The following is a 112,815-nucleotide window of genomic DNA, read 5'->3' as shown; positions in this document are numbered from 1 at the left end:
TCGGCGGGGGAGCGCGGCGCGATCACCGGGACCGGGGCCTCGCCGTTGCGGCCGAACAGTGCCTGCAGCAGGTCAGACTGCTCGGTCTTGGTGGGCAGGCCGGTCGAGGGGCCACCGCGCTGCACGTCCACGATGAGGAGCGGCAGCTCGGTCATGACGGCCAGGCCGATGGTCTCGGCCTTGAGCGCCACGCCCGGTCCGGACGTCGTCGTCACGCCCAGCGCTCCGCCGAAGGAGGCGCCGAGCGCGGCGCCGATCCCGGCGATCTCGTCCTCGGCCTGGAAGGTGCGCACGCCGAATGACTTGTGCCTGCTCAGCTCGTGGAGGATGTCGCTGGCCGGGGTGATCGGGTAGGCGCCGAGGAACACCGGCAGGCCCGAGCGCTGCCCGGCGGCGACGATCCCGTAGGCCAGCGCCTGGTTGCCGGAGATGTGCCGGTACTTCCCCGGTGCCATCGGGGCGGGCTTGACCTCGTAGGAGACCGCGAAGGCCTCCGTCGTCTCGCCGTAGTTGAACCCGGCACGGAACGCGGCGATGTTGGCCGCGGCGATCTGCGGCTTGCGGCGGAACTGGCGCTCGAGGAAGCGGATCGTGCCCTCGGTGGGCCGGTGGTACATCCAGCTCAGCAGGCCGAGGGTGAACATGTTCTTGCTCCGCTCGGCCTCCTTCTTGCCCAGCCCGGAGTCGGCGAGGGCGTCGGTGGTCATCGAGGTCAGCGGCACGCTGACCAGCTGCCACCTGTCCAGCGAGCCGTCCTCGAGCGGGTTGGCGGCGTAGCCGACCTTCGCCAGGTTGCGGGGGGTGAACTCGTCGGAGTCGGCGATGAGCAGGCCGCCGCCGGGGAGGTCGACGAGGTTGGCCTTCAGTGCGGCCGGGTTCATCACCACGAGGACGTCGGGTGCGTCACCGGGGGTCATGATGTCGTGGTCGGCGAAGTGCAGCTGGAAGGAGCTGACACCGGGCAGGGTGCCCGTCGGTGCGCGGATCTCGGCGGGGAAGTTGGGCAGGGTCGACAGGTCGTTGCCGAAGGTGGCGGTCTCGCTGGTGAAGCGACCGCCGGTCAGCTGCATGCCGTCCCCGGAGTCGCCGGCCAGCCGGATGACGACGCGGTCGAGCTCGACGACGCTCTTGACCAGGCCACCAGGGGCAGAGCTGTGGGCTGCGCGGTCCATGTCGGTGGCAACGCCGCTCTCGGCGGGGATGATTCCGGGGTTCGTGCCAGTCATCTGTGAGGTACCTCCGACCGGTCAGGTTACGTGCGGGTCGCCGGGTCCGACCGGTGAGCGGGGGAACGTGAGGCAACCCACACAGGGTCGCCTTGCCTTCCCGGGGAGGGGCGCTGGTCAGGGGAACGGCGGCTGGTCCGACCGCGTTCTACCCGGCGTGCAACGGTGGAACAACGGGTGCAAGACCGCGCTGCTGCTCGGCCTCATGGCCGGCGTCATCCTGGGAGTCGGCAGCTTCTTCGGCCGGGGCGGGCTCGTCATCGCCCTGGTGGTCGCGCTCGGCGTCAACGGGTGGGCGTACTTCAACTCCGACAAGCTGGCGCTGCGCGCCATGCGCGCCTTCCCGGTCACCGAGACGCAGGCGCCGCAGCTGTACGCGATCGTGCGGGAGCTGGCCACCGAGGCCCGCCAGCCGATGCCCCGGCTCTACGTCAGCCCGACCAACCAGCCGAACGCCTTCGCGACCGGCCGCAACCCGCGCAACGCCGCGGTGTGCTGCACCCAGGGGATCCTCGAGCTGCTGGACCGGCGCGAGCTGCGCGGCGTGCTGGCCCACGAGCTCTCGCACGTCTACAACCGCGACATCCTGATCAGCTCGGTCGCCGGGGCGATGGCCACGGTGATCACCTACCTGGCGCACATGGCGATGTTCGCGTCGCTGTTCGGCGGGCGCTCCGAGGACCGGGAGGGCGGCGGCGCGCTCGGCGGGCTGCTGCTGGTGTTCCTCGGTCCGGTCGCCGCCGGCCTCGTCCAGATGGCGGTGAGCCGGAGCCGGGAGTACCAGGCCGACGCCTCGGGTGCGCAGCTGTCGCACGACCCGCTGGCGCTGGCCAGTGCCCTGGCGAAGCTGGAGCGGGGGGTCGCCGCGCGGCCGCTGCCCCAGGACGACCGGCTGGTGACCCAGAGCCACCTGATGATCGCCAACCCGTTCCGCGGCCAGGGGATGGCCTCGATGTTCGCCACCCACCCGCCGATGGCGGAGCGCATCGCCCGGCTGCAGCAGATGGCCCGGGAGCCGGGCCAGCGCTGAGCGCTCCCTAGGCTGCGGCGCATGCGCTACGTGGCGATCGGGGACAGCTTCACCGAGGGCCTGGGGGACGAGCTCCCGGACGGCTCGGTGCGCGGCTGGGCCGACCTGGTGGCGGCCGGGCTGGCTGCCACCTCGGGCCGGCCGGTCCACTACGCCAACCTCGCGGTGCGTGGCCGGCTGCTCGCCCCGGTGGTCGCCGACCAGCTGGAGGCAGCGCTCGCGCTGAGCCCGGCACCGACGCTGCTCACCCTCAACGGCGGGGGCAACGACATGATGCGGCCCGGCTGCGACGTGGACCGGCTGGTCCGGCTCACCGAGCAGGCGGTCCGGCGGTGCGCCGACGCCGGCGTGCGGATGGTGCTGCTGAGCGGGGCCGACCCCACCGCGCGGCTGCCCTTCGGCACCATGATGCACCGCAGCGGGGTCGCGTTGACCGCCGCGGTCGCCGAGCTGGCGGCCCGGCACGACGTGCTCTTCGTCGACGCGTTCGGCGACGAGGAGCTGCGCCGTCCCGAGTACTGGTCGCCGGACCGGCTGCACCTGGGGCCGTCCGGCCACCGCCGGGTCGCCGGGCTGGTCCTCGCCGCGCTGGGCCACCCGGGTGCGGCGCACGTCGTCGACCCCGGCCCGGACGAGGTCTGGGGGCTGCGCACCGAGGCCCGCTACTACCGCGAGCACGTGCTGCCCTGGGCGCTGCGCCGGGTGCTCCGCCGCTCGTCCGGTGCCGGACGCACCGGCAAGCACCTGGACTGGGTGGAGGTCACGCCGGGCCCGGCCGTCCGGGAGGGCGAGCCGAGCCGCTGAGCCCCGACCGGGGAAGGGGCGGGGTGCTCGGCGGTGGTCGTCGTACCGGTCCTCGGTGCGTCCCCTCAGCGTGGCGGGTGTGCGGTGGCTGTTCGGCCGCCGCGGCTCTTGTCCGCGTACAGAGCGACGTCGGCCCGGCTGATCAGCTCGTCCACCTCCACCAGCGGGTCGGCATCGGGAGAGCTGACGGCCACCCCGGCCGAGAGGGAGACCAGGACCTCTGCCCGGCCGATGAGCATCGCGGTCCGCAGACCATGCCGGAGGCGGTCCACGAGTTGTGCAGCGTCGCCCGGGCTGGTGTCCTCGCAGACGATGGCGAACTCGTCCCCGCCGATGCGGGCGGCGCTGTCGCTGTGCCGTGACGACTGCTGCAGCAGACGCCCGACGTTGACCAGGACCAGGTCGCCCACGGGGTGGCCGTGGCGGTCGTTCACCGCTTTGAAGTCGTCGACGTCCAGCAGCACGAGGCAGGTGGCCCGGCCGTCACGTCGTCCGCGCTGCAGGGCGTGCTCCAGCCGGTCGCGGAACTGGGTCCGGTTGCCCAGGCCGGTGAGCGGGTCCTGCAGACCGAGCCGACGCAGCCCGTCCTCCCGGGCCAGCCGGGCGGAGATGTCCTCGACCATCATCACCAGATGTGCCCCGGCAGCACCGTCCACCCAGGACGTGGTGACCTGGACCGGGACGGTCGACCCGTCCTGGTGCACGAGCCGGCACTCGTGCAGCAGTCGCCGGCTGTGGGTCCGGGAGACCGAGCGGCACGCGTCCTCGGCCGCGGGGACGTCCTCGGGGTGCGTGAGGGACAGCAGTGATCGGCCGGCGAGGTCGGCAGGAGGCATGCCCAGCAGCTCGGCGAAGGCCGCGTTGACCGTCCGGAGGACCCCGCTGGTGGACGTGAGGGCCACGCCGAGAGGCGCATGGTCGAAGGCCACCTCATGGTCCATCCGGTGCTGCCTCCTCGATCGAGCCGGCCCCTGCACCGAGTGGGCGCTGACCAGCACGTTATACGTCCAGAGCTGCCCGGAGAAGTCGGCGGTCCCCGGCGCACACCCGGACCCGGGGACGACGGTGCGGTGCCGACTGGTCCCCGCCGCCGCCCAGCTCGACCTCCTCCGTGGTCCTCCCGGCGTCCGCCACCGCCGTGGCGCACCCGGGGAGCGCCCGCGGGCCGCAGCGGGCGGCCCGGTGGCCGCCACGCTGGGCGCCGGTGCGGACCGCTGCGCATCCCGTGCGGACCGGCGGGTCCTGGCGAGCCGTCGACCGCGACTCGCGACTCGTCAGCGGTAGTTGTCGTACCGAATCTCGGCGTGTTGCCGTCTGCGGAAGATCATGAAAATGGCTGCTGACCTGCGCTTTCCTGATTGGCCCTCGTTGGTCGACAACGGCCCGAATGGGACGTCTTGCGGACTGTTTGCGGACTGACTGCGGACCGAGATCGCCGTCGACGTCCGGGAAGGGCGCGCCACGCCTGGTGCATCCGCCCGGTGTTCGCCCGAGTATGGCGCTGGGGTAGGCGGGCGCACGTCGCAGGAACCTGCCTGACGTCGCTCAGTCGAGCTGGGTGGTCATCTGGACCCGGGTGAGCGGAACTCCATCCAGGTCGACGGTCTCAACCTCGACGCGCTGGTAGCCCAGTCGTTCGAACGCGGGTACAGCGCGCCATGAGGCATGCGTGGTCAGGCGGAGCAGTCCCGCGGCTCGGGCCTGGTCTGCCACGGATGTGAGCAGAAGTCGGGCCACGCCGCGGCCGCCGTGATCCGGATCGACGAAGAGCTGGTCGACCTCGCCGGCCTGCAGACCGGCGACCGGCTCCAGTGCCACGCTGCAGAAGCCGACCGCCACGCCATCCAGCTCGGCGACCAGGACGACCGTGTAGCGCGTCATCCAGGCGTGACCCTCGACGGTGCGTCGGCCAGCCCAGGCATCGAGTTGGGCAGCGCCGTAGTGCGTCGAGGCTGAGCCGCGGATCGCTCTCAAGCTCAGGTCGCGGAGAACCAGGGCGTCATCAACGCCGGCTCGGCGCACGCGGATTGACTGCTGCATGCCCGTAGCGTAGTACGCACTTGCTCTATCTCCTACGACTTCGCAATACTTAGGGCATGCCCACCCCGCGCCCTGACGCGCCCATGTCAGTGCTGTTCGACCTCTGGCTGATCAACCACCTCTTGTCCAACGCACTCGACGGCGTGCTCACCGAGCACAGCGGGCTCAACGGGGAGGAGTTCGGCTTCTACTCGCTACTGCGGCGCTTCGGCCCGGTGCCGTCGGGCCAGATCAGCCGATGGACGGCGATGCGGCCCACGACCGTGTCGACGTGGGTCCGCCGCCTCCAGCAGCGAGGGCACGCCGAACAGCAGCCGAACCCGGCGGACGGGCGGTCGCGGCTGGTAGCCCTGACTGCGGTCGGCGAGCAGGCCCATGCGCTGGCTGCGGAGACCTTCTTGGCCGCAACCCGCACGCTGTCGGCCGCACTCGGTTCAGAAGAGCAGCGGCAGCGGATCTCCTTGCAGCGACTCGACGCTGCCCTCCGCGAGGTCGGCGGACTGGACCCGCGCCCCTACGACCTGTCGGAACACCCCGATCCCGCCGACAACCAGCTGACCTACGTCGGGCGACCGCTGGATCCCACCGAAGAACAGACCGTCCGCGCCTACATCGACTTCGTCCGCAGCCGGACCGCCCAGGGAGCGCCTCGATGACCGCCAACACCGACCCCGTCCGCAGTGAGCCCGACAGACTGCCCACAGTGCAGTCGACGATCAGGGCACTGATGGACCGCCATCAGGTCCCGGGCCTGACGATCGCCGTCACCGACTCGCGTCGGCTGCTGCACGCCGAGGGCTTCGGGCACGCCGACCTGGCCTCCGGGATGAGCGCCACCGCCGACACCCGTTACCCGTGGTTCTCGATGTCCAAGATCGCCACCGCAACGGCCGCGATGCGCCTGGCGGACGAGGGCCGGCTGGACCTCGAGGCGCCCGTCCGGTCCCTGCTGCCCGAGTTCGCTGTTCGCGCCGGTCGGACGCAGCCACGCGTGTGCGATCTGCTCTCCCACACCGCCGGACTGAGCAATCCCTTGCCGCTGCGGTGGGTCCTCCCGGCCAGTGCCCCCGCATCCGATGTGGACGAGTTCGCCCGCCGGCTGCTGTCCCGGCACGGCCGCACCCGCCGATCGGCCGGAGGGCCGGCGCGCTACTCCAACGTGAGCTACCTGGCGCTCGCCGAAGTCATCGCGCGGGCCGCCGGCCGCCGCTTCGACGACCACATGCGCACCGCGGTGCTGGACCCTGCGGGCATGACCGCGACCGGCTACGACCCGGTCCCCGGTGAGGACATCGCCACCGGCTACGTCCGGCTGCCCCGCGTTGCCACCCCGTTGGTTCGCGCGGCCTTACCGCCCGGCATCGCCGGGCGCCGGGTCGGCGGCGTTCTCTCGCTCCACCCGTTCCGGGTTGCCGGAGCGGGCTACGGCGGACTCATCGGGAGCGCCGTCGACGCAGCCAGACTGCTGCGTCTTCACCTGGCCGACGGCGTGATCGACGGTCACCGGGTCCTCGCGCCAGAGTCGGCGCGACGCATGCGACGGATCAACACTCCCGGCCGCCCCTTCGACCTCGGACTCGGCTGGTTCCGGCGCCCCGCCGACCGGGACGCCACACCCCCCTTCGTCGAGCACTGGGGCACCGGCGGCGGCTTCTGGAACGCCATGCGCCTCTACCCCGAGCACGACCTCGGCATCGTCACCATGGCCAACACCACCCGCGGCTACGATCACGACGCGATCATGGCCGCCGTCCGAGCGGCACTCCGGCCGTGAGCCGCATGCTGGCCCCGTCTGCTCACGGAGCGCCCTGGTCGTCGGGATCGCGTTGGCGTACACGGTCCTGTTGCCCTCCCATCCCGCGCCCCGGTCCCGACGTCCACGGCCTCCAGGACGAACAGCGGCGGCCGCCAGCGTGCGCGCCCCGCCGCGCCGGCGTGAGCAGGTGACCACCGCCAGGTCGCTGGGCCCCCGGCGGACCGTCAGCGTCCAGCCCATCTCGCGCCGCCGAGCCGCTACGGTGAGCTCGCCCGCCCCGGCATCCTCCGCGCCGCCCGGTGACCGAACCGAGGAGTGATGGGCATGGCCGGCCCGCTGCTCCAGACCAAGCTGCACATCCCGCGGCGCCGGCACGGCGCGGTCGCCCGGCCACGCCTGGCCGAGCACCTGGACCGCGGGGCCGAGGGGGCGCTGACGCTGGTGTCGGCCCCAGCCGGCTTCGGCAAGACGACGCTGCTGACCGAGTGGCTGGCCACCGGTGGCGCGACCGGCCAGGCGGTGGCGTGGCTGTCCCTCGATGAGCGGGACAACGACCCAACGGTGTTCTGGACCTACGTGGTTGCAGCGTTGCGCAGCGCGGCCGAGGGGGTCGGCGCCGGCGCTCTGGCCCTGCTGCAGTCGCCGCAGTCCTCGACCGACGCGGTCCTCGCGACGCTGGTCAACGAGTTGTCCGAGATCGGCGACGATGTCGTCCTGGTGCTCGACGACTACCACCTGATCCACACGGCCGAAGTGCACCACGGGTTGACCTTCCTGATCGAGCACCTGCCCGCGCAGATCCACCTGGTGATCGCCAGCCGCGCCGACCCGGCGCTGCCGCTGGCCCGGCTACGCGCTCGCGGCGACCTGGTCGAGCTGCGCGCCACCGACCTGCGCTTCACCGCAGAGGAGGCCGCGGACTACTTGACCGAGGCGATGAGACTGCGGCTGACCGCCGGCGATGTGGCGGTGCTCGAGGGCCGCACCGAGGGCTGGATCGCTGCGCTGCAGCTGGCCGCGCTGTCGCTGCAGGGCCGCGATGACCCGGCCGGGTTCATCGCCGACTTCGCCGGAGACGACCGCTACATCGTCGACTACCTGGTCGAGGAGGTGCTGGCCCGGCAGAGCGACCAGGTCCGGAGCTTCCTGCTGCAGACCTCGGTCCTGACCCGGCTGACAGGCCCGCTGTGCGACGCCGTCACCGGCACCGACGGCGGCAAGGCGATGCTCGAGGCCCTTGACCGGGCGAACCTGTTCCTCGTCCCGCTCGACGACCGCCGCCGCTGGTACCGCTACCACCACCTGTTCGCCGATGTCCTGCAGGCGTACCTGCACGACGAGCAGCCCGACGCCGTCGCCGGCCTGCACCGGCGGGCCGGCGACTGGCACGCGGCCAACGGCGAGCGGGCCGAGGCGGCGCACCACGCGCTGGCCGGCGGCGACGCCGCGCGCGCGGCGGACCTGATCGAGCTGATGTTGCCGGCACTGCAGCAGGGCCGTCAGGAGGCCACCATCCGCCGCTGGCTGGCGGCGCTACCGGCTGACGTGCTGCAGACCCGGCCGGTGCTGAGCATCGGCTACACGGCGGCGCTCATGGTCAGCGGCGAGATCGAGGGCGTGGAGGCGCACCTGCGGGACGCTGAGCGGTGGGTGATCGCGGCCCCCGGCGACGGCCAGACCGTCGGGGTCGAGTCGGCGGGGATGGTGGTCGTCGACGCCGACGCATTCCGCCGAGTGCCCAGCGCGATCTCCCTGTACCGCGCCGGACAGGCCCTGCTCTCCGGGAACACGGCCGACACCATCAGGCACGCCCGAACGGCGCTCGATCTCGCCGGCGACGACGACCATCTCAGCCGGGGCCCGGCAGCCGGGTTGCTCGGGCTCGCCTATTGGACCGGTGGGGACCTGGAGGCCGGATACCGCTGGTACGCCGACTGTGCCGCGCACCTGGAGCGCGCCGGGCACCTGTCCGACGTGGCCGGCTGCACGATCGCGCTCGCCGACATCCGCATCGCCCAGGGCCGGCTCCGTGACGCGATGAGCACGCTCGAGCGGGTCCTGCGCTTGGTGACGCCCGAGACCGGCCCAGTGCTGCGCGGCGCAGCGGACCTCCACGTGGCCCTCGCCGGGGTGCTGATCGAACGCGGGGACCTCGAGGCCGCCCGCGGGCACCTCACCACCAGCCGGGAGCTGGGCGAGCACGCCGGCCTGCCGCAGACCCCGTACCGATGGCTGGTCGCGATGGCCCGGATGGCCGAGGCCGAAGGCGACCTCGACGGCGCGCTGGCCCCCCTCGACGAGGCGCAGTTCCGATACGCCGGGGATTACTTCCCCGACGTGCGGCCGGTGGCCGCGGTGCGGGCGCGGCTGCTCGCCCGGCACGGCCGGTGGGCTGACGTGCTCGCCTGGGCGGCCGAGCGGGGGCTGACGGTCGAGGACGCCCCGGAGTACCTGCGCGAGTTCGAGCACGTCACGCTGGCTCGGGGGCTGGTGGCCCAGGCGGCGGGCGACGGCGACGGACGATCGCTGTCCGGCGCGGTGGGGTTGCTGAACCGCGTGCAGCAGGCGGCGGAGGTCGGTGGACGCACCGGCGGCGTCCTGGACGTGCTGGTGGTGCGGGCGCTCGCCGAGCAGGCGCGCGGTGACATGCCCGCGGCCCACAGCGCACTGCAGCGTGCGCTGACCTTGGCGGAGGCGCACGGCCATGTCCGTCTGTTCGCCGACGAGGGCCCCGGCATGGCCGTGCTGCTCAAGGCCGCAGCGAAGGGAACCTCCTCGGGCTACGCCCGACGGCTTCTGGAAGGTCTGGACGCCGGCGACGGCAGCCAGCCCCGGAGCCGGGGCCCCGCAGCGGCTCAGGCGGGCCTGGTCGAGCCGCTGAGCGCTCGCGAGCTGGACGTTCTGCGGCTGCTCGGCACCCACCTCGACGGGCCAGCCATCGCGCGCGAGCTGTACGTCTCGCTGAACACCGTCCGCACGCACACCAAGAACATCTACGCCAAGCTCGGCGTCAACGACCGCGGGGCAGCAGTGCGACGGGCACAGGAGCTGGACCTGATGCCACGGCTCGACACCCATGAGCCGCGGACCGGCGTCGCTCACCACCGGTGAGGCTCGCCGCCAGGCCGCTGGCCGCTCCCACCCGAACTGACGAGGACTGCTCAGCGGACCCGCCGCACGGGCAGGATCGCGGCCGCACCGGCGAACGCGCAGACCCCCGCCACGGCATACAGCGCGCCGTAGCCGCCGCCGCTGACGGCGAGGACGGCGGAGGCGATCGCTGGGGCGATGGAGAACGGCAGCGCGTTGGCGATGTTGAACACGCCGAGGTCCTTGGCGGTGTCCGTCCCCGTCAGCACATCGGCGACGAGGGCCAGGTCGACGGCCATGTACAGGCCGAACCCGAGCCCGCTGATCGCCATGCCGACCAGGAAGCCGTTGACGTCGGCGGCGACGGCGGCGGCGAACATCGCCAGGCCGTACACGATCGAGGCGGTGACCACGAAGATCTTTCGCCGACCGATCCGATCCGACAGCGGCCCCCGAGCAGTGACGCGGCGGCGATGAAGAGGGCTTGGACCACGGTGCCGGTGAAGATCTGCCGCGGCACCTCGGACTTGGCGGTGCCGATGTCGTCCAGCAGGTAGAACGCCATGTAGGTGACCAGGAAGGTGTACGCCGAGACGAACAGGAACCGGCTGGCGAACGCCCAGCTGAAGTCGGGGTTCTTCCGCGGGTTGACGTAAAGGTGCCGGCGAATCCTCGCCAGGACCAGGCCGGCCGGTCGGCGGCGGCGAGACGGCGGTCGTGCAGCACGCCTGCGAACAGCAGGACGAAGAACCCGCCGATCGCGCTCGGGGCCAGGAACATGGCCAGGGAGTTGCCGGTGAACAGCTGGACCAGAAAGGTGCCGGTCACCGACGCGATGGGCAGGCAGATGCCCAGGACGCCGGAGACAAGGCCGCGCTGAGAGGTCGGGATCTGGTCCGGCAGCACCGCCACCATCGCGGCGAGCAGCGCATTGAAGAACAGCTGCGCGAGGCACCACCCCAGCAGGACGACCGGGATCGTCGGCGCCACCGCGATGACGAGCAGCCCCAGGAACCCACCCAGCAGTCCGCCTACCATCCAGGGGCGGCGCATGCCGAACCTCCCGGCCGTGCGGTCGCTCAGCTTGCCGAAGAACGGGTTGGCGAACAGCGCCAGAAAGGCGCCGACTCCGGTCACCAGCGCCAGGCTGTTCGGCGCCTGGTCGCTGCCCACCAGCGAGTCGACCTTCAGGGCCAAGGTGACCAGCAGGGGTGCGAGCAGCTGCAAGGTCGCTCCCAGGTGAGCCGCCGCGAACAGCGCGATGAACCCCCACCCGGCCCGGCGCTCGGCGGCCCCCCGGGGCTGGGAGACGTCGGGCATCGGCGCGTCCCCTTCCGGCTCGAGGCCAGCATGTGCGGCCGGCCCGCCACCGGTGGATGGCCGTGCAGCGGGGACCTGGCCGCTTGGTGCGCTCGGGGCGGTCAGCTCACCACATCGATCACCGCATCCATGTGATCCCTGCTCACCACATCGGTTCCTAGCTTCCTGAGCGCACCACCCGGAACGTCCACCGACATCCACGTGCGCGAGGTCGGTCCCTCAGCGCGACGGCCTCGCTGACCTGTGAAGGACACGCCATGACCACCACCGCACCTACAACCACCGCAGCGAGCCGACCGGCGCCGGACCCGATGAGGCGGAGAGCCCGAATCGCCGGGGTGCTGTACCTGCTCACGTTCGTCTCGATCCCCGCTCTGGGCTTGTACAAGCCGGTGAAGGACGACGTCGGCGCCTTCCTCCTGGGTGCCGGCAGCGACACCGGCGTGATGGTGGGCGCGCTGTCGGAGGTCGTCATCGGCGTGGCCGGCATCAGCACCGCCGTCGTGCTCTTCCCGGTGCTCAAGCGGCAGAACCACAGCGCCGCCCTCGGGATCGTGACCGCCCGGCTCGTGGAGACCAGCCTGATCTTCGTCGGCGTCGTCAGCATGCTCACGGTCGTCACCCTGCGCACCGACGTCGTCGGGACCACCGGCACGGACCCGGCCTCGCTGCTCACGACGGGCCACACCCTGGTCGCCGTCTACACCTGGACGTTCCTGCTCTCCCAGAGCCTGATGCCCGTCTTCGTCGACCTGCTCCTGGGCTACGTGCTGTACCGGTCCGGCCTGGTGCCCCGCACCCTGCCGCTCATCGCGTTCGTCGGTGCCCCGCTGCTCCTGGTCTCCGACATCGCGATCTTCTTCGGCGTCTACGAGAACGTGTCCCCGCTGGCCCTTGTTGCTGCGATCCCGGTCGCGGTGTTCGAGGTCTCGTTCGGCATCTACCTGATCGCCAAGGGCTTCAAGCCAGGGGCGGTCGCCGCGCTGCAGGCTGGGCAGGCCGTCCGATGAGGGCCGCGGTCTACCGCCGGTTCGGCGGTCCGGACAACGTCCGGGTGCAGGAGCTGTCGCGCCCGTCGATCGGCCGGGACGACGTCCTCATCCGGGTCCATGCGAGCACGGTCAGTGCCGCAGACCACCGCGCCCGCAGCCGCGAGGTGCCCCGCGGGCTGTGGCTCCTCGCCGCAGTCGGAATCGGCGCCTTCCGGCCGAAGCGGCGAGTGTTGGGCATGGACGTCGCCGGCGTCGTCGAGGCCGTCGGCGCCGACGTCACCGGATTCCGCCCCGGCGACGAGGTGCTCGCGATGCTCGGCGCCGCGTTCGGCGGGCACGCCGAGTTCGCCCGGGTGCGCCGGGACGGCCTCATCGCGCTGAAGCCCCGGAGCATGACGTTCGAGGACGCGGTGACCTTGGTCTTCGGTGGGCTCACCGCTCGAGGCTTCCTCGGCCAGGCTCACGTCGCACCGGGTGCCACGGTGCTCGTCAACGGGGCGTCGGGCGCCGTGGGCAGCGCGGCGGTTCAGCTCGCCAAGCACGCCGGCGCGCACGTCACCGGCGTCTGCAGCGGCGGCAATCGCGACCTGGTGACCGAGCTGGGCGCCGACCGGGTGATCGACCACACGGTCGATGACTTCACCGCGGAGGCCGCGACCTATGACGTGATCGTCGACTGCGTCGGCAACGCGTCCTTCGAGCGGGTGCGGCATCTCCTGAAGCCGGGTGGTGCGCTGCTACTGGTGATCACCGACCTGCCCGGGCTGCTGCGGGCGCCGCTACGCAGCCGGCGGACCGACCACGTGGTCACCGCCGGCCCCGGGAAGGGCACCGCCGAGGACCTGGCTGCGCTGGTCGACCTCGCCGAGGCCGGCTCCTTCCGGGCGGTCCGCGACCGGACCTTCGACCTCGGAGACATCGCCGAGGCCCACCGCTACGTCGACACCGGCCGCAAGCGCGGCAACGTCGTCGTCCGCATCACCCCGGCCGAGCCCGGGCGGGCGGCCCCGCTCACCAAGACATCACGAAGGGCATCGTCATGATCGAGGCACACCAGCTCACCAAGCGCTACGGCGACAAGACCGCCGTCGACGACATCAGCTTCACCATCGCACCGGGCTCGGTCACCGGGTTCCTCGGGCCCAACGGCGCCGGCAAGTCCACCACCATGCGGATGATCATGGGTCTGGACCGGCCGACGTCGGGCACCGTCACCGTCAACGGGATGGCTTACGCCCGCCACCGCGCGCCGCTGCGCGAGGTCGGGGCGTTGCTGGACGCCAAGGCCGTGCACACCGGCCGCAGCGCCCGCTCGCACCTGCGCACGATGGCCGCCACGCACAACATCCCGGCCGCGCGGGTCGACGAGGTCATCGAGATGACGGGCCTGGCGACCGTCGCCCGCAAGCGCGTGGGCGGGTTCTCGCTGGGGATGGGGCAGCGCCTGGGGATCGCCTCGGCGATGCTGGGCGACCCGCGGACGCTCATCCTCGACGAGCCGGTCAACGGCCTGGACCCCGAGGGCGTCCAGTGGGTGCGGCGGCTCGTGCGGTCTCTGGCTGATGAGGGACGCACGGTGTTCCTCTCCTCGCACCTGATGAGCGAGATGGCGCAGACGGCCGACCAGCTGCTGGTCATCGGCCGGGGCCGGATCATCGCCGCCGGCCCGGTGCAGCAGGTCATCGACTCGGTGTCGGCGGCGGCGGTCCGGGTGCGGTCCCCACGAGCGACCGAGCTCGCCGCGCTCCTGGAGGCCGACGGCGCCGCCGTCACCTCCTCGGCGCCCGGCGCGCTGGAGCTCCGCGGGATCGACGCTGAGCGCGTCGGTGAGCTCGCCTGCGCCCACGGCATCGCGCTGCACGAGCTCAGCCCGCGCAGCGCCAGCCTCGAGGAGGCCTACATGACCCTCACCCAGGACGCGGTCGAGTACCGGTCCGACGGCACTGCCACCGCCCCGACCGCCCCGAAGGGGGAGAACCGATGAGCACGATCACCGCCACTGCCGCCGCCGTCCACCCAACCGTCGCTCGGCCCGCCGTGGAAGCTCGACCGAGCTTTCTCGGCATCCTGCGCGGCGAGTGGCGCAAGCTGCTCTCGCTGCGCTCGACCTGGTGGGTGCTGGGCGCCACCGTCGTCCTGATCACCGGGATCTCCCTGGCCGTCGCGGCGTCCGTGGACGCCATGGCCGCCGACCCGGTCACCGCACCGACGCTCGCCACGACCAACGGTGCCGAGTTCGTCTCCGGCGGCTTCCAGATCGGGATGCTGACCATCGCTGTACTCGGCGCACTGCTCATCACCGGTGAGTACTCCACGGGGATGATCCACTCGACGTTCGCCGCGGTGCCCACCCGCGTGCCGGTGCTCCTGGCCAAGGCGATCGCGCTCAGCGTCCTCACCGCGGCCGTCGCGGCCCTGAGCATCGCTCTGTCCTACCTCGTGACGATGCCGCAGCTCGCCGAGCACGACCTCGTTCCCGCCCTCGACGACGCGCGGACCTGGCAGGTGTTCGGCGGGACCGTGTACTTCCTGATCGCCGCGGCGCTGTTCTCCCTGGGCGTGGGCACGCTGCTCCGTTCCAGCGCCGGCGCGATCACCGTCGCCCTCACGGTCCTGCTGCTGCTGCCCGGCGTCCTGGCCTTCATCAGCCTGAACTGGGTGGAGACGATCGCCCGCTACCTGCCGCTGCCGGCCTCGGGTGCGTTCCTCGGCGGCAGCGAGGACTCGCTGTCCTCCGGCGGTGAGCAGCTCACCGCAGCCACCGGCTTGCTCGTGATCGCGGCTTACGCGCTCCTCCCGCTGCTCGCCGGGGCCGTGGTGCTCCGCCGTCGGGACGCCTGACCGGACCCGCACGTCCGCGTGGCGGGCCGACGGCGCCGCGCGGGAGTCCGCACCGACGCCCCACGGTCGCACGCGCCGTCGCCCCGCTGCTCGGGGCATCCGGCCTGCGATCAGTCGCCGCACCCAGTTCGACTCCGCACGCGCTCGGTGCCGGAGCGCCGCCAGGACCCCTCGGCGGCACCGGACAGGAGAATCCCATGACGAAGCAGGCCAGCGTCGGCCCTTCCGAGGCCCGCCGCTACGAGATCCGCCTGGGGACGCACCTCGCACCCCGATGGACCACTTGGTTCGACGGCATGACGCTCACCCGCGCCCCCGACGGCACGACCGTCCTCACCGGCCCGGTGGCCGACCAGGCAGCACTGCACGGCCTGCTGGCCAAGGTGCGCGACCTGGGCGTGCCCTTGGTCGCGGTCACGCAGCTCGACGCCGAGCGACCTGATACGACCTCCCACCTCACCTGGTGACACGCCGACCAGCCTCCAGCGAGCTCTCAGCCACCCCGGCAGTTGCCGGCTCGCGGCGGTGGGCTGCCCTCACCTCCACCAGCATCGGGACGGTGAGGGCCAGCCCACCCCGACTCCGCGACACCACGGCGAACACCTCGTCCCAGAACACCTGACGGGGTGTCATGGACTAGGGCGAATCTCTTGATCAGCCGGCGACCTGCGACAACACCTCTCAGTCAGCCACTGCCAACCCGGGACCAACCGGAAGTTCGCGTGCCCCGGATGTGCCCCGATCGGCGGACCTGCCCAAATCAGCGTGGTGATGGCCGCGTCGGTGACGGACCGGGCCGAGGGTGCCTTCAGCAGACCATGGGTTCCGGACTAGCCCATCGGGTCCTTTTGGTGCGGCCTTCGCCCGGATGAACCAAAGGACCTCACTCGATCGGGTGACCTTACAAGAAGCCTTAGACCCGGCTATAAGTCCTGACAAGATGTTTCCAAGGCCGATTGAAATCCGGGAGAAGCCATGAACGGCACGCTGACCATCGAGGGCGACCTCGCCATCCTCGGCAAGATCGCCGCTGACATCACCGCTCAGTACCCCAACGGCGTCACCGCCGCGGTCGAGACCGCGTCCTGGGAGGGCTGGGACACCGAGGTCGCGAAGATCGTCTACAACGCCGTCGGCATCGCCGCCCGCACCAGCCTCGAGATGGTCGTCAAGGCCGGCGGTTTCTGCCCAGACGACCAGCTGCGCGCGGTGCTGGGCGACAAGCTGACTGGGAAGGTGACGGGTCCGCTGAACAAGCACCTCAAGAGCCTGGGGAAGAAGGGGCTCATCCCCGAGGGGCTGCCGAAGCCCCTGGTGTCCGGCTACAACGGCAAGAACGCCTGGCAGCCCACTCAGGGCTTCAAGATGCCCGACCAACTGGTGCCGATGTTCGCGGCGGCCATCGGGATCTGACGTTCCGACGCTACGGGCGGTACCTCCGCACGGAGGTACCGCCCGTCGTCATGTAGAGGGCCGCTCACCTCCTACATCGGGATTCCTGCTCATTGGGCAGGGCCCACTGCTCGTCCATGACGTTGAGGTCAACGTCGACGGCGCGCACGGCTACAGCGAGCGATCACATTGAGCGTCTACTCCCACCTCTGGCCCACCACAGAAGACCGCACGCGCGCCGCAGCGGGCGGCCTGATGGCCGCCGCGCTCGGCGCTCGCGCGGCTCGTGGGCGGAATGGCGCCAGCTGACAAGCTGCTGAGCTGCGGCTTCATCGCAATTCAACGGTAGTTGTCGTACTGATTCTCGGCGTGTTGCAGTGTGCGGAAATTTGCGGAAAACGCGGTCTGAGCTGCGGGTATGTGATTTGTCGTCGTTGGCCGACCATGGCCTGAATTGGACGTCCCGCGGACTGTTCGCGGACCAAGATCCGTACGCCCGTCGGTTCACGTTGAGCCTGGGCAGGCGCCGTCCTGGACCGGTCTCGAGCTGCGTCCCCGTTCTCTGATGGGGCGGGGTAGGTGGTCCTCGCCGCACCGGGCGTGGACGATGGTTGGGTGAAGCTCAAGCTCGATCTCCACGACGTCTACAACCGCGGTGGCGAGATCGACCGTGCGCTCCGCGCGATCATCGACGAAGCCGTGGCCAAGAGAGCGCCCCTGGTCGAGATCATCCCCGGTGAGGGATCCGGCCAGCTGAAGAAGCGGGTGCTGCGCTTCCTGGATCGCAAGGACACCAAGGCGCTGTATCACCGGGTCGAGAAGGACTCCGACAACTTCGGCCGGTTGTTCGTTCACTTCCGGTGGAAGTAGCGCTACCTAGCGGACTGTCACTTCAAGAAGGTCGGACGACCGCCGACTGCTGTGGTCAGGGTGGGCGAGTGGGCCGGTAGGTGACCGTGCATCCTTGGCACGCTGGCGGAACGTGCCGGCCCACGCCGATCCCGCAGCACTGCAGGCGCCAGGCGGGCTGGAGATCCGTGTGAGCGGCGCGCGAGGCGGGGTGAAGTAGATGAGCCGCAGGACGCGCGCCCAGGAGTCTGGGAAACGCCCTTGAGCTGCCCGTCACCGTTGGCCGAGTGCGGTGGTGGAGGGGTGGTGGCTGAGCGCTTCGTGACTGAATGGGGGCGGGCGGTGACGCCCGTTCACGGCACAGGACGCCCGCTGATCCGCGAGCCTCGTAGCGCTCGGCGCCGGGATGCCGCTCCACCCCGGCCGAATCTCCCAGCTGCATTAGTCGCCGGAAGGGCGCTGCGCGTCCCTCCGGGATGGCCTTCGGTCACCCTTCCCCCGACCCGTTGCAGCCGGATGGGGCCAGTTGTGGCAAGCGGTCAGATGTGCGGGGACGGGTGTACGGCCGGGTCTGGGTCGCACCGGCCGGATCCGCAGTGCCACGTGAATCCGCGCAGGGTCGGGCTCAGTCGCTCGGGATGGTCTGAGCGACGATGGTGCGTCCAACAGCGGCGTATCAGCGCGGCCTCCTTCGGGGGGACCGCGGCCGCGGTTCCCAGCCCCCGGTTCTCACTGCAGACCGGAAGCCCTTCGTGGGCGACAGGCATATTTCCCAACCCCCGAGCGCCGCCGATGCGCTGTTGCGCCTGGGCAGGTTGTCCCCGCGCGAGTTGTCGATGGAGAGTCTGTTGCAGACGGTCGCCGACCTGGTTACGACCGTCCTGCCCGGCGACATCGAGGCGTCAGTGACGCTGCTGATCAAGGACGCACCGTCGACGATGGCCTCGACCGGGCAACTCGCCGTGGACCTGGACGAACGGCAGTACGAGCGCGGCCACGGACCGTGCCTGCATGCCGCCCGCATCAGCGAGGTGACCGAGATCATCAACACCCGCACCGAGAGCCGCTGGGTGGACTACGTCGCGCGCGCGGCCGAGCGCGGCAACCTCAGTTCACTGTCGATACCCCTGGTCATCGATGAGGAAGAGGGCCTGTCCGGCGCGCTGAACCTGTACGCGCAGACGCCTGACGGGTTCGATGAGGACAGCAGGTCCGTGGCAGTGGCGTTCGGTCCCTACGCCGCGGTGGCGGCCGGGAACGTGTACGCCTACCAGAGCGCCCGGAAGTTGGCCGACGGCCAGCAGGCCGCCCTGGCGTCCCGGGCGGTCATCGAACAGGCCAAAGGCGTGCTGATCGAGCGCTACAAGGTGACGCCGGACCATGCGTTCCGACTGCTGGTCCTGGCGTCGATGAACGCCAACCGGAAGCTCCGGGACGTCGCCGAGGATCTCGTGCACACCGGCGAACTGCCCGTCGTGACGCCGCGAGGTACTGGCAGGCACCCCCGAGGGAGTCAGCCGCGAAGTCGCCCGGGCACAGCAGCCCCGGAACACTCCTAGACACCCACTGCCTGTCCGCGGAGGCCGTTGCGGTCAGCGCCCGTCGCTCCGAACCCACCGGGCGGCAGGACCGCCCCCTCCGAGACGTTGTGCCTGCCATCACCGACCACGAAGGCCGACGTCGAGAGGGCCACGGCGCTGACGCGGTACCAAGGCGACTGACCCGCTCCGGCGGAATATCGCTGGTGAACATGTTGTGAGGCCATCCCTCAGTGGGCCGATCGTTGCAGATCGTGGTCAGCTGGGCGGAGCCCGACCCACGCCATGGCATGCGGTTCGGGTCAGGCCCCGCGCGTGCAACCGTTCGCGCGTGGGGCCGTCCTTTCGCAGCCGCAATCCCTGACCGGGTCAGCACCTGTGCAAGAGTCCAGTTATGAGCGGCCGGAGCAATGAGTCCACGGGGCGGGACGGGCCCTCGGCGCAGGACACCGGCACGTTCGAGAACTCGGAAGACCTAGCCAGGCGGCTGGCCGACGCGGCGAGAGAACTCCAGGACCAGTCGGATCCTCAGCAGGTGATGGACCAGGTCGTCGCCATGGCGGTGGCGATGGTGCCTGGCGCCGAGTGCGCCGGGATCTCTATCGGCCGCAAGCGTCGCTCTGTGTCCTCGGCGGCGGCGACCAGCGACCGACCCAGGCAGTTCGACGCCCTCCAGGACGAGACCGGCCAGGGGCCGTGCATGGACGCGCTGTACGAGCAGCAGACGATCCGCTCCGACGATGTGGTCAACGACGAGCGGTGGCCTGACCTGACAGCGCGGGCTGCGGACATCGGAGTGGCGAGCATGCTCTGCCTCCAACTGTTCGTCCAGGGCGACAACCTGGGAGCCCTGAACCTGTTCGCGGACCAACCATGTGCATTCACCGACGAGTCCGAACAGGTCGGACTGCTGCTGGCTACTCATGCATCGGTCGCCGTGGCACAGGCGCAGAAGGTCGAGCACGTGAACATCGCGCTGGCGAACCGGGACGTGATCGGGCAGGCAAAGGGCATCCTGATGGAACGCTTCAAGATCACGGCGGATCAGGCCTTCGGCCTCCTCGCCAGGGTCAGCCAGGACACCAACCGCAAGCTCCACCAGGTGGCCGAGGACCTCACCCGCACCGGCACGCTGAGCAGCTGAGCCGCTGCCTCAGGGACAGCGATCGCCGCTAGACCTCCTGCTCCGGTCACGATCGCAGGCGCACGGGCCGGCTGCGCGCAGGCGGCGGACCCGCTGGCCGTGCTGCTGCACCCCCCACGCGCCGTCGCGCCCGGGGTCGGAATCAAGAAGAGGGGGTTGTGCTCGCGCCGGGCGCTGGCCGAGCGTCAGCCGTCAGGGGTCGCCTCAGGTATGTCGCGGTCGAGCTCGTCCTCCCGGGGTGGCCCCTTCCACTCGAGCAGCAGCAGCGAGGCGTCGTCGCTGGTCCGACCGGAGCGAGCGGCCATCAGTGCATGCGACAGCCGCCGCACTGTCTCGGCGCAGGTCAGGTCCGCCGCAGTGTTCCGCTCGATCAGGTCGCGCAGTCGCTCCTCGCCGAACTGTTCGCCGCCGGGCAGCCGCTCCTCGACCACCCCGTCAGTGAAGAACAGGACGCGGTCCCCGGGCTCCAGCTGGGCCGTCTGCACGACGGGCGTTCCGGCGCCGAAGCCGATCGGGCGGCTGATCGGACCGGTGAGCTCACCGATCACGTGGCTGCGGCGCACCCACAGCGCGGGCGGGTGCCCGGCGTTGACCCAGCTGAGCACCCCCGTCTCGGTGTCCAGCCGGCCGAGCTGGGCGGTCGCGAACCGCCCAGGGAAGGAGCTGGCCACCGCCTGGTCCATCGCCGGGTAGAGCTCCGTCAACGGGAGTTCGGCCAGCCGCCCGTGCCGGTAGGCGGCGATGATGACGGTGGCCATCGTCGCGGCTTCCAGGCCGTGGCCCATCGCGTCGAACACGGCCACGTGCAGCACGTGGTCGTTGAAGGCGTAGTCGAAGCTGTCGCCACCGACTTCGTAGGCCGGCTCGAGGATCCCCCCGAGGTCGACGTCCGGGGTGATCATCGACAGCGGCGGCAGGGTCTGCCACTGCATGTGCGCGGCTAGGGTCAGTGGCCCGACGGTACGCACCCGGAAGAACGCGTCGGTGTAGTTGTCGTTGGTCACGATCATGTCCGCCGCCAGGCCTGCCAGCCGCTGGGCCAGCTGCCGGTCGTGGTCGTCCAGCCGGGGGAGCGTCAGGCCGAGCACGCCGAGCCGGTCGGACCCGTCCAGCATCGGCAGGTGCAGCCGAACCGAGCCGTCGGGGAGGGGTTCCTCGACCGGCTGCTCGCTGCTGAACGCCCGCCCGGCCAGGCTGCCGGCGATGGGGAGCGGATCACCGACCAGGCCAGGCCCGGTCAGCGGCCGCAGCGTCATCTGGGCGAGGTCCTGCAGGTGGATGCTGACGTCGGTGGCCCCGGCGGTCCGTGCCTCCTGCGCGATCAGCTGACCGACCAGCCGGGGTGCGATCTTGTGCACCCGGTCGAGCAGGGCGCCGAGCAGTCGTTCTCCCATGCTCTCGGATGCCGGCCTGCCCTCGTCCCGGTCGGTGAAGCCGGCCTGGGGCTCCGTCTCGTCGCTCGTCGTCACCGTCATGATCATCATCAGAAACACACGCCTGTGCAAACTCACCCGCGGTCGTCGGGCTGCTGTCACAGTCGGTGACCGGTCGGGGGGGGGCAGCCGGTCGACCACCGACGACCGGTCGACTGCCCGTCGGACCCGGCTGCCCTCGCTCGCTCGTTGTCTCGTTGCCGTGCCGTCGGTAGAGCAATCAACCGCTATCAATGACGTCCGGCAGTTCGACCATCGCGTGTCAATGGCCCCACCCTCGCCATCCCTTGTCCACAGTTCTCAAACCTTCACTTCAGACGTCAAACCTTCACGTCAGACGGCACGCATGCTACCAATGTAGGTAAATGGGGCCCCGCTTCGCGGGGCCTTTGCCATTTCGTGGGGTGACGTGTTGGTCATTGTCTGGTGGTGCTGGTAATTGCATGGCGGAATGAAGGTGTACGCCGGTGTACCGGCCGCTGCTCGCCGCTATGTGGAGGCCGGTCAGGGCCGGGCCGATGACTACTATCTGGCCGAGGGAACCGGGATCGCGCGCCGCTTCGCGGCCGCCGGCGGTCGGGTGGAGGAGTTGGCGCCGATGTCCGGTGCTGGCTACGAGGCGTGGGTTGCCGGGGTGGATCCCTAGACCGGTGCGCCGCGGGGGCCGCTGCGTGAGGACGACCGGGCGGTGTGGTTCGTCGAGGTGGTGGTCAGCGGCCCGAAGTCCTGGTCCGTGGCCGCGGCGCTGCACCCGGAGATCGCCGGGGCCCACGACGCGGCGCAGGACCGCGCCGCCGGCCAGATCGTCGGCTGGCTTGCCGAGCACGCCACCACCCGCGTCGGGCCCCGTGGCGGGCAGGTCCAGGTGCCCGTCGATGTGCTGGAGGCGGTGACCGTGCGGCACTACACCTCTCGTGCCGGGGACCCGCACCGTCACCTGCACCTGCAGGTCAACGCCCGGGTGTTCGCAGCCGGCAAATGGCGCGGGCTGCACACAGTCGGGGTCCGGGATTCGCTGGCCGCCATCAACGGGATCGGACACGCGGCGGTTGCCACCGACCCGGACTTCCGCGCCGCACTCGCCGCCTACGGCTACACCCTGGACGCGGCAGGCGAAATCACCCAACTGTCCTGCTATGTGAGCGCGTTCAGCACTCGGGCGGCGCAGATCATCCGCAACATAAACAGATACGAATCCGAGTGGATGGCGGCGCATCCTGGCGAGCGTCCGGGACCGGCGCTGCGGCGCTCGTGGGATGCGCGGGCCTGGGCCGACGGGCGCCCAGACAAACTCACCCCGCAATCCGGTGTTGACGTGGAAACCCGGTGGCTGGCTGAGCTGGCCGCCCTCGGTCACCGGGACCGCGACCAACCGGTCGAGCTGTCCCCGCCTCCGGTCGGCGGCCTCGACCGCGACGGGACAGCGGACCAGGTGCTGGCCCGGCTGGCCGCGGGCCGGTCGGGATGGAACACCGCAGACATCCGCGGCGAGGTCGAACAGGCACTTGCCGCCGCCGGGATCGTCGTCGACGCCGCGGTTCGGGCCGAGCTGGCCGAGGACCTCACCTTCCGCCCTCTCGAACGCTGTGTGCCGTTGCTCACCCGTGATGGAGCCGCTCTTGCTCTCCCCGAGCACATCCGGGCCTTGACCTCCCAGCCGGTGCTGGACGTGGAGGCCGACGTGTCCAGCCGGCTCGCCGCCCGGGCCGCTGCCCGCGACCCCCGCGCCGGCCGGGCCGAGAACGGCGTCAGTCGCCCGGCGAACTTGGATGCCGGTCAGGCTGCGGTCGTCGACGCGCTGGTCGGGAACCGGCCGCTTCTGGTGGTCGAGGGTGCGGCCGGTGCTGGCAAGACCACCACCCTCACCGCCACCCGAGACATCCTCGAGCGGCAAGGACGGGGGCTGACAGTGGTGACCCCGACGTTGAGAGCTGCCAAGGTCGCCGCCGCGGAGATCGGCGCCGCCGCTGGGTCCACCGCGTGGTTGGCATTCCAGCACGGTTGGCGCTGGACCAACGACGGCTCCTGGCACCGGCTCACGGTCGACCAGACCGACCCGGTCACCGGCCGGATCTACACCGGGCCAGCCGAGGAGGCGCGGCTTCGTTCCGGGGATCTGGTGGTCGTCGACGAGGCCGGAATGCTCGACGTGGACAGCTCTTGGTCGCTCCGGCTGATGTCACCCCCGCCCGCACGGCTCGTGGCGATGTCGCCCCTGCGGCCGTCAGTGGCCGGGTGCTGCCGGCCGGCTACGTCGCCGGGTACGTGGAGCTGGCCTACGCCAGCACCGCGCACGGTGTCCAAGGGAACACCGTCACCACTGCGCACGTGATGGTCGGGGAGCGCACCGGCGCCGCGTCGGCCTACGTGGGGATGACCCGCGGTCGCCGGTCGAACACCGCTCACTTGGTCGCCGAGGATCTCGCCGGGGCACGGGAGCAGTGGATCAGTGTCTTCGCCCGCGACCGTGCCGACCTCGGCCCAGCCCACGCCGCCGAACTTGTAGCCCTGGAGGTGGCCCGCTACGCCCACCTCAGCAGTGGGGTGCGCCGACCGGAGCCGGCCACGCACCGGGCACCGCACCGGGCACCGCACCGGGGCGCCGGCCCTCGCTTAGGACGGTAAGGCCCCTGCCAGATCACGACGGCGAAGACAAGGCCGCGAGATCAGCTCCAGGGACGCTGTCAGTGGACGACCGTGCACGACGCCTCATGGGGGGAAGGGCCAACCACAGCCGATCAGTCTCGGAGTCAGCCATGCCGGACCACCCCGCCAGTCGTGAGCTCGCCGCCAGCCCTGAGCCGGAGCTGCTCACCATCACGGAGGCCGCCGAGCTCGTCCGCGCGGCCGTCGCGACGCTGCGCTACTGGCGGCACCTCGGCATCGGTCCGCGGAGCTTCCGTCTCGGCCGTCGCGTCCGCTACCGCCGCGACGACCTCCGCACCTGGATCGACTCTCAGCACGACGGGAGCGGGGCCCCCGGCCTGTGACGCCTCTGCCCACAGGACAGGTCGCCCGCTGTGGATCCGCGATTCCCGAGGTTGCTGTTCTGGCGCATCGTCACCCCCCTGGCGGCAGGGTCAACGACCGGGGAGGCCTGCCGACGGCAGAACCGACGAGGGAAACGCTGTGGCCAGCATTTCGCGTAGACCGGATGGGCGGTGGCGCCCCCGCTACCGCGATGAGGCGGGCAGGAGCACGCCCGCCACTTCGACCGCAAGACCGACGCCATCCGATGGCTCGATGAGGTCACGGCCTCGATCGTCACCGGCGACTACGTCGACCCCGACGCCGGGAAGCTCACCTTCAAGGCCTGGTTCGAGCAGTGGTCCAGTCTGCAGGTGTGGGAGCGAGGAACGCTCCTGGCGGCCCAGCAGGCAGCAGCCACTGTGACGTTCGCCGATGTGCCCATGCGCCAGATCCGACCCTCGCACGTGCAGCAGTGGATCAAGGCCATGTCCCGGCCGGCCAGCAGCCGGGGATCCGGGCTGGCGCCGAGCACCATCCGCACTCGCTACAACTACGTCCACATCTGCATGCGCGCTGCCGTCCTCGACCGGGTCATCAAGGCCGACCCGACGGCCGGTGCGGCACTGCCCCGGCGGCGGAAGGCCGCGGCGGCCATGACGATCCCCACCGCCGAGGAGGTCGGGATCGCGCTCGACCTGGCGCCAACGTGGTTCCAGCCGTTCGTCGCCGTCTGCGCCTTCGCCGGCCTACGGCTGGGGGAAGCGGTCGGCCTCCGACTGGACGACGTCGACTTTCTCCGTCGCACCATCTCGGTCCGTCACCAGGTGCAGGGGGAGTCCAACGCGACCGCCGAGCTGGTCGCCCCGAAGTTCGGGTCCGAGCGGGTCATCTACGCTCCCGCCGAGTTGATCGAGCTGCTGTCCGAGCATGTACGCGGGGCAGGCGCAGGGCCGGGGGACTGGCTGGTGTCCAGCGACGGCAGGCCGCTCAACAGGAACTCGGCGGGCCACCAGTGGCGGCAGCTCCGCCAGGCGGCCGGACTGGACGGGTACACGCTGCACGACCTCAGGCACTTCTACGCGAGCGGCCTGATCGCCGCCGGGTGCGACGTGGTGACCGTCCAGCGGGCGCTGGGGCACTCCTCGGCGACGATCACGTTGGGCGTCTACTCCCATCTGTGGCCGACCGCCGAGGACCGCACGCGCGCCGCAGCGGGCGGCCTGATGGCCGCCGCGCTGGACGCTCGTGCGGACTCTGTGCGGACCAGCGGCTCCTGACAAGCCGCTGACCTGCGGAAAGGCGCCGTATCAGCGATAGTTGTCGAACTGCAGGGCGATCTCGAAGTCCTTGCCCTTGAGCAGCTGCTGCACCGCCTGCAGGTCGTCGCGCTTCTTGCCGCTGACCCGGAGCTGATCGCCCTGGATCTGCGCCTGCACGCCCTTGGGGCCCTCGTCCCGGATCGCCTTGGCGATCTCCTTGGCCTTGTCCGAGGCGATCCCCTGCTTGATCGTGGCGGAGATCTTGTAGACCTTGCCCGAGGACTGCGGCTCGTCGGCGTCCAGCGCCTTCATCGAGATGCCGCGCTTGACCAGCTTCTCCTTGAACACCTCGAGCGCGGCGGCGACCCGCTCCTCGGTGTCGGCCTGCAGGGTCACCGCCTCCTCCCCGGCCCAGGTGATGGTCGCGTTGACCCCGCGGAAGTCGAAGCGCTGGGAGAGCTCCTTGCCTGCCTGGTTCAGCGCGTTGTCGACCTCCTGGCGGTCGACCTTGCTGACGACGTCGAACGACGCATCGGCCATGACTGTCTCCTCTCTCGCGCTGTGGAGCGTGCTCGCCGGGGACCTCCCCGACCGCCGTCCACCGTCTTGTAAGCTCATCCGGCACCAGCACGGCGGCGGGTTGCCCGAGTGGCCAATGGGAGCGGACTGTAAATCCGTCGGCTTAGCCTACGAAGGTTCGAATCCTTCACCCGCCACACCCGGTGCGACGGCCCCCGACCGCACGGTCGGGGGCCGTCCTCGTTCCCGGGCCGGCTCGGGTTCAGCCCACGGTCGGAGCCCGGGCGCTGGCCACCGCCGTGCGGTCCAGCGGGCGCCCACCGAGGAAGAGCCAGTCGAAGGCGATGTGCACCGAGCGCGTGCACCGCACGGTCACCTCGGTCCCGTCGGTCTGCGCCGACCACGCGTCCAGCTGCACCCCGGCGTCGGCGAGCTGGTCGGCGACCGCTGACTCGGCGGTCGACCGGGTCAGCGGCAGGTGGGCGCCCGCGCCCTGGGCGTAGACGACCGCCGCGTCGGCCTCGTTCGCCGCCGCCAGCGCGGCGCCGTCGCAGGCCGACTGCACCTCCTGCTGCTCCAGGAACGCATCGGAGGCGGCGATCGCACCGAGCACCATCAGCGCCGCGACCAGCCAGCAGACCAGCACGAACGGCAGCGTCGAACCGGCCTCGGGGTCGGTGAGCTGCTGGCTGGCCGGTCGCACGCGGGGAGCGTAGAGGGCGGGGCGGCCGAGCGGCACCGTCGTCCACCGGTTGTGGACGACGCCTGTGGACGATGTGGACGACGAGGGCGCGTACGCCTGCAGTCGCCGCTGGGGCTGTGGACGACGCCGTCGCGCCCCACGTCCGGCCAGCACACTGCCGGGCATGGTGATCGAGGTGGTCGTCGCGCAGCTGTACGCGCTGGCCGGCGTGCTCGACGGGGCCGCGGTCCAGGCGGCCCAGGTGGGCACCGTGCCGGCCGACGACCCGGTCGGCGGGCCGCTCGGCCCTGCGGTGGCCGGGTTCGGCGAGACCGTCGGCACCGCCGGCCGCTGCCTGGCCGGCGAGCTGACCTGGCTGGGGGAGGCCGTGACCGCAGCGGCGGACGCCTGGCTCGGGCTGGACGAGCGCCTGCTGCCGGTGCTCGGCCGGGGCGTTCCGCAGTGACCCTTCTGCTCCCGGTCCCGGTCGCGCTGCCCGAGCCGCCCGGTTCACCGGACGCGCTCGGCTCGGTGGTCGAACAGCTGACCTCGGCGGGGTGCGCCGCAGGGCTGACGGTGCACCTGCTGCAGCCCGCGGTCGCGCTGGGCGGCTGGCAGGGGGCCGACGCCACCGTCGCCGCAGCGGAGGTCGGCGCGGCGCTCGCCGTCGCCGCCGACCTGCACGAGGCGGTGACCGCGGCCGCCGCCCGGCTCGCCGACCACCACGCGCTCTGGCTGACCGTGCTCGCCCGGGTGACGTCCCTGCGGGCCGACCAGCGCCACCGGTTCGCCGACGCCGGCGCGCAGTTGGCCGCGCTGGTGGGCATCCCCCTGGAGAGCGGGAGTGCGGCCGCGCCGGCGGAGGCCGTGGCCCTGGTCCGGGACGTGAGGGAGGAGGACGCCGACCGGGGAGCGGAGCACCGGGCGCTGCTGGAGCTGCTGGCCGAGGACGCCACGGTGGCCGCCGCCGTGCTCGTCGGCGTCACCCGGCCGTTCGGCGGCACCGGCCGGCCGGGGGTCGCTGCGGCGGTCACCGTCCGGCTCGCCGTGCAGCTGCCCGCTTGGGGTGCGGAGGCCCTGGCGGCGCTGGGCCGGCAGGCCGCTGACCAGCTGACCCGTCCCGGCTCCGCGGAGACCCTCGCGACGGCAGTGCAGCGCTGGCGGCCCTACGCCTCGGTCCCGGGGTTCGCCGACGCCCTGGTCGGCCGGCTCGGGGGCGAGGGCGTGACCTGGCTGCTGTCCGTGCTCGCCGGGCTGGCCGGCACGGGGGAGGAGGAGCCGCTGGCCGCCCTGCTGGCCGGCGCGCTCAGTGGCCAGGGCGGCGCCGTCCTGGATGCGGTGCGGCTGAGCCCCGACGACCCGGACGGCGCCGCCGACGACCAGGCGGTGGCGATGGGGCTGGTCCTCGCCGCGCCGGGAGCCGGGTCGGCGCTGGCCGCCGACTGGGGTCGTCAGCTGCTGGGCCGGGAGGCCGCGCGGGGGACGCCGGCCGGCGTCCGGGGCGGCCGACCCGACCCGGTCGAGGCGGCGCTGGCGGTGCTGGCCCGGTCCGGCGATGCCGATGCCGCGGTTCGGCTGCTCGACGACCCGGTCGCCTGGACCACCCTGCTGTCCCGCCCGTGGCCCGGGGGCAGCGACTCCCTCGCGGCGGTGGTCGCGCTGGCGGCGGCCGGGCCGGAGGCCGGTCGCGCCGCCCGGGCCGCGCTGCTCGCGCTGGGCGAGGGCCTCGCCCCCGGCAGCGCCGGGCGGGTGCTGGACGACGCCGGTGCGCTGGCCCAGGTCCGCGGCGGCGTCACCGACCTGGTCGCCGGTCAGCCGGGCGTGCTGCTGCCGGTGCTCGACGCAGCGGTCACCGGGGGTGCTCCCGACGCCCGGGCCGACACTGCGCTGCGCGGGCTCGGGAACCTGGTCACCGACGCCGGGTCGGCGGGCGAGGTCACCGCGGCGGTCGAGGCCGCACTGCGGGCCGGTGCCGCAGGGGCGTTCGCCGGGGAGGTCGCCGGTGCGCACGTGGCCGTGCTCGAGTACGGCGAGCGGCTGCGGTACGCGCTGGCCTGGAGCCACGAACAGAGCCGGGCGGTGGACGCCCAGATGCTGTGGGAGCTGGGAGTCGGTCAGCCGCTGGCGCTGGTGCGGGGCCGGGCGGGTGAGCTGCTGGACGTGATCGAGGCCCCGGTGGCCGACGCGCTCGACGTGGACGGCGACGTGGAGATCGGCCCGGACACCGGCCGGGTGCACACGGCCGAGGAGGCGGCGCGCTTCGCCGGCTCGGTCCTCGGGCCGGGGGTCGTGCCCGGCGCGACGCTCCCCTCCGGTGCAGCGGCCCGGGCCGGGTTCGGGCAGACGGCCGACCTGCTGGGCCGGCTCGCCGCCCCGGAGGAGTCGCTGCTCGACCGGGTCCGCGACGTGCCGCTCCCCGACCTGTCCTCGCGGCCGCGCCGGGGTGGATGATGTCGCCCGACCGGGTGAGCACAGAGGACCGCCGTCACTCTCTCGGCAGAACTACCTGAGTGTTACTTGCAGAGAGTGACGACACGACGAAGATCACTTCAGTCGCGCGTGTCAATGCTTGCCTCGTGTGGGTGACACGCCGCAGTCTCTTGGCTGCGGTCTGTGCCGGACGACGCTCTGCCCCCGCGTGGGCGGCTGCCGCGACTCCCTGCAGTCCGTCGTGCCCTCAGGAGGCGTCATGTCCACCACCAGCTCCGTCTCGACCACGCGTTCCGCCGCCGCCGACCGGGGTTGGCGCTGGAACCGCGGGTGGCGCTGGAACCGCTGACGGCCCTCCTGCGTGCGAGGACCCGGCGGGCATGCGGGGTCCTGAGGCAGGGCGACCCCTTGGGGTGAGCCTGCTGCCGGAGGCGGCTGGGCGCTGTTACGTTCGCCCTGACCGCCCCCCTGACAGACAGGCCCACCTTGGCCGAGCCCATGGTCCCCGAGCAGCTGGGGACTCCGTTCCTCCGGCGGCCCTGGACGCTCGCGCTCCTCGGCGGCGTCGTGGCCCTCGTCCTCGCCGTGCCCACGCTGCCCGGGGCCTGGTCGACGCCCGCAGTGTGGTCGGTGCTCGCCCTGTTCGCGACCTTCCTGCTGACCGAGTCCGTCCAGCTGCAGCTCGAGTTCCGCCGGCAGACCTTCGCGATCGCGCCCTCGGAGCTCGCCGTCGTGGTCTCTCTGGTGGAGATCGGTGGTGTCTGGACGACGGTCGCCCGGGTCGCCGCGGTGGCGATCGTGCTGGCCCGTCAGCAGCTGCCGCTGCCGAAGGCGGCCTTCAACCTGGCGCTGACCGTGGCCGAGGTGTGCACCGCGGTGCTGGTGCTCTCCTGGCTGCCGCCGCTGGACCTCGCCGACCCGATCAGCTGGCTGGCCCTGGCCCTGGCGATGCTGTGCGCGTCCTGCGTGGGGGTCCTGCTCACCTGCGCTGCGATCTCGCTGACCGGTGGTCTCCCGGGTCGGGACATGCTGCTCAGCGCGTTGCCGGCGCTCGCGGTGGCGCCACTGAGCGTGATGGTCGGCGTCATCGCGCTGCTGCTGACCTGGCAGACCCCCTGGGCCTGGGCGCTCATCGTGCCGCTCGTGCTCGCCGTGGTGGCGATCTTCCGGCAGTCCACGCACGCCGTCCGCGAACGGCGCACCGTCCAGCGGGTGTACGACTTCGCCCGCCGGGTCGAGCTCGTCACCCCCGACGAGGCCGGCACCCGGGAGATCGTGAACGCGGTCCGCGAGCTGCTCAACGCCGACCGGGTGGCGCTGTGGCTGCCGCCCTACCTCGACGAGGGCCCGCAGCTGGTCGTCGACGCCGCCGACGGTGAGCTGGGGTGGTACGACGGTCCCGGCGACCCCGACGACCTGCTGCGCCGGCGCGCGCTGGCTCCCGGGAGCGCGGGGCCGGTGCTCTCCTCGGCCGCCCGCGCCGACGGTGCCGAGCTGGCCGCGCTGGTCCGCCGGGGTGCCCGTGAGGTGCTCGGTGCGCCGGTGACGACCGCCGCGGGCGAGCCCGGCTACCTCGAGGTCTGCGACCGGCGCAGTGGCGTGGTCACCTTCGACCCGGGCGACCGGGGCGCCCTGGACTCGATGCTGACCCACGTCAACGCGGCGATCCGGCAGCAGCAGCTGCTCAGCCAGATCCGGCACGACGGCGACCACGACCGGCTGACCGGGCTGCCCAACCGCCAGCGGCTCGCGGTCGAGATCGACGCCCTGCTGGTGGCCGAGCCGGCGACCGCCCGGGCGGGGCTGGTCCTGGCGACGCTGGACGGCTACACCAACGTCACCGACACCCTCGGGCACGCGGCCAGCGACGAGCTGCTGCTGGTCACCGCCGGACTGCTGCGGGAGCACGCGCCGCCGCAGGCCGTCGTCGCGCGGATGGAGGGCGGCCAGTTCGCCGTCCTGCTGCCGGGGCTGTCGCTGCCGGCCACCGAGCGGGCCGCCCGCCGGTTGCGCGAGGCCGCCTCCACCCGCGCCCGCGTCGCCGGGCTGGACCTCGAGGTCTCGCTGACCATCGGCGTGGCCGCCGCGCCGGTGCACGGCACCGACTCCGGGACGCTGATCCAGCGGGCCGACGTCGCCCTGCTGGCCGCGCACAGCTCCGGCGGGGTCGCCACCTACCACCCGGTGCTGGACCAGCAGAGCCTGCGCCGGCTGCAGCTGGGCACCGAGCTGGAGACGGCGATGGCGGAGGAGCAGATCACCGTCGTCTTCCAGCCGATCGTGGACGCCCGGACGGCCGACATCGTCTCGGTGGAGACGTTGGTCCGCTGGGCGCACCCGCGGTACGGCGACATCCCGCCGGACGACTTCATCAGCCTGGCCGAGCAGATCGGCCGGATCGGGCCGCTGACCGACCACGTCCTGGACCGCGCCCTGGACCGCTGCCGCCGGTGGCTGGACCAGGACATCGCGATCTCGGTGGCGGTCAACCTCTCCGCGCGCTGCCTGTCCGAGCCCGACCTGGTCGCCCGGGTGCGCGGGGCGCTGCGGCACCACGGGGTCCCCGGGGAGCTGCTGACCCTCGAGCTCACCGAGGGCAGCGTCGTGGACGACACCGTGCGCAACAGCAACGTGCTGGGCGAGCTGCACGCGCTGGGGCTCCGGCTGTCGATGGACGACTTCGGCACCGGCTACTCGTCGCTGTCCCAGCTGCGGCAGCTGCCGATCGACGAGCTGAAGATCGACAAGTCCTTCGTGCTGGGCATGTCCACCAGCCAGAACGAGTCGTTCATCGCCCGGTCGATCGTCGAGCTGGCGCACAACCTGGGGCTGCGGGTGGTGGCCGAGGGCGTCGAGGACGAGGTCACCCGCGACCTGCTGGCCCAGATGGGCTGCGACAAGCTGCAGGGGTTCCTGGTCAGCCGGCCGCTGCCGGAGGACCGGCTGGAGGGCTGGCTGCTGGCCCGTACCGGCGTCCGGAGCGCCGCACCCGGAGCCCGGCACCGCCGGCTGTTCGTCCGGACCTGAAGCAGGTGGGAGGACCCCGGGAAGGACCCCGTCCTCCTCATGCCTCGCACGCTCGGCACGAGCCTCTGGACGGGGCCGCACCTGGCGGCTGTTACAGTCGTCTCGCACGGTCACGAGGGGGTACGCCGGTCGCCGCGAGCGGCTTGGTAGAGTCCCCTCCACTCCCGAGCAGCGCCCCTTTAGCTCAGTCGGCAGAGCGTCTCCATGGTAAGGAGAAGGTCTACGGTTCGATTCCGTAAAGGGGCTCGTAGGAACGACCAGCGGGCCAGTCGAGAGACCGGGCCGCCCGGTCACCCGGCGGTGTAGCTCAGCCTGGTAGAGCAAGCGGCTCATAATCGCTGTGTCACCGGTTCAAGTCCGGTCACCGCTACCCCGGACGGACCCCGCGAGCGGGGTCCGTCGTCGTGCGTGGCACCCGCCGCGCACGAGCAGCACCCAGCACGTCGAGGCCCCTCTCGACACACAGAACAAGGCGAGGACAGCGCTCATGGCAGCCACAGACGTCCGTCCGAAGATCACCCTGGCCTGCCAGGAGTGCAAGAACCGCAACTACATCACCCGCAAGAACCGTCGGAACGACCCCGACCGGATCGAGCTGAAGAAGTACTGCCCGACCGACCGTCGGCACACGGTCCACCGCGAGACGCGCTGACCGCAGCGGTCGCGAGGCGAGGGGGCGGGAGCATGGCGCTGGACGCAGGACTGGTCGGGCGCAGCTACCCGCCCTCTGCCGTGTACGAGGTCGGCCGGGAGAAGATCGCCGAGTTCGCCGCGGCCCTGGGCGACCTCGACCCGGTGTACCTCGACCCGGCGGCCGCCCGTGCGGCCGGGCACCCCGACGTCATCGCGCCGCCGACGTTCGCCATCGTGCTGAGCCTGGGCGCGGGCAACGTGGTGGTGGAGGACCCGGACGTCGCGATCGACTACAGCCGGGTCGTCCACGGGGAGCAGCGGTTCACCCACCACCGGCCCGTCCGTGCCGGTGACCGGCTGGTGGCCACCGCCACGATCGACGCGGTGCGGACCGTGGCCGGCAACGACATGCTCACCACGCGGGTGGACCTCGCGACCGAGGACGGCGAGCCGGTCTGCACCACCCGCTCGATGCTGGTCGCCCGGGGCGTCGCGTGAGCCGCCGCCGTCTGGCCGACGTCGCGGTCGGCGCTGAGCTCCCCGAGCAGACCTCCCGGGTCACCCGCGCGGACCTGGTCCGGTACGCCGGTGCCTCCGGGGACTTCAACGTCATCCACTGGAACGAGCGGGTCGCCCGCGAGGTGGGCCTGCCCGACGTCATCGCGCACGGCATGCTCACCGCCGGGGTCGCCGCTCGCGCGGTCACCCGGTGGGCCGGTGACCCGGGAGCCGTCGTGGACTACCAGGTGCGGTTCTCCCGCCCGGTCGTCGTCCCGGACGACGGGTCGGGTGCCGAGCTGACCGTCCGCGGGCGGGTCGCGGCGGTGGGGGAGGACGGCCGGGTGCGCGTCGACCTGACCGTCACCAGCAACGGGGACAAGGTGCTGTCCCTGGCCCGCGCCGTCGTCGCGCTGAGCTGACCCGGCGGGCGGAGGACGACGATGCGCCGGGCCCCCGTCGTCCTGGCTGCCCTGCTGCTCACCGCCGGCTGCGGCGCGACCGGGCCGGCGGCCTCGACCGCCCCCGTCGGCGCGGCGCCGGCCACCGAGGACGCCAGCTGCCCCCAGGAGCGCGCCGCGCCTGGTCCCGACCGGCCCGTCGTCGACCTCGACCTCACCCTCGGCGACGACCTGCGGACGGTCACCGGCACCGAGACCGTCCTCTTCACCCCCGACCTGCCGACCGGGGAACTGGTCTTCCGGCTGGTGCCCAACGGCCCCGACGCCACCGCCCTCGGCAACCAGCTGACCGTCACCGCGGTGCGCGGCGCGGACGTCGCCGGCAGCGGGTACGAGAGCGCGGCGGCGGCCGCCCCGGGTGGGCTCTACGTCATCACGCTGGCCGACCGGCTGGCCGCGGGGGAGCCCACCGAGGTCGCGCTGAACTTCACGCTCCGGCTCGGCGGCGGCGGCTTCGAGCGGCTGGGCACCGCCCCGGGCGTCTCCTGGTGGGCCAGCGGCGCGCCGCTGCTGGCGTGGGAACCTGGGGTGGGCTGGGCGCGCGACCCGTTCGTGGCCCTCACCGGCGAGACCGCCAGCAGCCCGGTCAGCGACACGACCATCTCGGTCGACGCGCCGGCCGCGCTCACCGTGCTGATGACCGGCGACCAGGACGAGCCGACCCGCGAGCGCGGCGGGCGGCGGACCTGGACCTCCCACGAGCCGGTCGCCCGGGACGTCAGCGTGGCCGCAGGCTCCTTCGTCACCGCCGAGACCGAGGTCGACGGCGTCCGGGTGACCACCGGGGTGCTCCCCGGGTCCGGTCGGGACCCGGCCCGGCTGGCCCGGGCGACGGGGGAGGCGATCGAGCAGCTCGGTGCCCGCTTCGGCGCGTTCCCCTACGCCACGCTCACCGTGCCGTGGCTGCCGGACTTCGGTGGCGGGATCGAGTACCCCTCGTCGATCCTGCTGGCCAGCGAGGACGAGACGGTCCTGGTGCACGAGGTCGCGCACATGTGGTTCTACGGGATGGTCGGGGACTCCCAGTTCCGTGACCCGTGGCTGGACGAGGCGTTCGCCAGCTACGCGGAGTCGGTGACCGGCGACCCACCCCCCGCCCAGGTGAGCCGGTTGCTGGCCACCGACGGGGACGTCGGCGGCTCCATGGCGTCCTTCCCCGACGACCGCCGCTACGTGACGGCGGTGTACGGCAAGGGGGCTGCCGCGCTGCTCACCGCGCGGCAGCGGGCCGGCGCCGATGCCTTCGACGCGGCACTGCGCTGCTACGTCGACGCCCGGGCCTGGGCGATCGCGACCCCGGCCGACGTCGGGACGGCGCTGGCCGACCTGCCGGCCGCGCTCACCGTGCTGCAGCAGGCCGGGGCGCTCGACCCCGAGGACCTGCCCCGCTGACGACGCCGCTCAGCCGGCGGAGCCGAGCAGCCGCTGCATCCGGGACACGCCCTCGACGAGGTCGTCGTCCCCGAGGGAGTAGGACAGCCGCAGGTAGCCGGGGGTCCCGAACGCCTCACCGGGGACGACGGCGACCTGCGCCTCCTCCAGCAGCAGCTCGGCGAGCTCGACGCTGGTCTGCACGGTGCGCCCGGCGATCGGCCGGCCGAGCAGCGCCTTGACCGACGGGTAGGCGTAGAAGGCGCCCTGCGGCTCGGGGCACGCGACCCCCGGGATCTCCCGGAGCATGCCCACCATCGTCTGCCGGCGGCGGTCGAACGCCGCGCGCATGGTCGCGACGGCGGACTGGTCACCGGTGAGCGCCGCGACGGCGGCCAGCTGGGAGACGTTGGCGACGTTGGACGTGGAGTGCGACTGCAGCGCGGTGGCGGCCGCGACGACGTCGGCCGGGCCGAGCAGCCAGCCCACCCGCCAGCCGGTCATGGCGTAGGTCTTCGCGACGCCGTTGACGACGACGCAGCGGGACTGCAGCTCGGGCACCAGCGCGGGCAGCGAGGGCGCGGTGGCCCCGCCGTAGACGAGGTGCTCGTAGATCTCGTCGGTGAGCACCCACAGCCCGGCGTCCAGGGCCCAGCGCCCGATCTCGGCGACCTCCTCCGCGGGGTGCACCGCCCCGGTGGGGTTGGCCGGGGAGCAGAACAGCAGCAGCCGGGTCCGTGCGGTCCGGGCGGCCTCCAGCTGGCCCACCGACACCAGGTAGCCGCTGGCCTCGTCGGCGACCACGGGCACCGGGACGCCGCCGGCCAGCCGGACGGCCTCCGGGTAGGTGGTCCAGTACGGGGTCGGCAGCAGCACCTCGTCGCCGGGGTCGATCAGGGTGGCGAGGGCCTCCTGGACGGCCTGCTTGCCGCCGTTGGTCACCAGCACGTCGGCCGGGCGAGCGCGGAGCCCGGAGTCGCGCAGCGTCTTGGCGACGATCGCCTCCTTGAGCTCGGGCAGCCCGCCCGCTGGGGAGTACCGGTGGTTCGCCGGGTCCTGCGCGGCGGCCACGGCGGCGGCGACCACGTGGGGCGGGGAGGGGAAGTCGGGCTCACCCGCGGCGAAGCCGATCACCGGGGAGCCGGCGGCCCGCAGCGCCTTCGCGCGGGCGTCCACGGCCAGCGTCGCCGACGGGGTGATCGCAGCGACCCGCCGGGACACGCGGCGCTCGGCCGGCCGGACCGGGACCGGGGGCGGGACCGCGGCGTCCGGCACGGGGGCAGTGGTCATGGCGGCGATCGTGTCAGACCCGGTGGGCCGGTCCGGCGGCGTCCGGCGGCGCCCCTGTGGGAGGGGCTCGCCTGCCGTGTTGGCCGTCGGTCCCGGCGGTCCCGTACACTCGACGACCTGGGGCCAGTGGGACCCCGCCACCGGCGTGCCCCGGGGCTCCTCTCGAGGAGCTCGGTCGCGCCGTGACGCGGCCCGGCGTTCCCTAGGGGTGTAGCTCAATTGGCAGAGCAGCGGTCTCCAAAACCGCAGGCTGCAGGTTCAAGTCCTGTCACCCCTGCCACCACCTGACCGACGACCGAGGAGCGAGGCGCTGTGAGCGAGGAGAAGGACGGCGAGCCGGACGACGGCACCCGCGCCGACGACGAGCTGACCGCTGAGCAGATCGACGCCGAGACCCCCGGGGTCGAGGACGCCGCCGAGCTCGAGGCCGCCGAGGCCGAGCTCGCGGACGAGGCCGAGTCCGACGAGGACAAGGTCGTCGCCGCGCCCACGCGTCGACGGCAGCGCAGCACCTCCGACCGTCCCGCCAACCGGACCACCGGCGCCACCCGCGCCGGCGACGGCACCCGGTCGCGCGCCGACGCCGAGCGGGCCCGCGCCGCCGAGCTGCGCCACAAGCGCAGCATCGGCCGGTTCCTCCGTGAGGTCGTCGCCGAGCTCCGCAAGGTCATCTGGCCCGGCCGCAAGGAGCTGATCACCTACACGACCGTGGTGATCGTCTTCGTCGCCGTCATGGTGGCGCTCGTGGCCGGCCTCGACATCGCCTTCGCCCAGGGCGTGCTCGCCGTCTTCGGCTGACCCGCTCCCTGGCCTGCACCACACCCGACAAGGAAGAGACCCAGTGACGGACCCCCGCGAGCCCTTCGAGACCGACAGCGCGGTCGAGGGCATCGACCTCGACGACGCACGTGCCGACGTGCGCGGCAGCGTCGACCTCGAGACGGGCGCCGGCGAGACCGGCTCCGCCGAGGGCTCCAGCGACACCGCCGACCAGGACACCGCCAGCGGGGTCGCCGACGTGACCCCCGTCGTGGAGACCGGCAGCGCGGACAGCCTCGTCGGCGACCCGCTCGCCGAGCCGGCGCCCGACCACGACCCGCTGGTCACCGAGACCCTCGAGGCCGCCGCCGAGCAGGACGAGGACCCGGCCACGGCGCTGCGTTCGACGCTGCGCAGCCAGTTCGGCGACTGGTACGTGATCCACTCCTACGCGGGCTACGAGAACAAGGTGAAGACCAACCTCGAGTCCCGGATCACGTCGCTGGACATGGAGGACTACATCTTCCAGATCGAGGTGCCCACCGAGGAGGTCACCGAGATCAAGAACGGCAAGCGGACCCAGGTCAACCGCAAGAAGCTGCCCGGGTACCTGCTGGTCCGGATGGACCTCAACGACGAGTCGTGGGGCGCGGTGCGCAACACCCCGGGTGTCACCGGCTTCGTCGGCGCCACCTCCAAGCCGTCCCCGCTGAGCATCGACGAGGTCGTCAACCTGCTGGTGCCGGCGGTCACCGAGAAGCCGGCCGCGGCCGCCGAGGCCGCACCCACGGCCTCCGCGACGACCGTCGTCGAGTTCGAGGTGGGTGAGTCCGTCACCGTCATGGACGGTCCCTTCGCGACGCTGCCGGCCACCATCAACGAGATCAACCCCGAGCAGCAGAAGCTCCAGGTCCTCGTCTCCATCTTCGGCCGCGAGACGCCGGTCGAGCTGTCGTTCACCCAGGTCACCAAGTTGTGAGAAGGACCCCGCTGCCCCCCACCGCTCGTAGGCTCGCGGCGGGACCCTGCAGCGGGGCCAGCGAACCGAACTGATCAACGCACTGAGAAGAAGGAAGTCATGCCCCCCAGGAAGCGGTTGACCGCGGTCATCAAGCTCCAGATCAAGGCCGGTGCGGCCACCCCCGCGCCGCCCGTGGGTCCGGCGCTCGGCCAGCACGGCGTCAACATCATGGAGTTCTGCAAGGCCTACAACGCCGCGACCGAGGCGCAGCGCGGGGACATCGTCCCCGTGGAGATCTCGGTCTTCGAGGACCGGTCGTTCACCTTCGTCACCAAGACGCCGCCGGCAGCCCGCATGCTGCTCAAGGCCGCCGGGGTGGAGAAGGGGTCGGGCGAGCCGCACAAGACCAAGGTCGCCACGGTCACCCGTGACCAGGTCCGCGAGATCGCCCAGGTCAAGATGGAAGACCTCAACGCCAACGACCTCGAGCAGGCCGAGAAGATCATCGCCGGCACCGCCCGGTCGATGGGCATCACCGTCAAGTAAAGGACCCCCTCGCCCCCCGACCTTCGCAAGCTCAGGTCGGGACCCTACGAGGGGGCCGGTTCCAGCACCTCACGTGGGAGGGCCGGCCAGGCCCGTTCACCACACGACCCCGTTCCGGGGGAAGGAGCACCACCATGGCCAAGCACGGCAAGAACTACCGCAAGGTCGCTGAGCTCGTCGACGACAGCACCCTCTACAGCCCGCTGCAGGCTGCCGGTCTCGCCAAGCAGACCTCGACCACGAAGTACGACGCCACCGTCGAGGTCGCGATCCGCCTCGGGGTCGACCCCCGCAAGGCCGACCAGATGGTCCGCGGCACGGTCAACCTGCCGCACGGCACCGGCAAGACCGCCCGCGTGATCGTGTTCGCGACCGGTGACAAGGCCGCCCAGGCCGAGGCCGCCGGCGCCGACGTCGTGGGCTCCGACGACCTGATCGAGCGGATCCAGGGCGGCTTCCTGGACTTCGACGCCGCGATCGCGACGCCCGACCAGATGGCCAAGGTCGGCCGGATCGCCCGCATCCTCGGCCCCCGCGGCCTGATGCCGAACCCGAAGACCGGCACCGTGACCCCCGACGTCACCAAGGCCGTCAACGACATCAAGGGCGGGAAGATCAACTTCCGCGTCGACAAGCAGGCCAACCTGCACCTGGTGATCGGCAAGACCTCCTTCGAGGAGGCCAAGCTGGTGGAGAACTACGCCGCCGCGCTCGACGAGGTGCTCCGCGCCAAGCCGTCGGCCGCCAAGGGCCGGTACGTCAAGAAAGTCACCGTCTCGACCACCATGGGCCCGGGCATCCCGGTCGACCCGAACCGCACCCGCAACCTGCTGGTGGACGAGCCCACCGCCTGAGCAAGGACCCCGTCCTCCTCACCCCTCGCAGGCTCGGGGTGAGCCTCTGGACGAGGCCATGGGAGGCCCCGCAGCTGCTGCTGCGGGGCCTCTCGCGTCCCACGGACGGCCGCGGGAAGTGCTGCGCTGCTACGGTCGCGCGGTGCCGCACCGGTAGCGGCTCCTGACCATCGCGCCCCGTCCGGGCGCACGTCACTGGAGTCCCCGCGTGTCCGACCCCGTCGTCCGCCCCTTCCGTCGCGCCGACCGGGACCAGCTGACCGCGCTGGTCAACGCGCACGTCTGTGCCGTCGTCCCCGGCTGGGCGGTGTCCGTCGCCGTCCTGCTGTCCCAGCTGGAACGTGATCCCGGGCAGTACGTCACCGACCCGTGGGTCGTCGCCCGAGCCACCCTGGTCGCGGAGGTCGACGGCCGCCTGGTCGCCGCCGCCCACCTGCGCCGGTACGGCACGGGGTCGACCGTCGCGGCGGACTGGCGGGACGCGGGCGAGATCGCCTGGCTGGTGTGCTGGCCGGCGCACGAGGCCGCCGGTGGACGGTTGGCCGCCGCGTGCGTGCGCCTGCTGGACTCCTGGGACGTCCGCCGGCAGTACGCCGACGGCGACCTGCCCACGGCCGCCACCTACGGGGTCCCGGACTCGTGGCCGCACGTGGCCCGGGTCTTCGGCAGCGCCGGGTTCGACCCCGCAGGAGGCCGGACGGAGGTCGTCCTCGCCGGCACGCTGGACGGCGTCCGGCGACCGGTGCGTCCGACACTGCCGGGGCTCACCGTGCACCGGACGGTGGGCACCTTCGGCGCGCGGTCCAACGCCGTGCTCGACGGCGAGGTCGTCGGCTTCGTCGAGGCCCAGGACGACCACACCCGGGGCGGGACGCTGCACCGGATGGACGGCTGGGCCGACCTGGCCGAGCTGCACGTCGACGCCGACCGCCGCGGGCAGGGGATCGGGACCTGGCTGGTGGAGCACCTGGCCGAGTGGCTCCGGCTCGGCGGGACCCGCCGGTTCCTCGTCGCGCTGGGCGAGGAGGACCTGGCGCTGGAGCCGTGGTTCGGCCGGTTCGGGTGGCACCGGATCGGGACCACCCGGCGGAGCTGGGTCCGCCAGACGGGCCGGCCGGGGTGATCGCGTCGCTCCTGCCCGGAGGGGGCGGGCACGGCGCCGGCGGATGGCGTACGCTGGGCGCCGTTCCCCCCAAGACCGCATGGTCGTCGCACGCCCGCGTGCGATCGAAGGTCCGGATGTCCGGGCGACCCGCGCAGGTGGACGGTACGACGAACGCGTCGCGGCCCGGGCTCGCCCGGAACCCGGCCTGTCCCTCGCCCCGTGCGCTCTGCGCCGGGGCGTTCCTCGTTTCCGGGCCCTGATCGCCCCGGGCGCACGCCGCCGGTGGTCGCCCGACAGACGAGAGGAGGCCCATGCCCACGCAGGCGAAGGCCGCGGTGATCGAGGAGATCACCGAGCGGTTCAACAACTCCAGCGCGGCCGTGCTCACCGAGTACCGCGGGCTGACCGTGGCGCAGCTGACCCAGCTGCGCCGTTCCCTCGGTGCGGGCAGCAGCTACGCCGTCGTCAAGAACACCCTGACGAAGCGGGCCGCGGACTCGGTCGGTCACACCGACCTGGCTCCGCTGCTCACCGGTCCGACCGCGATCGCCTTCATCGAGGGTGACCCGGTCGAGGCCGCGAAGGCCATCCGAGACTTCAGCCGCGCCAACCCCCTGCTCGTCATCAAGGGTGGCGTGGTCGAGGGCCGCACGGTCGACGCAGCCGAGGTCTCGCGCCTCGCCGACGTCGAGCCCCGTGAGGTCCTGCTGGCCAAGCTGGCCGGCGGGATGAAGGGCAACCTCACCAAGGCGGCCGGGCTGTTCCAGGCCCCGCTGTCGCAGGTCGCCCGGCTGGCCGCCGCGCTGCAGGAGAAGAAGGAGTCCGCCGAGGGCGCCTCTGCTCCGGCCGCAGACGACACGACTGCTGCTGACACCACCCCCGACACGACCGATGCTGCCGCGGACACCGCGGTCAGCACCGACTGACCCCCAAGGAGACACCATGGCCAAGCTCTCTTCCGACGAGTTGCTCGACGCCTTCAAGGAGATGACCCTCCTGGAGCTGTCCGACTTCGTGAAGCAGTTCGAGGAGACCTTCGACGTCACCGCCGCTGCCCCCGTCGCCGTCGCGGCCGCCGGCCCCGCCGGTGGCGGCCCGGCTGCTGAGGCCCCGGCCGAGCAGGACGAGTTCGACGTCATCCTCGAGGCTGCCGGCGACAAGAAGATCCAGGTCATCAAGGAGGTGCGCACGCTGACCTCGCTCGGCCTCAAGGAGGCCAAGGACCTGGTCGACAACGCGCCCAAGCCGGTGCTGGAGAAGGTCGCCAAGGACGCCGCCGAGAAGGCCAAGGCCTCCCTCGAGGGCGCTGGCGCCACCGTCACCGTCAAGTGACCCCCCGCCCGGCTCGCTGAGCCGGGCACCGCACCACCCCGCACACGACAGGGGCCGTCCTCCTCCCGGAGGGCGGCCCCTGTCGCGTGCCCGGGCACCTCCTGCGCCCGCCGGCGGGCGTCCGGCGACGACACCCGCGCGCCGCGACTGTCCGTACCGGGAGTGCACTGGCATCATCTGCTGCGACCGACCTCGCTCCGCCCGCTCCCGGCGGCCCGGCCCTCCTCGCGGAGGCGTCGGCCCGCCCCCGGCACCGGTGGCGCCGGCCACCCTCCCCGGTGGGTCCCCGGCTCCACCGGCAGCCGACGTGGACACGGGCGCGCAGCAGGGGTAGGGTCTCCTGTTGCGCTGCCCTCTGACTGCCAACCCGCCGACACGGGTCACCAGGGGTGCCCGGGGAACGGATCCGGGTCACCTCGTGTTGACGCCGATGGCGGGACCGGCATCCGCGGTCAGCCTCGCCGATACCGACGACGACCCAGGACGACAAGCACCCGCCCGCACGTCGTGAGGTCCTTGGAAGGACGCATCTTGGCAGGCTCTCGCCCCACCAGCACCACCACCACTGAGAACAGCACCACCCCGGTCGACATCCAGCCCGGTCCCCGCACCGGCGGCGCCGACCAGCAGAAGATCCCCGGCGCCCCGCTCCGCGTCTCGTTCGCCAAGATCCGCGAGCCCCTCGAGGTCCCCGACCTCCTGGCCCTGCAGACGGCCTCCTTCGACTGGCTCGTCGGCAGCCCGCAGTGGAAGGCCACCCTCGCCCCCGAGGACCAGGCCGACGCCGTCGGTGGTCTGGCCGAGATCCTCGAGGAGATCTCCCCGATCGAGGACTTCAGCGGCTCGATGTCGCTGTCCTTCTCCAACCCGCGCTTCGAGGACGTCAAGGCGTCCCTCGAGGAGTGCAAGGACAAGGACATGACCTACGCGGCGCCGCTGTTCGTCACCGCCGAGTTCATGAACAACACCACCGGCGAGATCAAGAGCCAGACGGTGTTCATGGGCGACTTCCCGATCATGACGAGCAAGGGCACGTTCGTCATCAACGGGACCGAGCGCGTCGTCGTCTCCCAGCTGGTCCGCAGCCCCGGCGTCTACTTCGACAAGACCCTGGACAAGACGTCGGACAAGGACGTCTACAGCGCCAAGGTCATCCCCAGCCGCGGTGCGTGGCTGGAGTTCGACGTCGACAAGCGCGACACGGTCGGCGTCCGGATCGACCGCAAGCGCCGTCAGCCGGTCAGCGTCCTGCTCAAGGCCCTCGGCTGGACCGAGGACCGCATCCGTGAGCACTTCCAGTGGTCGCCCACGATGCTGGCCACCCTGGAGAAGGACCACATCGCCGGCCAGGACGAGGCGCTGCTGGACATCTACCGCAAGCTGCGTCCGGGCGAGCCGCCGACGCGTGAGTCGGCGCAGGCGCTGCTGGAGAACCTCTTCTTCAACCCCAAGCGCTACGACCTGGCCAAGGTCGGCCGCTACAAGGTGAACAAGAAGCTCGGCGTGGAGGTGCCGCAGGGCACCTCGACGCTGACCGAGGACGACATCGTCGCCACCATCGAGTACGTCGTGCGTCTGCACGCCGGCGAGCCCGAGCACGGCGTCGACGACATCGACCACTTCGGCAACCGTCGCCTCCGCACGGTGGGCGAGCTGATCCAGAACCAGATCCGGGTCGGCCTCTCCCGCATGGAGCGCGTCGTCCGCGAGCGGATGACGACCCAGGACGTCGAGGCGATCACGCCGCAGACCCTGATCAACATCCGGCCGGTCGTCGCCTCCATCAAGGAGTTCTTCGGCACCAGCCAGCTCTCGCAGTTCATGGACCAGACCAACCCGCTCGCGGGTCTGACCCACAAGCGCCGCCTGTCGGCGCTGGGCCCGGGCGGTCTGTCCCGTGAGCGCGCCGGCATGGAGGTCCGCGACGTGCACCCGAGCCACTACGGCCGGATGTGCCCGATCGAGACCCCTGAGGGCCCGAACATCGGCCTGATCGGCTCGCTGTCCTCGTTCGGCCGGGTGAACCCCTTCGGGTTCATCGAGACGCCGTACCGCAAGGTGGAGAACGGTCAGGTCACCGACCAGATCGACTACCTCACCGCGGACGAGGAGGACCGGTTCGTCGTCGCGCAGGCCAACAGCCCGCTCGACGCGCAGGGTCGCCTCGCCGAGGAGCGGGTCCTGGTCCGCACCAAGGGCGGTGAGGTCGACTACCTGGCTCCCGAGAACGTCGACTACATGGACGTCTCGCCGCGGCAGATGACCTCGGTCGCGACGGCGATGATCCCGTTCCTCGAGCACGACGACGCCAACCGCGCGCTGATGGGCGCGAACATGCAGCGTCAGGCCGTCCCGCTGCTGCGCAGCGAGGCGCCGCTGGTCGGCACCGGCATGGAGCTGCGTGCCGCCGTCGACGCCGGCGACGTCGTGGTGGCCGAGAAGGCCGGTGTGGTCGAGGACTCCACCGCCGACTACGTCACCGTGATGGCCGACGACGGGACCCGGCAGACCTACCGGCTGCTGAAGTTCCAGCGCTCGAACCAGGGCACCTCGATCAACCAGAGCCCGGTCGTCGAGGAGGGCCAGCGGGTCGAGGCCGGCCAGGTCATCGCCGACGGCCCGTGCACCGACGAGGGCGAGATGGCGCTGGGCAAGAACCTGCTCGTCGCCTTCATGCCGTGGGAGGGCCACAACTACGAGGACGCGATCATCCTGTCGCAGCGCCTCGTGCAGGACGACGTCCTGTCCTCGATCCACATCGAGGAGTTCGAGGTCGACGCCCGCGACACCAAGCTCGGTGCCGAGGAGATCACCCGGGACATCCCGAACGTCTCCGAGGAGGTCCTCGCCGACCTCGACGAGCGCGGGATCATCCGGATCGGTGCCGAGGTCGTCCCCGGCGACATCCTCGTCGGCAAGGTCACGCCCAAGGGCGAGACCGAGCTGACCCCCGAGGAGCGGCTGCTGCGGGCGATCTTCGGTGAGAAGGCCCGTGAGGTCCGCGACACCAGCCTCAAGGTCAAGCACGGTGAGTCCGGCAAGGTCATCGGCGTCCGGGTCTTCTCCCGCGAGGACGGCGACGAACTGCCCGCCGGCGTGAACGAGCTCATCCGGGTCTACGTGGCCCAGATGCGCAAGATCAGCGACGGCGACAAGCTGGCCGGCCGGCACGGCAACAAGGGCGTCATCTCCAAGATCCTCCCGCAGGAGGACATGCCGTTCCTCGAGGACGGCACGCCGGTCGACATCGTGCTCAACCCGCTGGGCGTGCCCGGCCGGATGAACGTCGGCCAGGTCCTGGAGACGCACCTCGGGTGGATCGCCAAGCAGGGCTGGCAGGTCGAGGGGACGCCGGAGTGGGCGGCCAAGCTGCCGGGCGCCGCGCGTCAGGCGGCGCCGGGCACCCGTACCGCGACGCCGGTCTTCGACGGTGCCAAGGAGGACGAGATCATCGGCCTGCTGGGCTCGACGATCCCGAACCGCGACGGCGACCGGATGGTCAAGGAGACCGGCAAGGCGCGGCTGTTCGACGGCCGTTCCGGGGAGCCCTTCCCCGAGCCGATCTCGGTGGGCTACGTCTACATCCTGAAGCTGCTGCACCTGGTCGACGACAAGATCCACGCCCGTTCGACCGGGCCGTACTCGATGATCACGCAGCAGCCGCTGGGTGGTAAGGCGCAGTTCGGTGGCCAGCGCTTCGGTGAGATGGAGTGCTGGGCGATGCAGGCCTACGGCGCGGCCTACGCGCTGCAGGAGCTGCTCACCATCAAGTCCGACGACATCCTCGGCCGGGTCAAGGTCTACGAGGCCATCGTCAAGGGCGAGAACATCCCCGAGCCGGGCATCCCGGAGTCGTTCAAGGTGCTGCTCAAGGAGCTCCAGTCGCTCTGCCTGAACGTGGAGGTCCTCTCCGGCGACGGCCAGGCGATCGAGCTGCGCGACACCGACGACGAGGTCTTCCGGGCCGCGGAGGAGCTGGGCATCGACCTGTCCCGCCGCGAGCCGTCGTCCGTCGAAGACGTCTGATCGCCGGCCGGCCGGCCCTGGGTCACCAGGGCCGGCCGGCACCACACCTTTTCGAAACGAAGCGAAGAACTAGCCCCGGAAAGGGGTACATCGAGTGCTCGACGTCAACTTCTTCGACGAACTGCGCATCGGTCTGGCCAGCGGAGACGACATCCGCCAGTGGTCACACGGTGAGGTGAAGAAGCCCGAGACCATCAACTACCGCACCCTCCGTCCGGAGAAGGACGGTCTCTTCTGCGAGAAGATCTTCGGTCCCACCCGGGACTGGGAGTGCTACTGCGGCAAGTACAAGCGCGTCCGCTTCAAGGGCATCATCTGTGAGCGCTGCGGCGTCGAGGTCACTCGCGCCAAGGTGCGTCGTGAGCGGATGGGCCACATCGAGCTGGCCGCGCCGGTCACCCACATCTGGTTCTTCAAGGGCGTCCCCTCGCGTCTGGGCTACCTGCTCGACCTGGCGCCCAAGGACCTCGAGAAGATCATCTACTTCGCTGCCTACATGATCACCTCCGTCGACGACGAGGCGCGTCACCGCGACCTGCCGACCGTCGAGGCCGAGATCAGCGCGGAGAAGCACAACCTCGAGTCCCGCCGCGACGCCGACGTGGAGGCCCGCCAGCAGAAGCTGGAGGCCGACCTCGCCGAGCTCGAGGCCGAGGGTGCCAAGTCCGACGTGCGCCGCAAGGTGCGCGAGGGCGGCGAGCGCGAGATGCGCCAGCTGCGTGACCGCGCCCAGCGGGAGATCGACCGCCTCGAAGAGGTGATGGACACCTTCCGCAAGCTCGAGGTGAAGCAGCTCATCGCCGACGAGGGCCTCTACCGCGAGCTGCGCGACCGCTTCGGTGAGTACTTCGAGGGCGGCATGGGTGCCGCGGCGCTGCAGAAGCTGCTGGCCGGCTTCGACCTCGACGCCGAGGCCATCTCGCTGCGCGAGACGATCCGCAGCGGCAAGGGCCAGCGCAAGTTGCGGGCCCTCAAGCGGCTGAAGGTCGTCGCGGCGTTCCAGCAGACCCAGAACTCGCCCATGGGCATGGTCCTGGACTGCGTGCCGGTCATCCCGCCGGACCTGCGCCCGATGGTGCAGCTCGACGGTGGCCGCTTCGCCACCAGCGACATGAACGACCTGTACCGCCGGGTGATCAACCGGAACAACCGGCTCAAGCGACTGCTCGACCTGGGCGCGCCGGAGATCATCGTCAACAACGAGAAGCGGATGCTCCAGGAGTCCGTGGACGCGTTGTTCGACAACGGTCGGCGCGGCCGTCCGGTGACCGGTCCGGGCAACCGTCCGCTGAAGTCCCTGAGTGACCTGCTCAAGGGCAAGCAGGGCCGGTTCCGGCAGAACCTGCTGGGCAAGCGCGTCGACTACTCCGGCCGTTCGGTCATCGTCGTCGGCCCGCAGCTCAAGCTGCACCAGTGCGGTCTGCCCAAGCAGATGGCGCTGGAGTTGTTCAAGCCCTTCGTGATGAAGCGGCTGGTGGACCTCAACCACGCGCAGAACATCAAGTCCGCCAAGCGGATGGTGGAGCGCGCGCGGCCGGTCGTGTGGGACGTGCTCGAGGAGGTCATCACCGAGCACCCGGTGCTGCTGAACCGTGCACCGACGCTGCACCGTCTGGGCATCCAGGCCTTCGAGCCCCAGCTGGTCGAGGGCAAGGCCATCCAGATCCACCCGCTGGTCTGCACCGCGTTCAACGCGGACTTCGACGGCGACCAGATGGCGGTGCACCTGCCGCTGTCGGCCGAGGCGCAGGCCGAGGCCCGCGTCCTCATGCTGTCCAGCAACAACATCCTGAGCCCGGCCGACGGTCGTCCGATCACCGCGCCGACCCAGGACATGGTGCTGGGCCTCTACCACCTCACGACCCTCGCCGGGTCGGCCGAGCTGGCCGAGGGCGAGCGGGCCAGGGCCTACTCCACGACCGCCGAGGCGATCATGGCGTTCGACCAGGGTGCGCTGGGTCTGCAGGAGCGGGTGACCATCCGGCTGGACGAGGTCTTCGGCGTCGACAACGGGCCGAACGACCCGTGGGTCGCGCCCGAGGACTGGGAGCCCGGTCAGCCGGCGCTCATCTCGACCAGCCTGGGCCGGGTCCTGTTCAACGAGGCACTGCCCGAGGACTACCCGTTCGTCAACTACCAGGTGCCGAAGAAGGCGCTGGGCGCGATCGTCAACGACCTCGCCGAGCGCTACCCCAAGGTGCAGGTGGCGGCGACGCTGGACGCCCTCAAGTCGGCCGGCTTCCGCTGGGCGACCCGGTCGGGCGTCACGATCGCCATCGACGACGTCGTCACCCCGCCGGTCAAGCAGTCGATCCTGGACCGGCACGAGGACGAGGCCCGCAAGATCGAGCGCCAGTACGAGCGCGGCGTCATCACCGACGCCGAGCGTCGTTCCGAGCTCATCGAGATCTGGACCCGCGCCCGGGCCGAGGTCAGCCAGGCCATGGTGGACAACTTCCCGACCACCAACCCGGTGTGGGTCATGGTCAACTCCGGCGCTCGCGGCAACATGATGCAGATCAGCCAGATCGCCGGCATGCGCGGCCTGGTGGCCAACCCGAAGGGCGAGATCATCCCGCGGCCGATCAAGGCCAACTTCCGGGAGGGTCTGTCCGTGCTGGAGTACTTCATCTCCACGCACGGTGCCCGCAAGGGCCTGGCGGACACCGCGCTGCGGACCGCCGACTCCGGGTACCTCACCCGCCGGCTGGTCGACGTCTCGCAGGACGTCATCATCCGCGAGGAGGACTGCGGCACCGAGCGTGGCGTGATCATGCCGATCGGCACCGTGCTCGACGGCAAGGTCACCCGTGACGCCCACGTGGAGACCAGCGTGTACGCCCGTGCGCTGGCCGCCGACGTGGTCGCCGCCGACGGCACGCTGATCGCGCAGGCCGGCGCCGACCTGGGCGACGTCCTGATCGCCCAGCTGGTCGACGCCGGGGTGTCGGAGGTCAAGGTCCGCTGCGTGCTCACCTGCGAGTCGCTGCTGGGCACCTGCGCCACCTGCTACGGCCGGTCGCTCGCGTCCGGCAAGCTGGTGGACGTCGGCGAGGCGGTCGGCATCATCGCCGCCCAGTCGATCGGTGAGCCCGGTACGCAGCTGACGATGCGCACCTTCCACACCGGTGGTGTGGCCGGTGCGGACATCACCCACGGTCTGCCGCGTGTGGTGGAGCTCTTCGAGGCCCGTGTCCCCAAGGGCAAGGCCCCGATCGCCGAGCTCGCCGGCAGCGTCCGGATCGAGGACGGCGACCAGTTCCGGAAGCTGACCATCAGCCCGGACGACGGCTCCGACGAGGTCGTCTACGACAAGCTGTCGCGTCGCTCGCGGCTGCGGGTCGAGGACGGCGGCCACGTCGAGGTCGGCGAGCAGCTGACCGAGGGTGCGGTCGACCCGCACGAGGTGCTGCGGATCATGGGCCCGCGCGAGGTGCAGCTGCACCTCGTCCGCGAGGTCCAGGAGGTCTACCGCAGCCAGGGTGTGTCGATCCACGACAAGCACATCGAGGTGATCATCCGGCAGATGCTGAAGCGGGTGACCATCATCGACTCGGGCGCGACGGAGTTCCTGCCCGGTGCGCTGGTCGAGCGGACGATCTTCGAGACCGAGAACCGTCGGGTCGTCTCCGAGGGTGGCGAGCCGGCCTCGGCCCGCCCGGTCCTGATGGGGATCACCAAGGCGTCGCTGGCGACGGAGTCGTGGCTGTCCGCGGCCTCGTTCCAGGAGACGACCAAGGTGCTCACCGACGCCGCGATCCAGGGCAAGAGCGACAGCCTGCTCGGGCTCAAGGAGAACGTGATCATCGGCAAGCTGATCCCGGCCGGTACCGGGATCAGCCGCTACCGGAACATCACGGTCGAGCCCACCGAGGAGGCGCGCGCCGCCGTCTACACCATGGCCGGCTACGACGACGGGCAGTACTACAGCCCGGACGTCTTCGGTCAGGGCACGGGCGAGGCCGTCCGGCTCGAGGAGTACGACTGGCGCTGATGCGCTGAGTGAGTGACAGCAGGGCCCCGTACGCCACTGGCGTGCGGGGCCCTGCTGTGTCACGGCGACCCTCCGGGCCGCACCGCGGCCCGGAGCGGCTGACGCCGCGACCACGCGGCGTCAGCCGTCATGGAGGGTGCGGCCCGGCCTCCTGAGTCACGTGACGCAATCGCGTCACACGGCGTCGCTCAACCGGCGCATGGTCTCGACCGTGCGCAGCCGGTTCTCCCGGCTGTCGTCCATCGGCTGCAGGTTGATGGTGGTGACCCCGGCCGCCGCGAAGGCGGCGATCCGCTCGGCGACGTAGGACTCCGGGCCGATGAGCGAGGTGGCCCGCACCAGGTCCTCGGGGACGGCGGCCGCAGCCTCGTCCTTGCGCCCGGCGAGGTAGAGCTCCTGGATGGTCTCCGCCTCGGCCTCGTAGCCGTAGCGCCGGGCGAGGTCGTTGTAGAAGTTCTTGCCCTTGGCGCCCATGCCGCCCACGTAGAGGGCGATGCCCGGGCGGACGGCGTCGAGGAGGTGCTCGACGTCCTCCCCGATGGCGACCGGCACCCCGACGACGACGTCCAGCTCCCCCAGGGCGGTGTCGCGCTTGGCCCGGCCGGCCTCGAGCGACGCTCCCCACACGTCGGCCGCGCGCTCCGGGTGGAAGAAGATCGGCTCCCACTTCTCCGCGATCTCCGCCGCCAGTTCGACGTTCTTCGGGCCGAGTGCGGCCAGCAGGACCGGGATCCGCTCGCGGACCGGGGTGTTGATCAGCTTCAGCGGCTTGCCCAGCCCGGTGCCCTGGTCGGCCGGCAGCGGGACGGTGTACTTCTTGCCCTCGTGGACCAGCCGTTCCCGGCGCCACACCTGCCGGCAGATCTCGACGATCTCCCGGGTGCGCTGCAGCGGGGCGTCGTAGGGGACCCCGTGCCAGCCCTCGATCACCTGCGGGCCCGATGCCCCCAGACCCAGGGTGAAGCGGCCGCCGGACACGAAGTCCAGCCCGGCGGCGGTCATCGCGATCAGTGCCGGGGTGCGGCTGTAGATCGGGAAGATGCCGCTCATCAGCTCGACCCGCTCGGTGACGGCGGCGAGATAGCCCAGCTGGCTCACCGAGTCGAACGTGTAGACCTCGGCGACCATGGCGACGTCGAGCCCGGCGGACTCCAGGTCGCGGATCTCCGCCGCCGTCTGCTGGAAGTCCCCGCTGTAACTGGCCTGGATCCCGATGCGCACGCGCCCTCCTCGGCGTCCGGGGCACCCTCGTCGGCGCCCCTGTCGGCGACCGTAACGGCCGAGCGGCCTGGGCGGGCCCCGGGGGAGTGCTGGAGCGGCCGGGAGCTACAGGGGGCGGACGGTGCCGATCACGTGCGTCACGACGCGGACGCCGTCGACGTCACGGGGGACCCGGGTGCCGACGCCGGCCTCGGTGAGGTCGACCCGCACCACGTACTCCGCGTCCTGACGCGCCAGCCCCACAGCCGCGACGCCGGGATCGGTCGCGAGGCGCTGGGCCAGGGCGGACTTGGCGGCCCGGGCAGCGGCACGGTCGGTCATGACGCCCATGATGCGCCCCTCAGCCCGCGCTGGACACCCACTCCACCCCCAGCTCGCGCAGCACGGTGGCCAGCGGGTTGGCGAAGGTGACGCCGCCGCCCGCGCTGCCGCCCTCGGTGGAGCCGGCGAAGAGCAGGCCGAGGGGTGCCCGGTCCCGGCTGCGCCAGATCACCGAGCCGCTGTCCCCGCCGGCGCTGAAGGCCCCGGTGAGGCCCTCGATCTCCACCTGGTCGTCGAAGGTGTGCACGCCGTCGTCGTACTGGACGCCCACGCCGTCGACCTCCACGGCGGTGATCCGGCCGCGGGTGTGGCCGGTCGTCCGCCCGAGCTTCTCCACCAGCTCGTCGGGGTCCACGTCGTCGGGCGAGGCCACCGCGGCGAGCAGGGCGCCACCGGGGTAGTCGGTGGGGTCGGCCCCGAGCCCGGCGTCCAGGGCGGCGACCGCGGCGTCCACCAGGTTGCCGGGGTCGGCGCTCAGCCGGACGAAGGCCTCCAGCGTCCCGACCCGGTCCTCGGGCGTCCCGCCGTCGGCGACGCCCGGCTGCACCACCGGGTCGCCCTCGGTCGCAGCATCGCTGTTGGCCAGCACGTGGTTGTTGGAGAGCACCAGCAGGCCCTCGGTGCCCGACCGGCGGACGAAGCCGCCGAGCGTGCCGGCCGTGACATCGGGGTGGCTGATCGACAGGCCTGGCCGCAGCGGGCGCACCCGCTGCTGGAGCTCGGCCGGGGTGTACCCGGTGGGGGAGGTGAAGGGGCGCACCTGCCCTATCACCCGGACGTCGACCTCCTCGCGTGCCGCTGCGTCGAGACCGGCCAGCACCACGTCGGCGTCGGCCTGCTCGATCAGCCGGATGGCCAGGTGCACCTGGCCGCGGCCCACCGGCGCCAGGCCCAGCGCCACGCCGCTCCAGCGGGTGGCCCCGCCGAGGGAGCTGGCGACCGCGGTGGGCGCCTCGGTCAGCCGCTGGGACAGGCGGGCCTTCAGTTCACGGGCGGAGTCGGGGAGCACGGCGGTACCTCCGGGGCGCTGGACGTGGTCACGGCCTGGGAGCGGGTCGTGAGCGGTTCGACACCGACGGTAGGGCCGGGGTCCGACAGGAGCGACGCGAGACCACCGGGACCCCAGGCATCAGGCGCGCGCGGGTGCTCGGCACGGCGACCGTCGTCCGGTACGTTCCCCGCCAGGACCTCCCGGCGTGGCGACTGCCCACCCGGGAATGGTCCACCGCCGGTCGCGGTTGGTACGCGACAGACCGGCTGGTCCGGTGCGCGGTCACACCTGGACCCGGCTTTGACCGGGTCGAGAGGGCCGGGTACTGTGGTCAGCTGTGCCCAGGGTGTCCTGGGCCTGCTCCTGTTCGCGGTGCACCTCGACGCCCACCGGTCCATCCGACCGGCCGGCCGACAGGGGCCACGCCCGTCCACGACGGGACCACTGCAAGGTGGTGTGGCCGCGCCGAACGGCGAGGGGCGACGAGTCCGGCTCGACCAGCTGGCCGGTTCTCGCGAGGGCAACACGCCCGACCGCGGGGGCCGGACGGTGGGTCACGGCCAGAATCGGACGGGCCGGGCAACCGGGCACACACAGGCACGCACCACATCCACAGCACGACCCAGCGCAGGTAGGAGATCCAGGCCACCCATGCCCACGATCAACCAGCTGGTCCGCAAGGGCCGCGAGGACAAGGTCGAGAAGACCAAGACCCCGGCGCTGAAGGGTTCTCCCCAGCGCCGCGGGGTGTGCACCCGCGTGTACACCACGACCCCGAAGAAGCCGAACTCGGCGCTGCGCAAGGTCGCCCGCGTCCGGCTGACCAGCGGCATCGAGGTGACCGCCTACATCCCGGGCGTCGGCCACAACCTGCAGGAGCACTCCATGGTGCTCGTGCGCGGCGGCCGCGTGAAGGACCTGCCGGGCGTGCGCTACAAGATCATCCGCGGCTCGCTGGACACTCAGGGTGTCCGCGGCCGCAAGCAGGCTCGCAGCCGTTACGGCGCGAAGAAGGAGAAGAGCTAATGCCGCGCAAGGGCCCCGCGCCGAAGCGTCCGCTCGTCGCCGACCCGGTGTACCAGTCGCCGCTGGTGACCCAGCTGGTGAACAAGGTGCTCGTCGACGGCAAGCGCTCGGTCGCCGAGGCGATCGTCTACGGCGCCCTCGAGGGCGTCCGTGCCAAGAGCGACACCGACCCGGTGGTCACGCTCAAGCGCGCGCTGGACAACGTCAAGCCGGCCCTGGAGGTCCGCAGCCGCCGTGTCGGTGGTGCGACCTACCAGGTGCCGATCGAGGTCCGCGCCTCCCGCAGCACGACCCTCGGCCTGCGCTGGCTGATCCAGTACAGCCGCGGTCGTCGCGAGAAGACGATGACCGAGCGCCTCATGAACGAGCTGCTGGACGCCAGCAACGGTCTGGGTGCCGCGGTCAAGCGCCGCGAGGACACCCACAAGATGGCCGAGTCCAACAAGGCCTTCGCGCACTACCGCTGGTGACCTCAGTCCACCAGCAGCCGCTGCCCGCGGTGACCCCGGGCGATCCCCGAGCACCGCGCGCGGACGAGAAAGAAGAGGAGTGACGTAATGGCCCAGAACGAGGCCCAACTCGCCAAGACCCGCAACATCGGGATCATGGCGCACATCGACGCCGGCAAGACGACGACGACCGAGCGGATCCTCTTCTACACCGGTATCAACTACAAGATCGGTGAAGTCCACGACGGCGCGGCAACGATGGACTGGATGGAGCAGGAGCAGGAGCGCGGCATCACGATCACGTCGGCCGCGACGAAGTGCTCCTGGAGCGGCCACGACATCAACATCATCGACACCCCCGGACACGTCGACTTCACCGTCGAGGTGGAGCGGTCGCTGCGGGTGCTCGACGGAGCGGTCGCGGTCTACGACGGCGTCGCCGGTGTCGAGCCGCAGACCGAGCAGGTGTGGCGGCAGGCCGAGAAGTACGGCGTCCCGCGCATGTGCTTCGTCAACAAGCTCGACCGCACCGGTGCCGACTTCTTCCGCTGCGTCGACATGATGGTGGAGCGGCTCGCGGCCAACCCGCTGGTCCTGCAGCTGCCCATCGGTGCCGAGGCCGACTTCGTCGGCGTCGTGGACCTGGTCCAGATGCGGGCCCTCACCTGGCGCGGCGAGACCGCGATGGGCGAGGACTACGCCATCGAGGAGATCCCGGCCGAGCTCGCCGACCAGGCCGCCGAGTACCGCGAGAAGTTGCTCGAGAACATCGCGGACTTCGACGACTCGCTCATGGAGGACTACCTCGGTGGCGAGGAGATCGGCGTCGACCGGCTGAAGGCGGCCATCCGCAAGGCCACCATCGCCGGCCAGGTCAACCCGGTCCTCACCGGCACCGCGTTCAAGAACAAGGGCGTGCAGCCCCTGCTCGACGGCGTCGTGGACTACCTGCCCAGCCCGCTGGACATCGAGGCGATCGTCGGCACCGCGCTCGACGGCGAGACCGAGGTCCTGCGGCACGCCGACGAGAACGAGCCGTTCTCGGCGCTGGCGTTCAAGATCCAGACGGACCAGCACCTGGGCAAGCTCACCTACATCCGGGTCTACTCCGGCAAGCTCGACGCGGGCTCCCCGGTGCTGAACAGCACCAAGGACCGCAAGGAGCGGGTCGGCAAGATCTACCAGATGCACGCGAACAAGCGCGAAGAGCGTGCGGGCGTGGGCGCCGGCGAGATCGTGGCCGTCAACGGGATGAAGCAGACGACGACGGGTGACACCCTCTGCGACCCGCAGAGCCCGGTGATCCTCGAGTCGATGACCTTCCCGGCCCCGGTCATCTCGGTGGCCATCGAGCCGAAGACCAAGGGCGACCAGGAGAAGCTGGGCACCGCGATCCAGAAGCTCGCCGAGGAGGACCCGACGTTCCAGGTCCGCCTGGACGAGGAGACCGGCCAGACCGTCATCTCCGGCATGGGCGAGCTCCACCTGGAGATCCTGGTCGACCGGATGCGTCGCGAGTTCCGCGTCGAGGCCAACGTCGGCAAGCCGCAGGTCGCCTACCGCGAGACGATCCGCAAGCGGGTCGAGAAGGTCGACTACACCCACAAGAAGCAGACGGGTGGGTCCGGCCAGTTCGCCAAGGTCCAGGTCACGATCGAGCCCCTCGAGGTCGCGGCCGACGGCCCGACCTACGAGTTCGTCAACGCCGTCACCGGTGGTCGCATCCCGCGGGAGTACATCCCCTCGGTGGACGCCGGCATGCAGGACGCCATGCAGTTCGGCATCCTGGCCGGGTACCCCCTGGTCGGCGTGAAGGCGACGCTGGTCGACGGTCAGTACCACGAGGTCGACTCCTCGGAGATGGCCTTCAAGATCGCCGGCTCGATGGTCTTCAAGGAGGCTGCACGCAAGGCCAGCCCGGCCCTGCTCGAGCCGCTGATGGCCGTCGAGGTCGTCACCCCGGAGGACTACATGGGTGACGTGATCGGGGACCTCAACTCCCGCCGCGGGACCATCCAGGCGATGGAGGAGCGCTCCGGCGCCCGCGTCGTCCGGGCCCTGGTGCCGCTGTCGGAGATGTTCGGCTACGTGGGCGACCTGCGCAGCCGCACCCAGGGACGGGCGAGCTACACCATGGTGTTCGACACGTACGCCGAGGTGCCGGCCAACGTCGCCAAGGAGATCATCGCCAAGGCGACCGGCGAGTAACCGGTGGGCGGCTGACGCCGCCGGCCACCGCGAGCTCTGCTCGCACCCCCAGACACGCGAACGACTGCGAAGAAACGACCGAGAGGAACCTCAGTGGCCAAGGCCAAGTTCGAGCGGACCAAGCCGCACGTCAACATCGGCACCATCGGGCACATCGACCACGGGAAGACGACGCTGACCGCGGCGATCACCAAGGTCCTGCACGACAAGTACCCGAACCTCAACGAGGCGTCCGCGTTCGACCAGATCGACAAGGCGCCCGAGGAGAAGGCCCGTGGGATCACGATCTCGATCGCCCACGTGGAGTACCAGACCGAGAACCGGCACTACGCGCACGTCGACTGCCCCGGGCACGCCGACTACATCAAGAACATGATCACCGGTGCCGCGCAGATGGACGGCGCGATCCTGGTGGTCGCGGCGACCGACGGCCCGATGCCGCAGACCAAGGAGCACGTGCTCCTGGCCCGCCAGGTCGGCGTCCCCTACATCGTGGTGGCCCTGAACAAGGCCGACATGGTGGACGACGAGGAGATCCTGGAGCTCGTCGAGCTCGAGGTCCGCGAGCTGCTCAGCGAGTACGAGTTCCCGGGCGACGACCTCCCCGTGGTCCGCGTCTCGGCGCTGAAGGCCCTCGAGGGCGACGCCGAGTGGGGCAACAAGCTCATGGAGCTCATGGACGCCGTCGACTCGGCCATCCCCGAGCCCGAGCGTGAGATCGACAAGCCGTTCCTCATGCCCGTCGAGGACGTCTTCACCATCACCGGCCGCGGTACCGTCGTGACCGGTCGCGTGGAGCGCGGCATCGTCAAGGTCTCCGAGGAGATCGAGATCGTCGGCATCCGCCCGACCTCGTCGAAGACGACGGTCACCGGTGTCGAGATGTTCCGCAAGCTGCTCGACCAGGGCCAGGCCGGTGACAACGTCGGTCTGCTGCTGCGCGGCATCAAGCGCGAGGACGTCGAGCGCGGTCAGGTCGTCGTGAAGCCGGGCTCCATCACCCCGCACACGAACTTCGAGGGCTCTGTCTACATCCTCTCGAAGGACGAGGGCGGCCGGCACACGCCGTTCTTCAACAACTACCGCCCGCAGTTCTACTTCCGTACCACGGACGTCACCGGCGTCGTCACGCTGCCCTCGGGCACCGAGATGGTCATGCCCGGTGACAACACCGAGATGACGGTGGAGCTCATCCAGCCCATCGCCATGGAGGAGGGCCTCCGGTTCGCCATCCGTGAGGGTGGCCGCACCGTCGGCGCCGGCCGGGTCGTCAAGATCAACCAGTGACACCCTGACGGGCGGCGGCCGCTGGTCGGCCGCCGCCCGTCAGCCGGGTCGGGAGACCCGACCCCCGGGTCAACAGACCCACTCGAACCTTCACAACCGATCGGCAGGAGCGAAGACAACCGATGGCGGGACAGAAGATCCGCATCCGGCTGAAGGCCTACGACCACGAGGCGATCGATGCCTCGGCGCGGCGCATCGTGGACACGGTGACGAAGACCGGAGCGCGCGTCGTCGGCCCCGTGCCGCTGCCGACGGAGAAGAACGTGTACTGCGTCATCCGCTCGCCGCACAAGTACAAGGACTCGCGCGAGCACTTCGAGATGCGTACGCACAAGCGGCTCATCGACATCCTCGACCCGACGCCGAAGACGGTCGACGCGCTCATGCGCATCGACCTGCCGGCCTCGGTCGACGTCAACATCCAGTAAGGGCTGTCCCAGACATGGCGAGCACATTCCGTGGTCTCCTCGGCGAGAAGCTGGGGATGACCCAGGTCTTCGACGAGAACAACCGCATCGTGCCGGTGACCGTCGTCAAGGCGGGCCCGTGCGTGGTCACGCAGGTCCGCACCCCGGAGAAGGACGGCTACTCCGCCGTCCAGCTCGGGTTCGGCGCGATCGACCCCCGCAAGGTGAACAAGCCCGAGGGTGGGCACTTCGCTAAGGCGGGCGTCACGCCCCGGCGGCACGTGGTCGAGCTGCGCACCGAGGACGCCGGCGACTACACGGTCGGCCAGGAGCTGACCACCGAGGTCTTCGACGGCGTGACCAAGGTCGACGTCATCGGCACCAGCAAGGGCAAGGGCACCGCCGGTGTCATGAAGCGTCACGGCTTCAAGGGCCTGGGCGCAGGACACGGCACGCACCGCAAGCACCGTGCCCCCGGCTCGATCGGCGGGGCCTCGACCCCGGGTCGGGTCTTCAAGGGCATGCGCATGGCCGGCCGGATGGGCACGGCCACCACGACCACGCTGTCTCTGAAGGTGCACGCGGTCGACGCCGAGAAGGGCCTCGTGCTGATCAAGGGTGCCGTTCCCGGCCCCCGCGGTGGGCTGCTGCTGGTCCGCTCCGCGGTCAAGGGCGGCCCCGTGGGGAGTGACACCAAGTGAGCCAGTCGATCGCCGACCAGAAGGCGCAGACCCGCAGCGACCGCGAGGTCCAGGTCCGCACCCCCGGTGGGGAGACCGCCGGCAGCGTCACGCTGCCCGGTGCGCTCTTCGACGCCAACGCCAACGTCTCGTTGATGCACCAGGTGGTGGTGGCCCAGCTGGCCGCCGCGCGCCAGGGCACGCACTCGACCAAGACGCGCGCCCAGGTCAGCGGTACGGGTGCCAAGCCCTACCGCCAGAAGGGCACCGGTCGCGCCCGCCAGGGCTCGCTGCGCTCCCCGCAGTTCTCCGGTGGTGGCGTCTCGCACGGCCCCGTGCCGCGCAACTACGACCAGAAGACCCCCAAGAAGATGAAGGCCGCCGCGCTCCGCGGTGCCCTGTCCGACCGGGCCCGCGAGGACCGCGTGCACGTGGTCTCCGCCTTCGTCGAGGGCGACGCCCCGTCGACCAAGGCCGCGATCAAGGTCCTGGACGCGATTACCGCCGCCAAGCGCGTGCTCGTCGTGCTCGACCGCGACGACGTCCTCAACTGGGTGAGCCTGCGCAACGTGCCGCGGGTCCACCTGATCGAGGCCGGCCAGCTCAACACCTACGACGTGCTCGTCGCCGACGAGGTGGTCTTCACCGAGACCGCGCTGGCGGAGTACGTCTCGGGTCCGGCCAAGGGCCAGGACGCCGACGTCGAGAAGCCGGACCTGACCACGCCGGACATCCCGGGTGCGATCCCGTCGATCGAGCCCGTCGTGGGCACGACCGACCTCGACCTCACCACCGATGACACCGAGGAGAAGGCATGAGCGTCCGCGACCCCCGGGACGTCCTGCTGTCCCCGGTCATCTCCGAGAAGAGCTACGGCCTCCTCGACGAGAACAAGTACACGTTCATCGTGCGGCCCGACGCCAACAAGACCCAGATCAAGATCGCTGTGCAGCAGGTCTTCAACGTGAAGGTCCTCGCCGTCAACACGATCAACCGTCAGGGGAAGAGGAAGCGCTCGAAGGGCGCTGTGATGGGGAAGCGCAAGGACACCAAGCGCGCCATCGTCTCCGTGGCCCCCGGCGACCGCATCGAGCTCTTCGGGGGCCCGGGCGCCTGACGGCACCCGGACCCCGATCGGACCAGAGGACTCTGAGGAACCATGGCCATCCGTAAGTACAAGCCGACGACGCCGGGCCGCCGCGGCTCGTCCGTCGCCGACTTCGCCGAGGTCACCCGCGACCACCCCGAGAAGTCGCTGGTCCGGCCGCTGCACGGCCGCGGTGGGCGCAACGTCCACGGACGCGTGACCGCTCGGCACCAGGGCGGCGGGCACAAGCGCGCCTACCGGCTGATCGACTTCCGCCGGGCGGACAAGGACGGCGTGCCGGCCAAGGTCGCGCACATCGAGTACGACCCGAACCGCACCTCGCGGATCGCGCTGCTGCACTTCGCCGACGGCGAGAAGCGCTACATCATCGCCCCGGCGAAGCTGAAGCAGGGCGACACGGTCGAGTGCGGCCCTGCGGCCGACATCAAGCCCGGCAACAACCTGCCGCTGCGCAACATCCCGGTCGGCACCGTCGTGCACGCCATCGAGCTGCGGCCCGGTGGCGGTGCGAAGATCGCCCGCTCCGCCGGCACCAGCGTCCAGCTGGTCGCCCGTGAGGGTCGTTTCGCCCAGCTGCGCATGCCCTCCGGTGAGATCCGCAACGTCGACGTGCGCTGCCGCGCCACCATCGGCGAGGTCGGCAACGCCGAGCAGTCGAACATCAACTGGGGCAAGGCCGGCCGCATGCGGTGGAAGGGCAAGCGCCCGACCGTCCGCGGTGTCGCCATGAACCCGGTGGACCACCCGCACGGTGGTGGTGAGGGCAAGACCTCCGGTGGTCGCCACCCGGTGAACCCCAAGGGCAAGCCGGAAGGCCGGACGCGCAAGCGGAAGGCCAGTGACGCCATGATCGTGCGCCGCCGGCGTGCGAACAAGAAGCGCTGAGCGGGTAGAGGAGTCCGACAGACATGCCACGCAGCCTCAAGAAGGGCCCGTTCGTCGACGACCACCTGCTCGCCAAGGTGGACGCCCAGAACGACAAGGGCACCAAGACCGTCATCCGCACCTGGTCGCGGCGCTCGACGATCATCCCCGACATGCTCGGGCACACGATCGCCGTGCACGACGGCCGCAAGCACGTCCCGGTGTTCGTCACCGAGGCGATGGTCGGGCACAAGCTCGGCGAGTTCGCGCCCACGCGCACCTTCCGTGGGCACATCAAGGACGACCGCCGGTCGCGGCGCGGCTGACCCGGTAGAGAAGAGATCCTCACATGACTTCCCAGTTGGGACAGGAGACGCTGATCGCCCGGGCCACCGCCCGGTTCGTCAGCGTCACCCCCATGAAGGCCCGCCGGGTGGTGGACATGATCCGCTACCTGCCGACCGACGAGGCCCTCGCTCTGCTGCGTTTCGCGCCGCAGGCCGCGAGCGAGCCGGTGGCCAAGGTCGTCGGCAGCGCCGTCGCCAACGCAGAGCACAACCTGCGTCTGGACCCGGCCGCGCTCGTCATCAGCGCCGCCTTCGTCGACGAGGGCCCCACGCTCAAGCGGATCCGTCCGCGTGCGCAGGGCCGGGCGTTCCGCATCAACAAGCGGACCAGCCACATCACCGTCGAGGTGTCGGAGGTGAGCTCGAGCGCCGAGCTCGCCCAGCGTTCCCGCAAGGCACGTCGGGACACGGGCCAGTCCGGCCCGGCGACCCAGCAGCAGAAGAGCAACACGAGGGGAGGGACCCGCTAGTGGGTCAGAAGGTCAACCCGCACGGGTTCCGGCTCGGCATCACCACCGACTACAAGTCCCGGTGGTACGCGGACAAGCTGTACGCGGACTACGTCAAGGAAGACGTGGCGATCCGCAAGCTCATGGGCAAGGGCATGGAGCGCGCCGGCATCTCGAAGGTGGAGATCGAGCGCACCCGTGACCGCGTCCGTGTCGACATCCACACCGCCCGCCCGGGCATCGTCATCGGCCGCCGCGGCGCCGAGGCCGACCGCATCCGGGGTGAGCTCGAGAAGCTGACCGGCAAGCAGGTCCAGCTGAACATCCTCGAGGTCAAGAACCCCGAGTCGGACGCGCAGCTGGTCGCCCAGGGCGTCGCCGAGCAGCTGTCCAGCCGGGTGAGCTTCCGGCGTGCCATGCGCAAGGCGATGCAGTCCGCGCAGCGCTCGCCGCAGGTCAAGGGCATCCGGGTGCAGTGCTCCGGTCGCCTGGGTGGCACGGAGATGAGCCGGTCGGAGTTCTACCGCGAGGGTCGGGTGCCGCTGCACACGCTCCGCGCGAACATCGACTACGGCATCTACGAGGCGCGCACCACCTTCGGTCGCATCGGCGTGAAGGTGTGGATCTACAAGGGCGACGCCAGTGGCTCGCGCGCCGAGCGGGAGGCCCTCGAGGCCCTCGCCCAGCGTCAGCAGCGCCGTGAGCGGGCCCAGCGCCCGCAGCGCCGGTCGGGTTCGTCGGGCACCACTGCCGGCGGGACCGAGGCCGGTCGCGCCGCTGCCGAGGGGACCCCGGCCCCGGCCGAGGACGTCGTCGCCATCACCTCCGGTGACGTCCCCGTCGAGCAGACGGTCGCGGACGCCACCGGTGCCGAGGGGACTGCGGCTGCCGAGGCCGCCGCGACCGAGAACACGGAGGCCTGACCCATGCTGATCCCCCGTCGGGTGAAGCACCGCAAGCAGCACCACCCGAGCCGGTCGGGTGCCGCCAAGGGCGGTACCGCGATCAACTTCGGTGACTACGCGATCCAGGCTCTCGAGCCCGCGTACGTCACCAACCGGCAGATCGAGTCCGCTCGTATCGCCATGACCCGGCACATCAAGCGTGGCGGCAAGGTGTGGATCTCGATCTACCCGGACCGCCCGCTGACCAAGAAGCCGGCCGAGACCCGCATGGGCTCCGGCAAGGGCTCGCCCGAGTGGTGGGTGGCCAACGTCAAGCCGGGCCGGATCATGTTCGAGCTGTCCGGTGTGGCCGAGCCGGTGGCGCGCGAGGCCATGCGCCGAGCGATCCACAAGCTGCCCATGAAGTGCCGCTTCATCACTCGTGAAGGAGAGGTGTGATGGCCGCCGGACTGACTGCGCCCGAGCTGCGCGAGCTGTCCGCCGACGAACTGGCCACCCGGCTGCGTGAGTCGCGCGAAGAGCTGTTCAACCTGCGGTTCCAGGTGGCCACCGGCCAGCTGGACAACAACCGGCGACTGCAGACCGTCCGCCGCGACATCGCCCGGATCTACACGATCATGCGCGAGCGCGAGCTGGGTCTCTCGGTCGCCCCGAACGAGGGTGTGGCATGAGCGAGACCCAGCAGGCGGGCGGCTCCGACGCCGCTCGTCGCAACGACCGCAAGGTCCGCGAGGGCCTGGTCGTCAGCGACAAGATGGACAAGACGATCGTGGTCGAGGTCGAGGACCGCGTGAAGCACGGGCTGTACGGCAAGGTCCTGCGCCGCTCCAGCAAGCTGAAGGCGCACGACGAGACCAACACCGCCGGCATCGGCGACCGGGTGCAGATCATGGAGACGCGCCCGCTCTCCGCCACGAAGCGCTGGCGCCTCGTGTCGGTCGTCGAGAAGGCCAAGTAAGCAGTTCGGCACCGGCCTCCCGAGGTTGGTGAGCCAGGAGTAGCCTGGACGACTGGCACGCCCTCCGGGTGCGCGCCACATCCCGGTACCCGTGCTCGGACGCACCGGCAGCATGCTGCCGGTGCGTCCGCACGTGGGTGCCGGACAGCCGGTTCACCGATCCGGTCCGGCTGTCGCCACTCAGATTCAGGAGCAGGAAGTGATCCAGCAGGAGTCGCGACTGCGAGTCGCCGACAACACGGGTGCCAAGGAGATCTTGTGCATCCGCGTGCTCGGCGGGTCGGGGCGGCGCTACGCGGGCATCGGTGACGTCATCGTCGCCACCGTCAAGGACGCGCTGCCCGGCGCCGGCGTCAAGAAGGGCGATGTGGTCAAGGCCGTCGTCGTCCGCACGGTCAAGGAGCGCCGTCGTCCCGACGGTTCCTACATCCGCTTCGACGAGAACGCCGCGGTGATCATCCGTGACAGCGGCGACCCGCGCGGCACGCGCATCTTCGGCCCCGTGGGCCGGGAGCTCCGTGACAAGCGCTTCATGCGGATCATCTCGCTCGCTCCGGAGGTGTTGTGATCATGGCTCAGCCGACGAGCGGGAAGACCCCGTCGATGAAGGTCAAGAAGGGCGACCAGGTCGTCGTCCTGTCCGGCAAGGACAGGGGCGCCAAGGGTCGCGTCATCGCTGCCTTCCCGAAGACCCAGAAGGTCCTGGTCGAGGGCATCGGCCGGGTGAAGAAGCACACCCGGATCAGCACCTCCCAGCGCGGCGCCCAGCAGGGCGGGATCGTCACGCAGGAGGCGGCCGTGCACGTGAGCAACGTGATGGTCATCGACTCCGAGGACAAGCCGACCCGGGTCGGTTACCGCAAGGACGAGGAAGGCCGCAGCATCCGGGTCTCGCGGCGCACCGGTAAGGACCTCTGACCATCATGAGCGCACCCACCCGCGAGCTGCCTCGCATGCTGGCCCGCTACCGCGAGGAGATCGCTCCCGCGCTGCAGTCGGAGTTCGGCTACCCGAACGTCATGCAGATCCCCGGCCTGGTCAAGATCGTCGTCAACATGGGCGTCGGCGAGGCCACCCGGGACGCCAAGCTGATGGACGGTGCGGTCCGCGACCTCACCGCCATCACCGGCCAGAAGCCGGCCGTCGTCCGGGCCCGCAAGTCCATCGCCCAGTTCAAGCTGCGCGAGGGCATGCCGATCGGCGCGAAGGTCACCCTCCGCGGAGACCGCATGTGGGAGTTCCTGGACCGGCTGCTGTCGCTGGCCCTGCCTCGCATCCGTGACTTCCGCGGCCTGAACCCCAAGCAGTTCGACGGTCACGGCAACTACACGTTCGGTCTGACCGAGCAGTCGATGTTCCGCGAGATCGACGTCGACAGGATCGACCGGCCGCGTGGCATGGACATCACGCTGGTCACCACCGCCACCACCGACGAGGAGGGCCGCGAGCTGCTCACGCTGCTCGGCTTCCCCTTCGCCGGCCAGACCGTCGTGAACGCGACCCGCTGACCGCGGTCTGCGTAGAAGCTCCAGGAGACCCAAGAGATGGCCAAGAAGGCTCTTGTCAACAAGGCGGCGCGCACGCCGAAGTTCAAGGTGCGCGGCTACACCCGCTGCCAGCGCTGCGGTCGCCCCCACGCCGTGTTCCGCAAGTTCGGCCTGTGCCGGATCTGCGTCCGGGAGATGGCCCACGCCGGCGAGCTGCCCGGCGTGACCAAGTCCAGCTGGTAGGAGGACCCGGCTGCACCCCACGACACGCTCCGCGCGTCGAGGGTCCCTGCGGCCGGGCCGTTCCAGTCGTACGACCCGACCAGCAGGTCACCTCACACAGCACCACTGATCGCCGAGAGGCCCGCGCGAGACGCGTGCGGAACCGCGGCGAGAGAGGCACCACTCACCCATGACGATGACCGACCCGATCGCGGACATGCTCACGCGGCTGCGGAACGCCAACCAGGCGTACCACGACGCAGCTGCCATGCCGTCGTCGAAGCTCAAGACGCACATCGCCGAGATCCTCCAGAAGGAGGGGTACATCGGCGGTTGGACCGTCAACGACGTCGAGGTGGACGGCCACGTCCGCAAGGAGCTCGTGGTCTCCCTCAAGTACGGCCCCAACCGTGAGCGCAGCATCGCCGGCGTCCGACGGGTGTCCAAGCCCGGCCTGCGCGTCTACGCGAAGTCGACCGCCCTGCCCAAGGTGCTCGGCGGCCTCGGGGTGGCGATCATCTCCACCTCCACCGGGCTGCTGACCGACAAGCAGGCGACCAAGAAGGGCGTGGGTGGGGAAGTCCTCGCCTACGTCTGGTAAGAGGAGCGAGCAGACATGTCACGGATCGGACGACTCCCGGTTCCGGTGCCCAGCGGTGTGGACGTCGCCATCGACGGGCGCACGGTCAACGTCTCGGGGCCGAAGGGGAAGCTCAGCCACACGGTGGCTGCTCCCATCACCGTCGAGCGCGGTGAGGAGGGCACGCTGCTGGTGCAGCGGCCCAACGACGAGCGCGAGAGCCGGGCCCTGCACGGCCTGTCCCGCACGCTCATCGCGAACATGATCACCGGTGTGACCCAGGGGTACGACAAGACCCTGGAGATCGTCGGCGTCGGTTACCGCGTGCAGGCCCGTGGGACGGACCTCGAGTTCGCCCTCGGCTTCAGCCACCCGGTCATCGTGAAGGCCCCCGAGGGGATCTCCTTCACCGTCGAGGCCCCCACCCGCCTGCGGGTGAGCGGCATCGACAAGCAGCAGGTGGGCGAGGTCTCCGCCAAGATCCGCAAGATCCGCAAGCCTGACCCCTACAAGGGCAAGGGCGTGCGGTACCAGGGCGAGGTCATCAAGCGCAAGGTCGGGAAGACGGGCAAGTGATGGCACAGGCAGCGAACACCAAGAGCGGTGCCCGGGTGCACAAGCCCGTCGGCACCGACGTCAGCACCGCGCGCCGCGTCTCGCGGCTCCGCCGCCACAACCGCCTGCGCAAGCGGGTGGGCGGCACGCCGGAGCGGCCGCGCCTGGTCGTCAAGCGCAGCTCCCGGCACATCCACGTCCAGGTGGTCGACGACACGGTCGGCCGCACGCTGGCCAGCGCGTCGACGATGGACGCCAGCCTGAAGGGCAGCGAGGGCGACAAGTCCACCCTCGCCCGTCGAGTCGGTGCCCTGGTCGCTGAGCGCGCCAAGGCCGCCGGCATCGACGCGGTCGTCTTCGACCGTGGTGGCAACCGGTACGCCGGCCGCATCGCGGCGCTGGCCGACGGTGCCCGCGAGGGTGGGCTGGACTTCTGATGACCACCATTTATGAACTGATCGAGAGGGACGTCTGATGCCAGGACCACAGCGACGCGGCGGTGGCGCCGGCGGGACCGGTGGCCCCGGCGGCGCAGGCGGCGGCGGCAACGACCGCCGGGACCGTCGTGACGGCGGGCGCGGCCCGGGCGGTGCCGCGGAGAAGAGCCAGTTCATCGAGCGCGTCGTCGCGATCAACCGCGTGTCCAAGGTCGTCAAGGGTGGTCGGCGGTTCAGCTTCACCGCCCTGGTGATCGTGGGCGACGGCGACGGCAAGGTCGGCGTGGGCTACGGCAAGGCCAAGGAGGTGCCCGCGGCGATCGCCAAGGGCGTCGAGGAGGCCAAGAAGCACTTCTACAACGTGCCTCGCATCGCCAGCACCATCCCGCACCCGGTGCAGGGTGAGGCGGCGGCCGGTGTCGTGCTGCTCAAGCCGGCCAGCCCCGGTACCGGCGTCATCGCCGGTGGCCCGGTGCGCGCCGTCCTCGAGTGCGCCGGCATCCACGACGTGCTCTCGAAGAGCCTCGGGTCCTCCAACCCGATCAACATCGTCCACGCGACCATGCAGGCGCTGAAGGACCTCGTCCGCCCCGAGGAGATCGCGGCTCGCCGCGGTCTGCCCCTGGAGGACGTCGCCCCAGCTGCCATGCTGCGCGCGCGGGCCGGTCAGGGGGTCTGAGATGGCTCAGCTGAAGGTCACGCAGATCAAGTCGGCCATCGGCACCAAGCCGAACCAGCGTCAGACGCTGCGTTCGCTGGGGCTGAAGCGGATCAGCGACTCGGTCGTCCAGGAGGACCGTCCCGAGATCCGCGGGATGGTCGCGACGGTGCCGCACCTGGTCACCGTCGAAGAGATCGTCTGAGCAGGGGAACGCTGACATGACTCTCAAGGTCCACCACCTGCGTCCGGCGCCGGGTGCCCACACCAAGAAGGTCCGGGTGGGTCGCGGTGAGGGCGGCAAGCGCGGGAAGACTGCCGGGCGCGGCACCAAGGGCTCGGGCGCTCGCGTCCAGGTCTCGGCCCGCTTCGAGGGCGGCCAGACGCCGCTGTTCATGCGGCTGCCCAAGCTCTCGGGCTTCACCAACAACAACAAGGTCGTCTTCCAGGTCGTCAACCTGGACCGGATCGCCTCCCTGTTCCCGCAGGGTGGTTCGATCAACCCGGACACGCTGGCCGACGCCGGCGCCGTCCGGCGCGGTCAGCCGGTCAAGGTCCTCGGCTCGGGCGAGCTGGGCGGGGTGACGGTGCACGTGCACGCGCACGCCTTCTCCCAGTCCGCCCTGGAGAAGATCGGCGCTGCCGGGGGCAGCACCACCCAGATCTGACGAAGGACCCCCCTGTGGGGACCTCTCCTCCCCACCCCTCGCACGCGGGGGGCGGGACCCGGGAAGGGGTCGCCTGCAGGGGGGCCTTTCGCTGTTCTCGGCCCGCCTGCAGGGCCCCGCCGCGAGCCCGCGAGTGGGGGGCAGGTGGGTCCTTCCACACGTTGATAGATTCACACGACCGACTCGGGGAGGGCACGTGCTGCAGGCGTTCGCCGCGGCGTTCCGGACGCCAGACCTCCGGCGCAAGCTGCTGTTCTCCCTGGCGCTGATCGCCGTCTACCGGCTGGGCGCCAGCGTGCCCGGCCCCGGCGTCTCGATCGAGGCGATCAACAGCTGCCTCGACCAGGCCAACGCCTCCGATCAGCGCGACGTCTACTCGCTGGTCAACCTGTTCTCCGGCGGGGCGCTGCTGCGGCTGTCGGTCTTCGCGCTGGGGATCATGCCGTACATCACGGCGAGCATCATCGTGCAGCTGCTGGTCGTGGTCATCCCACGGTTCGAGCAGCTGAAGAAGGAAGGGCAGTCCGGGCAGCAGAAGCTGACCCAGTACACCCGCTACCTGACGATCGCGCTCGCCGTCCTGCAGAGCACCGGGATCATCGCGCTGGCCCGCAGCGGCCAGCTGTTCCCGAGCTGCTCGCAGGACATCATCCCGTCGGACTCGGTGTGGACCACCGTCGTCCTGGTCGTGACGCTGACCGCCGGCACCGCGGTGATCATGTGGCTGGGCGAGTTGCTGACCGAGAAGGGGATCGGCAACGGCATGTCCGTGCTGATCTTCACCTCGATCGCCGCCCGGATCCCCGCCGAGGGCGGCGCGATCCTGCAGAGCCGTGGCGGTTTCGTCTTCGCGCTCATCTGCGTGCTCGCCGTGCTGGTGATCGCCTCGGTGGTCTACGTCGAACAGGCGCAGCGCCGCATCCCGGTGCAGTACGCCAAGCGGATGGTCGGCCGGCGGATGTACGGCGGGACCTCGACGTACCTGCCGCTGAAGGTCAACCAGGCCGGTGTCATCCCGGTCATCTTCGCCTCGTCCCTGCTGTACCTGCCCCAGCTCATCACCCAGCTGCAGGGCGACTCGACCGGGGCGGTCCGCCGGTTCGTCGAGAACTACCTGGTCGACCAGAGCAGCCCGGTGCACATCGCGGTCTACTTCGCGCTGATCATCTTCTTCACGTACTTCTACGTGTCGATCACGTTCAACCCCGAGGAACGGGCCGACGACATGAAGCGCTACGGCGGCTTCATCCCCGGCATCCGTCCCGGCCGCCCCACCGCGGAGTACCTGCAGTACGTGCTGTCCCGGATCACCCTCCCGGGGTCGATCTACCTCGGGTTGGTGGCCGTGCTGCCCAACCTGTTCCTGTCCATCACGCAGGAGGGGCAGAACCAGAACTTCCCGTTCGGCGGGACCGCGGTGCTTATCATGGTGGGAGTGGGCTTGGAGACGGTGAAGCAGATCGAGACGCAGCTCAACCAGCGCAGCTACGAAGGGTTCCTCCGCTAGTGCGCGTCGTGCTGCTGGGCCCTCCCGGAGCGGGCAAGGGGACCCAGGCCCAGGTCATCGCCGCTCGGCTGGCCGTGCCCGCCATCTCCACCGGTGACATCTTCCGCGCCAACGTGAGCGGGCAGACCGAGCTGGGCCAGCAGGCGAAGGCCTACATGGACGCCGGCGACCTGGTGCCCGACGAGATCACCGTGGCGATGGTCTCCGACCGGCTCGCCGAGCCCGACGCCAAGGCAGGCTTCCTGCTCGACGGCTTCCCGCGCACGATCGCCCAGGCCGACCAGCTGCGTGACTCGCTGGCCGAGATGGGCCACGCGCTGGACTGCTGCCTCGAGCTCGTCGTCGACGAGGACGAGCTGGTCCGCCGGCTGTCCGGGCGCCGGATGCTGGTGGACGGCGCGTGGGTGCAGCGCGACGACGACAAGCCCGAGACCGTCCGGCACCGCCTGGAGGTCTACCGGGAACAGACGGCGCCGCTGTCGGGGTTCTACGAGCGGGCCGGACTGCTGGCCCGCATCGACGCGATCGGTGAGATCGACGAGGTGACCCGCCGCGCCCTCGAGGCGCTCGGGGCCGACGAGGCGCTGGCCCAGGACGCGGCCGGCGACCAGGCCGAGGACTGAGAGCGCGGGTCGCCCGGTGCACGGTGACCGCGTCGACGCGTGGGCGTCCCGGCTGCCGTTCCTGGCGAAGTGGAGTGGACGTATGATCCAGATCAAGACCGCGCACGAGATCGAGCTGATGCGCGCCTCCGGGTTGGTCACGGCCGGGGCCATCAAGGCCGTCCGCGCCGCGGTCCGCCCAGGGGTGAGCACCGGCGAGCTCGACGCCATCGCCGAGGACCACATCCGGTCCGCAGGTGCCGTACCGAACTTCCTCGGCTACCACGGGTTCACCGGGACCATCTGCGCCTCGATCAACGACGAGGTCGTGCACGGCATCCCCGACCCGGACCGCAGGCTGGCCGAGGGCGACAACATCTCCATCGACTGCGGCGCCGTCCTGGCCGGCTGGCACAGCGACTCGGCGGTGACCGTGACGGTGGGGGAGGCCTCCGCCGGAGACGCCGAACTCCTCGCGGTGACCGAGCAGTCGATGTGGGCCGGACTGGCCAAGGCCATCGCCGGCGGGCGGCTGACCGACATCAGCCATGCGGTCGAGGAGTCGATCGTGGCGCACGAGCACCGGTACGGCATCGTCGACCACTACGGCGGGCACGGCATCGGCACCGAGATGCACCAGGACCCGCACGTGCTCAACTACGGCCGGGCGGGCCGCGGCCCCAAGCTGGTGCCGGGGCTGGTGCTGGCGATCGAGCCGATGGTGACCATCGGGGACCCCGCCACCGCCGAGCTGGACGACGGGTGGACCGTCGTCACCAAGGACGGGTCGCGCGCCGCGCACTTCGAGCACAGCGTCGCCATCACTGCCGAGGGCCCCTGGGTCCTCACCGCCGAGGACGGCGGCGTCGCCGGTCTCGCACCCTTCGGCGTCACTGCCCGCAGCTGAGGAAGGACCCCGTCGCCCCCCAACACGAGCTCCGCTCGCGCCGGGTCCCTGCGACGGGGCCGTGGTGGTGGTCACCGGAGCCGGGTTGGAGAGCTCGTCGTCCTGGGAGTACAGTGGCCGATGGCGTTCGCGCCGTCCGTCGTCCTGCTGTGGCCGCAGGGAGTCGGGCGCCCTCTGCGAGATCGCCCGCACCACCCCTCCAGTGCCATCTCCGGCGCTGAACCCAGTACGACCGCCCTGCCGGCTCCGGCATGGGCGCGAGCAGTTCGATCGAACGAGGAGGCCGTGTAGGCGTGGCAAAGAAGGACGGGGCCATCGAGGTCGAGGGTCGTGTCGTCGAGCCGCTTCCCAACGCGATGTTCCGGGTCGAACTGCAGAACGGGCACCGGGTGCTCGCCCACATCAGCGGCAAGATGCGGCAGCACTACATCCGCATCCTGCCCGAGGACCGCGTGGTCGTGGAGCTCTCGCCCTACGACCTGACCCGTGGGCGCATCGTCTACCGCTACAAGTAACCCACCGCCGGACGTGCCCCGAGGGGCTGGAGCCGGCGCTCGATCTACAGGAATGAGGGCGGCACCGGTGAAGGTCCAGCCGTCGGTGAAGAAGATCTGTGACAAGTGCAAGGTGATCCGCCGGCACGGCCGGGTCATGGTCATCTGCGAGAACGCCCGGCACAAGCAGCGCCAGGGCTGAGGGAGTACCTGAACATGGCACGTCTGGCTGGCGTCGACCTCCCCCGCGAGAAGCGGATGGAGATCGCACTCACCTACATCTACGGGATCGGGCCGACCTCGGCCAAGGCGACCCTGGCCGCGACGGGCGTCAGCCCGGACCTGCGCGCCAAGGACCTGTCCGACGAGGACCTGCTCAAGCTGCGCGACTACATCGACGAGCACTTCCGCGTCGAGGGCGACCTGCGCCGCGAGGTGGCCGCCGACATCCGCCGCAAGGTGGAGATCGGCTGCTACCAGGGGATCCGGCACCGCCGCGGTCTCCCGGTGCACGGGCAGCGCACCAAGACGAACGCGCGCTCGAGCAAGGGCCCGCGCAAGACCATCGCGGGCAAGAAGAAGGCCCGCTGACCCACGCTTGACGGCGCACCGCCGCAGGTCCGAGAGGGCCGGATCGGCGGTGTGCCTGCACCTGCACCACCCAGGCCACGAACACAGACTCAGACCGGAGAGAGATGCCTCCCAGGGCTCGCGCGGCAGCTGGCACCAAGAAGGTGCGCCGCAAGGAGAAGAAGAACGTCGCCCACGGCGCGGCGCACATCAAGAGCACCTTCAACAACACGATCGTGTCGATCACCGACCCCACGGGCAACGTGATCAGCTGGGCGTCCGCCGGGCACGTCGGGTTCAAGGGCTCCCGCAAGTCCACGCCGTTCGCGGCGCAGATGGCTGCGGAGAACGCTGCGCGCAAGGCCCAGGAGCACGGCATGCGCAAGGTCGACGTCTTCGTGAAGGGCCCGGGCTCCGGTCGCGAGACCGCGATCCGCTCCCTGCAGGCCACCGGCCTCGAGGTCGGGCAGATCCAGGACGTGACGCCGCAGCCGCACAACGGCTGCCGCCCCAAGAAGCGCCGCCGGGTCTGACCGGTCACTGACGAGACGAAACAGGAGTATTTGACGTGGCCCGTTACACCGGACCCGACTGCCGCATGTGTCGGCGCGAGAAGATGAAGCTGTTCCTCAAGGGCAGCAAGTGCGAGTCCCCGAAGTGCCCGATCGAGATCCGGCCCTACCCGCCGGGCGAGCACGGCCGGGGTCGCACCAAGGACAGCGAGTACCTGCTCCAGCTCCGCGAGAAGCAGAAGGCCCGCCGCATCTACGGCGTGCTGGAGAAGCAGTTCCGCGGCTACTACGAAGAGGCGAACAAGAAGTCGGGCAAGACCGGTGAGGTCCTGCTGCAGATCCTCGAGTCCCGCCTCGACAACGTGGTCTACCGGGCCGGCTTCGCCGAGACCCGGGACATGGCGCGCCAGTTCGTGCGCCACGGCCACATCAGGGTCAACGGTCGCAAGGTGGACATCCCGTCCTACCGCGTGACCGCGAACGACATCGTCGAGGTGTCGGCGAAGTCCGTCGAGATGGTCCCGTTCCAGCTCGCCCAGGCCCGCGCCGGGCAGCGGCCGGTGCCGCCGTGGCTGGAGGTCATCACCTCCCAGCTGCGGGTCCTGGTGCACAACATCCCGGCCCGTCAGGTGATCGACACCCCGGTCCAGGAGCAGCTGATCGTGGAGCTCTACTCCAAGTAACAGAAGGACCCCCCTGCCCCCCACCGCTCGCAAGCTCGCGGTAGGACCCTGCAGGGGGGCCGAAGGCGGGGCGGGTGGACCGATGTCCGCCCCGCCGGCACCACCCCCCTCACGGCGTCATATGGCGGTCGCCGGAGGACACGAAGGAGATCCACCATGCTCATCGCACAGCGTCCGACCCTCACCGAGGAGACCATCGACGCCCAGCGCTCACGGTTCGTCATCGAGCCGCTCGAGCCGGGCTTCGGTTACACCCTCGGCAACTCGCTGCGTCGCACCCTGCTGTCCTCGATCCCCGGCGCTGCTGTCACCAGCATCCGCATCGAGGGCACCCTGCACGAGTTCACCACCGTGCCGGGCGTCAAGGAGGACGTCACCGAGGTCATCCTGAACCTCAAGGGCCTCGTGGTCAGCTCCGACTCCGACGAGCCGGTGACCATGTACCTGCGCAAGCAGGGCCCGGGTGAGGTCACCGCCGCCGACATCGCGCCCCCGGCCGGTGTCGAGGTGCACAACCCCGACCTGCACATCGCCACGCTGAACGCGAAGGGCCGGCTCGAGATCGAGCTGGTCGTCGAGCGCGGCCGCGGCTACGTGCCGGCCACCCAGAACAAGCAGCCCGGCCAGGAGATCGGTCGCATCCCCGTCGACTCGATCTACTCCCCGGTGCTGAAGGTGACCTACGCCGTCGAGGCCACCCGCGTCGAGCAGCGCACCGACTTCGACCGCCTGGTCGTCGACGTCGAGACCAAGCCGTCGATGGAGCCCCGCGACGCGATCGCCAGCGCCGGCTCCACCCTCGTCGAGCTCTTCGGTCTGCTGCGCGAGCTGAACGTCGACGCCGAGGGCATCGAGGTCGGTCCGAGCCCGTCCGAGGCCGCCGACATCGCGAACTTCTCGATGCCGATCGAGGACATGGACCTCACCGTCCGGTCCTACAACTGCCTCAAGCGCGAGGGTGTGCACACCGTCGGGGAGCTCGTCACCCGCTCGGAGGCCGACCTGCTCGACATCCGCAACTTCGGTGCCAAGTCGATCGACGAGGTCAAGCTGAAGCTCGCGGCGATGGGCCTGGCGCTCAAGGACAGCCCGCCCGGGTTCGTCCCCACCTCGGTGGAGAGCTACGACGAGGGGTACGAGACCGACGCGTACCAGGGTGACGCCAGCTACGGCGACCCTGCCACGTACGACGAGACCGCGTACCAGGAGACCGAGCAGCTCTGAAGAAGGACCCCGCTGCCCCCCACCGCTCGCACGCTCGCGGTGGGGCCCGGCAGCGGGGCCACCTCGGGCCCGCCACACTGGTCCCGAACGCAGCACCGCACCCTGCACCACCGCGATGGACGACGCAGCCGGCACACGCCCGCCCGGCCGCCTGAGGAAGGACCGACATGCCCACCCCCACCAAGGGTCCCCGTCTCGGCGGGTCCCCCGCGCACGAGCGGCTGATGCTGGCCAACCTGGCCACCTCGCTGTTCGAGCACGGGCGGATCACCACCACCGAGGCCAAGGCCAAGCGGCTGCGCCCGTACGCCGAGAAGCTGGTGACCTTCGCCAAGCGCGGTGACCTGCACGCCCGCCGGCAGGTGATGACGGTGATCCGCGACAAGGACGTCGTCCACCACCTGTTCGCCGACATCGGCCCGCGCTACGAGAACCGGCCCGGTGGCTACACGCGCATCGTCAAGGTCGGTCCGCGCAAGGGCGACAACGCGCCGATGGCCGTCATCGAGCTCGTCGAGGCCCAGACGGTGGCCCAGCAGGCCGTCGGCGAGGCCGAGCGCGCCCGTGGCACCCGGTTCGCCGGTGCGTCCGCCGTCGGTGCCGGTGGCGCTTCCGCCGCCGGTGAGGTCACCGCCGACGCGACCGAGCCCGGCCTGGTCGACACCGACGTCACCACCGGCCCGGGTGGCGACACCAGCCCGGCCGTCGTGGCCGACGCCGAGGGGCTCGCGGAGGGTCAGGCCGTCGTCACCGACGTCTACAACCCCGACGGTGACCGTCAGGACGACGGCAACGTCACCCCGGAGCCGACCTCGGAGAACCTGGCCGTCGTCGACGACCCCGGCCTCAGCCCGGACGTGGCCGCCGCTGCCGCTGCCGAGGTGGAGGCCGCCGAGCTCAGCGACGCCGCGACCGCCGGCGTCCAGGCCCCCGGCGGCGAGCCCGAGGTCGACCCCAAGTGACCTCGACCGTCTCCTGACGGTCAGCTCCATGGAGCACCTGCACATCGACGAGCCCGCCACCGGCACCGGTGGCGGGCTCGTCCGCGTCCGGCTGGAGGTCAGCTACGACGGCACCGCGCTGCACGGTTGGGCCCGCCAGCCCGGTCAGCGCACCGTCCAGGGCGAGCTGGAGCTGGGGCTGGCGACGGTGCTGCGGCACGACGTGGACCTCACCGTGGCCGGGCGCACCGACGCAGGTGTCCACGCCGTCGGTCAGGTGGCGCACACCGACCTCCCCGCCGAGCTGTTCGCCGCGCACGAGAGCCGGTTGCTCAGGCGGCTGCGCGGCGTCCTGCCGGCGGACGTCGCCGTCACCGGCGCCCGGGTGGTCCGCCCCGAGTTCGACGCCCGCTTCGCCGCCCTCGCCCGGCACTACGTCTACCGGCTGACCGACGCCGACTCCGGGCCGCCGCCGCTGCGCCGGGCGGACACGGCCGCCTGGCCGCGCCGGCTGGACGCCTCCGCGATGCGGGTGGCCGCGGCGCTGCTGCTCGGCCAGCACGACTTCGCGGCCTTCTGCCGCCGGCGGGAGGGCGCCACCACCATCCGCACCCTGCTCGACCTGGACGTGTGCCGGGAGGGTGCGGTCATCGAGGTGCAGGCCTCGGCCGACGCGTTCTGCCACTCGATGGTGCGCAGCCTGGTGGGGGCACTCATCGCTGTCGGCGAGGGTCGTCGTCCGGCCGGCTGGCCCGCCTCCCTGCTGGCGATGACCAGCCGGGCCAACGACGTCCCTGTCGCGCCGGCCGGCGGGCTCACCCTCGTCCGGGTCGACTACCCGCCGGACGACGACCTGGCCGCTCGCGCCCTGGTCACCCGGGCCAGGCGCAGCTGACCCCTCAGCGGGCCATGGTGGCCGACATGGCCCTCAGGGGAGAGCGGCGACCGCCTCGGCGATCGGGGTGTCCCCGCTGACCAGCTCGACCACCTCGCCCCACTTCCCGGCGGCCAGCACCTCGGCGAGCACGGCAGCGACGTCGTCCCGCGGGACCTGTCCGCGGTCGACGCCGTGCCGCAGCGTCACCCGGCCCGTGCCCGGGTCGTCGGTCAGTCCGCCCGGTCGCACGATGGTCGTGTCGAGAGCGGGGCGCGGCAGGACGTGGTCCTCGGCGGCCAGCTTGGCCTGCAGGTAGGCGGCGAACTGCCGGTCCATGCCCGGCGGCGTGCCCTGGCGGGCCTGCTCGACCCCCATGGAGGAGACGAGCAGGTACGGGCGGACACCGGCGGCCTCCGCCGCGTCGGCCAGCAGCAGCGCCGCGCCGCGGTCGACGGTGTGCTTGCGCTCGACCCCGCTGCTGGGTCCGCCGCCCGCCGCGAACACGACCGCGTCGGCTCCCCGGACGACGGCGGCAACGTCCTCGACCGATGCCTGCTCCAGGTCGAGGACGACCGGTTCCACCCCGTCGGACTCCAGGTCCGCGCGGTGGTCGGGGTTCCGGACGATGCCGGCGACGGAGTCGCCCCGGCTGCTGAGCAACCGGCCCAGCCGGCGGGCGACCTGGCCATGGGCTCCTGCGATGACGACGCGCATGGCACCGGCCTACCCCACCGGCGTCCCGAGCAACACCCCTGGGGGCTCAGCCGTCCGCGGGAGGCCGCACGGTGTGCGCCCTCGCCCGGGCCAGCTCGACCGGGGTGTCGCAGTCCGTCCACGGGGCGGGGTGGTCCGGTGCGACGGCGGGCCGGTAGCGGCGGACCGCCAGCGGGGCGAGCACGCCGCGCAGCGGGGCGTGCGGGCGCGCGCCGGCGGTCGCGGCACGGAGCACGGGGGTGCTCCAGACACCGAGCAGCAGTTGGTCGCGGCCGGTGTCGTCGACGACGAGCACCCCATCGCCGGTCAGCCGCTCGCGCAGGGCCGTCACCACGTCGACGGTCACGAACGGGAGGTCGGCGGCGAGCACCGCGACGACCTCGGCGTCCCCGGCGGCGGCCAGACCTGCGGCCAGCGCGGGGACCGGCCCGCCGCCGGGCGGGGACTCCCGGACCAGCAGCACGCCGGTCGGCACCGGCTGCGGGGGCCCGACGACGACGCGGGGGACGGCGCCGTCCAGGGCGGCCAGGACGCTGTCGAGCATGGTGCGGCCGCCGACCTCCAGCTGCGGCTTCGGCCGGCCGCCCAGCCGGGCCGCCCGGCCGCCGGCCAGGACGACCGCGGCGAAGGGGGGCAGCGAGCTCATGCGGGAACGGTAGGGCGCTACCGGTGAGTACCGTCGGCTGCGTGGGAAGAGTCACCAGCCGCACCCCGGTGCTGCGCATCCGTGGGCCCGTGCACACCCGACGTCCGGACACGGTCGCCGCCGAGGAGCCGCTGGAGATCCGGCTCGGCGGCACCCCGCTCGCCGTGACGATGCGCACCCCGGGTGACGACTTCGACCTGGTGCACGGCTTCCTCGCCACCGAGGGGGTCATCGCCTCGGCCGCCGACATCGCCGGGCTGCGGTACTGCAACTCGGTCGACGACGAGGGGCGGAACACCTACAACGTGGTCGACGTCGACCTCGCCCCCGGCGTCGAGACGCCGGACACCGCGCTGGACCGGAACTTCTACACCTCGAGCTCCTGCGGGGTGTGCGGCAAGGCGAGCATCGACGCAATCCGCACGAAGACCGCCTACGACGTCCGCGCGGACGACACCCGCCTGTCGCTGGAGACCCTGCTCGCGTTGCCCGACCGGCTGCGCGCCGCCCAGCAGGTCTTCGACAAGACCGGTGGGCTGCACGCCGCCGGCCTGTTCACCGCCGACGGCGACCTCGTCGCGCTGCGGGAGGACGTCGGCCGGCACAACGCGGTGGACAAGGTCGTCGGCGACGCGGTCCGCGAGGGCCGGGTCCCGCTGGCCGGGCACGTGCTGATGGTGAGCGGGCGGTCGTCGTTCGAGCTGACCCAGAAGGCGGCGATGGCCGCGGTGCCGGTGCTGGCCGCGGTGTCCGCCCCCAGCTCGCTGGCGGTGGAGCTGGCCGCCGACGTCGGCATCACCCTGATCGGCTTCCTCCGCGGCGACGGCTGCAACGTCTACACCCACCCCGAACGCCTGGTGCTGGACTGAGTGGAGTGCCACGGGCGCGGAGAGCGCGCCGTGGCACTCCACTCAGTGGTCGCCGCCGCGGAGCTGGCTGACCACGTGCGGGAGCAGCGGGCCGAGTACCGCCAGCCCGTCGCGGACGCCGCCGGTGGAGCCGGGCAGGTTCACGATCAGCGTCCGGCCCGCCGTCCCGGCCGTGCCGCGGGACAACACCGAGGTGGGGACGCTCGGCTCGCCGTACCGGCGCACGGCCTCGGCGATGCCGGGGGCCTCCCGCTCGAGCACCACGCGGGTCGCCTCGGGCGTGACGTCGGTGGGGGACAACCCGGTGCCGCCGGTGGTGAGGACGACGTCGGTGCCGGACGCGACCGCCTCGCGCAGCACCTCGACGAGCGCGTCGACGTCGTCCCGGCACACGTGCGGGCCGTCGACGGTGAACCCCAGGGACTGCAGCCCCTCGGCGAGGGCCTGCCCGCTGCGGTCGGGGTAGACCCCGGCCGAGGCGCGGTTGGAGGCGGTGACGACGACCGCGCGGGCGTCGGCGGGGAGCTCGCTCACCGGACCCAGTCGCCCTTCTTGCCGCCGGACTTGCTGAGCAGCCGGACGTCGGTGATGACCGCCCGCGGGTCGACGGCCTTGACCATGTCGATGACGGTGAGCCCGGCGACGGCGACCGAGGTCAGCGCCTCCATCTCCACCCCCGTGCGGTCGGCGGTGCGGGCGGTGGCGGTGATCTCCACGGCGTCGTCGGCGACCTCGACGTCCACGGTCACCCCGTGCAGGGCGATCGGGTGGCACAGCGGCACCAGGTCCGGCGTCCGCTTGGCACCCATGATCCCGGCGATCCGGGCCACCGCGATCGCGTCGCCCTTGGGCACGCCCGCTCCGCGCAGCAACTCGATGACCTCCGGGCTCACCAGGACCCGGCCGGCCGCCGTCGCCACCCGCTCGGTCACCGTCTTGGCGGTGACGTCGACCATCCGGGCGGCGCCGGTCTCGTCGACGTGGGTCAGTCGTGCCTCGGTCATTGCAGTACACATCCGTTCGTCTCCGTCAGCGTTCCGCTCCTCGGTCGCTGGCGCTCCCTGCGATGCTCGCGCAGGCGTCGACTCACTGGAGGGCTCCTTCGATCAGGACGACGACGACCTCGGCGCCCTCAGGCAGCTCGGTGACGTCCTCGGGGACGACGACCAGGCAGTTGGCGCGCGCCAGGTGGGCGACCAGGTGCGACCCCGGCCCGCCGACCTGGGTGACGACCTCGCCGTCGAAGCGGCCGCGCAGGAACTGCCGGCGACCGGCGGGGGAGCGCAGCGCCGTGGTCAGCCGGGCGGTGGTGCGCAGCCGGTCGGGGGAGGTGTGCCCGAGCGCGCGGCGCAGGGCCGGGCGCACGAACACCTCGAAGGAGACGAACGAGCTCACCGGGTTGCCCGGCAGGGTGACGACCGGGACCCCGTCGACGGTGCCCGCGCCCTGCGGCCCACCGGGCTGCATCGCGACCTTGGCGAACTCCACCGTGCCCAGCCCGCGGAAGGCGTCCTTGACCACCTCGTAGGCGCCGGCGCTCACGCCACCGCTGGTGACCAGCAGGTCCGCGCCGGCCAGCTCGGCCCGCACGGTGGTGAGGAACTGGTCGACGTCGTCGGGGACGAAGTGCAGCGTCGCGGCGTCGCCCCCTGCGTCGGCGACGGCGGCGGCGAGCAGCACCGAGTTCGACTCGTAGATCTGCCCGGGCTGCAGCGGCCGGCCGGGCTCGACCAGCTCGCTGCCGGTGGAGAGCACCAGCACCCGGGGACGCCGGCGCACCGGCACCGCCGCGTACCCGACGGCCGCGGCGAGGCCGAGCTGTGCCGCGCCCAGGGCGGTCCCGGCCGGCAGCGCCAGGTCACCGGCGCGGATGTCCTCCCCGGCGTGCCGCAGGTGGGTGCCGACCTCCGGGGAGCCGGAGATGGTGACGACGTCGGTGGCCCCGTCGGTGCGCTCCACCGGGACGACGACGTCGGCACCCTCGGGCAGCGGGGCGCCGGTCATGATCCGGTGCACCGTGCCGGGGAGCAACGGGGGGATGTCGGTGCGGCCCGCGGGGAGGTCGGCGCCGACGGGCAGCCGGACGGGAGCCGCCTCGCTCGCCGTCCTGACCTCGGCGTGCCGGGCGGCGTAGCCGTCCATCGCGGAGTTGGCGAACCCGGGCAGCGAGACCAGCGCGGGCAGGTCGCGGGCGACCACCCGCCCGGCTGCCGCCGCGAGCGGGACCTCCTCGACCGGCAGGGCGGCGAGCAGCCCGGTCACCACCGCCTGGTGTTCCTCGACCGTGCGCACCCGTCCATCCTGGCCGATGGGCGCGACCGGGGGCACAGCGGTTAGCGTTCCGGCGGCAGCGCAGGGAGCGAGGAGGAGACGTGGCCGAGATCGACCGGATGCTCGAGGCGAACGAGCGGTGGGCCGGGCAGTTCGGGGGCAGCAGGCCGGTGCGCCCGGCGCGGAAGGTCGCCGTCGTGGCGTGCATGGACTCCCGGATCCCGTTGTTCGGGGTGCTGGGCCTGGAGATCGGGGACGCGCACGTCATCCGCAACGCCGGCGGCGTCATCACCGAGGACGTCATCCGGTCGCTGACCCTCAGCCAGCACGCACTGGGCACGCGCGAGATCGTCCTGGTCCACCACACCGACTGCGGGTTGCAGACCACCGACGACGTCGCCTTCGCCGACACCGTCGAGCGGGCCACCGGCCGCCGCCCGCCGTGGGCCACCCGCACCTTCACCGACGTGGACGCCGACGTCCGGGAGTCCATGCGGCTGGTCCGCGAGAGCCCCTACCTGCTGTCGCACGAGGTGCGCGGCACCGTCTACGACGTCGCGACCGGTCGGCTCCGCGAGGTCGACTGAGCTCGGCTGGTATCGTGCTCGGTTGGTGCGCGACGCCGGCTGGTGCGCGCGTGCCCGGGGCCCTCGATCTGATCGGGCTGCCTCACGTCTCCCGTGTTCGGTGAGGCGACTCCACCAGCCGCCCGCCAGACGACGACGAAGGACAGTGAGCCTCGTGCGCACGTACGCCCCCAAGCCCGGTGAGATCACCCGGGCCTGGCACGTCATCGACGCCACCGACGTGGTGCTCGGTCGACTCGCCAGCCAGACCGCGATCCTCCTGCGCGGCAAGCACAAGCCCCAGTTCGCTCCGCACGTCGACGCCGGCGACTTCGTCGTCATCGTCAACGCGGGCAAGGTGGCCCTCACCGGCTCCAAGCGCGACGCCAAGATCGCCTACCGGCACTCCGGCTACCCGGGTGGTCTGCGGGCGATCAACGTCGGCGACGAGCTGAAGACCCGCCCCGACCGCGTCATCGAGCGCGCCGTCAAGGGGATGCTGCCGCACAACACGCTGGGCCGGCAGATGCTCTCCAAGCTCAAGGTCTACGCCGGGCCTGAGCACCCGCACTCCGCCCAGCAGCCCCAGACCTTCGAGATCAAGCAGGTGGCCCAGTGACCAGCGCACTGACCGTGACCGACGCCGACGGGCGTCCCATCCAGACCGTCGGCCGTCGCAAGGAGGCCATCGTCCGGGTGCGTCTCCTCCCCGGCACCGGCCAGTTCAAGCTCAACGGCCGCACCATCGAGGAGTACTTCCCCAACAAGGTGCACCAGCAGCTCATCCGTGAGCCGTTCGTGATCCTGGAGAAGGGCGAGCAGTACGACGTCGTCGGCATCCTGCACGGTGGCGGCGTCAGTGGTCAGGCCGGCGCGCTGCGCCTGGCGATCGCCCGCGCGCTCATCGAGATCGAGCCCGACGACCGCCCGGCGCTGAAGAAGGCCGGCTTCCTGACTCGTGACCCCCGTGTCACCGAGCGCAAGAAGTACGGGCTGAAGAAGGCCCGCAAGGCGCCCCAGTACTCCAAGCGCTGACCGGTACGTCCGTGGGTCGCCTGTTCGGGACCGATGGCGTCCGTGGCCTGGCCAACGCCGATCTGACGCCGGAACTGGCGCTCTCGGTGGCCCGGGCGGCCGCCAGCGTGCTCGCCGACCGCGACGGGACCTCGCGTCCCGTCGCGGTCGTCGGCCGCGACCCCCGCGCGAGCGGGGAGATGCTCGAGGCGGCGGTGGTCGCCGGCCTGGCCAGCGCCGGGGCCGAGGTGCTCCGCGCTGGCGTGCTGCCGACGCCGGCCATCGCCCACCTCACCGGCCGCACCGAGGCCGACCTCGGCGTCATGATCTCGGCCAGCCACAACCCGATGCCCGACAACGGCATCAAGTTGTTCAGCCGGGGTGGGCACAAGCTGCCCGACGCCGTCGAGGCAGCGATCGAGCGGCGCATCGCCGGGCGCGAGGGCATCGACCACCGCCCGACGGGCGGGGGCATCGGCCGCGTCCGTGACCTGGACGGCGCGGCCGAGGACTACACCGCCCACGTGCTGTCGGCGCTGCGCGAGCCGCTGCGCGGGCTGCGCGTGGTCGTCGACTGCGCGCACGGTGCGGCCTCTCGCGCCGCCCCCGAGGTCTACCGCCGGGCCGGTGCCCAGGTGCAGGTCATCGGTGGCGAGCCCGACGGCTGGAACATCAACGACGGCATCGGCTCGACCCACCTGGGTCCGCTGAAGGAGGCCGTCGCCCGGCACGGCGCGGACATCGGCATCGCCCACGACGGCGACGCCGACCGCTGCCTGGCCGTCACCGCCCAGGGCGACGTCGTCGACGGCGACGCGATCCTGGCGATCTGCGCCCTGGCGCTGCACGAGAGCGGCAACCTGACCAACGACACCGTCGTCGCCACCGTGATGAGCAACCTCGGCTTCCACCACACCATGCGGCAGGCCGGCATCGCGGTGCAGACGACGGCGGTCGGCGACCGGTACGTGCTGGAGGCGCTGCACTCGCGGGGCTTGTCCCTCGGTGGCGAGCAGAGCGGTCACCTGGTCTTCCTGGACTGGGCCACCACCGGCGACGGGCTGCTCACCGGCCTGGCGCTGCTGTCCCGGATGAGCGCCACCGGCGCCTCGCTCGCCGAGCTCGCCTCGGTGGTGCACCGGCTGCCGCAGACGCTGGTCAACGTGCCGGTCACCGACCGGCTGGCGGTCGCGGCGAGCGACGAGGTCGCCGCGGCGGTCAACGACGTCGAGGCCGAGCTCGGTGACACCGGCCGGGTCCTGCTGCGCCCCTCGGGCACCGAGCAGCTGGTCCGGGTGATGGTCGAGGCCCCCACCCAGGAGCAGGCCGACGCCGTCGCCGCGCGGCTGGCCGAGGTCGTCGCCGCCACGAGGTGACGACCTCCACCCCATGGTGTGAGGCTGTGACCCCCTCACCGCCGGTATCGTCAGGCGAATGTGCGGCATCGTGGGTTACGTCGGTCCGCAGGACTCCCTGGACGTCGTCCTGGAGGGCCTGCGCCGGCTGGAGTACCGGGGTTACGACTCGGCAGGCGTCGCCGTCCTGTCCGACGGACGGCTGAGCACCGCCAAGAAGGCCGGCAAGCTGGCCAACCTGGAGAAGGTGCTCATCGAGGAGGCGCTGCCGGCCTCGACGATCGGGATCGGGCACACCCGCTGGGCCACCCACGGCGGCCCGACCGACCGGAACGCGCACCCGCACGTGTCGGCCGACGGCCAGGTCGCCGTCGTCCACAACGGCATCATCGAGAACTTCGTCCCGCTGCGCGCCGAGATCGAGGCGACCGGTGTCGAGTTCTCCTCCGAGACCGACACCGAGGTGGTCGCCCACCTGCTCGCGGCGGTCTACGCCGAGACCCCGGCCGGGCCGGGCCGACTGGCCGAGGCGATGCGCGCGGTCAGCCGTCAGCTGGAGGGCGCCTTCACCCTGGTCGCCACGCACGCCGCGGAGCCCGACACGCTCGTCGCCTCGCGGCGGAACAGCCCGCTGGTCGTCGGTGTCGGCGAGGGCGAGTACTTCCTCGGCTCCGACGTCGCCGCGTTCATCGCGCACACCCGCAACGCCCTCGAGCTCGGCCAGGACCAGGTCGTCGAGCTGCACCGCGAGCGCGGGGTGACGGTCACCGACTTCACCGGCACCGTCGTGGAGCCCACCGCCTACAGCGTCGACTGGGACGCCGCGGCCGCCGAGAAGGACGGCTACGACTGGTTCATGCTCAAGGAGATCGCCGAGCAGCCCAAGGCGGTCGCCGACACGCTGCTGGGCCGGCTGAGCGACACCGGCGCGCTGGTCCTGGACGAGCTGCGGCTGTCCGAGCAGGAGCTGCGCGACGTCGACAAGGTCTTCGTCGTCGCCTGCGGCACGGCCTACCACGCCGGGCTGATCGCCAAGTACGCCATCGAGCACTGGACCCGGATCCCGGTCGAGGTCGAGCTGGCCAGCGAGTTCCGCTACCGCGACCCGGTGCTGGACCGCTCCACGCTGGTCGTGGTGGTCAGCCAGTCCGGCGAGACGATGGACACGCTGATGGCGCTGCGGCACGCCAAGGAGCAGAAGGCCAAGGTGCTGGCCATCTGCAACGCCAACGGGTCGACCATCCCGCGGGAGTCCGACGCCGTCCTGTACACCCACGCCGGTCCCGAGGTCGCCGTCGCCTCGACCAAGGGGTTCCTGACCCAGGTCGTCGCCTGCTACCTGGTCGGTGCCTTCCTCGCCCAGGTCCGCGGGGTCAAGTACGCCGACGAGGTCGCCGCGATCGTCGACGACCTGCGCGCGCTGCCGGACAAGGTGACCGAGGTGCTCACCACCATGGAGCCAGTCCGCGAGCTCGCCCGGTCCCTGGCCACCGAGGGCACCCTGCTCTTCCTCGGCCGGCACGTCGGCTACCCGGTGGCCCTCGAGGGTGCGCTCAAGCTCAAGGAGCTGGCCTACATCCACGCGGAGGGCTTCGCGGCCGGCGAGCTCAAGCACGGGTCGATCGCGCTCATCGACCAGGGCACCCCGGTCGTGGTGATCGTCCCGTCGCCGCTGAGCCGCGAGTCGGTGCACGGCAAGGTGGTCAGCAACATCCAGGAGGTGCGGGCCCGCGGGGCGCGCACCATCGTGATCGCCGAGGAGGGCGACGAGGACGTCGTGCCCTTCGCCGACCACCTCATCCGGGTGCCGCGGACGCCGACCCTGCTGGCCCCGGTGGTCACCACCGTGCCGCTGCAGGTGCTGGCCTGCGAGATCGCCGCCACCCGCGGCCTGGACGTCGACCAGCCGCGCAACCTGGCCAAGTCCGTCACGGTGGAGTGACGGGCCGCGCCGGGATCAGCTGACCTGATCGTCGTTGCTCCTGGCTCACGGCACACCGTGAGCCAGGAGCACGTGCGGTGAGCCAGGACGCCGCCAGGCACACTGACCGCGTGATCATCGGGGTCGGGATCGACGTGTGCCCGGTCGAGCGGTTTGCGGCGTCGCTGGTCCGGACGCCGGGGCTGCGCGACCGGCTGTTCACCGCCGCGGAGCAGCTCACGCCGTCCGGGACCGAGCGCAGCGGTGAGTCGCTGGCCGCCCGGTTCGCGGCCAAGGAGGCACTGGCCAAGGCCCTCGGCGCGCCGGGCCACCTGCTCTGGCACGACGCCGAGGTGGTCGTGGGGGAGCGGGGGCGGCCGCACCTGGAGGTCCGCGGCACCGTCGCCGAGCGGGCCGCGGAGCTCGGCGTCACCGCCTGGCACGTGTCCCTCAGCCACGACGGAGGCCTGGCGTCCGCCGTGGTCATCGCCGAGGGCGGCACGCCGTGACCGGGCTGTTCACCGCCGCCCAGGTGCGCGGCGCCGAGCAGGCCGCGATGGCCGGCCTCCGCCCCGGCGTGCTCATGCAGCGCGCCGCCACCGGGCTGGCCACGGTCTGCCTCGGGCTGCTGGGCCGGGCGCACGGCGTCCGGGTCGTGCTGCTGGTCGGCTCCGGTGACAACGGCGGTGACGCGCTGTTCGCCGGCGCCGCCCTCGCGGCCCGCGGGGCGCAGGTCACCGCCGTGCTGCTCGCCCCCGAGCGCGCGCACGCCGCGGGCGTGGCCGCCCTCCGGCGGGCCGGCGGCCGGTTCGGCGGGGCCGACGCCCTCGCCCGGGCCGACCTGGTCCTCGACGGGATCGTCGGCATCGGCGGCTCCGGTGGGCTCCGGGACGACGCCGTGGCACTGGTGCGCGCGGCGGTGGCCGGGCCCGGCCTGCTGGTGGCGGTCGACGTCCCCAGCGGGGTCGCCGCCGACACCGGGGACGTGCCCGGTGAGGCGTTCCCCGCCCAGCACACGGTGACCTTCGGCGCGGTGAAGACCGGTCTCGTCGTCGGCGCGGGCCGCGGGTACGCCGGGACCGTGCACCTGGTCGACATCGGGCTCGGACCGCACCTGCCGGCACCGGACGCCGAGCAGCTCACCGACGCCGACGTCGCCGTCCACCTGGACCCACCCGGCGCCGGCGACGACAAGTACTCCCGGGGCGTGGTCGGCGTCATCGCCGGCTCGGCCACCTACCCCGGCGCCGGCGTGCTCTGCACCGGCGCCGCGCTGCGCGCCCGCCCGGGCCTGGTCCGCTACGCCGGCACCGCCGCCGGGGGCGTGCAGGCAGCCTGGCCCGAGGCGCTGGTCACCTCCGGCCGGCCAGGAGCCGCCGGCCGCGTGCAGGCCTGGGTCGTCGGACCCGGGATGGGCACCGACGACGCCGCCCGCAGCGTGCTGGCCGAGGTGCTGGCCACCGACCTCCCGGTGGTCGTCGACGCCGACGCGCTGACCCTGGTCGCCCGGCACCCCGAGCTGGTGGGGGACCGGTCGGCGCCGACCGTGCTCACCCCGCACGACCGGGAGTTCGCCCGGCTCTTCGGGGAGGTGGGCAGCGACCGGGTCGCCGCCGCCCGCCGCGGGGCCACCTCACTCGGCTGCACGGTGCTGCTCAAGGGCGACGCCACCGTGGTCGCCGACGCCGACGGCAGCACCTACGTCAACGCCACCGGCACCTCGTGGCTGGCCACCGCCGGCACCGGGGACGTGCTCGCGGGCGTCCTCGGCGCGTTCCTGGCCAGCGGGCTGGCCCCGGCGGAGGCGGCGGCGGTCGCCGCGCACGTGCACGGTCGGGCCGGGCAGCTGGCCGCCGAGCAGGGCCCGCTGATCGCCGGTGACCTGGTGCGGTCCCTGCCACGGACGCTCGCCCGGCTGCGCGGCGCGACCGGCTGATCCCGGCCGCCTGGGAGAGTGGGCCCGTGACACAGGTGCAGCAGGAGCTCGGCAGCCGGGCCGAGGTGGTCGTCGACCTGGACGCGATCGCGGCCAACACCGCCGCGCTCCGCGAACGGGTGGACCGCCCGCTGATGGCGGTCGTCAAGGCCGACGCCTACGGTCACGGCCTGGTCCCCGCCGCCCGTGCGGCGCTCGCCGGCGGCGCCGACGCGCTCGGGGTGACGGTGCTGGAGGAGGCGCTGGCACTGCGCGCGGCCGGGGTCACCGCGCCGCTGCTGTCCTGGCAGCACGCGCCGGGGGAGGACTACGCCGCCGGCCTGACCGCGGACGTCGAGCTGTCGGTCAACGCCGAGTGGGCGCTGGCCGAGGTGGTCGACGCGGCCCGTGCCACCGGCCGGACCGCCCGGGTCCAGCTGTTCGCCGACACCGGGCTCTCCCGCGAGGGCGCCCCCCCGCAGGCCTGGCCCGGTCTGGTGGCCGCGGCCGCACTGGCCCAGGCCGGGGGCGAGATCGTCGTCACCGGGCTGTGGAGCCACCTGGCCTACGCCGACGCTCCCACCCACCCGACCATCGGCGCCCAGGTGCGGGTGTTCGAGGAGGCCGTGGCGCTGGCCCGGCGGGCCGGCCTCACCGACGCCCGCCGGCACCTGGCGAACTCCGCGGCCACCATCGCGCTGCCGGAGACCTGGTACGACATGGTCCGCCCCGGGGTCGCGGTCTACGGCCTGGACCCGCTCGGCGGCGACCCGGGGCAGTACGGCCTCCGCCCGGCGATGACCGTGCAGGCCCGGGTCGCGCTCACCAAACGGGTGCCAGCCGGCACCGGCGTCTCCTACGGCCACACCTACGCGACGGGCGCGGAGACGACGCTCGCGCTGGTCCCGGTCGGCTACGCCGACGGTGTGCCGCGGGCGGCCGGCAACCGGGCCCCCGTGCTCGCCGCCGGTGCCCGGCGGACCATCGCCGGCCGGGTCTGCATGGACCAGTTCGTGCTCGACGTCGGCGACGACCCGATCGCCCCCGGGGACGCCGTCGTGCTATGGGGCGCCGGGGACCACGGCGAGCCGACCGCCCAGCAGTGGGCCGACGCGCTGGACACCATCCACTACGAGCTCGTCACCCGGGTCGGTGGCCGCTTCCGCCGCCGCCACGTCGGCACGGCCGGGACGGCGTGACGGTGCACCCGCACATCAGCAGGACGGCGGGCCTGATCGGCGCCGCCGTCGGTCTGGCCGCCGCCGGGACGGCGGTCGGGGTCGCGGTCACCCGCTCGGCCACGTCCGCGGTGCGGGCCAACCAGCTCGCCGGGCAGGCGGGGGACGACGGCCGGCCGATCGCCGCCGTGCCCGCGGGGGAGCTGCGCCAGCAGGACCCGCTGGGCGCCGAGAGCCGCACCGCTGACCGGACGGCGCTGGTCCAGACCGAGGACGGGGTGCTGCTGTCGGTCGAGGAGATCGGACCGCTCGACGCCCCGCTGACCGTCGTCTTCGTGCACGGCTACGCGCTGTCGATGGCGTCCTGGACGTTCCAGCGCCGCGACCTCGCCGCCGAGGTGGCCACCGCCAACGGCCACCGTCCCCGCGCCCGGCTGGTGTTCTACGACCACCGGGGGCACGGCGGGTCCGGCCGGGGGGACGCCGCGCACGCCACCATCGACCAGCTGGCCGCCGACCTCGAGACGGTGCTCGACGCGCGGGTGCCGCGCGGGCCGGTGGTGCTGGTCGGGCACTCGATGGGCGGCATGACCGTGCTGACCCTGGCGCAGCGGCGCCCTGAGCTGTTCGGCACCCGGATCGCCGGCGTCGCGCTGGTCTCCACCTCCAGCGGCAACCTCGCCGACCTCGACTTCGGCCTGCCGCAGCTGCTGACCCGGCTGCGCGCCGCGGTGCTGCCGGTGGCCGCCTGGACCATGCGGCGCCGTCCGGTGTTCGCCGAGCAGACCCGCAGGCTGGCCAAGGGGATCGTCTCGGCGGCCACCTGGTCGCTGTCGTTCTCCTCGACCGACGTCGACCCGGCGCTCGGGCGCTACGTCGACGCGATGATCGGCGGCACCCCGGTCGACGTCATCGCCGAGCTGTACCCGGCCATCGCCGGCCTGGACGCCAGCGGGGCGATCGAGCCGCTGCGCCGGGTGCCGACCCTGGTCCTCACCGGCGACGCGGACAAGATGATCCCGGCGGCGCACAGCGAGGAGCTGGTCAGCCAGCTGCCGGACACGCAGTTCGTCGTCGTCCCCGGCGCGGGGCACCTGGTGCTGCTGGAGAAGCCCGCCGAGGTCACCGCCGCGCTGTCGGAGCTGCTCCGCCGGGTCGCTGCCGAGCGCGGGTCCGTGCGACCGAGCTGACCGCCGTAGGGTGCGGGGGTGGCCGCCCTCCGACCGCCCCGCCTCGACGCGACCGCCGACGAGGTCGCCCGGACCGCCGCCGCGGCGCCGGACTGGGCCGCGCTGGCCGACGTCGCGCGCTCCTGCGTCGCCTGCCCGGAGCTCGCGGCGACCAGGCAGCACGTGGTCGTCGGCGACGTCCCGGCCGGGGGCCGGCCCCGGCTGGTGCTCATCGGCGAGGCGCCGGGCGCCACCGAGGACGAGACCGGCCGACCGTTCGTCGGCAGGTCCGGGGCGCTGCTGGACCAGCTGCTCGCCGAGGCGGGGCTGGACCGCGGGGAGGCCGCGGTGCTCAACATCGTGAAGTGCCGGCCGCCGGGCAACCGCACGCCGAAGACCCCCGAGGTGGCCCGGTGCAGCGGCTGGCTGCACCGCCAGCTCGAGCTGCTCGACGCCCGGGTGGTGGTGGCGCTGGGGCTGTCCTCGGCGAAGTGGTTCCTGGGTCCGCGGACCAAGCTGGCCGACGCGCGCGGCCGGCCGCACGAGGTCGACGGGCGCGCGGTCTGGGCGACCTACCACCCGTCGGCGGCGATCCGCTTCGGACCGAACGGCGCCCCGCGCGCCGCGCTGCTCGCCGACCTGACCGCCGTGGCCGGGACGCTGTGAGGCGCGACCGCGAGCTGCCCACGATCGCCGACACCCAGGCGTTCGGCCGTGAGCTCGCCGCGCTGCTGCGGCCCGGCGACCTCGTCGTGCTGGCCGGTCCGCTGGGTGCCGGGAAGACGGCGCTCACCCAGGGCATCGGGGCCGGCCTCGGCGTGCGGGGGCCGGTCACCTCGCCGACGTTCGTGCTGGCCCGGGTGCACCGCGGCGGCCGGGTGCCGCTGGTGCACGTGGACGCCTACCGGCTGGCCGGCATGGCCGACGTCGACGACCTGGACCTCGACGCCACCACCGAGGAGGCGGTGACCGTCGTGGAGTGGGGGCACGGCCTCGTCGAGCAGCTCGCCGACGAGCACCTCGTGGTCGAGCTGGACCGCCGGGACGACGACGTCCGCACGGCCCGGCTCGTGCCCGTGGGCCCCGGCTGGGAGCAGCGGCTGGCCGACGCGGCCTAGGCTGGGCAGTCGTGCTCGTCCTCGCCCTCGACACCGCCACCCCGACCCTCGTCGCCGGCCTGGCGCGCTGGTCGGACGACCACGGCGCGCAGGTGCTCGCCGAGCGGGCGCTGCCCTCGGGCAACCGGCACGCCGAGCTGCTCACCCCGACCATCCGCGAGGTGCTGGCGGTGGCCGGGGTCCGGGTGCCCGAGCTGGACGCGGTCGTCGTCGGGTTGGGCCCCGGGCCCTTCACCGGCCTGCGGGTGGGCATCGTCACCGCCGCCGCGCTCGGGGACGTCGTCGGACCGGTCCACGGGGTCTGCTCGCTGGACGCCATCGGCGACGGTGCCCGCTCGGTGGTCACCGACGCCCGGCGCAAGGAGGTCCACTGGGCCGTCTACGGCGCCGACGGGCAGCGGGTCGCCGGACCGGGCGTCGACCGGCCCGAGGACGCCCCGGTGACCGGGCCGGTGGTGGGCGACGTCCGGTTCACCGAGCGGCTCGGCCGGCCGGTGGCCGCGGCCGAGGTGACGACGGCGGGGCTGCTGCGGGCCGCGGCACCGCTGCTGGACCAGCCGCCCGCCCCGCTCGAGCCGCTGTACCTGCGCCGTCCGGACGCCGTCCCGCCGGCCGCCCGCAAGGCGGTGAGCCGGTGACCGTGTCGCTGCGACCGATGACGGCCGACGACCTCCGCGTGGTGATGCGGCTGGAGGAGGAGCTCTTCGCGCCCGACACCTGGACCCGGTCGATGTACCTGGAGGAGCTGGGGCTGACCGACACCCGCTGCTACCTCGTCGCTGTCGACGGGGACGAGGTGGTCGGTTACGCCGGGCTCATCGCCTACCCGGACGAGGCGCACATCGCCACCATCGGCGTCACCGCGGTCCGGCAGGGCGAGGGCATCGGCGGGACGCTGCTGGACGCGCTGCTCGCCGAGGCCGACCGGCGCAGCCCGGTGGTGCTGCTGGAGGTCCGGGCCACCGACGAGGCCACCCAGGGCCTGTACCGGCGGCGGGGCTTCCGGCCCATCGGCGTGCGGCCCCACTACTACCCACTGAGCGGCGAGGACGCCGTCGTGATGCGCAGGGAGCTGCCATGACCGCCCCGTTGGTGCTGGGGTTCGAGACCTCCTGCGACGAGACCGGGATCGGCCTGGTGCGCCGGCAGACGCTGCTCTCCGACGCGCTCGCGACGTCGAGCCCTGCGCACGAGCGGTTCGGCGGCGTCGTCCCGGAGATCGCCAGCCGGGCGCACCTGGAGGCGATGGTCCCGACGGTGCACAGGGCGCTGTCGGACGCCGGGGTGACGCTGCGCGACGTCGATGCGATCGCGGTGACCGCCGGTCCGGGCCTCACCGGGGCGCTGCTGGTGGGCGTCGCGGCGGCCAAGGCCTACGCGCTCGCCCTCGACGTCCCGCTGTACGGGGTGAACCACCTCGCCGCGCACGTCGCCGTCGACGAGCTGGAGCACGGCCGGCTGGCCGAGCCCTCGATCGCCATGCTCGTCTCCGGCGGGCACAGCTCGCTGCTGCTGGTGCCCGACCTCGCCCAGGACGTGCAGGAGCTCGGCCGGACCATCGACGACGCCGCGGGGGAGGCCTTCGACAAGGTGGCCCGGGTGCTGGGCCTGCCCTTCCCCGGCGGCCCGCACGTCGACCGCGCCGCCACCGAGGGCGACCCGCGCTCGATCGCCTTCCCCCGCGGCCTGACCGGCCCGCGGGACGCCGTCTACGACTTCTCCTTCTCCGGCCTGAAGACGGCGGTCGCCCGCTGGGTCGAGGCGCGGGAGCGGGCCGGCGAGCCGGTGCCGGTGGCCGACGTGTCCGCGGCGTTCCAGGAGGCGGTCGTCGACGTGCTGACCGCCAAGGCGGTGCGGGCCTGTCGGGACCACGGCCTGGACCACCTCGTCATCGGCGGCGGGGTGGCGGCCAACTCGCGGCTGCGGGCGCTGGCGCAGGAGCGCTGCGACGCCGCCGGCATCGTGCTGCGGGTGCCCAGCCGGCGGCTGTGCACCGACAACGGCGCGATGGTGGCCGCACTCGGGTCCCGGCTGGTGGAGGCGGGCGTCGCCCCCTCCGCCGTCGACCTCGGCGCGGACAGCTCGCTGCCCATCGAGGTGGTCTCCCGCTGAGGGCAGACGTGGCCACTTCTGCCCTCAGGGGTGCCCGCAGAGCAGGACGGTGGGGGCGCCGGCGACCCGGGTGACGACGACGACCGCCGTCGCCCCGCCCGGGCCGCGGAGCTGCCTGGCCAGCGTCTCCGGCTCGATCGGGGAGCCCCGCTTCTTCACCGTCACCCGGCCGATGCCCCGGCTGCGGAGCAGGGCCTTCAGCTTCTTCAGGTTGAACGGGACGACGTCGGTGACCGGGTAGGAGGTCACCCACGGGGAGACGGCGGGGGAGTCGCCGGTCAGGTAGGCGATCGTCGGGTCGACCAGCGTCGCGTCCAGCTCCGTGGCGACGACGGCGACCAGGCCGGAGCGGATCACCGCCGGGTCGGGCTCGTGCAGCCAGCCGCGCACCGGGCCGACCGCGGCGCCGCCCGGGTCGGCATCGGCGGTGAGCTCGGCGGTGCCGCCGTCCCGGCCGATCACGGTGGCCCGCCGCCAGGTCGCCGACGGCGCCCGTCCCCACAGCAGCGCCTCCACGATCGAGCCGCCGACGGAGACCCACTCCGCCTCGATGCCGGCCGGCACCCGGTCGTGGTCGAGCCCGGGCGCCACCTTGACCACGCCCTGCGGCACGGCGTCCAGCAGGGCCCGCACCGTCGACCACGGCGGCGACCACCGGTCCGGGTCGAGCAGCCGGCGACCGCCGGCGCGACGGGCGGGGTCCAGCACCGCGGCGTCGCAGCCGGCCACCCGGCCGCCCTCGGCCCCGGCCACCAGGTCGACGACGTCGGCGTCGCGCACCTCGACGCCGGTGAGCCCCAGCGCCGCGCTGTTGAGCCGGGTGAGCTCCCGCGCGACCGGGTCCCGGTCGACGGCGACCACCCGGACGCCGGCCCGGGCCAGCGCCATCGTGTCGGTGCCGGCCGCGCAGCCGAGGTCGGCGACCGACGCGGCGCCGGTCGCGAGCAGCCGGGCTGCGCGCCGGTCGGCGAGGACGGGACGGCCGGCCTGCTCCAGGGTGTCGCCGGTGAACAGCAGCCGGTCGGTGTCGGCGCCGAACACGGGCCGGGCCTTGTCCCGTTGCCGGGCTGTGCCCCACGCCGGACCGGCCAGCTCGACGCCGACCTCGCCGCGGAGCCGGGTCAGCGCCGTGACGGCGTCGGTGCGCGCCGCCAGCAGCTCGGCGGCCCGGACCAGCGCCGCCGAGCCGGCGGGGGTGGCCAGCGCCTGCAGCTGCCGCACCGTCTCGACGGCCTGCACGGGATCGTCGTGGTCGGCGGCGGGCACCTGCACAGCCTGGCCCATCACGGTGGGAGGAGGGGGCGGGGACCCGGTTGAGTCGCTGGCACTCACGTGGGTAGAGTGCCAATCGACACGGGTTGGACCTGACCCCCGCGACGGCAGGCCCGACCCCCGTGCCACAGCATCAGCACCACCCTCACCAGTCCGTCGACACCGAAGGGGGCGTCACCACGTGACGACCGCTACCAAGGTCAACATCAAGCCGCTCGAGGACCGCGTCGTGGTCCAGGCCAACGAGGCCGAGACCACGACCGCCTCCGGTCTGGTCATCCCGGACACCGCCAAGGAGAAGCCCCAGGAGGGCACCGTCGTCGCAGTCGGCCCCGGCCGCGTCGACGACAACGGCAACCGGGTCCCGCTCGACGTGAACGTCGGCGACGTGGTCATCTACTCGAAGTACGGCGGCACCGAGGTGCGCTACGGCGGCGAGGACTACCTCGTCCTCTCCGCCCGCGACCTGCTCGCCGTCGTGGAGAAGTGACCCCACCTCTCCGCTGAACTCCAGCACGACCACCGCCCCGGCGACCCGAGACACCGGGTCCCGGGGCGGTGGTCGTCTGCCCCTCGAACACCCTCTGAGAGAGGTCTGGCAATGGCCAAGATCATCCTGTTCGACGAGGACGCCCGGCGCGCCCTCGAGCGCGGCGTCGACAAGCTCGCCGACGCCGTCAAGGTCACCCTCGGCCCGCGCGGCCGCAACGTGGTCATCAACAAGAACTTCGGCGCCCCGACGATCACCAACGACGGCGTGACCATCGCCCGTGAGATCGAGCTCGAGGACCCCTACGAGAACCTCGGCGCCCAGCTCGCCAAGAACGTCGCCACCAAGACCAACGACGTCGCCGGCGACGGCACCACCACTGCCACGGTGCTGGCCCAGGCGCTGGTCCACGAGGGCCTGCGCAACGTCGCCGCCGGTGCCAACCCGATGGCCGTCGGCCGCGGCATGCGCGCGGCCGTCGACGCGGTGCACGAGGCGCTGGACAAGGTCGCCGTCCCCGTCGACGACCGCACCGCCATCGCCGGTGTCGCCACCATCTCCGCGCAGGACGCCACCGTCGGTGAGCTGATCGGCGAGGCGTTCGAGCGGGTCGGCAAGGACGGCGTCATCACCGTCGAAGAGGCCAACGGGATGGACACCGACCTCGACGTCACCGAGGGCGTGCAGTTCGACAAGGGCTACCTCTCGCCCTACTTCGTCACCGACTCCGAGTCCATGGAGGCCGTCCTCGAGGACGCCCTCGTGCTGCTCGTGCAGGGCAAGATCGGCGCGCTGGCCGACCTGCTCCCGCTGCTGGAGAAGGTGCTGTCGACCGGTGGCCGCCCGCTGCTGATCGTGGCCGAGGACGTCGAGGGCGAAGCGCTGTCCACCCTGGTCGTCAACTCCATCCGCAAGACCATCAAGGTCGTCGCGGTGAAGTCCCCGTACTTCGGTGACCGGCGCAAGGCGTTCATGGCCGACCTCGCCGTCGTCACCGGCGGCCAGGTGGTCAGCGAGGACGTCGGCCTCTCCCTGGAGAACGTCGGCCTCGAGGTCCTGGGCACCGCCCGCCGGGTGAGCGTCACCAAGGACGACACCACGCTGGTCGACGGTGGCGGCACGTCCGAGGGCATCTCCGACCGGGTCGCCCAGATCCGTCGCGAGATCGAGGACACCGACTCCGACTGGGACCGCGAGAAGCTGCAGGAGCGGCTGGCCAAGCTGGCCGGCGGCATCGCGGTCATCCGGGTCGGTGCGGCCACCGAGGTCGAGATGAAGGAGAAGAAGCACCGGATCGAGGACGCCATCGCCGCCACCCGCGCCGCGGTGGAGGAGGGCGTCGTCCCCGGGGGTGGCGCTGCCCTGGTGCACGCCGCCGAGGCGATCGACTCCCTCGACCTCACCGGCGACGAGCTGGTCGGTGCCCGCTCGGTCCGCAAGGCCATCGACTCCCCGCTGTCCCTCATCGCCTCCAACGCGGGGTTCGAGGGCCCGGTCGTCGTCGGCCGGGTGCGTGAGCTCGGCATCGGGCAGGGCTTCAACGCCGCCAGCGGTGAGTACGGCGACCTGGCCGCCCAGGGCGTCATCGACCCGGTCAAGGTGACCAAGGCCGCGCTGGCGCACGCCACGTCCATCGCCGCGATGGTGCTCACCACCGACTCGGCGATCGTGGACAAGCCCGCGGACGACGAGTCCGACGGCAGTGGCCACCACACCCACGGCCACGGCGGCGGGCACGGCCACAGCCACTGACGGGAGGACCTCGTCCTCCTCACCCCCCGCGGGTTCGGGGTGAGCCTCTGGACGGGGCCGTTCCAGCGCGTCACCTGCCCCCGCCGCCTCCAGGCGGCGGGGGCAGGACCGTCCCGGGGCAGGTCAGCGGCTCACCCCTGGGGTGAGACGGCGGTTCCTACGAGGCTCAAGTCGTCCGATCCTGTGCCGATGTGGTCGGTATGATCCAGGACGAGGAGGTCGGTGGCCGGAGCGCGCCCACCCGGTGGGCGGTGACCGGCGTGAGCGACGCCGCCCTCGCCGCGCTCTCCGGGACCCTGGACGACCTGGAGTCCCTCTCCCGCTTCGACTCCGCCGCCGCGGCCGAGCGGGCCGAGCGGGCGCTGACCAACGCCCGCGAGCTGGGCCTGGTCGAGTTCGAGCTGCGTGCCCAGCTGGTGCAGGCGGACCTGGTGCGCCGACGCGGCAACGTCTCCGAGGCCGGCCGGGTCGCCCAGGACGTGCGCCGCTGGGCGACCGACCACGACTCCCGGCACCTCCTCGCGCGCAGCCACTACCTGCTCGCCGCGGTGTTCCAGGAGCTCGGCGACCTGTCCGCCGCACTGGAGAACGCGGTACGGGCCATCGACCTGCTCGACGACGACGCGGTCCCGGCGCTGCGGATCGACCACCTGGCCCGGCTGGCGGACTGCCTCGGCCTGCAGGGCGACCTCGGTGCCCGCGAACGCTACGTCGAGGTGCTGCGGCTCGCCGAGCAGCAGGGCGACGTCGACCGGCAGCTGCTGGTCCTCAACAACCGCTCCTACGTGGAGATGCTCGCCGGTGAGTTCGAGACCGCCCTCGGCCTCGCCACCCGGCTGCAGACCCTCGCCGGCGAGAACGGTGTCGCGCTGAGCATCGGCCGGCTGGACACCGTGGCCCGGGCGCTCATGGGGCTGGGCCGGCTGGCGGAGGCCGAGGAGGTCCTCCTCCCCGGGTGCAGTCCCGAGGTGCTCGACGCCTCCCCGGACGGCGACGCGGGCGCCGACTTCCTGCTGACCCTCGCCGAGATCCAGCGCCGCCAGGGCCGCGTGACCCAGGCCCAGGAGACGCTCGACGAGTGCGTCCGCCGCTGCGAGGCGAACGGTCTCACCTCCATCCGGGTCCGGACCCGACGGGAGCAGGCCGAGCTGCACGCAGCCGGCGGGCACTTCGAGGCGGCCTTCACCGAGCACAAGCTCTACTCGCAGGAGGCACTGGACCTGCAGTCCGCCCAGCGGGACGCACGTGCCCGGGCGCTGCAGGCGATGTACGAGACCACCGAGGCCCGTCGGCAGAGCCGCCGCTACCGTGAGCTCTCGTTGCGCGACCCGCTGACCGGGCTCTACAACCGGCGCTTCGTCGACGAGCAGTTCCCCCGGTTGCTGGCGGCGATCGCCGGCCGGGACGACGCCGTGTCGGTGGCGCTGCTCGACCTCGACCACTTCAAGCGCGTCAACGACACTTTCTCCCACGACGTGGGCGACCAGGTGCTGCGCATCGTCGCCGACCTGCTCGAGCAGGCGACGCCGGACGCCGACGCGGAGGGTTCGTTCGCCGCCCGGATGGGTGGCGAGGAGTTCCTGCTGGTCCTGGTCGGGGCCGACCCGCCCAGCGCGGCGCGGCAGCTGGAGGACGTGCGGCGCTCGGTCGCCGCGCACCCGTGGGACGAGCTGGTCCCGGGCCTGCCGGTCACCCTCAGCGCGGGCCTGGCCAGCAGCGTCGGCGTCCTCGCCCCGGTGCCGGCGGAGCTGCTCGGCCGCGCGGACGCCCACCTGTACCGGGCCAAGCGCCAGGGGCGCGACCGCGTCGTCGGCGACCCCGGCTGACCGGGACGCACATGCCGAGAGGGCCGGTCCGACGACGTGTCGGACCGGCCCTCTCGGCATGCACCGCGGGTGGAGGCTTCCCGCGTCGAACTCAGACCCCGGCAGCGATGGCCGCGGGCTCCGCGGCGATCAGGCGTGCCCGCTCCTCTTCGCTCATGCCGCCCCAGACCCCGTAGGGCTCGCGGACCGACAGTGCGTGCTGCAGGCAGGACTCCAGGACGGGGCAGCGTCCGCAGACCGCCTTGGCGGCTGCCTGCCGCCGGGCCCGGGCCGGCCCGCGCTCGCCGTCGGGGTGGAAGAAGAGCGACGTGCTCTCGCCCCGGCAGCTGCCGTGCAACTGCCAGTCCCACACCTCGGCGACGGGGTTGGGCAGTCGGCGGATGTCAGCCATTGGACCTCCTCGGCTCAGGTGCACCGGGGGGTCTGCCCGGTCACTTCCGGGCCGATGCCCGCTGCCGACGAGGCGCAAACACGACGCCACGCGCTCGTGGTGCGGAAACCGTCGGGATGTGCCTATCCGCTGGCACGCCTCGTCCGGGTCCCTCCGTGCCTCACCCGCCGGGGTGATGGTCGCTGTCCAGTAGCTACGCAGGGGATCAAGGTGATCACAGGGAGTGCCGACCACGGTGAGGTGGGGGACACCCGACACCCGTCCGGGACACCGGACGACGTCGGCACCCCTGGGCACGGGGGCAGTCCCGTTCCCAGCACCCGCCCGGGCGACGCCCGGACGGTACGTCGCCGGCCCGGCCGGCGCAGACGGGAGCAACGGTGATCGAGGACAGGATGCGCGGCAACGGCAACGGTGGGGCCGTGGTCTGGGTGTTCGACGAACGACGCCGGGTCCGCGACGAGGTCGCCGGCCGGCTGCTCGCGCTGTCCTTCGTCAGCCGGGTGGAGGCGGTCGGTGACGCGGTCTCGCTGCGCACCCGGCTGGACAACCGCCTCCCCGACGTGCTGCTCGTGGGCACCCAGCGCGCCACCGACAGCGGGCTGTCCGTCGCCACCCAGGTGCTGCGCTCGCACCCCTCGGTGCCGGTGCTGCTGCTCGGCGCCCCGGACGACGCGGAGACCGTCCGCGCCGCGGTCGCCCTCGGCGCCCGCGGGTACCTCCGCTGGGACGCCAGCCCGCTCGAGCTGGGCCTGGGCCTGTCCCGCACCGGGATGCGCCCGGAGCTCGCCGGCCGCCCGCAGCTCGCCCCCGCACCGCGCGCTGCGCAGCACGCCGTCGCGCTGTCCGGTGCCGGTGGCGCGCCGTCCGGCCCGTCGCCCTGGGGCGGTGCCAGCCCGCTGGCCGCGGCCGCCCCGACCACCGTCCGCTCGACCGTTCCCGAGACGCCGCAGGTCGCGCTCTCGATGCGCGAGATGCAGGTGCTGACCGGCATGAGCCAGGGCAAGAGCAACGCCCAGATCGGCCGCGAGCTCTACCTGTCCGAGGACACCATCAAGACCCACGCCCGCCGGCTGTTCCGCAAGCTCGGCGCCAAGGACCGCGCCGAGGCGGTCGCCACCGGCTTCCGCCGCGGGATGATGTCCTGACCTGACTCGCTCGACGGGCCTGAGCCGCCCTGTCGACCGTGGAGCCGGGGCGTGACCCGGCTCAACGGTCGAGGCGGCGGCTTCAGCACACCCAGCGCTCCCTGACAGGCCGTCGTCCACCGGACGACGGCCTGTCCACATCCCGGCTCGCGGACCGTGCCACGGCGGTCCGCCGCCCGACCATCCACGCGTGAGCCATCCCCTGCCCGGCCCGGTCCGGGTCGCTGCGTCCACCCGATCGGGTCTGTTCACCAGCGCTGACCTCGCCGCAGCCGGCGTCACCGAGGCGGAGGTGCGCAGCGCCGTCCGCTCCGGGGCATGGGTCCGGCTGCGCCGCGGGTCGTTCGTCACCGCTGCCGACCTCGCGCTGCTGGAGGCGGACGGTCGGCGGCACGAGCTGGACGTCCGGGTCGTGACGACGGCGCTCGCCCGGCCGGGTGCGGCGCTCAGCCACGGCACGGCCGCCCGCCTCTGGCGCCTGCCCCTGCCGGTCGGGCTGGCCCCGGAGGTCCGGCTGGTCGACCCGCACCGCTGGCGCAGCGGTCCCGGCTACATGATGGTCCGGGCCGAGCTCCCGGACGCCGAGGTGACCGAGGTGGGCGGCCACCGGGTCACGACGGCGGCCCGCACGCTCGTCGACACGGCCCGTGAGTGGTCCGAGCTGCCGGCGGTGGCTGCCCTGGACGCCGCCCTGCTGCGCGGGCTGGTCACCCCGGAGGAGCTGCGCGGGACGCTGGACCGCCACCGGTACGCGCCCCGACTGCCGCGCGCGGTCCGTGCCGTCGCGGCTGCGGACGGGCGGGCCGAGTCGTGGCTGGAGACCAAGGGCCGTCTCTGCTTCCGCGCCGCCGGGCTGCCACCGTTCGTCCCGCAGGTCGAGCTGTGGGTGGACGGCGAGCTCGTGAAGGTCGCCGACGGCTGGTACGAGGACGCTGCGCTGGCGGTGGAGTTCGCCGGCCGGGTGAAGTACGTCCGGCCGGCCTACGGCGGTCGCCCCGAGGACGTGCTGTTCGACGAGGAGCTCCGCGAGGACCTGCTGCGCTCGGTCGGGGTCCGGTTCGTCCGGATCGTCGACGAGCACCTGGGGCCCGGGTGGGCGCCCGTCGAGGCCCGGCTCCGCCGCGAGCTCGCCTCGCAAGGGCGCGCAATTCGGGCGTTCCGTGCCGTGCCCCGTGACGTGGGGCGGGTGTGCGCCTCGAGTCGACGGGCCTGAGCCGCCTCAGCGACGGTCGAGCCGCGCTGCAGCGCGGGTCGACGGTCGACGAGGCGGCTCGACCTCGCGCGGAGCGGGTCCGTCAGTCGTCGCGGGCGTGCCGGCCCGTGGAACCGTGCCGGCCGCTGGGCTCCTCGCGCTCGGCGAGTGCGGCCACCCCGTCGGCGTAGCCGCTGGCGTAGTCCCAGCTGACGTAGTCGTCGGGGTCGGGGTCGAAGGGCGGCTCGTGCCGGCCGGTCTGGCCCTCGTCGAGCAGCTGCCGCAGGTTGGCCTGCATCAGGGCCCAGTCGACGTGGTGCTCCTCGTCGCAGTCCGGGCAGTCGACGACGATGCCCTTGACCCCGGTCGGCTCCAGCAGCGTGCGGAAGACCTCCAGCTCGGCGAGGTCGTCGAGCACCCCGGCGCGTTCTTCCATGGTCAGCGGCGGCTGCCCCGACCGGTCGTCCGGCCCGAAGTCCGGGTCACGGTCAGGGGAAGCGCCGAATGCGTCGTCCCACGCGTCCACGTGTCCTCCTTGCCGGGATGGCCGGCGTGTTCGGCGCTGCTGGTCGCTCAGCAGTCGGGCAGACGTGCCCGCCAACCCACAACGGTAACGGGGGGACGGCCTCCCGGGGGGTCCGCCTACCATCAACACGTTCCCTGCGCCGTCTGCGGCGCTCCCACCGAAGAAGTCGAGAGGGTGGCGGCACATGCAGCCCGACGAGCGCATCCCCGAACTGCCGGCCAAGTTCGCCCCGCTGGGTCTGACCTACGACGACGTCCTGCTCGTCCCCGGTCCGTCGGACATCGTCCCCACCGAGGTCGACACCAGCAGCCAGCTGACCCGCGGGATCCGGCTGGCCGTCCCGCTGGTCTCCGCCGCGATGGACACGGTCACCGAGTCGCGGATGGCGATCGCCATGGCCCGCGCCGGCGGCATCGGCGTCCTGCACCGCAACCTCGCCGCGGAGGACCAGGCCGGCCAGGTCGACCTGGTGAAGCGCTCCGAGGCGGGCATGGTCACCAACCCGGTCACCTGCGCCCCGGACAACACCCTCGCCGAGGTCGACTCGCTGTCGGCCCGCTACCGCATCTCCGGCGCCCCGGTCGTGGACGCCGACGGCGTCCTGGTGGGCATGGTCACCAACCGCGACATGCGCTTCGAGACCGACCAGGACCGCCTCGTCCGCGACGTGATGACGCCGATGCCCCTGGTCACCGCCCCCGTGGGCGTCGAGCCCGAGCGGGCGCTGGCACTGCTCAAGCAGCACAAGATCGAGAAGCTCCCGCTGGTCGACGAGGCCGGTCGGCTGCGCGGGCTGATCACCGTCAAGGACTTCGTCAAGCGCGACCAGTACCCGAACGCGACCAAGGACGTCGACGGCCGGCTGAGCGTAGGCGCCGCCCTCGGGGTGGGCGAGGACGCCTACAAGCGGGCCGGGCTGCTGGTGGACGCCGGGGTCGACGTGCTCGTCGTCGACACCGCGCACGGCCACCAGCGCGCGGTGCTGGACATGGTCGCCCGCGTGAAGAAGGACTTCGCCAACGTCGGGCACGGCGTGCAGATCGTCGGCGGCAACATCGCCACCCGGGCCGGCGCGCAGGCGCTGGTCGACGCCGGTGTCGACGCGGTCAAGGTCGGGGTCGGGCCGGGCTCGATCTGCACCACCCGCGTGGTCGCCGGTGTCGGCGTCCCGCAGGTCACCGCCATCTACGAGGCCGGCCTGGCCGCCCGCCCGGCCGGCGTCCCGGTCATCGCCGACGGCGGCCTGCAGTACTCCGGCGACATCGTCAAGGCCCTGGTCGCCGGCGCGAGCACGGTCATGATCGGTGGCCTGTTCGCCGGCGTCGAGGAGGCCCCGGGTGAGCTGGTCTTCATGAACGGCAAGCAGTACAAGACCTACCGCGGCATGGGCTCGCTGGGCGCGATGCAGAAGCGCGGGAACCAGTCGTTCAGCCGCGACCGCTACTTCGCCGACGACGTGCTGTCCGATGACAAGCTGGTCCCCGAGGGCATCGAGGGCCAGGTGCCCTACCGCGGCCCGCTGTCGCAGGTGGCCCACCAGCTCGTGGGCGGGCTGCGCGCAGGCATGGGCTACGCCGGCACCGCCACCGTCGAGGAGCTGCAGGACCGCGGCCAGCTCACCCGGATCACCTCCGCCGGGCTCACCGAGAGCCACCCGCACGACATCCAGATGACCACCGAAGCCCCGAACTACCGAGGTCGGTGACGATGAGCTCCACCTCCGTCCGCGAGACCACCGAAGCCCCCAACTACCGAGGTCGGTGACCCGTTGCCCGTACGCGACAACGTCGAGATCGGCCTGAACCGGTTCGCCCGCCGGGGCTATGACCTGGAGGAGGTGTCGATCGTCCCGTCGCGGCGCACCCGCGACCACGACGACGTCTCGACCTCCTGGCAGATCGACGCCTTCCGGTTCGACATCCCGCTGGTCACCAGCCCCAGCGACGCCGTGGTGAGCCCCGCGACCGCGGTCGCCGTCGGCCAGGCCGGTGGCCTCGGGGTGCTCAACGCCGAGGGCCTGTGGACCCGGTACGACGACCCCACCGACGTCTACCGGCAGCTCCGCGACGCCGCATCGCCGGAGACCGGTCCGCCCACGGCGTTGCTGCAGCAGGTCTACGCCGAGCCGGTGAAGCCCGACCTGGTCACCGCGCGGATCAAGGAGATGCGCGACTCGGGCGTGACGACGGCGGTGCGCGTCTCCCCGCAGCACACCGTGCAGCTGGCCCCGACCGTGCTCGCCGCCGGGGTGGACCTGCTGGTCATCCAGGGCACCATCGTCTCCGCCGAGCACGTCACCAAGGGCGGGGAGGCGCTGAACCTCAAGGAGTTCATCGCCGACCTCGACGTCCCGGTGATCGTCGGCGGGGCCGCGGACTACCAGACCGCGCTGCACCTCATGCGCACCGGCGCGGCCGGCGTCATCGTCGGCGTCGGCGCCGACAGCTGGTCGACGGCCGACGCGGTGATGGGCATCCGGGTGCCGCTGGCCAGCGCCATCGCCGACGCCGCCGCGGCCCGCCGCGACTACCTCGACGAGACCGGTGGCCGGTACGTGCACGTCATCGCCAACGGCCGGATCGAGACCAGCGGGGCGATCGCCCGCGCGCTGGCCTGCGGCGCCGACGCCGTCCAGGTGGGGGAGCCGCTGCGGGCCGCCGCCGAGGCCCCCGGCGGCGGCGTCTGGTGGGACTCGGTCGCGGCGCACCCGCGGCTCCCGCGCGGCGGGACGTCCGCCCCGGCCACCCCGCGCGGGACCCTGCAGCAGGTGCTGCTCGGCCCGGCCGAGGCCGCCGACGGGCGCACCAACCTCTTCGGTGCGCTGCGCCGCACGATGGCCAAGACCGGCTACCGGGACCTCAAGGAGTTCCAGCGGGTCGACCTGGTCCTCGGTGGCGGCGGCGCCGGGGCCGCAGCCGAGGGGCACCTGCTCGGATGAGCATGGACTTCCCGACCGTCCTGGTCGTCGACTTCGGGGCGCAGTACGCCCAGCTCATCGCCCGCCGGATCCGTGAGGCCGGGGTCTACTCCGAGCTCGTCGGCTCCGACGTCCCGGTCGAGGAGCTGCTGGCCCGCAAGCCGGCGGCGATCGTGCTGTCCGGTGGACCGTCCAGCGTCTACGCCGAGGGCGCTCCGCAGGTGGACCCGACGGTGTTCGAGGCCGGGGTCCCGGCCTTCGGCATCTGCTACGGGTTCCAGGCCATGGCGGCCAGCCTCGGCGGCACCGTCGCCCGCACCGGCGACCGGGAGTACGGCGGCACCCCGCTGACGGTCACCACCCGGGCCCGGCTGTTCGGCGACCTGCCGAACGAGCAGTCGGTGTGGATGAGCCACGGGGACGCCGTCAGCGCCGCGCCGCCCGGGTTCACCGTCACCGCCACGTCCACCGGTGCCCCGGTCGCCGCCTTCGAGGACGTCGACCGGCGGCTGGCCGGGGTGCAGTTCCACCCCGAGGTCAAGAACACCCCGCACGGCCAGACGGTGCTCGAGCACTTCCTCTTCGACATCGCCGGGCTGCAGCCGACCTGGACGATGGCGAACGTCGTCGACGATCAGGTCGCCACGATCCGCGAGCAGATCGGCGACCGGCGGGCGATCTGCGGGCTGTCCGGCGGGGTCGACTCCGCGGTCGCCGCGGCGCTGGTGCAGCGGGCGATCGGCGACAGGCTCACCTGCGTCTACGTCGACCACGGGCTGATGCGGCAGGGCGAGACCGAGCAGATCGAGCGCGACTTCGTCGCCGTGACCGGTGCCGACCTGCGGGTCGTCGACGCCGGCGAGCAGTTCCTGGCCGCACTCGCCGGGGTCAGCGACCCCGAGCAGAAGCGGAAGATCATCGGCCGGGAGTTCATCCGGGTCTTCGAGCAGGCCGCGCTCGACGTGATCGGGGACGCGAAGGAGCACGGCGAGACCGTCGACTTCCTGGTGCAGGGCACGCTGTACCCCGACGTCGTCGAGTCCGGCGGCGGCACCGGGACGGCGAACATCAAGAGCCACCACAACGTAGGCGGGCTGCCCGAGGACCTGACCTTCACCCTGGTCGAGCCGCTGCGCACGCTGTTCAAGGACGAGGTGCGCGAGGTCGGCCGCCAGCTGGGGCTGCCCGACACCCTGGTGCAGCGCCAGCCGTTCCCCGGGCCCGGCCTCGGGATCCGGATCGTCGGCGAGGTCACCCGGGAACGGCTCGACGTGCTGCGCCAGGCCGACGCGATCGCCCGCGAAGAGCTCAGCGCGGCACACCTGGACACCGAGATCTGGCAGTGCCCGGTGGTGCTGCTGGCCGACGTCCGCTCGGTGGGGGTGCAGGGCGACGGGCGCACGTACGGCCATCCGATCGCGCTGCGCCCGGTGTCCAGCGAGGACGCCATGACCGCGGACTGGACCCGGCTGCCCTACGACGTGCTGGCGCGGATCTCCACCCGGATCACCAACGAGGTGGCCGAGGTCAACCGCGTGGTGCTCGACGTGACCAGCAAGCCGCCGGGCACCATCGAATGGGAGTAAGGACCCCCTCCTCCCCACCCTTCGCAAGCTCAGGGCGGGCCCCTGGAGGGGGCCTGACCGGCGCTCGCTGGCGCTCGCGTCGGGCACCAGAGCCACGTGGGAGGGCCGGCACGTCACCTTCCCTCAGACGTGCCAGTACGTCGCCCGTGACGTACGAGGGCCCGGGGAGCTGCTGCTCCCTGGGCCCTCATGGGTCCTGCTCCTCAGCCCTTCGTCGTCAGCGGCGGCGGCGGGCCCGGCGGAGTTCGTTGACCAGCAGGCCGATGCCGGCGCCGATCAGCAGGATCCAGGCGATGCCGTGCCCGAACCAATCGGCGTCGAGGTCCACGCCGGCCATCAGCAGCACCGCCAGCGCGATGAACAGCAGCCCCGCGATCAGCGAGACCGCGTCGACCGGTGGCCGGGCCGGAGGCGACGGGGTCTGGGGCGACAGCGCGGTCTCCGGCTCGGGCATCAGGTTCGCCTGCCAGCTGGTGGGTGTGGTCGGGAACTCGCTGTAGTCAGCCACGGGACACCTCCACGTCACCGGCACCGGACTCGATGGTGATCCGGAACTCGAGCTCGTCGTCATCGGACCAGGAGGCGCCGGAGCCGGGGAACGTCCCGCTGTCGGAGTTGTCCCCGAACAGGTCGGTCTCACCGATGCCGGTGTCCGAGGTGACCTGGACGTCGGCGGAGCGGGGCACGAGCACGTCGACGTCCCCGATGCCGTGGTCGATCCGGGTGACGATCGGTGAGCTCAGGCCGGTCAGGTCGACGTCCCGCAGGTCGACGGTGAGGTCGCCGGCGGCGTGTTCGTAGACCCCCTCGACGGCCGACGCCGTGGCGGGCCGGTAGGTGCGGTCGCCGACGTCGCCGTTGGGCAGGTCGATCGAGGTGACGACGGCCAGGGCGGCGGCGAGCACGACGCCCAGCCCGATGAGCCCGCCCTTGGCGCCGCGGCCGACGCCGGTGAGCGCACCGACGACCAGGCCCACGCCCACCACCAGCAGCGCCGTGCCCAGGAAGCCGTGGGCGCCGAGGTCGAGGTCGGTGAACTGGGTGAGCAGCACGCCCAGCCCGATCACGATGAGCAGCGCGGCGACGGTCACCCCGGGGACCGCGGACCGCGGGCCGGTGCGGACCCGCTCCGCCGCGCTGGGGTCACCGGGCCGGGCGGGTGGCCCGGCCGGCATGAGCAGCCAGAGCAGCACGTAGATGATCAGGCCGCTGCCGCCGGCGAGGGTGAGCGCGATGGCGCCGACCCGCCAGAGCAGGGCGTCGACGCCGGTGTACTCGGCGAGGCCACCGGCGACACCGCCGATCACCTTGTCCGAGCGGCTGCGGCGCAGCTGCGGGCGGGTCGGCGGACCGGTCGGCGGCGGGGGAGGCCAGGAGCCCCACGGCTGGTCCGGGACCGGCGGGGGAGCGGAGGGAGGAAGTGCTGAGGTCATGCCACCAGCCTGCTCACCGGAGTCCTCCGGCGGTATCAGGGAACGCCCCGGTTCGACCCTGATCCTCCCGGTGCCGCGTGGACCGGCCCGGCGCACGACGAGGACCGGGGGCGGACGCCGGCGTGGCGTCCGCCCCCGGTCCTGGGGGAGTGCTGGAGCGGGGTCAGCCCCGGGTCTCCGGAGCCGGCATGAGCAGCCAGAGCAGCCCGTAGACCAGGATGCCGGTGCCCCCGCCGGCGAGGGTCAGGGCCACGAAGGCGACTCGCCACAGGACGGCGTCGACACCGGTGTGCTCGGCCAGCCCGGCGGCGACGCCGGCGATCTTCTTGTCGGTGTTGCTCCGCGCCAGCCGGGGCCCGGCGGGCGTCGTGCTGGGCGAGGCGGGAGGGAGGGCGGCGGTGGTCGTCGAGGTCATGTCCTCAACCTGCGCCGTCCGGGCGCCCGGCGGTATCCGGGAACGCCCCGGTCGGACCCCCATCCGTCCCGGCATCCGCACTCGGGGTGATCACCGGTGTGCCACGGGCGGGCACGGTGACACCATCGACGTCGTGACCACCAGCACCGCTCCGCCGGCCGGGCCCACGGAGCGGCTCCCCGACGGCCGTGCTCTGCGGCCCCCGTTGGTGCGCCCGCGCAGCGGCCGGCTGCTGGCCGGCGTCGCCTCGGGGACGGCGGCGCACCTGCGGCTGGACGCGATGGCGGTCCGGGTCGTCTTCGTGGGCCTGGCGCTCACCGGCATCGGGGTGGTGGCCTACGCGCTGCTCTGGCTCACCATGCCGGTCGCCGCGACCGACGGCGGTGCCGCCGAGGCCGGGATCGTCGGGCAGCGCCCCAGCCGGCGGCAGCTGCTCGGGCTGGCGGTGCTCGCCTTCGTGGCAGTGGGGCTGGTGTCGCGGCTGGCCACCTTCGGCGGCAGCGAGATCGTCCTGCCGCTGGTGCTCGCCGGCATCGGCATGGCGGTGATCTGGCGCCAGCTGGACGCCGACCCCAAGGAGTCGCTGACCCACGGCACCGCCCGCTGGGGGCTGGTCGGTGGCGTGCTGCTGGGCGTCGTCGGGGTCACCTTGCTGCTGGCCACCACCGGTCAGCTCGCCAACGCCCGCAACGGCTTCACCGCCACCGTGGTCATCCTGGTCGGCATCACGCTGGCGACCGCGCCGCTGTGGCGGCGGCTGCTGGACTCCCGCAACGCCGAGCGCGCCGCGCTGATCCGCTCGGAGGAGCGCGCGGCGGTCGCCGCCCACCTGCACGACTCGGTGCTGCAGACCCTCGCGCTCATCCAGCGGCACGCCGAGGACCCGACGGTCGTCGGCCGGCTGGCGCGCAGCCAGGAGCGGGAGCTGCGGGCCTGGCTCTACGAGCCGACCGTCGCCACCGGCGGCACCTGGGCCGGCCTGGTCGCCCGGTTGGTCGCCGAGGTGGAGGCCGACCACGCCGTCACGGTCGACCCGGTCGTCGTCGGGGACCTGCCGGTGGACGACGCGGTGGCCACCCTCGGCCAGGCCGCGAAGGAGGCAGTCGTCAACGCCGCCAAGCACTCCGGTGCGGCCAGCGTCTCGCTGTACAGCGAGGTCACGGCCGGCTCGGTCACCGTCTTCGTGCGCGACCGCGGCACCGGGTTCGACCCGACCGCCGTCCCGACCGACCGGCGGGGCCTGCGCGACTCGGTGGTCGGCCGGCTGACCCGGCTGGGCGGCACCGCGAACGTGCGTTCGGCACCAGGAGAGGGGACCGAGGTGGAGCTCTGCCTCCCGCGCGGCGAGCACGTGGAGGCCTCGGCGTGAGCCGCACCCGGGTCTTCCTGGTCGACGACCACGCCATGGTCCGCGCCGGGGTGCGCGCGGAGCTCGGCGACGACGTGGACGTGGTCGGTGAGGCCGCCGACGTCGCCACCGCCGTCACCGGCATCCGGGAGACGACGCCCGACGTCGTGCTGCTCGACGTCCACCTGCCCGGGGGCGGTGGCCACGCCGTCCTGCAGTCCCTGCGCGCCGAGCTGCCGGGCACCCGGTGGCTGGCGCTGTCGGTCTCCGACGCCGCCGAGGACGTCATCGCCGTCATCCGGGCCGGAGCCCGCGGGTACGTCACCAAGACGATCTCCGCCGCCGACCTGCGGGACGCCGTCCGCCGGGTCGCCGAGGGCGACGTCGTGTTCAGCCCACGGCTGGCCGGCTTCGTGCTGGACGCCTTCGCCGCCACCGGGCCCGCCCCCGCGCCGGCCGCCGACCCGGCGACCGACCCGGCGACCGACCCCGGGCTGGACCTGCTGTCGGCCCGGGAGCGCGAGGTCATGCAGTTGCTGGCGCGCGGCTACACCTACCGGGAGATCGGCGGCCGGCTGTTCATCTCGGTGAAGACGGTGGAGTCCCACGCCTCCAACGTGCTGCGCAAGCTGCAGCTGTCCAACCGCAACGAGCTCACCCGCTGGGCAGCCACCAACCGGTTGTTGTGACCACGAGACCGACGGCTCGCTGTCCAGTCCCCGTGACGGATGTGACTTCTGAGATGAGTGGGAACAGCGAGGTGTCTGGGTGATGGCAACAAGTGCTGAAGTCGACGTTTTGAGCGGATAGGAGTCGTTTGCCTCCGTAATGTCACCGCCATGCCCGACCTGGTCGCAGCTCTGTCGCTGGATGCTCACCACTCCGAGTCGCACCTCTCGACGGCGCGCGTCTGGCCGTCCATCTCCGTCGTCATGCCGGTGCTCAACGAGGCCAAGCACCTCGCCGAGAGCGTCGGTGAGATCCTCGCCCAGCAGTACGCGGGAGAGGTCGAGCTCATCGTCTGCCTCGGTCCGTCGCGGGACGGCACCGAGCTGGTGGCTCACCGTCTGGCTGCCGCGGACCCGCGGATCAAGCTGGTGCGGAACCCGACGGGGAAGACGCCCGCAGGCCTGAACATCGGGCTGCTCGCGGCCAGCCACGACATCGTCGCCCGGGTGGACGGACACGGCGTGCTGCGGGCCGGGTACCTCGAGCAGGCGGTCTTGCTCCTCGAGGCCACCGGAGCTGCCAACGTCGGCGGCCTGATGCTCGCCGTCGGGCAGACGGGTTTCGAGCGGGCCGTCGCCAAGGCCTACTGCTCGCCAGTGGGTCTCGGTGGCGGCACGTTCCACGTCGGCGGGACCGCGGGGCCGGCGGAGTCGGTGTACCTCGGCGTCTTCCGGCGCGAGGTCCTCCAGCGACTGGGCGGCTTCAACGAGCACTACCACCGCGCCCAGGACTGGGAGCTGAACCACCGCATCCGCCAGGCCGGCGAGCTCGTCTGGTTCTCCCCGGACCTGGGTGTCACCTACCGGCCGCGTTCCTCGTGGATGGAGCTGGTGCGTCAGTTCCACGCCACCGGCCGGTGGCGGCGTGAGGTCATCCGGCAGTACCCGGGGACCGTGAGTCCGCGCTACCTGGCGCCGCCGCTGGCAGTCTGCGGGATCTTGGCGGGGATGACCGCAGGCGTCGTCGGGCTGCTGACCGGAGTGACCCTCCTCACCTGGGGCTGGGTCGTGCCGGCCGCATACGCTGCGGGCGTGCTCGTCGCTTCCCTCGTCGAGGGTCGGTCGCAGGGTTGGCGCGCGCGGGCCTGGTTGCCCGTCGTGCTGGCCACCATCCACCTCAGCTGGGGCGCCGGCTTCGCCTTCGGGCGCCGGCCGGGCGACCTCAGCCGCCCTTGCGCGGGCTAGGCGTGCCCGCCGCCCAAGCCGGGACTGAGCGGAGGAGCGCGCCGGAGGCCAGCGCGACCAACGCGCCAGCACGCCGGGCTCCCACCCGCCGGGCACCGCTGTGGAGCCGGCCCGCCGCCGTGTGGAGCCGCCGTCGCGCGTTGGGCCTGCTGGTCTCCCGCGACCTGAAGGTCCGCTACGCCGGCTCTTGGCTTGGCTGGGTCTGGACCGTCCTCGAGCCGCTGCTCATGGCCGGCGCCTATTGGGTCGTCTTCACCCAGATCTTCTCCCGGTCCGCCGGGGAAGAGCCCTACATCGTCTTCCTGCTGGCCGCCCTGCTGCCCTGGACCTGGTTCAACGGCGGCCTGAGCGAGGCGGCGCGGGCGCTGCGCACGGACGGGAAGTTGATCCGGTCCACCAACGTGCCCCGCGAGCTGTGGGTGCTGCGGGTGGTGCTGGCCAAGGGGGTGGAGTTCCTCTTCAGCCTGCCGGTGCTGGCGCTGTTCGCGGTCGTGACGGGTGCCGACGTCAACTGGCGGATCGTCCTGGTGCTCCCGGCGACCCTGCTGCTGGCCACGCTGCTCACCGGCATCGGGTTCCTGCTCGCGCCGCTGGTCGTCCTGGTGCGCGACCTCGAGCGGATCGTCCGGATCGTCCTGCGGCTGGCCTTCTACGCCTCGCCCGTCGTCTACGCGGTGCGCGACGTGCCGCAGGCCTGGGAGTGGCTGTTCACCCTCAACCCGCTGGTCGGAATCTTCGAGCTCTTCCGGGCCGGCTTCTTCCCCGAGCTCCTCGACCCCTCCCGCGTCGCGCTGTCGGTCGGCGTGTCCGTCGCGATGCTCGTCCTCGGCTGGGCGGTCTTCGCCCGGCTGGAGCGCACGGTCCTCAAGGAGCTGTGAACCACGTGACCGGACCCCTCCTGACCGGAACCGGTGCCTGCCGCCTGGACGCGGCCGGGCGCACCGTCGAGGCGCCCGGCATCATGGCCCCCAACGTGGCCGCTTCCCCGATCATCTCCGTGCGCGACGTCGGCGTGCTCTACAACCGCGGAAGCCGGCACCGCAGCCTGCGGGACGCGGTCTACCGGCGCAGCGGCGGCGTGCGGACCGACTCGTTCTGGGCCGTGGACGGCGTCAGCTTCGACGTCTACCCCGGTGAGGCGATCGGGGTCGTCGGGCGCAACGGACAGGGGAAGTCGACGCTGCTCAAGTTGATCGCCGGGGTCCTGCTGCCCGATGTCGGTGAGGTGGAGGTCCGCGGCGGTGTGGCGCCGTTGATCGAGATCACCGGCGGCTTCGTCGGCGACCTCACGGTGCGGGAGAACATCGCGCTGACCGCCGGTCTGCACGGCATGCCGAAGTCGGTGATCGCCGAGCGCTTCGACGAGATCGTCGCCTTCGCCGAGACAGGGGCCTTTCTCGACGCCCCGTACAAGCACCTGTCCAGCGGGATGAAGGCCCGG

Annotated in this window: 118 protein-coding genes, 4 tRNA genes and 2 pseudogenes (2 of these 124 running past the window's edge); 101 read left to right on the top strand and 23 right to left on the bottom strand. The window is 72.1% G+C overall.

The features are described from left to right. A protein-coding gene (locus FHL79_RS01700) for a 2-oxoacid:acceptor oxidoreductase subunit alpha (protein ID WP_138756888.1) crosses the window boundary here: on the bottom strand, positions 1-1,226 show its 5' portion. 784 nt of this gene lie to the left of the window's left edge; the window shows 1,226 of its 2,010 coding nt (coding positions 1-1,226); its start codon is at positions 1,224-1,226; its stop codon lies off the left edge, out of view. A 157-nt stretch (positions 1,227-1,383) separates the two neighbouring features. Here FHL79_RS01700 and htpX point away from each other — a divergent pair, with 157 nt between their 5' ends. Both htpX and FHL79_RS01690 read left to right on the top strand, forming a co-directional pair. Continuing rightward, complete coding sequence (htpX, locus tag FHL79_RS01695; protein ID WP_138756887.1) at positions 1,384-2,256, top strand: zinc metalloprotease HtpX; 873 nt, start codon at positions 1,384-1,386, stop codon at positions 2,254-2,256. A gap of 21 nt (positions 2,257-2,277) precedes the next feature. Further along, the gene (locus tag FHL79_RS01690) at positions 2,278-3,060 is read left to right on the top strand and encodes an SGNH/GDSL hydrolase family protein (protein WP_138756886.1); all 783 of its coding nucleotides are present in this window, start codon (positions 2,278-2,280) and stop codon (positions 3,058-3,060) included. Positions 3,061-3,125: 65 nt separating this feature from the next. Here FHL79_RS01690 and FHL79_RS01685 read toward each other — a convergent pair whose 3' ends face one another. Further along, a complete protein-coding gene (locus tag FHL79_RS01685) occupies positions 3,126-4,001 on the bottom strand; it encodes a sensor domain-containing diguanylate cyclase (protein WP_138756885.1) in 876 nt (291 codons plus the stop codon). Between the two features lie 604 nt (positions 4,002-4,605). Then, entirely contained in the window at positions 4,606-5,100 is a 495-nt protein-coding gene (locus FHL79_RS01680; RefSeq protein ID WP_138756884.1) for a GNAT family N-acetyltransferase, read from the bottom strand. Positions 5,101-5,156: 56 nt separating this feature from the next. Here FHL79_RS01680 and FHL79_RS01675 point away from each other — a divergent pair, with 56 nt between their 5' ends. From FHL79_RS01675 to FHL79_RS01665, 3 genes are all read left to right on the top strand, one after another. After that, complete coding sequence (locus FHL79_RS01675; RefSeq protein WP_138756883.1) at positions 5,157-5,756, top strand: MarR family winged helix-turn-helix transcriptional regulator; 600 nt, start codon at positions 5,157-5,159, stop codon at positions 5,754-5,756. Then, the gene (locus tag FHL79_RS01670) at positions 5,753-6,874 is read left to right on the top strand and encodes a serine hydrolase domain-containing protein (RefSeq protein ID WP_138756882.1); all 1,122 of its coding nucleotides are present in this window, start codon (positions 5,753-5,755) and stop codon (positions 6,872-6,874) included. Before FHL79_RS01675 ends, FHL79_RS01670 begins: the two co-directional genes overlap by 4 nt. Positions 6,875-7,180: 306 nt before the next feature. Then, positions 7,181-9,967, top strand: a complete 2,787-nt coding sequence (locus tag FHL79_RS01665; RefSeq protein ID WP_138756881.1) for a winged helix-turn-helix domain-containing protein — start codon at positions 7,181-7,183, stop codon at positions 9,965-9,967. 50 nt (positions 9,968-10,017) lie between these two features. On the opposite strand, the gene FHL79_RS25460 is transcribed toward FHL79_RS01665, so the two are convergent. After that, positions 10,018-10,359 carry an MFS transporter gene (locus tag FHL79_RS25460; protein WP_218938285.1) on the bottom strand — a complete coding sequence of 114 codons (342 nt, stop codon included), beginning with the start codon at positions 10,357-10,359 and terminating at the stop codon, positions 10,018-10,020. A gap of 727 nt (positions 10,360-11,086) precedes the next feature. Next, positions 11,087-11,266, bottom strand: a pseudogene (locus FHL79_RS26390) (MFS transporter); the annotation flags it as partial. A gap of 257 nt (positions 11,267-11,523) precedes the next feature. Here FHL79_RS26390 and FHL79_RS01655 point away from each other — a divergent pair. The 9 genes from FHL79_RS01655 to FHL79_RS01610 all read left to right on the top strand — a co-directional run bounded on the left by FHL79_RS01655 (position 11,524) and on the right by FHL79_RS01610 (position 20,022). Continuing rightward, entirely contained in the window at positions 11,524-12,276 is a 753-nt protein-coding gene (locus tag FHL79_RS01655; RefSeq protein WP_138756880.1) for a DUF4386 domain-containing protein, read from the top strand. After that, a complete protein-coding gene (locus FHL79_RS01650) occupies positions 12,273-13,301 on the top strand; it encodes an NAD(P)-dependent alcohol dehydrogenase (RefSeq protein WP_138756879.1) in 1,029 nt (342 codons plus the stop codon). The genes FHL79_RS01655 and FHL79_RS01650 overlap by 4 nt, the downstream gene beginning before the upstream one ends. Next, positions 13,298-14,242, top strand: a complete 945-nt coding sequence (locus FHL79_RS01645) for an ABC transporter ATP-binding protein (RefSeq protein ID WP_138756878.1) — start codon at positions 13,298-13,300, stop codon at positions 14,240-14,242. Before FHL79_RS01650 ends, FHL79_RS01645 begins: the two co-directional genes overlap by 4 nt. Continuing rightward, entirely contained in the window at positions 14,239-15,099 is an 861-nt protein-coding gene (locus FHL79_RS01640) for an ABC transporter permease subunit (protein WP_138756877.1), read from the top strand. Before FHL79_RS01645 ends, FHL79_RS01640 begins: the two co-directional genes overlap by 4 nt. Before the next feature lie 197 nt (positions 15,100-15,296). Then, positions 15,297-15,566, top strand: coding sequence for a DUF8691 family protein (locus tag FHL79_RS01635; RefSeq protein ID WP_138756876.1), 270 nt, complete (start codon positions 15,297-15,299; stop codon positions 15,564-15,566). Positions 15,567-16,074: 508 nt separating this feature from the next. Continuing rightward, on the top strand, positions 16,075-16,512 hold the full coding sequence (locus tag FHL79_RS01630) for a hypothetical protein (RefSeq protein WP_138756875.1): 438 nt from the start codon (positions 16,075-16,077) through the stop codon (positions 16,510-16,512). A 594-nt stretch (positions 16,513-17,106) separates the two neighbouring features. Beyond that, positions 17,107-17,361 carry a Smr/MutS family protein gene (locus FHL79_RS01620; protein WP_138756903.1) on the top strand — a complete coding sequence of 85 codons (255 nt, stop codon included), beginning with the start codon at positions 17,107-17,109 and terminating at the stop codon, positions 17,359-17,361. 731 nt (positions 17,362-18,092) lie between these two features. Further along, complete coding sequence (locus FHL79_RS01615; RefSeq protein WP_246080213.1) at positions 18,093-18,899, top strand: GAF and ANTAR domain-containing protein; 807 nt, start codon at positions 18,093-18,095, stop codon at positions 18,897-18,899. 373 nt (positions 18,900-19,272) lie between these two features. Beyond that, positions 19,273-20,022 carry a GAF and ANTAR domain-containing protein gene (locus FHL79_RS01610; protein ID WP_138756873.1) on the top strand — a complete coding sequence of 250 codons (750 nt, stop codon included), beginning with the start codon at positions 19,273-19,275 and terminating at the stop codon, positions 20,020-20,022. Between the two features lie 185 nt (positions 20,023-20,207). Here the strand turns inward: FHL79_RS01610 and FHL79_RS01605 are convergent, their stop codons facing one another. Continuing rightward, positions 20,208-21,497, bottom strand: coding sequence for a PP2C family protein-serine/threonine phosphatase (locus tag FHL79_RS01605; protein ID WP_246080211.1), 1,290 nt, complete (start codon positions 21,495-21,497; stop codon positions 20,208-20,210). Between the two features lie 409 nt (positions 21,498-21,906). On the opposite strand from FHL79_RS01605, the pseudogene mobF reads away from it, so the two are divergent. The 3 genes and pseudogenes from mobF to FHL79_RS01590 all read left to right on the top strand — a co-directional run. Further along, positions 21,907-23,625 (top strand): annotated as a pseudogene (gene mobF, locus FHL79_RS01600) (MobF family relaxase); the annotation flags it as partial. Positions 23,626-24,211: 586 nt separating this feature from the next. Then, positions 24,212-24,445 (top strand): helix-turn-helix domain-containing protein, encoded by a 234-nt coding sequence (locus FHL79_RS01595; RefSeq protein WP_138756871.1) that lies wholly within the window; start codon positions 24,212-24,214, stop codon positions 24,443-24,445. 399 nt (positions 24,446-24,844) lie between these two features. Continuing rightward, positions 24,845-25,702, top strand: a complete 858-nt coding sequence (locus FHL79_RS01590; protein ID WP_246080210.1) for a tyrosine-type recombinase/integrase — start codon at positions 24,845-24,847, stop codon at positions 25,700-25,702. Between the two features lie 30 nt (positions 25,703-25,732). Here the strand turns inward: FHL79_RS01590 and FHL79_RS01585 are convergent, their stop codons facing one another. Continuing rightward, positions 25,733-26,224: a YajQ family cyclic di-GMP-binding protein gene (locus FHL79_RS01585; protein WP_138756870.1), complete on the bottom strand. Its 492-nt coding sequence runs from the start codon at positions 26,222-26,224 to the stop codon at positions 25,733-25,735. A gap of 94 nt (positions 26,225-26,318) precedes the next feature. On the opposite strand from FHL79_RS01585, the gene FHL79_RS01580 reads away from it, so the two are divergent. Continuing rightward, a tRNA-Tyr gene (locus tag FHL79_RS01580) sits at positions 26,319-26,400 on the top strand. Positions 26,401-26,465: 65 nt separating this feature from the next. Here the strand turns inward: FHL79_RS01580 and FHL79_RS01575 are convergent. Beyond that, positions 26,466-26,906, bottom strand: a complete 441-nt coding sequence (locus FHL79_RS01575) for a pilus assembly protein TadG-related protein (protein WP_138756869.1) — start codon at positions 26,904-26,906, stop codon at positions 26,466-26,468. Positions 26,907-27,069: 163 nt separating this feature from the next. Here FHL79_RS01575 and FHL79_RS01570 point away from each other — a divergent pair, with 163 nt between their 5' ends. The 9 genes from FHL79_RS01570 to FHL79_RS01530 all read left to right on the top strand — a co-directional run bounded on the left by FHL79_RS01570 (position 27,070) and on the right by FHL79_RS01530 (position 35,326). Beyond that, complete coding sequence (locus FHL79_RS01570; protein WP_138756868.1) at positions 27,070-27,351, top strand: hypothetical protein; 282 nt, start codon at positions 27,070-27,072, stop codon at positions 27,349-27,351. Next, the gene (locus FHL79_RS01565) at positions 27,348-29,336 is read left to right on the top strand and encodes a hypothetical protein (protein WP_138756867.1); all 1,989 of its coding nucleotides are present in this window, start codon (positions 27,348-27,350) and stop codon (positions 29,334-29,336) included. Before FHL79_RS01570 ends, FHL79_RS01565 begins: the two co-directional genes overlap by 4 nt. Positions 29,337-29,813: 477 nt before the next feature. Continuing rightward, positions 29,814-32,342 carry a putative bifunctional diguanylate cyclase/phosphodiesterase gene (locus FHL79_RS01560; protein ID WP_246080208.1) on the top strand — a complete coding sequence of 843 codons (2,529 nt, stop codon included), beginning with the start codon at positions 29,814-29,816 and terminating at the stop codon, positions 32,340-32,342. Between the two features lie 173 nt (positions 32,343-32,515). Next, positions 32,516-32,588: transfer RNA gene (locus FHL79_RS01555), tRNA-Thr, on the top strand. A 50-nt stretch (positions 32,589-32,638) separates the two neighbouring features. After that, positions 32,639-32,712, top strand: a tRNA-Met gene (locus FHL79_RS01550). 117 nt (positions 32,713-32,829) lie between these two features. Beyond that, positions 32,830-32,994, top strand: coding sequence for a 50S ribosomal protein L33 (rpmG, locus tag FHL79_RS01545; RefSeq protein ID WP_026844873.1), 165 nt, complete (start codon positions 32,830-32,832; stop codon positions 32,992-32,994). 32 nt (positions 32,995-33,026) lie between these two features. Further along, positions 33,027-33,473, top strand: a complete 447-nt coding sequence (locus tag FHL79_RS01540) for a MaoC family dehydratase N-terminal domain-containing protein (protein WP_138756865.1) — start codon at positions 33,027-33,029, stop codon at positions 33,471-33,473. Continuing rightward, on the top strand, positions 33,470-33,895 hold the full coding sequence (locus FHL79_RS01535; protein ID WP_138756864.1) for a MaoC/PaaZ C-terminal domain-containing protein: 426 nt from the start codon (positions 33,470-33,472) through the stop codon (positions 33,893-33,895). Before FHL79_RS01540 ends, FHL79_RS01535 begins: the two co-directional genes overlap by 4 nt. Before the next feature lie 21 nt (positions 33,896-33,916). Next, the gene (locus FHL79_RS01530) at positions 33,917-35,326 is read left to right on the top strand and encodes a M1 family aminopeptidase (protein ID WP_138756863.1); all 1,410 of its coding nucleotides are present in this window, start codon (positions 33,917-33,919) and stop codon (positions 35,324-35,326) included. Between the two features lie 9 nt (positions 35,327-35,335). On the opposite strand, the gene FHL79_RS01525 is transcribed toward FHL79_RS01530, so the two are convergent. Then, complete coding sequence (locus tag FHL79_RS01525; RefSeq protein WP_138756862.1) at positions 35,336-36,595, bottom strand: pyridoxal phosphate-dependent aminotransferase; 1,260 nt, start codon at positions 36,593-36,595, stop codon at positions 35,336-35,338. A gap of 204 nt (positions 36,596-36,799) precedes the next feature. Here FHL79_RS01525 and FHL79_RS01520 point away from each other — a divergent pair. The 10 genes from FHL79_RS01520 (at position 36,800) to FHL79_RS01475 (ending at position 50,172) form a co-directional block, all read left to right on the top strand. After that, positions 36,800-36,875: transfer RNA gene (locus tag FHL79_RS01520), tRNA-Trp, on the top strand. Positions 36,876-36,907: 32 nt separating this feature from the next. Next, positions 36,908-37,393 (top strand): preprotein translocase subunit SecE, encoded by a 486-nt coding sequence (gene secE, locus FHL79_RS01515; protein WP_138756861.1) that lies wholly within the window; start codon positions 36,908-36,910, stop codon positions 37,391-37,393. Positions 37,394-37,436: 43 nt separating this feature from the next. Further along, positions 37,437-38,333, top strand: a complete 897-nt coding sequence (nusG, locus tag FHL79_RS01510; RefSeq protein WP_138756860.1) for a transcription termination/antitermination protein NusG — start codon at positions 37,437-37,439, stop codon at positions 38,331-38,333. A 99-nt stretch (positions 38,334-38,432) separates the two neighbouring features. After that, a complete protein-coding gene (gene rplK, locus FHL79_RS01505; RefSeq protein ID WP_138756859.1) occupies positions 38,433-38,861 on the top strand; it encodes a 50S ribosomal protein L11 in 429 nt (142 codons plus the stop codon). Between the two features lie 134 nt (positions 38,862-38,995). Next, on the top strand, positions 38,996-39,715 hold the full coding sequence (gene rplA, locus FHL79_RS01500; RefSeq protein ID WP_138756858.1) for a 50S ribosomal protein L1: 720 nt from the start codon (positions 38,996-38,998) through the stop codon (positions 39,713-39,715). Positions 39,716-39,923: 208 nt separating this feature from the next. Beyond that, entirely contained in the window at positions 39,924-40,838 is a 915-nt protein-coding gene (locus FHL79_RS01495) for a GNAT family N-acetyltransferase (RefSeq protein WP_171057950.1), read from the top strand. Between the two features lie 293 nt (positions 40,839-41,131). Then, on the top strand, positions 41,132-41,746 hold the full coding sequence (gene rplJ, locus FHL79_RS01490; protein ID WP_138756856.1) for a 50S ribosomal protein L10: 615 nt from the start codon (positions 41,132-41,134) through the stop codon (positions 41,744-41,746). Positions 41,747-41,762: 16 nt separating this feature from the next. Further along, entirely contained in the window at positions 41,763-42,152 is a 390-nt protein-coding gene (rplL, locus tag FHL79_RS01485; RefSeq protein WP_138756855.1) for a 50S ribosomal protein L7/L12, read from the top strand. Positions 42,153-42,683: 531 nt separating this feature from the next. Then, a complete protein-coding gene (rpoB, locus tag FHL79_RS01480; RefSeq protein ID WP_218938284.1) occupies positions 42,684-46,178 on the top strand; it encodes a DNA-directed RNA polymerase subunit beta in 3,495 nt (1,164 codons plus the stop codon). A 94-nt stretch (positions 46,179-46,272) separates the two neighbouring features. After that, positions 46,273-50,172 (top strand): DNA-directed RNA polymerase subunit beta', encoded by a 3,900-nt coding sequence (locus FHL79_RS01475; RefSeq protein WP_138756854.1) that lies wholly within the window; start codon positions 46,273-46,275, stop codon positions 50,170-50,172. A gap of 174 nt (positions 50,173-50,346) precedes the next feature. Here the strand turns inward: FHL79_RS01475 and FHL79_RS01470 are convergent, their stop codons facing one another. From FHL79_RS01470 to FHL79_RS01460, 3 genes are all read right to left on the bottom strand, one after another. Then, positions 50,347-51,393, bottom strand: coding sequence for an LLM class F420-dependent oxidoreductase (locus FHL79_RS01470; RefSeq protein ID WP_138756853.1), 1,047 nt, complete (start codon positions 51,391-51,393; stop codon positions 50,347-50,349). A gap of 105 nt (positions 51,394-51,498) precedes the next feature. Beyond that, positions 51,499-51,714 (bottom strand): hypothetical protein, encoded by a 216-nt coding sequence (locus FHL79_RS01465; protein WP_138732897.1) that lies wholly within the window; start codon positions 51,712-51,714, stop codon positions 51,499-51,501. Positions 51,715-51,733: 19 nt separating this feature from the next. Beyond that, a complete protein-coding gene (locus tag FHL79_RS01460) occupies positions 51,734-52,723 on the bottom strand; it encodes a chymotrypsin family serine protease (protein WP_138756852.1) in 990 nt (329 codons plus the stop codon). A 633-nt stretch (positions 52,724-53,356) separates the two neighbouring features. Between FHL79_RS01460 and rpsL the strand changes: the two genes are divergently transcribed. The 36 genes from rpsL to truA all read left to right on the top strand — a co-directional run bounded on the left by rpsL (position 53,357) and on the right by truA (position 76,335). Continuing rightward, a complete protein-coding gene (rpsL, locus tag FHL79_RS01455; RefSeq protein WP_026857010.1) occupies positions 53,357-53,731 on the top strand; it encodes a 30S ribosomal protein S12 in 375 nt (124 codons plus the stop codon). Next, the gene (gene rpsG / locus FHL79_RS01450) at positions 53,731-54,201 is read left to right on the top strand and encodes a 30S ribosomal protein S7 (RefSeq protein ID WP_138756851.1); all 471 of its coding nucleotides are present in this window, start codon (positions 53,731-53,733) and stop codon (positions 54,199-54,201) included. Before rpsL ends, rpsG begins: the two co-directional genes overlap by 1 nt. An 87-nt stretch (positions 54,202-54,288) precedes the next feature. Then, positions 54,289-56,388, top strand: a complete 2,100-nt coding sequence (gene fusA, locus FHL79_RS01445; protein ID WP_138756850.1) for an elongation factor G — start codon at positions 54,289-54,291, stop codon at positions 56,386-56,388. A gap of 93 nt (positions 56,389-56,481) precedes the next feature. After that, positions 56,482-57,675, top strand: coding sequence for an elongation factor Tu (gene tuf, locus FHL79_RS01440; RefSeq protein ID WP_138756849.1), 1,194 nt, complete (start codon positions 56,482-56,484; stop codon positions 57,673-57,675). Between the two features lie 122 nt (positions 57,676-57,797). Beyond that, a complete protein-coding gene (gene rpsJ / locus FHL79_RS01435; RefSeq protein ID WP_014742859.1) occupies positions 57,798-58,103 on the top strand; it encodes a 30S ribosomal protein S10 in 306 nt (101 codons plus the stop codon). A 14-nt stretch (positions 58,104-58,117) separates the two neighbouring features. Next, a complete protein-coding gene (gene rplC, locus FHL79_RS01430) occupies positions 58,118-58,783 on the top strand; it encodes a 50S ribosomal protein L3 (protein WP_138732900.1) in 666 nt (221 codons plus the stop codon). Continuing rightward, positions 58,780-59,580 (top strand): 50S ribosomal protein L4, encoded by an 801-nt coding sequence (gene rplD / locus FHL79_RS01425; RefSeq protein ID WP_171057949.1) that lies wholly within the window; start codon positions 58,780-58,782, stop codon positions 59,578-59,580. The genes rplC and rplD overlap by 4 nt, the downstream gene beginning before the upstream one ends. After that, positions 59,577-59,879, top strand: coding sequence for a 50S ribosomal protein L23 (gene rplW, locus FHL79_RS01420; RefSeq protein ID WP_014742856.1), 303 nt, complete (start codon positions 59,577-59,579; stop codon positions 59,877-59,879). Before rplD ends, rplW begins: the two co-directional genes overlap by 4 nt. A gap of 42 nt (positions 59,880-59,921) precedes the next feature. Continuing rightward, a complete protein-coding gene (gene rplB, locus FHL79_RS01415) occupies positions 59,922-60,755 on the top strand; it encodes a 50S ribosomal protein L2 (protein ID WP_138756848.1) in 834 nt (277 codons plus the stop codon). Positions 60,756-60,778: 23 nt separating this feature from the next. Beyond that, the gene (gene rpsS / locus FHL79_RS01410) at positions 60,779-61,060 is read left to right on the top strand and encodes a 30S ribosomal protein S19 (RefSeq protein ID WP_014742854.1); all 282 of its coding nucleotides are present in this window, start codon (positions 60,779-60,781) and stop codon (positions 61,058-61,060) included. Between the two features lie 23 nt (positions 61,061-61,083). Next, positions 61,084-61,551 (top strand): 50S ribosomal protein L22, encoded by a 468-nt coding sequence (rplV, locus tag FHL79_RS01405; protein ID WP_138756847.1) that lies wholly within the window; start codon positions 61,084-61,086, stop codon positions 61,549-61,551. Further along, entirely contained in the window at positions 61,551-62,453 is a 903-nt protein-coding gene (gene rpsC, locus FHL79_RS01400) for a 30S ribosomal protein S3 (RefSeq protein ID WP_138756846.1), read from the top strand. Before rplV ends, rpsC begins: the two co-directional genes overlap by 1 nt. Before the next feature lie 3 nt (positions 62,454-62,456). After that, entirely contained in the window at positions 62,457-62,873 is a 417-nt protein-coding gene (rplP, locus tag FHL79_RS01395; RefSeq protein ID WP_138732904.1) for a 50S ribosomal protein L16, read from the top strand. Beyond that, positions 62,873-63,106, top strand: a complete 234-nt coding sequence (rpmC, locus tag FHL79_RS01390; RefSeq protein WP_014742850.1) for a 50S ribosomal protein L29 — start codon at positions 62,873-62,875, stop codon at positions 63,104-63,106. Before rplP ends, rpmC begins: the two co-directional genes overlap by 1 nt. Continuing rightward, entirely contained in the window at positions 63,103-63,393 is a 291-nt protein-coding gene (gene rpsQ / locus FHL79_RS01385; protein ID WP_138756845.1) for a 30S ribosomal protein S17, read from the top strand. The genes rpmC and rpsQ overlap by 4 nt, the downstream gene beginning before the upstream one ends. Positions 63,394-63,592: 199 nt before the next feature. Beyond that, positions 63,593-63,961, top strand: a complete 369-nt coding sequence (gene rplN, locus FHL79_RS01380) for a 50S ribosomal protein L14 (protein ID WP_029433456.1) — start codon at positions 63,593-63,595, stop codon at positions 63,959-63,961. 2 nt (positions 63,962-63,963) lie between these two features. Next, positions 63,964-64,311, top strand: coding sequence for a 50S ribosomal protein L24 (gene rplX / locus FHL79_RS01375; RefSeq protein WP_246080206.1), 348 nt, complete (start codon positions 63,964-63,966; stop codon positions 64,309-64,311). Positions 64,312-64,316: 5 nt separating this feature from the next. Then, a complete protein-coding gene (gene rplE, locus FHL79_RS01370; RefSeq protein ID WP_138756844.1) occupies positions 64,317-64,901 on the top strand; it encodes a 50S ribosomal protein L5 in 585 nt (194 codons plus the stop codon). A 36-nt stretch (positions 64,902-64,937) separates the two neighbouring features. Next, complete coding sequence (locus tag FHL79_RS01365) at positions 64,938-65,123, top strand: type Z 30S ribosomal protein S14 (RefSeq protein ID WP_014742845.1); 186 nt, start codon at positions 64,938-64,940, stop codon at positions 65,121-65,123. Between the two features lie 169 nt (positions 65,124-65,292). Beyond that, entirely contained in the window at positions 65,293-65,703 is a 411-nt protein-coding gene (gene rpsH, locus FHL79_RS01360; RefSeq protein ID WP_138756843.1) for a 30S ribosomal protein S8, read from the top strand. A 15-nt stretch (positions 65,704-65,718) separates the two neighbouring features. Next, positions 65,719-66,258 carry a 50S ribosomal protein L6 gene (gene rplF / locus FHL79_RS01355; RefSeq protein ID WP_138756842.1) on the top strand — a complete coding sequence of 180 codons (540 nt, stop codon included), beginning with the start codon at positions 65,719-65,721 and terminating at the stop codon, positions 66,256-66,258. After that, complete coding sequence (gene rplR / locus FHL79_RS01350; protein ID WP_138756841.1) at positions 66,258-66,674, top strand: 50S ribosomal protein L18; 417 nt, start codon at positions 66,258-66,260, stop codon at positions 66,672-66,674. The genes rplF and rplR overlap by 1 nt, the downstream gene beginning before the upstream one ends. A gap of 37 nt (positions 66,675-66,711) precedes the next feature. Then, the gene (gene rpsE, locus FHL79_RS01345) at positions 66,712-67,353 is read left to right on the top strand and encodes a 30S ribosomal protein S5 (RefSeq protein ID WP_138756840.1); all 642 of its coding nucleotides are present in this window, start codon (positions 66,712-66,714) and stop codon (positions 67,351-67,353) included. Between the two features lies 1 nt (position 67,354). Then, positions 67,355-67,537 (top strand): 50S ribosomal protein L30, encoded by a 183-nt coding sequence (rpmD, locus tag FHL79_RS01340; RefSeq protein WP_014742840.1) that lies wholly within the window; start codon positions 67,355-67,357, stop codon positions 67,535-67,537. Positions 67,538-67,553: 16 nt separating this feature from the next. Further along, positions 67,554-68,000: a 50S ribosomal protein L15 gene (rplO, locus tag FHL79_RS01335; RefSeq protein WP_138756839.1), complete on the top strand. Its 447-nt coding sequence runs from the start codon at positions 67,554-67,556 to the stop codon at positions 67,998-68,000. 196 nt (positions 68,001-68,196) lie between these two features. Further along, positions 68,197-69,507, top strand: coding sequence for a preprotein translocase subunit SecY (gene secY / locus FHL79_RS01330; RefSeq protein WP_138756838.1), 1,311 nt, complete (start codon positions 68,197-68,199; stop codon positions 69,505-69,507). Next, on the top strand, positions 69,507-70,130 hold the full coding sequence (locus tag FHL79_RS01325) for an adenylate kinase (RefSeq protein WP_138756837.1): 624 nt from the start codon (positions 69,507-69,509) through the stop codon (positions 70,128-70,130). Before secY ends, FHL79_RS01325 begins: the two co-directional genes overlap by 1 nt. An 82-nt stretch (positions 70,131-70,212) precedes the next feature. Then, on the top strand, positions 70,213-71,016 hold the full coding sequence (gene map, locus FHL79_RS01320) for a type I methionyl aminopeptidase (RefSeq protein ID WP_138756836.1): 804 nt from the start codon (positions 70,213-70,215) through the stop codon (positions 71,014-71,016). A 293-nt stretch (positions 71,017-71,309) separates the two neighbouring features. Next, positions 71,310-71,531, top strand: a complete 222-nt coding sequence (infA, locus tag FHL79_RS01315) for a translation initiation factor IF-1 (protein WP_012950459.1) — start codon at positions 71,310-71,312, stop codon at positions 71,529-71,531. 67 nt (positions 71,532-71,598) lie between these two features. Further along, a complete protein-coding gene (gene rpmJ, locus FHL79_RS01310; RefSeq protein WP_014742835.1) occupies positions 71,599-71,712 on the top strand; it encodes a 50S ribosomal protein L36 in 114 nt (37 codons plus the stop codon). A 14-nt stretch (positions 71,713-71,726) separates the two neighbouring features. After that, positions 71,727-72,101 (top strand): 30S ribosomal protein S13, encoded by a 375-nt coding sequence (rpsM, locus tag FHL79_RS01305; protein WP_026844841.1) that lies wholly within the window; start codon positions 71,727-71,729, stop codon positions 72,099-72,101. Positions 72,102-72,205: 104 nt separating this feature from the next. After that, positions 72,206-72,613 carry a 30S ribosomal protein S11 gene (gene rpsK / locus FHL79_RS01300; RefSeq protein ID WP_026844840.1) on the top strand — a complete coding sequence of 136 codons (408 nt, stop codon included), beginning with the start codon at positions 72,206-72,208 and terminating at the stop codon, positions 72,611-72,613. Positions 72,614-72,648: 35 nt separating this feature from the next. Beyond that, positions 72,649-73,275 (top strand): 30S ribosomal protein S4, encoded by a 627-nt coding sequence (gene rpsD, locus FHL79_RS01295; RefSeq protein ID WP_138756835.1) that lies wholly within the window; start codon positions 72,649-72,651, stop codon positions 73,273-73,275. Between the two features lie 156 nt (positions 73,276-73,431). Continuing rightward, positions 73,432-74,499 (top strand): DNA-directed RNA polymerase subunit alpha, encoded by a 1,068-nt coding sequence (locus FHL79_RS01290; RefSeq protein ID WP_138756834.1) that lies wholly within the window; start codon positions 73,432-73,434, stop codon positions 74,497-74,499. A 167-nt stretch (positions 74,500-74,666) separates the two neighbouring features. Next, complete coding sequence (gene rplQ / locus FHL79_RS26320) at positions 74,667-75,461, top strand: 50S ribosomal protein L17 (RefSeq protein ID WP_138756833.1); 795 nt, start codon at positions 74,667-74,669, stop codon at positions 75,459-75,461. Positions 75,462-75,489: 28 nt separating this feature from the next. Then, positions 75,490-76,335 (top strand): tRNA pseudouridine(38-40) synthase TruA, encoded by an 846-nt coding sequence (gene truA / locus FHL79_RS01280; RefSeq protein WP_138756832.1) that lies wholly within the window; start codon positions 75,490-75,492, stop codon positions 76,333-76,335. A gap of 33 nt (positions 76,336-76,368) precedes the next feature. Here truA and FHL79_RS01275 read toward each other — a convergent pair whose 3' ends face one another. After that, positions 76,369-77,031 (bottom strand): NAD(P)H-binding protein, encoded by a 663-nt coding sequence (locus FHL79_RS01275; protein ID WP_138756831.1) that lies wholly within the window; start codon positions 77,029-77,031, stop codon positions 76,369-76,371. A 46-nt stretch (positions 77,032-77,077) separates the two neighbouring features. After that, entirely contained in the window at positions 77,078-77,677 is a 600-nt protein-coding gene (mobA, locus tag FHL79_RS01270) for a molybdenum cofactor guanylyltransferase (protein ID WP_138756830.1), read from the bottom strand. A 41-nt stretch (positions 77,678-77,718) separates the two neighbouring features. On the opposite strand from mobA, the gene fdhD reads away from it, so the two are divergent. Continuing rightward, positions 77,719-78,546 carry a formate dehydrogenase accessory sulfurtransferase FdhD gene (gene fdhD, locus FHL79_RS01265; protein WP_138756829.1) on the top strand — a complete coding sequence of 276 codons (828 nt, stop codon included), beginning with the start codon at positions 77,719-77,721 and terminating at the stop codon, positions 78,544-78,546. Positions 78,547-78,588: 42 nt separating this feature from the next. Here fdhD and FHL79_RS01260 read toward each other — a convergent pair whose 3' ends face one another. From FHL79_RS01260 to moeA, 3 genes are all read right to left on the bottom strand, one after another. Further along, positions 78,589-79,080 carry a MogA/MoaB family molybdenum cofactor biosynthesis protein gene (locus FHL79_RS01260; RefSeq protein WP_138756828.1) on the bottom strand — a complete coding sequence of 164 codons (492 nt, stop codon included), beginning with the start codon at positions 79,078-79,080 and terminating at the stop codon, positions 78,589-78,591. Beyond that, the gene (gene moaC, locus FHL79_RS01255; RefSeq protein WP_138756827.1) at positions 79,077-79,550 is read right to left on the bottom strand and encodes a cyclic pyranopterin monophosphate synthase MoaC; all 474 of its coding nucleotides are present in this window, start codon (positions 79,548-79,550) and stop codon (positions 79,077-79,079) included. The genes FHL79_RS01260 and moaC overlap by 4 nt, the downstream gene beginning before the upstream one ends. Before the next feature lie 82 nt (positions 79,551-79,632). Beyond that, complete coding sequence (gene moeA / locus FHL79_RS01250) at positions 79,633-80,838, bottom strand: molybdopterin molybdotransferase MoeA (RefSeq protein WP_138756826.1); 1,206 nt, start codon at positions 80,836-80,838, stop codon at positions 79,633-79,635. A gap of 80 nt (positions 80,839-80,918) precedes the next feature. On the opposite strand from moeA, the gene FHL79_RS01245 reads away from it, so the two are divergent. The 14 genes from FHL79_RS01245 (at position 80,919) to tsaD (ending at position 93,165) form a co-directional block, all read left to right on the top strand. Then, positions 80,919-81,404, top strand: a complete 486-nt coding sequence (locus tag FHL79_RS01245) for a beta-class carbonic anhydrase (protein ID WP_138756825.1) — start codon at positions 80,919-80,921, stop codon at positions 81,402-81,404. 154 nt (positions 81,405-81,558) lie between these two features. Beyond that, positions 81,559-82,002 (top strand): 50S ribosomal protein L13, encoded by a 444-nt coding sequence (gene rplM, locus FHL79_RS01240; protein ID WP_138756824.1) that lies wholly within the window; start codon positions 81,559-81,561, stop codon positions 82,000-82,002. Beyond that, complete coding sequence (gene rpsI, locus FHL79_RS01235) at positions 81,999-82,418, top strand: 30S ribosomal protein S9 (RefSeq protein WP_138756823.1); 420 nt, start codon at positions 81,999-82,001, stop codon at positions 82,416-82,418. The genes rplM and rpsI overlap by 4 nt, the downstream gene beginning before the upstream one ends. Positions 82,419-82,429: 11 nt before the next feature. Beyond that, positions 82,430-83,773, top strand: a complete 1,344-nt coding sequence (gene glmM / locus FHL79_RS01230) for a phosphoglucosamine mutase (protein WP_138756822.1) — start codon at positions 82,430-82,432, stop codon at positions 83,771-83,773. Positions 83,774-83,831: 58 nt separating this feature from the next. Further along, positions 83,832-85,694, top strand: a complete 1,863-nt coding sequence (gene glmS / locus FHL79_RS01225; protein ID WP_138756821.1) for a glutamine--fructose-6-phosphate transaminase (isomerizing) — start codon at positions 83,832-83,834, stop codon at positions 85,692-85,694. 110 nt (positions 85,695-85,804) lie between these two features. Continuing rightward, positions 85,805-86,182 carry a holo-ACP synthase gene (locus tag FHL79_RS01220; RefSeq protein ID WP_138756820.1) on the top strand — a complete coding sequence of 126 codons (378 nt, stop codon included), beginning with the start codon at positions 85,805-85,807 and terminating at the stop codon, positions 86,180-86,182. Further along, positions 86,179-87,609 (top strand): NAD(P)H-hydrate dehydratase, encoded by a 1,431-nt coding sequence (locus FHL79_RS01215; RefSeq protein WP_138756819.1) that lies wholly within the window; start codon positions 86,179-86,181, stop codon positions 87,607-87,609. Before FHL79_RS01220 ends, FHL79_RS01215 begins: the two co-directional genes overlap by 4 nt. Before the next feature lie 26 nt (positions 87,610-87,635). Beyond that, entirely contained in the window at positions 87,636-88,787 is a 1,152-nt protein-coding gene (gene alr, locus FHL79_RS01210; protein ID WP_138756818.1) for an alanine racemase, read from the top strand. After that, positions 88,784-89,956 carry an alpha/beta fold hydrolase gene (locus FHL79_RS01205; RefSeq protein ID WP_138756817.1) on the top strand — a complete coding sequence of 391 codons (1,173 nt, stop codon included), beginning with the start codon at positions 88,784-88,786 and terminating at the stop codon, positions 89,954-89,956. Before alr ends, FHL79_RS01205 begins: the two co-directional genes overlap by 4 nt. A gap of 18 nt (positions 89,957-89,974) precedes the next feature. Next, positions 89,975-90,601 (top strand): uracil-DNA glycosylase, encoded by a 627-nt coding sequence (locus tag FHL79_RS01200; protein ID WP_138756816.1) that lies wholly within the window; start codon positions 89,975-89,977, stop codon positions 90,599-90,601. Then, complete coding sequence (gene tsaE / locus FHL79_RS01195; RefSeq protein WP_138756815.1) at positions 90,598-91,053, top strand: tRNA (adenosine(37)-N6)-threonylcarbamoyltransferase complex ATPase subunit type 1 TsaE; 456 nt, start codon at positions 90,598-90,600, stop codon at positions 91,051-91,053. Before FHL79_RS01200 ends, tsaE begins: the two co-directional genes overlap by 4 nt. 11 nt (positions 91,054-91,064) lie before the next feature. Next, positions 91,065-91,691 (top strand): tRNA (adenosine(37)-N6)-threonylcarbamoyltransferase complex dimerization subunit type 1 TsaB, encoded by a 627-nt coding sequence (tsaB, locus tag FHL79_RS01190; RefSeq protein ID WP_138756814.1) that lies wholly within the window; start codon positions 91,065-91,067, stop codon positions 91,689-91,691. Continuing rightward, positions 91,688-92,134, top strand: coding sequence for a ribosomal protein S18-alanine N-acetyltransferase (gene rimI, locus FHL79_RS01185; RefSeq protein ID WP_138756813.1), 447 nt, complete (start codon positions 91,688-91,690; stop codon positions 92,132-92,134). Before tsaB ends, rimI begins: the two co-directional genes overlap by 4 nt. Next, complete coding sequence (tsaD, locus tag FHL79_RS01180) at positions 92,131-93,165, top strand: tRNA (adenosine(37)-N6)-threonylcarbamoyltransferase complex transferase subunit TsaD (protein ID WP_138756812.1); 1,035 nt, start codon at positions 92,131-92,133, stop codon at positions 93,163-93,165. Before rimI ends, tsaD begins: the two co-directional genes overlap by 4 nt. A gap of 24 nt (positions 93,166-93,189) precedes the next feature. Here tsaD and FHL79_RS01175 read toward each other — a convergent pair whose 3' ends face one another. Next, positions 93,190-94,431: a THUMP-like domain-containing protein gene (locus tag FHL79_RS01175; RefSeq protein ID WP_138756811.1), complete on the bottom strand. Its 1,242-nt coding sequence runs from the start codon at positions 94,429-94,431 to the stop codon at positions 93,190-93,192. Between the two features lie 187 nt (positions 94,432-94,618). Here FHL79_RS01175 and groES point away from each other — a divergent pair, with 187 nt between their 5' ends. From groES to FHL79_RS01160, 3 genes are all read left to right on the top strand, one after another. Further along, on the top strand, positions 94,619-94,927 hold the full coding sequence (gene groES, locus FHL79_RS01170; protein ID WP_036334331.1) for a co-chaperone GroES: 309 nt from the start codon (positions 94,619-94,621) through the stop codon (positions 94,925-94,927). 111 nt (positions 94,928-95,038) lie between these two features. Continuing rightward, positions 95,039-96,679 (top strand): chaperonin GroEL, encoded by a 1,641-nt coding sequence (gene groL / locus FHL79_RS01165; protein WP_138756810.1) that lies wholly within the window; start codon positions 95,039-95,041, stop codon positions 96,677-96,679. A 200-nt stretch (positions 96,680-96,879) separates the two neighbouring features. Next, entirely contained in the window at positions 96,880-98,505 is a 1,626-nt protein-coding gene (locus tag FHL79_RS01160; protein WP_138756809.1) for a GGDEF domain-containing protein, read from the top strand. A gap of 91 nt (positions 98,506-98,596) precedes the next feature. On the opposite strand, the gene FHL79_RS01155 is transcribed toward FHL79_RS01160, so the two are convergent. Next, positions 98,597-98,896 (bottom strand): WhiB family transcriptional regulator, encoded by a 300-nt coding sequence (locus FHL79_RS01155; RefSeq protein ID WP_014742796.1) that lies wholly within the window; start codon positions 98,894-98,896, stop codon positions 98,597-98,599. A gap of 380 nt (positions 98,897-99,276) precedes the next feature. Here FHL79_RS01155 and FHL79_RS01150 point away from each other — a divergent pair, with 380 nt between their 5' ends. After that, entirely contained in the window at positions 99,277-100,044 is a 768-nt protein-coding gene (locus FHL79_RS01150; protein ID WP_138756808.1) for a response regulator transcription factor, read from the top strand. A 190-nt stretch (positions 100,045-100,234) separates the two neighbouring features. Then, positions 100,235-101,257, top strand: a complete 1,023-nt coding sequence (locus tag FHL79_RS01145; protein WP_246080204.1) for a type IV toxin-antitoxin system AbiEi family antitoxin domain-containing protein — start codon at positions 100,235-100,237, stop codon at positions 101,255-101,257. Positions 101,258-101,339: 82 nt separating this feature from the next. Here the strand turns inward: FHL79_RS01145 and FHL79_RS01140 are convergent, their stop codons facing one another. Further along, the gene (locus FHL79_RS01140) at positions 101,340-101,762 is read right to left on the bottom strand and encodes a DUF5319 family protein (RefSeq protein WP_014742794.1); all 423 of its coding nucleotides are present in this window, start codon (positions 101,760-101,762) and stop codon (positions 101,340-101,342) included. A 184-nt stretch (positions 101,763-101,946) separates the two neighbouring features. On the opposite strand from FHL79_RS01140, the gene guaB reads away from it, so the two are divergent. From guaB to guaA, 3 genes are all read left to right on the top strand, one after another. Further along, positions 101,947-103,467, top strand: coding sequence for an IMP dehydrogenase (guaB, locus tag FHL79_RS01135; protein WP_138756807.1), 1,521 nt, complete (start codon positions 101,947-101,949; stop codon positions 103,465-103,467). Between the two features lie 63 nt (positions 103,468-103,530). Continuing rightward, a complete protein-coding gene (locus FHL79_RS01130; RefSeq protein WP_138756806.1) occupies positions 103,531-104,700 on the top strand; it encodes a GuaB3 family IMP dehydrogenase-related protein in 1,170 nt (389 codons plus the stop codon). Continuing rightward, the gene (gene guaA / locus FHL79_RS01125) at positions 104,697-106,265 is read left to right on the top strand and encodes a glutamine-hydrolyzing GMP synthase (RefSeq protein WP_138756805.1); all 1,569 of its coding nucleotides are present in this window, start codon (positions 104,697-104,699) and stop codon (positions 106,263-106,265) included. Before FHL79_RS01130 ends, guaA begins: the two co-directional genes overlap by 4 nt. Positions 106,266-106,482: 217 nt before the next feature. Here guaA and FHL79_RS01120 read toward each other — a convergent pair whose 3' ends face one another. From FHL79_RS01120 to FHL79_RS01110, 3 genes are all read right to left on the bottom strand, one after another. Then, positions 106,483-106,773, bottom strand: coding sequence for a hypothetical protein (locus FHL79_RS01120; protein WP_138756804.1), 291 nt, complete (start codon positions 106,771-106,773; stop codon positions 106,483-106,485). Then, positions 106,766-107,698 carry a PspC domain-containing protein gene (locus tag FHL79_RS01115; protein ID WP_138756803.1) on the bottom strand — a complete coding sequence of 311 codons (933 nt, stop codon included), beginning with the start codon at positions 107,696-107,698 and terminating at the stop codon, positions 106,766-106,768. Before FHL79_RS01115 ends, FHL79_RS01120 begins: the two co-directional genes overlap by 8 nt. Before the next feature lie 163 nt (positions 107,699-107,861). After that, positions 107,862-108,113, bottom strand: coding sequence for a PspC domain-containing protein (locus tag FHL79_RS01110; protein ID WP_138756802.1), 252 nt, complete (start codon positions 108,111-108,113; stop codon positions 107,862-107,864). Positions 108,114-108,246: 133 nt separating this feature from the next. Between FHL79_RS01110 and FHL79_RS01105 the strand changes: the two genes are divergently transcribed. The 5 genes from FHL79_RS01105 to FHL79_RS01085 all read left to right on the top strand — a co-directional run. After that, positions 108,247-109,482, top strand: a complete 1,236-nt coding sequence (locus FHL79_RS01105; protein WP_138756801.1) for an ATP-binding protein — start codon at positions 108,247-108,249, stop codon at positions 109,480-109,482. Then, positions 109,479-110,150, top strand: a complete 672-nt coding sequence (locus tag FHL79_RS01100; protein ID WP_171057948.1) for a response regulator — start codon at positions 109,479-109,481, stop codon at positions 110,148-110,150. The genes FHL79_RS01105 and FHL79_RS01100 overlap by 4 nt, the downstream gene beginning before the upstream one ends. Positions 110,151-110,300: 150 nt before the next feature. Beyond that, entirely contained in the window at positions 110,301-111,374 is a 1,074-nt protein-coding gene (locus tag FHL79_RS01095; protein WP_138756800.1) for a glycosyltransferase family 2 protein, read from the top strand. 119 nt (positions 111,375-111,493) lie between these two features. Next, positions 111,494-112,252 (top strand): ABC transporter permease, encoded by a 759-nt coding sequence (locus FHL79_RS01090; protein WP_218938283.1) that lies wholly within the window; start codon positions 111,494-111,496, stop codon positions 112,250-112,252. A gap of 5 nt (positions 112,253-112,257) precedes the next feature. After that, positions 112,258-112,815, top strand: partial view of an ABC transporter ATP-binding protein gene (locus tag FHL79_RS01085; protein WP_218938282.1) — the 5' portion only. 273 nt of this gene lie beyond the right edge of the window; 558 of the gene's 831 nt are visible here — the first part of the coding sequence; the start codon lies at positions 112,258-112,260; its stop codon lies off the right edge, out of view.

The sequence above is a fragment of the Modestobacter altitudinis genome (assembly GCF_005930475.1).
Classification (GTDB): Bacteria; Actinomycetota; Actinomycetes; order Mycobacteriales; family Geodermatophilaceae; genus Modestobacter; species Modestobacter altitudinis.
The sequence above is the reverse complement of the archived record's forward strand: the minus strand, read 5'-3'. Positions and strand labels throughout refer to the sequence as shown.

Coding starts and splice junctions, on each gene's coding strand:
- FHL79_RS01690 (WP_138756886.1), top strand. CDS start 2,278: ATGCGCTACGTGGCGATCGGGGACAGCTTCACCGAGGGCCTGGGGGAC.
- FHL79_RS01685 (WP_138756885.1), bottom strand. CDS start 4,001: ATGGACCATGAGGTGGCCTTCGACCATGCGCCTCTCGGCGTGGCCCTC.
- FHL79_RS01680 (WP_138756884.1), bottom strand. CDS start 5,100: ATGCAGCAGTCAATCCGCGTGCGCCGAGCCGGCGTTGATGACGCCCTG.
- FHL79_RS01675 (WP_138756883.1), top strand. CDS start 5,157: ATGCCCACCCCGCGCCCTGACGCGCCCATGTCAGTGCTGTTCGACCTC.
- FHL79_RS01670 (WP_138756882.1), top strand. CDS start 5,753: ATGACCGCCAACACCGACCCCGTCCGCAGTGAGCCCGACAGACTGCCC.
- FHL79_RS01665 (WP_138756881.1), top strand. CDS start 7,181: ATGGCCGGCCCGCTGCTCCAGACCAAGCTGCACATCCCGCGGCGCCGG.
- FHL79_RS01655 (WP_138756880.1), top strand. CDS start 11,524: ATGACCACCACCGCACCTACAACCACCGCAGCGAGCCGACCGGCGCCG.
- FHL79_RS01650 (WP_138756879.1), top strand. CDS start 12,273: ATGAGGGCCGCGGTCTACCGCCGGTTCGGCGGTCCGGACAACGTCCGG.
- FHL79_RS01645 (WP_138756878.1), top strand. CDS start 13,298: ATGATCGAGGCACACCAGCTCACCAAGCGCTACGGCGACAAGACCGCC.
- FHL79_RS01640 (WP_138756877.1), top strand. CDS start 14,239: ATGAGCACGATCACCGCCACTGCCGCCGCCGTCCACCCAACCGTCGCT.
- FHL79_RS01635 (WP_138756876.1), top strand. CDS start 15,297: ATGACGAAGCAGGCCAGCGTCGGCCCTTCCGAGGCCCGCCGCTACGAG.
- FHL79_RS01630 (WP_138756875.1), top strand. CDS start 16,075: ATGAACGGCACGCTGACCATCGAGGGCGACCTCGCCATCCTCGGCAAG.
- FHL79_RS01610 (WP_138756873.1), top strand. CDS start 19,273: ATGAGCGGCCGGAGCAATGAGTCCACGGGGCGGGACGGGCCCTCGGCG.
- FHL79_RS01605 (WP_246080211.1), bottom strand. CDS start 21,497: ATGACGGTGACGACGAGCGACGAGACGGAGCCCCAGGCCGGCTTCACC.
- FHL79_RS01595 (WP_138756871.1), top strand. CDS start 24,212: ATGCCGGACCACCCCGCCAGTCGTGAGCTCGCCGCCAGCCCTGAGCCG.
- FHL79_RS01585 (WP_138756870.1), bottom strand. CDS start 26,224: ATGGCCGATGCGTCGTTCGACGTCGTCAGCAAGGTCGACCGCCAGGAG.
- FHL79_RS01570 (WP_138756868.1), top strand. CDS start 27,070: ATGGTGATCGAGGTGGTCGTCGCGCAGCTGTACGCGCTGGCCGGCGTG.
- FHL79_RS01560 (WP_246080208.1), top strand. CDS start 29,814: ATGGTCCCCGAGCAGCTGGGGACTCCGTTCCTCCGGCGGCCCTGGACG.
- rpmG (WP_026844873.1), top strand. CDS start 32,830: ATGGCAGCCACAGACGTCCGTCCGAAGATCACCCTGGCCTGCCAGGAG.
- FHL79_RS01540 (WP_138756865.1), top strand. CDS start 33,027: ATGGCGCTGGACGCAGGACTGGTCGGGCGCAGCTACCCGCCCTCTGCC.
- FHL79_RS01530 (WP_138756863.1), top strand. CDS start 33,917: ATGCGCCGGGCCCCCGTCGTCCTGGCTGCCCTGCTGCTCACCGCCGGC.
- FHL79_RS01525 (WP_138756862.1), bottom strand. CDS start 36,595: ATGACCACTGCCCCCGTGCCGGACGCCGCGGTCCCGCCCCCGGTCCCG.
- rplK (WP_138756859.1), top strand. CDS start 38,433: ATGCCCCCCAGGAAGCGGTTGACCGCGGTCATCAAGCTCCAGATCAAG.
- rplA (WP_138756858.1), top strand. CDS start 38,996: ATGGCCAAGCACGGCAAGAACTACCGCAAGGTCGCTGAGCTCGTCGAC.
- rplJ (WP_138756856.1), top strand. CDS start 41,132: ATGCCCACGCAGGCGAAGGCCGCGGTGATCGAGGAGATCACCGAGCGG.
- rplL (WP_138756855.1), top strand. CDS start 41,763: ATGGCCAAGCTCTCTTCCGACGAGTTGCTCGACGCCTTCAAGGAGATG.
- FHL79_RS01465 (WP_138732897.1), bottom strand. CDS start 51,714: ATGACCGACCGTGCCGCTGCCCGGGCCGCCAAGTCCGCCCTGGCCCAG.
- rpsL (WP_026857010.1), top strand. CDS start 53,357: ATGCCCACGATCAACCAGCTGGTCCGCAAGGGCCGCGAGGACAAGGTC.
- rpsG (WP_138756851.1), top strand. CDS start 53,731: ATGCCGCGCAAGGGCCCCGCGCCGAAGCGTCCGCTCGTCGCCGACCCG.
- fusA (WP_138756850.1), top strand. CDS start 54,289: ATGGCCCAGAACGAGGCCCAACTCGCCAAGACCCGCAACATCGGGATC.
- rpsJ (WP_014742859.1), top strand. CDS start 57,798: ATGGCGGGACAGAAGATCCGCATCCGGCTGAAGGCCTACGACCACGAG.
- rplC (WP_138732900.1), top strand. CDS start 58,118: ATGGCGAGCACATTCCGTGGTCTCCTCGGCGAGAAGCTGGGGATGACC.
- rplW (WP_014742856.1), top strand. CDS start 59,577: ATGAGCGTCCGCGACCCCCGGGACGTCCTGCTGTCCCCGGTCATCTCC.
- rplB (WP_138756848.1), top strand. CDS start 59,922: ATGGCCATCCGTAAGTACAAGCCGACGACGCCGGGCCGCCGCGGCTCG.
- rpsS (WP_014742854.1), top strand. CDS start 60,779: ATGCCACGCAGCCTCAAGAAGGGCCCGTTCGTCGACGACCACCTGCTC.
- rplV (WP_138756847.1), top strand. CDS start 61,084: ATGACTTCCCAGTTGGGACAGGAGACGCTGATCGCCCGGGCCACCGCC.
- rplP (WP_138732904.1), top strand. CDS start 62,457: ATGCTGATCCCCCGTCGGGTGAAGCACCGCAAGCAGCACCACCCGAGC.
- rpmC (WP_014742850.1), top strand. CDS start 62,873: ATGGCCGCCGGACTGACTGCGCCCGAGCTGCGCGAGCTGTCCGCCGAC.
- rpsQ (WP_138756845.1), top strand. CDS start 63,103: ATGAGCGAGACCCAGCAGGCGGGCGGCTCCGACGCCGCTCGTCGCAAC.
- rplX (WP_246080206.1), top strand. CDS start 63,964: ATGGCTCAGCCGACGAGCGGGAAGACCCCGTCGATGAAGGTCAAGAAG.
- rplE (WP_138756844.1), top strand. CDS start 64,317: ATGAGCGCACCCACCCGCGAGCTGCCTCGCATGCTGGCCCGCTACCGC.
- FHL79_RS01365 (WP_014742845.1), top strand. CDS start 64,938: ATGGCCAAGAAGGCTCTTGTCAACAAGGCGGCGCGCACGCCGAAGTTC.
- rpsH (WP_138756843.1), top strand. CDS start 65,293: ATGACGATGACCGACCCGATCGCGGACATGCTCACGCGGCTGCGGAAC.
- rplF (WP_138756842.1), top strand. CDS start 65,719: ATGTCACGGATCGGACGACTCCCGGTTCCGGTGCCCAGCGGTGTGGAC.
- rplR (WP_138756841.1), top strand. CDS start 66,258: ATGGCACAGGCAGCGAACACCAAGAGCGGTGCCCGGGTGCACAAGCCC.
- rpsE (WP_138756840.1), top strand. CDS start 66,712: ATGCCAGGACCACAGCGACGCGGCGGTGGCGCCGGCGGGACCGGTGGC.
- rpmD (WP_014742840.1), top strand. CDS start 67,355: ATGGCTCAGCTGAAGGTCACGCAGATCAAGTCGGCCATCGGCACCAAG.
- rplO (WP_138756839.1), top strand. CDS start 67,554: ATGACTCTCAAGGTCCACCACCTGCGTCCGGCGCCGGGTGCCCACACC.
- map (WP_138756836.1), top strand. CDS start 70,213: ATGATCCAGATCAAGACCGCGCACGAGATCGAGCTGATGCGCGCCTCC.
- rpsM (WP_026844841.1), top strand. CDS start 71,727: ATGGCACGTCTGGCTGGCGTCGACCTCCCCCGCGAGAAGCGGATGGAG.
- rpsK (WP_026844840.1), top strand. CDS start 72,206: ATGCCTCCCAGGGCTCGCGCGGCAGCTGGCACCAAGAAGGTGCGCCGC.
- FHL79_RS01290 (WP_138756834.1), top strand. CDS start 73,432: ATGCTCATCGCACAGCGTCCGACCCTCACCGAGGAGACCATCGACGCC.
- rplQ (WP_138756833.1), top strand. CDS start 74,667: ATGCCCACCCCCACCAAGGGTCCCCGTCTCGGCGGGTCCCCCGCGCAC.
- truA (WP_138756832.1), top strand. CDS start 75,490: ATGGAGCACCTGCACATCGACGAGCCCGCCACCGGCACCGGTGGCGGG.
- FHL79_RS01275 (WP_138756831.1), bottom strand. CDS start 77,031: ATGCGCGTCGTCATCGCAGGAGCCCATGGCCAGGTCGCCCGCCGGCTG.
- mobA (WP_138756830.1), bottom strand. CDS start 77,677: ATGAGCTCGCTGCCCCCCTTCGCCGCGGTCGTCCTGGCCGGCGGCCGG.
- moaC (WP_138756827.1), bottom strand. CDS start 79,550: ATGACCGAGGCACGACTGACCCACGTCGACGAGACCGGCGCCGCCCGG.
- glmS (WP_138756821.1), top strand. CDS start 83,832: ATGTGCGGCATCGTGGGTTACGTCGGTCCGCAGGACTCCCTGGACGTC.
- tsaD (WP_138756812.1), top strand. CDS start 92,131: ATGACCGCCCCGTTGGTGCTGGGGTTCGAGACCTCCTGCGACGAGACC.
- groL (WP_138756810.1), top strand. CDS start 95,039: ATGGCCAAGATCATCCTGTTCGACGAGGACGCCCGGCGCGCCCTCGAG.
- FHL79_RS01160 (WP_138756809.1), top strand. CDS start 96,880: ATGATCCAGGACGAGGAGGTCGGTGGCCGGAGCGCGCCCACCCGGTGG.
- FHL79_RS01155 (WP_014742796.1), bottom strand. CDS start 98,896: ATGGCTGACATCCGCCGACTGCCCAACCCCGTCGCCGAGGTGTGGGAC.
- guaB (WP_138756807.1), top strand. CDS start 101,947: ATGCAGCCCGACGAGCGCATCCCCGAACTGCCGGCCAAGTTCGCCCCG.
- guaA (WP_138756805.1), top strand. CDS start 104,697: ATGAGCATGGACTTCCCGACCGTCCTGGTCGTCGACTTCGGGGCGCAG.
- FHL79_RS01115 (WP_138756803.1), bottom strand. CDS start 107,698: ATGACCTCAGCACTTCCTCCCTCCGCTCCCCCGCCGGTCCCGGACCAG.
- FHL79_RS01110 (WP_138756802.1), bottom strand. CDS start 108,113: ATGACCTCGACGACCACCGCCGCCCTCCCTCCCGCCTCGCCCAGCACG.
- FHL79_RS01095 (WP_138756800.1), top strand. CDS start 110,301: ATGCCCGACCTGGTCGCAGCTCTGTCGCTGGATGCTCACCACTCCGAG.